The organism is Corynebacterium sp. UMB6689 (genome assembly GCF_030215295.1).
In the GTDB taxonomy this organism is placed as follows: domain Bacteria; phylum Actinomycetota; class Actinomycetes; order Mycobacteriales; family Mycobacteriaceae; genus Corynebacterium; species Corynebacterium aurimucosum.
Genome location: NZ_JASOLS010000004.1, coordinates 1 through 111,696, shown reverse-complemented (window position 1 = coordinate 111,696; position 111,696 = coordinate 1). Strand labels below are relative to the sequence as shown.

Sequence of the window (111,696 nt, the reverse complement as noted above, 5' to 3'; positions counted from 1 at the left end):
CGGAGGGTGAGGTGACCACTATTGGGTGTACGCTGCCGGAGGTGGTCGGTGCGCTCGAGGTGGGCGACCGGGTGATTTTCGATGACGGCGCCATCTCCGGTCGTGTCCGCGAAGTGCGGGTGAATGGTGCGGCGCGCGAGGCCGTCATCACCGTGGAACATGCCGGGCCTACCGGCACCAACCTGGCGGCATATAAGGGAATCAATGTGCCGGATACTGACGTCCCGCTGCCCAGCCTCACCGAGGAGGACATCGAGGCGCTGCGTTTTGTGGCCACGCACTGCGATATCGCGGCGGTCTCCTTCATCCGCACGCCCTCTGATGTGTCCTTCCTCTACGACACACTCGAGGCGATTGCCGCTGAGCAGAACTCGGAAGAGATGGCACAGCGTGTGCGTGACCTGGGCATCGTGCTCAAGATTGAGACGGTTCCCGCCTATGAGCAGCTGGGAAGCGTGCTGCTGGAGGGCATGCGGCATGCCAAGTTCGGCATCATGATTGCGCGTGGTGACTTGGCTGTGGAGCTGGGATTTGAGCAGATGGTCCAGGTGCCGGGGCGCATCATGAAGGTCGCGGAGGCGGCCCACATCCCAGTCATCATGGCCACCCAAGTTCTGGAGACCCTGGCCAAGACCGGGCTTCCCTCCCGCGCGGAAATCACGGACGCTGGCTATGCGCTGCGCGCGGAGTGCGTCATGCTCAACAAAGGCCCGCACATCACGGAGGCCATCCAGATTCTGGACCGCATGTCCCGCAAGCTGGGCCAATCACGACTGAAGAATCGCCAGCGACTACGCCAGGTGAGCAGCTGGTCCACTCCAAACGCTTAATGCGCGGCGCACCTGCGCCGCGTGGTGAGGATCACCTAAGACAAGTCGCCGAAAACTAGACACACCTATCTTTACTAAGGGTAACCTATATCGGTAGTGCTGATCGAGAAAGAGAGCCCACCGTGACGTTGCCTGAATGTCCACGACAAACCGCCGACGCTATCCCCATGGGATGCACCATCACCTTGGGGAAAGAGTGCATTTCCTGCACCTGTGACGCCGCGCTAGCGGTGCGCCTCGGCGAGCTGGGAATCCGCCCCGGCGCCACGTTGACCATGGGCCCGCGCGTCGCCGGCGGCGCGCGGGTGGTGTCGGTGGGCAGCTGCCGCTACGCCATCGACAAGGCAACACTGCAAGCCATCGAGGTCTAAACCATGGCCACCACGAAACCCAGCTGTCACGGCAATCCGGGCGGCGCGGTCGCCCCTGCCGGAGCACCCATCATCGCACTCGTCGGCTCCCCGAATTCCGGCAAGTCCACGCTCTTTAATGCCCTGACCGGTGCGAAGGCGCAGACCGGCAATTGGCCGGGAACTACGGTTGAGGTCAGCCGCGGCGCCTGGAAGCTGGGTGAATCCACCGCCGATCTCATCGACTTCCCCGGCACCTACTCGCTCGACCCGCTCAGCCCCGATGAGGCGCTCACCCGCGCCATGCTCATCGATTGCCCCGCAGATGAGCGCCCCGACGCCGTCGTCGTGGTCGTCGATGCCAGCGCCGTCGCGCGCGGCCTCAACGTCGCCCTCCAGTTGGCGGAGCAGCCCTACCGCCTCATCATCGCGCTGACGAAGACCGACGTGGCGCTCAACCAGGGACAGGTCGTCGACGCCTCTGCTTTGGCCGAGGCCACCTCCATCCCGGTGGTGGAGGTTGATGGGCGCAGGAGGGAGGGCGTCGAGAAGCTGCGCGAGGTTGTGATGGAGTCTTTGGCAACTGAGCCCGTGCAGCTGCGCGAGGATGCTGGTTTGGAGGACCGCTTCGCCGAGCTGGATGCGGCCGCGAAGGCCTCGGTGAGCGAGGTCGAGCACGCCACGCCCCTCTCCCACCGCCTCGATGCGGTAGCCCTTCACCCGGTAGCCGGGCCGTTGCTGTTCTTGGCCGTGATGTGGGCGGTCTTCCAGATCACCACCACCGTGGCCGCTCCCCTGCAGGATGGCTTGGAGGCGCTGGTCTCCGGCCCGTTGAGCGACTGGGCGCGGGCGGGGCTAGAAACCATCGGCTTAGGCCACCCCCTCGTGATGGGCCTGCTTGTCGACGGCCTCATCGGCGGCGTCGGCATGGTCCTCACCTTCGCCCCACTCATGGCGCTAATGTTCTTGTGTTTGGCGGTGTTGGAGGATTCCGGCTATATGGCGCGTGCGGCGGTGGTCACGGATCGCCTTATGCGGGCCATCGGCCTGCCGGGCAAGGCGTTCATCCCCATTGTTGTGGGCTTCGGCTGCAACGTGCCAGCGATTTCGGCCACCCGTGTGCTGGGCAGCCCGCGGCATCGCATCATGACCGCGCTGCTCATCCCGTTTACCTCGTGTTCGGCGCGCTTGGTGGTCTTCGTCATGCTCTCGGCTACGTTCTTCCCGGAGCATGCCGGCAGCGTGGTGTTCATTATGTACGTCATTTCCATCGCGCTGCTCGTGCTGGTGGGGCTAGCCCTGCGCAGGACTCTGTGGCGCGCGGTTCCGGAAGAAGCACTCGTTATTGACCTGCCGACGTATCAGCTACCCACGGTGCGCTTGGCGCTCAGCGTGATGTGGACGCGCCTGAAGGGCTTCTTGCAGACGGCTGGCGGCATCATCGTGAGTACCGTGGTTGTGGTGTGGCTGCTCATGGCCATCCCGGTTGGCGCTGCGGCGCAGGATTCTTCGTGGGGTGAACCACCAGCCCCGGAGGATTCAGCCTATGGCGCGGTCGCGCACGCTATCGCCCCGGCCTTTGCACCGGCCGGCTTCGATTCTTGGTCCCTGACCGGCCCGCTGGTGACCGGTTTCGTGGCCAAGGAGGCGCTGATTTCTACATGGGCACAGACCTACGCGGTCGAGGACGTCACCGATGCCTCCGCCGAGGAGCAATCGCACAGCGCGCTCAGCGATCACGTGCGGGCTGACTTCGAGCAGGCTTCCGGCGGTCACCCGCTCGCCGCGGTGTGGGCCTACATGCTCTTCCTGCTGGCCTACACTCCTTGCGTGGCCACGATTGCCGCGCAGCGCCGCGAGATTGGCTGGCGCTGGACGCTCTTCGGCTTCGGCGTCCAGCTGGCCACCGCGTGGGTGCTGGCCGTGGCGGCCTTCCAGGTGTTGAAGGTGTTTATCTAATGCCTGCCTCCCCCATCCAGGCGGTGCAGGAAGCCATCGAGGCCGGCGTTCGCTCGCGCGTGGGCCTCGTGGCGAAGACAGGGCTGGAGCCCGGGACGGTCGATGTCATCCTGGATCACCTCACCGCCAGAGGGGTCCTCGATATGGAGCCGCTCGACTCCTGTCCCGCAGGCGGATGCGGGTCCTGTTCGGCGGCCTCGGCGTGTGCCGGCCCTAGCAGCACCCGCGGTCCGGTACTGCTTAAGCTTCGTCGCCGGCCTTAAGCTCCTGCGACCCACGGCTCGCACCGTCGCGAGAGTTGTTACGCGGATTGTTGCGTAGGTCTTAGTGGAGCCCTCTCTGCAGTTTGCCGTTCGGTTCATTGCTCTGCTCCAGCGCGGCGTCCAGGAATGGCAAGGGGCGGGAGCGCAGGCGGGTGAGGAGTTCGGAGGCGTCGGCAGGCGTGAGGTCCTGGCCCGCCATCTTGACTGGGCCCGCCACAAGGTCGAAGCGCACGGTGCGCACGCCTGCAAGGTGCCCCAGCGGCCCCACCTTGAGAGTGAGCTCCTGGATGTGTGGAGTTCCAATCACCATGACGCGGCGGTTGATGCGGCCGCGGTGCACGATGGTCACGGGAAGCGGGGAATCCACCAGTGTCACCGACTGCTGCTTGCGGTCGATGGGGCTGATCCACGTCGCCCGGCGCGGCGAGGTGTAGGTGGGCTGGGTGTGCCCCTCGGGTCGGGCATAATCCTCGATCTGCGTGCGGTCCAGATCGGAGATGAGCTCTAAAAGCTCCAGCGCCTGCTCGCGGGTGCCCACCGGCAGGATGCGCGTAGAACCAGATTGCTTGCCGCTGCCCTTAGCGCCGTAGCCGGCCACCGACACATTCACTTCGTACCAGCCCAAACGCCGCCACAGGAAAGGCTGGCTCACCCGCACGCCGTGGATGCGGCTGATGCGGATAGTTTGGCGGCGGCGGTCGGCAAGGCCGTAGGAGACGTTGAGGGCGTTGGTGGGGGCGTCGTGAAGCGCGGTGAATTTCCAGGAAGAATCCACCAAACCCCACACACTTCCCACGTAACCCACGATGATGGGCAACAGCGCGGTCCACATGCCCGGAATGAAGAGCAAACCGCCAATAACGAGCGCGCTAATCAGCGTGGGCAGACGCAGCGCCTCGGCAGCAATCGTGCGCAGAATGGGAATTTCCGGGATCAGGGCGGCGGCTTCCTCCGCTTCTGGTTCTGGCTCACTGGTAGGACCTTTATTCGTGCGCCGCAGCAACTCCGCGCGTAATTCTTCCGCCTTCGCCTTGGACAAGTACTCAATTTTGATGACGGAAGAGGTGCCACCCGCGGTCTCCACGCGCACTGCTGCCAGCCCCAACAGGCGCGCGATGACGGATTCCACAACGTCTACCGCTTGAATGCGCTCATAACGCGCCGAACGGAAAGACGTAGAGATAACGCCGTGGCGCAGTGCAATTTCATCCTCGGTGAGCTTGTAGCCCAGCTTGCGCCACCAGATTCCTGACATCAGCCAAATCACCGCGCACACGAGCACGAAGCCGCCGGCACCCAGCAGGCTTCCGCGGCCGATCTCGCCCAAGTGCCCGCTCTGCAGGTAAGACAGAACATCAGAAATCATGGAGGCGTTGATGTTCACCGCAAAAATGGCGAGCAGCGCCAAAATCAGCGACCAAAAGCGCAGCAGCGGGGTGAGGCGGTGGACGCGGGTGTAGCCGTCGACGTCGACAAGCGCGCGGTCCTTCACAGCCCACTCATCCTCTCGCGGGCCTTGACGGCGAGGCGCTCGCGCAGGGCGTCGGCGTCGGCAGCAAGGAGGCCGGGGATGGTGGCGTCGCTGCTGGGCGACGCCGTGTGCAGCTTCACCTTCTTCAGCCCCATCGCCCGCTCGACGGGGCCGGCGGTGACGTCGACGAATTGGATGCGGCCATAGGGCACGACGGTGAAGGTGTGCCAGATTTTGCCGCGCGTAACCAAGAGTTCGTCGGCGGTTTCCTGCCAGCCTAAGTTCCTGACTTGGGCGGGGATGAGCCAGAGTTCGTAGAGCGCCCACACGATGAGCGCGCCGGCGACCCAATAGAGCCAATCCCACCAGAAATACGCCGCCCCGGCCGCCAGGGCAGCAAGAATGACGTCCCAACTCAAACGCGAAATGTAGCGGGCTTTAGTGAGTGACGGGGATACGGAATTCATGCCGCAACTTTAACACAAACCCTTGACAAGTCGTTGGGTTTATATAACACTGCGGTGTATGTCCCCAAAGAAAAAGCCCACTCGCCCACTGTTTAACCGGGTACGCGTGCTGCGCGTTGAACGGGACATGACGCGTGCACAGCTTGCCGACGCCATCGGGGTCAACCCCCAAACCATTGGCGCCCTCGAGCGCGGTGACCACTCCCCCAGCCTGGATCTTGCTTTCAACGTCTGCGAGGTCTTCGACTTACCCGTGGAAGCCGTGTTCTCCCGGACCGAATTCACTCCTATGTCCTCCGAAATCTACCGAAAGGGATAAGCCACACATGTCCGCCTCTATTCCCGATTCCGTCAAGGCCCGCAAGCGCTACACCACCCTGGCTGAGCTCTCCACCCTCCTCATCTGCCTTCCCTTCCCCTGCAGTTCTGGGACCTGTTCACCTCACTGATGGTGGCCGCCCTCGGAACGCTACTAACCGCACTGCTGACCGCCCGCCTCCGCAGAACGATTGGCGCCGCTGACCTTCCCACGACGGAACTCGATGAGTACCAAATGCAGCAGCACGTCGAAGCGCGTGACGACGGCCTCAAGTTCTCCCTCGCCGCACTTGTCATTCTGCTGCTGCTCACCGGCATCATTAGTTGGGGTGCGCGAACCATGCCCATCACGGATGGCGTGTTCGTATCCCTGCTCTACTTCAAGCTCATCCTGCTCTTGCTGGTGTGGCTACCCTTCTCCGTGGCGCGTTCCCTCGCTGGAAAGATGAACCACGACGAGCTCATCTCCAAGGAGTAAACCGCTTAGCGGAAATCCCGCGAGCCGCGCGAGAGCGCCTCGCCAAAGGCCAGCGGCTCCAGCTGGTCCGCGGCAACGGTGACCGCGCCGGAGGCGTTCTGCACGATACCACGCACGATGAGCGCGGGTGCCGTCCGAGCCGTCACCTTATCCCGGGCCCACAGGCCGGGCGAGACCATCACGTTCATCAACCCGGTCTCATCCTCCAAACCAAAGAAGACCACACCGCCTGCAGTCTGCGGGCGCTGGCGGTGCGTGACCACCCCGGCGATGCGCACGCGGGTGCCATCCTCCACGGCCGGTAGATCCGCCGCCGACAGAATTCCACGGGCCTGCAATTGCCCGCGGATCTGCTCCATCGGCTGCTGGTTGTGGGTCACGCCGGTGCTTGCCACGTCCGCCGCCATGAGCTCAAAGGCACTCATCCCCGGCAAAGACGGCGCCTCGATAGCAGACAGACCCGGCAGCATCCCCGCCCGTTCTGTTGCGGCCACGCCCGCCTGCCACAGTGCTTGGCGGCGGTCCACCCCAAAGACATCCAAGGCCCCCGCCACCGCGAGGGCCTCCACGTGATCGACGGTGAGATCGGCGCGGCGGGAGAGATCGGGGACGTCGGCAAACGGCGCGGCCGCCTCAATGCGGTCAGCGGCTTTATTAGCCAAGCCTTTGATGAGGTTCAGACCCAGCCGAATGCGTACCTCACCGTCCGCGCCCACCACCACGCGCGCTTCGCGACCCGACTCGTTGACGCTGACCGGCAGCACCTCCACGCCGTGGCGGCGCGCATCCTGAATGAGGGACTGCGGCGAGTAGAAACCCATTGGCTGCGCGCGCAACAGGCCCACACAAAACTGCGCCGGATAATAGCGCTTAAACCACGCCGAAAAGTACACCAAGGAGGCAAAAGACTGCGAGTGAGACTCCGGGAAGCCATAGGCGGCGAAGGCCACGATCTTGGCCCACAGCTTGTCCGCGATTTCCCCGGTAATCCCGTTGGTTTCCTCCAAGCCCTCATAGAAGCGCTGCTTGAGCGCTGCCATCTTGGCCGGCGAGCGTTTCGAGCCCATCGCGCGCCGCAGGTCATCCGCCTCCGCACCGCTGAACCCGGCAGCATCGACTGCAATCTGCATGAGCTGCTCCTGAAAGAGCGGAATTCCCAGTGTCTTGCCCAGGGACTTCTCTAGCACCGGATGGTCATAGGTGACCGGCTCCTTACCATCGCGGCGGCGCAGATAAGGGTGCACCGAACCACCCTGGATGGGGCCCGGCCGGATGAGCGCGACCTCCACTACAAGGTCGAAGAAGACCCGCGGCTTGAGCCTCGGCAGCGTGCTCAGCTGCGCTCGCGATTCCACCTGGAACACGCCCACCGCATCCGCGCGGCAGAGCATGTCATAGACTTCCACGTCAGCCAGATCCAACTCCCACAGGTTGACCACCCGGCCAGTACTCTCCTCCACCAAGTCCATCATGTGATGCAGGGCTTCCAGCATGCCCAACCCCAGCAGGTCGAACTTCACCAGCCCAGCTGCGGCGCAATCATCCTTATCCCACTGCAGAACCGAGCGATTTTCCATGCGCGCCCACTCCACGGGCACGACATCCGCAATCGGCCGGTCGCACAACACCATGCCGCCGGAGTGAATACCCAGGTGGCGCGGCTGGCCCAGGAACTGCTCAGCCAGGGATTCAACATCCGAAGGCGCGGGCGCCACGCCCTTCGACCACGCATCGGCCGAGCCTTGCGGGTAGCCCAACGCCCGGGCGGCATCCCGCAACGCGCCCTTGCGGCGATAGGTATTCACGTTGGCCACCTGCGCCGCCCTCTCGCGGCCGTGCTTGGCATAGACGTACTGGATAACCTCCTCGCGCCGCCCGGATTCAATATCAATGTCAATATCCGGCGGACCATCGCGGTCCGGGGAAAGGAAACGCTCAAAGAGCAGGCCTGCGGAAATCGGCTCCGCATTCGTAATCCCCAGCGCGAAACACACCGCCGAATTCGCCGCCGACCCGCGCCCCTGACACAGGATGTTTTCCCGTTTACAAAAGTCCACCAGATCACACACGATGAGGAAGTAGCCGGGAAATCCCAGCTGCTTGACCACACCCAGCTCATAGCGCATCTGCTCCCACGCCCTGCGCCGAATCTCCTCAGGGCGCGTGGCATAGCGAACTGCCGCGCGCTCGAAGGTGAGGTGCTCCAGCCAGGACATCTCGGTATGCCCTTCCGGCACGTCGAAGTCAGGCAGGTTCGGGGCCAGCGCCTCCCAGGTAAAACTGCATTCTTCGAGGACGCGAACGGTTTCCGCAATCAGCTCGGGGCGCTCAGGCAGCAGGCACGCCATCTGTTCCCCGGAGCGCAGCCAGGACGAGCCCATGGGGTGGGAGTTGGGGGAGGCGTCGGCAAGCGCGAGGCGTCTAGACAGGGCTTGTTTGGCCCCGGCCAAGCGCGCGCGATCCCGCGTGGCGGCAGCCGGGTGGGCAGTAGCGATGGCGCGTGGAACCGGCAAGGAGTCCAGCAGTAGGTGGTGGTCCGCGTCCTCTGGGAGCTGGGTACATGCGTACTCCAAAACCATGCTGTCTATTTTTATTCCATCGACCAGATGATCGAAATGTTCCGACCACTCCCAGCCCACCAGAAAGAGGCACTCATCCTGCAGCAGTGCACCAATCTCCGGCAGTGAAGGATAGGACACGACCCCCTTCTCCCCCGCCTCCATGCGGGCGCGGGCAATGAGCCGGGATAGACGCCGATACCCCTCCGGGGTGCGCGCCAGGACAGTCAGCGGGGCCGGGTCGAGGCTAAGCTCCGCACCAAAGACCGCGGGCAGACCCGCCGTGGCGGCAGCCTCCGCAAATTTCATAAGGCCATAGAATCCATCCCGATCTACCAGCGCAATCCCCCGCAAGCCCAGCTCGACGGCGCGCGCCACAAGTTCCTCCGGCTCAGAGGCCCCCCGCAGGAAGCTATAGGAACTTACCGCGTGCAGCTCCGCGAAAGGCACGGAAGAATGCCCTACTTTCGGCACGTCCGTGGCCTGCGGCAGATGATCCACCGAGACCGGGACGGGGCCCGGGCGACCAGAGAGGATCCTCTCCACCCGGGACCACGGCAGCGTCTTACCCCCATTAAACCTCATAGCCTCACACAGTAGATTCGAACACAGGTTCCCGTCAAGGTTGCCGTTGAACAATTCCCTGAATAGACAAAGCGGTTCAATCGTTGCTAGTTTTTCCTGCAGTGCAAACTCCTGCGGTGACACGACTTGCCGCACAAACCAAGAAGGGACACTAGAACCCACCATGAGCATCCGTCGCGTACTTGCCGCCACCTCGGCAGCCGTCATCGCTGCAACCGGCCTGGTTGCTTGCTCCTCCGATTCCTCGGACTCCGCTGAGTCCAAGGATTCCGGCGAGGCCATTACCAAGGACTCCACCATCACCATCGGCACCACTGACGCCAACATGGAAGAGTGGGCCGTATTCCAGGACCTGGCCAAAGAAGCCGGTTTCGACGTCAAGTTGGAGAACTTCGCCGACTACAACACCCCGAACCAGGCTCTGGACCAGGGCAAGCTGACGACGAACAAGTTCCAGCACCTGAAGTTCCTGGCTGAGTACAACAAGGGCAACGGCACCGACCTGGTCCCGCTGGCCGCCACCGAGATCTACCCGCTGGCCATCTACTGGAAGGACCACAAGGACCTCGCTGACATCGAGGGCCAGGAAGTCGCCATTCCGAACGACTCCACCAACCAGGGCCGCGCCATCGGCCTGCTGGTTCAGGAAGGCCTGGTCACCCTCAAGGAAGGTAGCCCGCTGACCCCCACCCCGCTGGACATCGATGAAAAGAAGTCCAAGGTCAAGGTCACCCCGGTGGATGCCGCCCAGACCCCGGCCGCGTATGGCGAGGGCAAGCCGGCTGTCATCAACAACTCCTTCCTCGAGCGCGCTGGCATTGACCCGCAGTCTGCCGTCGCTCAGGATGACCCGGACTCCACCGAGGCTGAGCCTTACATCAACGTCTGGGCCGTGCGCGCCGACGACGCCGATAACGAAACCCTCCACGAACTGGCTGAGCTGTGGAAGGACCAGAAGGTCACCGACGCCGTTCTGAAGTCCTCCGGCGACACCGCCGTGGCCGTCGACCGCTCCCAGGAGGAGCTCCAGGAGATCCTGGACCGCCTCGAAGAGCAGGTCTAAACAAACCCACCACCGACTAGTAAAGGACGAATCATGCGCATCCGCCGTCTCGTAGCAGCCGCCGCTAGCCTGCTTGCTGCTACCAGCTTGGTCGCCTGCTCGTCTGCAAGCTCCGATTTCGCCGCCGGCACCGCCGAAGATCCCATCATCGTCGGCACCACCGACGCCGAACTTCCGGAGTGGGGCGTGCTCAAGGAACTCGCTGCCGAGGAAGGCATCGAAATCGAGATGAAGAGCTTCACCGACTACGCCACCCCCAACCAGTCCCTGGCAGAGGGCAGCACGGATACCAACAAGTTTCAGCACTTAAAGTTCCTCGCTGAGTACAACGTGGGCAACGGCACGAACCTCGTTCCGGTGGCCTCCACGCAGGTCTACCCCATGCCGCTGTTCTGGAAGGGCCACGACAGCATCGACGGCATCGAGGGCCAGGACATCGCCATTCCCAATGACGCTACCAACCAGGGCCGCGCCATCAACCTGCTGGCCGCCAACGGTTTGCTGGTGCTCAAGGAAGAGGGCAAGCTCACCCCGGACCCCGCCGACATCGACGAGGCCGCATCCAAGGTGAGTGTCACCCCGGTCGATGCTTCCCAGACCCCGTCCGCCTTCGGCGAAGGCAAGCCCGCCATCATCACCAACTCCTTCTTCAAGCGTGCGGGTATCAACCCGGCCGACGCCGTGCTTTACGACGACCCGGAAAACCCCAACGCCGACCCGAAGATCCTGTTCGACCCCTACGTCAACGTGTGGGCTGTGCAGGAAAAGGACAAGGACAACGAGAAGGTCAAGAAGCTGGCCGAGCTCTACCTCTCCGACGAGGTGAAGGCCGCAGTGCAAGACACCACGGGTGGAACCACTATCTTTGTGGATAAACCGCAGGCAGAGCTTCAGGAGATTCTGGAGCGGCTGGAAGAGGAAGCCTCCTCTAGCTAAGCAAATCTCCCCCTCCCCCGCGCTCACGCTGGTTTGCGTGACCCGGGGGATTTTGCCCGTTACTCCCTCCTCGCTCACCACACGGACACGTACAAAGGAAAACCACGTGACTGAACAACAAGGCGCCCACCGGGGCACCCGGATTGAATTCCGCAATATCACCAAAGTCTTTAAAAACAAGAAAACCACCACGAAAGCGCTTGATGATGTCTCTTTGACCGTCGAGCCCGGTGAGATCATCGGCATCATCGGCTTCTCCGGTGCCGGCAAGTCCACGCTGGTGCGCATGATCAACGGACTGGATAAGCCAACCTCGGGGCAGCTGCTTCTCGACGGCACCGATGTCGTCCCCCTGCCCGAATCCAAGTTGCGGGGCATTCGCCGCAACATCGGCATGATCTTCCAGCAGTTCAACCTCATGTCCTCGCGCACCGCGGCGGGCAATATTGAGTACCCGCTGAAGCTGCAGGGCGTCGACAAGCAGGAGCGTCAACAGCGCGTCCAGGAGCTGCTAGAATTCGTCGGCCTGGCGGACAAGGGCGATAACTACCCAGAGCAGCTCTCCGGTGGCCAGAAGCAGCGCGTCGGCATCGCCCGTGCCCTGGCTAATAACCCTTCCCTGCTGCTGGCGGATGAAGCCACCTCGGCGCTCGACCCCACCACCACCCACGAGGTGCTCGACCTGCTGCGCAAGGTCAACCGCGACCTCGGCATCACCATCGTGGTCATCACCCACGAGATGGACGTCGTGCGCTCCATCGCCGACAAGGTAGCCGTCATGGAAAACGGCCACGTCATCGAGGCCGGCAGCGTCTATGAGGTCTTTTCCAATCCGCAGACCAAGGTGGCCGAGAAGTTCGTGGCCACCTCGCTGCGCAATACCCCGGACGTCGTTGAGGCCGATGACCTGCTGGCCCACGAGGGCCGCCTGTTCACCATCAACCTGACGGAAAAGTCGGGCTTCTTCGACGCCGCCGGCAAGCTCGCGGACAAGGGCGTGTCCATCGCCGTGGTCCACGGTGGCATCACCACCTTGCAGAAGCACTCCTTTGGCAAGATCACCGTGCGACTCAACGGGCCGGAAGCGGCCATTGAAGATTTCTACGCACACATGCAACGCACCACCGATATTGAGGAGATCCAACGATGAACGTCACCTACCTCGCGCAGGCCAATTGGGATCGACTGGGCGGCACGCTTGTCGACGCCATCAAGGACACCCTCATCATGGTCGCCACCACCCTGGTGGTCGCCGGCATCATCGGTCTCGTGCTGGGCATCCTGCTCTACACCACGCGCCCAGGCGGCATCCTGCAGAACAAGCCTATCCACTTCGTCATCAATATCCTGGTGAACTTTATTCGCCCGATTCCGTTCATTATCTTGCTGGCCTTTGTGCAGCCGCTGACGGTGGCGGTGCTGGGCAGCTCCATCGGCCGCGAACCGGCCACGTTCGTCATGGTTATCGCGGCTACCTTCGCGGTGGCGCGCATCGTCGAGCAGAACCTCGTGGCGCTGGATCCGGGCGTGATTGAAGCAGCCCGCGCGATGGGTGCTTCGCCGTGGAAGATCATCACCACGGTCATCATTCCGGAGGCACTGGGCCCGCTGGTGCTGGGCTACACCTTCCTGTTCATCGGCATCGTCGACATGTCCGCGATGGCGGGCTATGTCGGCGGCGGTGGCTTGGGGGACTTCGCCATTGTCTACGGCTACCGCGCCTTCGAGTGGGAGGTCACCGTAGTGGCCACCCTCATCATCATTGTGCTGGTCCAGGCAGCTCAGTTCTTCGGCAACTGGCTCTCGGCCAAGATTATGCGCCGCTAGCCGCGCCTGCGCATGGCTCGGCGCGGTTTAGGGTGTCACGCCCGTACTCTAAGCGCCGCGTTCATATCTTATGCGCCGCGTCCTTATCCTACGTGCCACGTCGCGCGACGCGGCACGCGGCAAAGTAGGAAGAGGTCTTCGGCTCGTCTCCACAGGAGGAGACGACGCCGGAGGCCTCTTTTTCTTCGAGCTCTACGTCCCATGCGCGGCCGTCGCGGTGGCGCACAACGACGCTATTCTTCGCGGCGGGGGTTTCCGCCGCGTCGACGGTGAGGTCGCCGTAGTGGAGGGACTCGGAGGCGTCGAGAAGCTGGCGCGCTACCGCAAGCTCCGCTACCTGGCCTTGGGGAGTGTGAAGACCGGAACCACGGTTGGCGGGGTAGAAATACTCGCCGTGCAGAGCCTTGCCCACGAGCTCGCGGCCAGCGTCCACGTTGAGGCGACCAAAGGAATATCCCCAGGGCATCAACAGCACTGACGGCGCGAAACGGTGCCCCTTGGTGTGGGAGGTTTCCCACACGGTCTCCTCAAATCCGCACGCCAGGGAAGCAGCAAGCGGGCGGCCCTTGATAGCGCAGCAGGCATCACGCTTGGCGTGGGTGCACACGAGCACCAGCGGCAGGCACGTGCCGGTGGGGTGCTCCAGATCCAGATCGAGGATGTCCTCCGGGCCGTTGAGGACGTAATCCTGTACCAACCCCTCGCGTGCCCACACGACGAAACAGCGGAAGTGACCCGTCCCCCGCTCATGCCCGGCACGCCCAGGGCGGCGAATGAGTTGCAGGCCCGCCACGCCTTTGAGCTTGGCCTTGAGCTTCGCAGTCAAGCCGGGGTCAAAGGTACGTCCGTCAAGCACGTCGCGAGACCACGCCATGGGCCACTCAAAAAGGACGTACACAGATTCTTGTTTTGCGGTACCGGCCAGGGGCTCGACCTGGACGTCGGAGCAGAAGGTCATGGCGCCATCTTAACTGGCATCACTTTCTTCACAACAATGTGGTTACGATGCCTAGCTCGATGCATATAATCCCGTGTGGTGCCGCTACGCTCGAAGTTATGCCGAAACACAATCTCTTGCGCACAGCCGCCCCAGTGGCCGCACTCGTTGTCTCGGGTGCGCTCGTGCTTCAGGGATGCGCTCCTTCTTCCTCCCCGGATGGTAGTACCGGCGACCCCACGAAGACTCTCGACGCCACCCTGTCCGGCGCCTCCACCTCCACGGCTACCGTCACTCCCACTGCCCCCTCCCCCGCCGCACCGGCTGGGCTGACCCCGCTGGGCGACGCCAACATGGAGATGAAAACCCTCCGCCCACCGGCCCCCTCGGAGCTGGTGGTGACCGATGTCCGCGTGGGCAAGCACGAAGGTTTTGACCGCGTGGTCTTCGAGTTTGTCGGGGACGGTTCACCGGGCTGGTTCATCGATTACACCGATGCCCCCGCCCAGCAGGGCTCCGGCAACCCGATTGCTTACAAAGGTTCCACCGCGCTCGACGTCAGCATCGACGGCACCGCTTATCCCTTCCAGCTCGACATGGAAGACCCGAACATCGGCACTGTAAAGGGCGCCGGCGGGCTGGTGACCCAGGTGGTCAACGGCGGCACCTTCGAGGCTCGCTCGCAGTTCGTTATCGGGCTTAATGAACGCCACCCGTACTCGGTTCAGGTGCTCAACGCACCGACGCGCCTGGTTATCGACATCCTGAACTAAACAGTTCAGGCATAGGTTGCCTCCACAGACCAGCGCCCGCCTGCCCACACGAGAAGCCAGGCACGCTGGCCTTTCTCGTTTTCTCCGACGACTTGCAGACGCGCGCAGCGCTGCGCCGCACCTGCTTCCCACCACTCAGAGTCCACGGGCCACGGGCCAGCCCAACCGGTCACCCGGTAGCGGTGGCGCCCCCATCCCAGGCCCGCCGGCTCCCCGGAGAGGAGGGCCTCGGCGGTGACGATGATGTCTTTCGATGAGGCGTCGATAAGCCGGATCCGCGCGGCCGGGTGCGCCAGGCTTGCCGGGAGCGGCGCGGGGATGCGCCCGGGCCAGGTGCCCTCCGGCTGCGGGTCACGCTGTTCGCCGTAGGGGACGTACTCGATGCGCTCGGCCACCCCACGCCCGCCCGCCGGGCGGGGCTGCAGCACGCGATCTACCCCCAGCTGGGATTGCACCCGCGCGATGACGCGCTTGGCCTGCTCCGCGGATTCGCCCGCGCCCCACAGGAGCCCATCCCCCGGCGGGGTAACCTCCACCGGCTCCAACGCCAGCTTGACGATGCCCCCTCCCTCACCCGGCGCACTACCCGCCCGCGCAGCACTCAGCCAACCATCGAGCTGCCAGCGCACGCGGTCCGCTGTAGCGGCCTCGCTGAGCGCTTCCTGGGTACGCCAGATCTGCTCCAGGCGCTCGCCCCCCTCGAACTCCGCGGCAACGCACAGCCGCAGGCACACCACGCCGGCCTCATCGAGTAGCACGTGCAGGCGCGCCGCGAGCTGACGCGCGGCAAAGGCCGCAGCATCCACGCGCTCCAAGGGTTCTTCGAAGCCCTGCTCCACGCCTAAGTCGGGGCGCGCAAGCTCCGGCGCCACGCGCCGATCCGGTGCCGCCGCAGCCACCGCGTGGCATCGCCGTCCAGCCTCGCCGAAACGGGTGGTAACTTGGCGCAGCGGCAGGCTCGCCAGCTCCCCTAACGTGCGCACGCCCAGCTGCTCTAAGGCATGCACCACGTCCGCCGTGCATCCCAGCGCCACCTCCGCGGCCAATACCCCCACCGGCTGCTGAGCCAGAAAGCTACGCGAGCCGCCTGCCGGGACTACCGCGCCCAGGTTGTGGTGGCGCGCGGCAATCAGCGCGGTGGCGATCTCATCAGCGACGCCGACGGTGGCGTCGAGGTGGGATCTGGCGGTGGCGTCGACAAGCATCTCCACTGCTTTCTCCTCGCTGCCGTGGAAACGCCCGGCCGCGCCCGCATCCACGATGACCAGGCCCGGACGCAGCACCTCCACCGAGGAGGCCACCGCGTCCAGCCCCGCGGCAATCTCCGCGAAGACCACGCCGTCTCGGTCCGGGTTGGCCTCCTCCACGCGCAGCTCCGGTAGGAGAGCTTGGGCCTGGCGCACGCGCATCCCGCGGCGCACCCCCGCCCGGCGCGCCGCCGCGTTGCACACCGCCACGCGGTGCTGGGCAGCGATAGCGCATGCTGCCCTGTCTGCGTCCTGCAGCGCCTGGATAGGCCAATCCGGGAACCACAGCGCCGCGACCCTCACACGACCTCCAAGTGCGGGCGCGCGTCCGGACGCTGCCCACATGTGAGCACTCCACGGCGCGGGCGCATGCTTGCCGACGCCACCCGCACCCCTATATCAACCCCCCGAATCCGCCCGCTGCCCCGGCCCACGCCATGCACAGCGATAACTTCCGCGCCTATCTCCACGGCTGTGCCCGGCAGCCGGGTTCCCACGGTAAGCAGGGCCGCCTGCCCAGCCCGCACTTTTGCCAGCACGGGGCGCGCCCGCGTGGGGCTCAGCGCGCCTGTGCCTTTGTGCACGACTAGATCCAGCCCCTCGCACAGCACGCCGGTCACCGCCCAGGGCTCTACGCCTGGATCGGGCACCGTGATAACCCGGGAGACATCACCCTCCTCGGCCACTTGTGCGAGTAGGAGATCGGGCCAACCCACCACCCCGACGTGTCCGCCTGCCGCGCTAACATGGGATATCAGCTCCACCACGAGCGCAGCACATTCCGCACAGGCGGTTGCCTGCTTGCGGGGCAGACCACCACCCGGGAGCAGCTCAGATAGCTTTTCAGGGACTCCGAGGAGCTCCGCCTCCGGCTGCACCTGCGCAGAATCATCCGGGGTTTCCAGGCGTTGAATCTGGGCGCGCAGAACCGCAATCTGGTCAGCCCGGGAGCCACCCGCTACACGAACACCTGTTTGATTCATGGCTCCTATTATGAACCTCTCTCCGGACGCGCGCAATTGCGCTGGTAGCGTTAGGCGCCATGAATCCCCTCCGCGCGCACACCACCCCTATCCCCACTCCGCCGTGGGTACGCCTCGGTGCCTCGCTGCTAGCTGGCGCTGCCGTGGCGGCAGGCAGCAGCCGCATCCACTTCGGCCTCGCGCTAGGACTCAGCCTGCTCTTCCTCATCGCCGCCTGCGCGCTCGTATTCCTGCACCCCTACCGTGCTGATCTGCGCGATTATGCCCAGCGCCACAACGTCACCATGCTGCCCAACGCCGCACAGCTCATCCCGCTTATGGCGCTGTGGCTGATGGTCATGTTCTCCCCGCTCCTCGCGCTTCCTGCCTGGGGCAGCGCGCTGGTGTGGGTGCTCGTTTCAGGCGCGGCCTTCTTGCTCTTCCCCCACGTTGACGGCTCCCGCAAGCTCGCCTACGCGCCCCCTGCCTAACCCCGCCGGACTAACTGCGTGAGCGGCGACCACCTCCACCGGCCCCCGATCCTGGTTTGTGCGGGGCTGTCTGCGCCAGCGCCTTTGCCAACCCGCCTCGGCCGGGCGTCTAAGCCAGGTCGCGCGAGGTGGCCCAGCGCGTGAGCTGATGGCGGTTGGACTGCTGCGTCTTGCGCAAAATATTGGAGGCGTGCGTTTCCACTGTCTTCACCGAAATGAACAGCTGCTTGCCAATCTCGCGGTACGTATAGCCGCGCGCAAGCAGCCGCAAGACCTCCAGCTCGCGCCGCGTGAGGGCATCCACCGCTGGGTCGTGCCCCTCCTCCGACTCCGGGGCGGGCGAACCGGAGGCAAAAGCATCAAGGACAAAACCCGCCAGGCGCGGCGAGAAATACGCATCCCCGCTGTGCACCTGCACCACCGCCTCGGCCAGGTCCGGGCCGGAAATATTCTTCGTCACATACCCGCGCGCGCCCGCCCGAATCAGCGCAATCACGTCCTCCGCCGCATCCGACACGCTCAGCGCCAAAAACACCGGCCGCGCCGGCTGATTAGCCGTCGCATTAATAACGGCGAGACCGCCGCCGTCGGGCATGTGGACATCGAGAAGCACCACGTCCGGGGAGGTCCGCGCAATGCCCTCCAGCGCCTCCGCGACAGTGCCAGCATCACCCACGATCTCAATCTCCGGGGCCGCCGCCAGCTCTGCGCGCACACCCGCGCGGAAGACGGAGTGATCATCAACCAAAAAGACCTTCACCATGCTCATAACGCTACCGCGAGCTCCACCTCGGTGCCCTCCCCCGGGGTCGAAGAAATCCGCACGCACCCACCTGATCCCTCTACGCGCGCGCGAATACTGTCACGAATCCCGTGCCTATCAGCGGGAATATCCTCCACATCGAAACCCACCCCGCGATCGCGCACAAAGATACTCAGCTCGCCCGCCAACAACTCCGCGTAGACATCCACCACGTCCACGCTTGCGTGCTTGCCGGCATTCACCATGGCCTCGCGCGCTGCCTGGATAAGCAGCTTCGCGGATTCCGTTAGCTCCGCGTCTTCGCCCACCGTCACAGCGGATACCCTCATATCAAAGAGATCTTCTACCTCCCCGCATGCTGCTTCGAGAGCACCAAAGCAGGTGGTGGGGGCGGCAGAAGGGGCGTCGAAAAGCCAGGCGCGCAGCTCCCTTTCCTGGGCGCGCGCCAAACGCGTCACCTCACGCGAATCCCCCGCCCTCTTCTGAATCAGCGCCAGCGTCTGCAGCACCGAATCGTGCAGGCGGGCGGCAATCTCGGCGCGCTCCTCCGAAACCGCCTTCGCCGCCTGCTCCTGCGACAGCGAACGCCAGAGCTTCAGCACCAGCGGCACCACCAGCGCACCAAAGCCCACCAGCGTCAGTGCCGTGGCCAGGATCGCCGAACCCGATCCGCTCTCCCACGTCACCGCCGCCACCACGACGCCACCGATGACCAGAACGGCACCCGCCGCCACGGCAACCAGGCCCACCGGCGTGTTCAGGCCGCGGTCATAGGCCAACCACGCCAACACCGCGCCGATGGCCACCACCGCCAACGGCACCGCCGCGCTTAACGACGCCCCCGAAACCCCCAACACGCCCACCGCGCTACCCGCCAGCGCCAAGAGCACCAGCACGAGGGAGAGGGGGCTGCGGCGGGTGGAGGGGGCGTCGTCAAGCGCGGGCGTGAAAATCCACAGACCGGCATAGGCCATCGCCCCCACCCCGCCCAGCAAGGTCAACGCGGTCAAAGCGATGCGCACGGAGAGCGCCGAGACCCCAAGATTCTGCGCCAGCCCCGCCGCCACGCCGGCGACCACACGGCCAGACTGGGGGCGCGACATCACGGGATAAGGCGCCGCGTTTTCTGCGGGCACATAGGGCGAAGTCATACTAGCCATAGTCCCACGCGCCACCCCTCGGGCACATCAGGGACAACCCTGAGGCCGAAAAATCAGGGCGATTACCGATACCGCAACGAGGCCCCGCACGGCACCATAAAAGTATGACGAAGAACAGCACGCTCAACCAGATGTGGACGACCCGCCCCGTCCGCCTTCCCAAGAAACAGGGCGGTGACGCGCACCTCGCTGGTGTCTGCGAAGGCATCGCGGTGCGCTATCAGCTCGACCCCACGATCGTGCGCGTGGTCTTCGTGGTCGCGTCACTCGCCTTCGGCGGTGGCATCGCCGCCTACCTCGCCGCGTGGGCGCTCATGCCGCGCTTTGGCTCGCCCTACTGCCCGCTCGATGCGGCCTTGGGCAAGGATGGTGTCAAGGAGGAACAAGAGCTCGGCTGGATTCTGATTGTCGGTGTTCTTCTTACTTTTAGCTCCGGCCCACTGTTCCTCAGCGGACAATTCCTCGCCGGACTTCCGCCCGCTGTGTTGACCTTCGGACTGTTGGCGCTGGCGTGGTACGCCCTTCACCAACGCGAACCGCTACCGCCCAGCGGGCTATTGGCCGCCGAGCAGCCGGTGCGCGAGGAACCTGTCAACCTCAACCCTTATACTCCGGCAGACGGCCACCCCTTCCCGCCAGGGCGTAGGACTCCGCCGTCTTGGGATCCACTCGGCGTGGTACCCGATGCCTGGGACCTGCCGGAGCCGGGCCCGCGGGAGGAACCGACAAAGAAGCGCGGTTCGCAGTGGGTCGAGGGCGCGATTGCCCTCGGCGCTGTGGGAACGGCCCTGACGATTGCCTTCCTTGGAGTCACCTTCGTCGCCGAGGCCGACGAGGAGTCCGGTTTCAGCTTCCGCTTTAACGCCGGTGAACAGCACTTTGCCCCCACCCATGAAGAGGAGCTTAAGGAGTACTATGACCTGGGCATCGGCGAATCGACGGTAGACTTCAGCCAGCTCCACGGCCTGAAAGACGAGCACGACGTCACCGTCGACGCCGGCATCGGCGCCGTCGAGGTCATCCTCCCGAAGGACATCCCTGTCTCGCTGACCTGCGATGACGGCCTGGGTGAGAGTAACTGCACCGAACGTCAGGACCCTGACGCGCTGTTGAACATTCACATCGACGCAGGTATCGGCGAGCTTACCGTCACCGGCTAAACTGGCCCACCATGATTCACTTCGGCAACGACTACCACCGCTCCGCTCACCCCCACGTCCTTGATGCCATCGCGGGGGCAGGCGGGGCTTATGCCGGCTACGGCACCGACGAGCTTTGCAACACGGCCGCTGCGCGCATCCGCGCTGCCTGCCAGGCACCGAACGCCGAGGTGCATTTCATGGTCGGTGGCACGCAGGCCAACGCCACCATCATCGCCCACCGGCTGCGCCCCTGGGAAGGTGTTATTGCGGCGGATAGCGGGCACATCGCCACCCATGAGACGGGTGCTATCGAGCACACCGGGCACAAGGTCATCACGCTGCCAAACCAGCTGGGAAAGATCACCGCCGCACAGGTCCGCGCGTGCATGGATGAGTACCGCGCCTCCGGGGTGGAAGAGCACATGCCGGAGCCGGCGCTGGTCTATATCACCCAACCCACTGAGTTTGGCACCACCTACTCCCGCGCCGAACTCGTGGCCCTGCGCGCGGTCTGCGATGAGTACGGGTTGGGCCTGTTTGTCGACGGCGCCCGCCTCGGCTACGGTCTGTCCGCTTCAGATATCACCCTGCCGGACCTGGCCGCGCTTGTCGACGTCTTCACCATCGGCGGCACCAAATGCGGCGCCCTCTTCGGCGAGGCCATCGTCTTCCCCGCGGGTGCTCCGCGCTTTCGCAATGCCATGAAACAAAGCGGTGGCCTGCTGGCTAAGGGCTGGTTGCTCGGCGCGCAATTCGCCGCCCTCTTCAGCGCCCCTCCTACTGTCTCCGCCGACGCGCTCGCTGAGTCGAACGCAACCTGCACTCGCGCTCAAGCAGCCACCCCGGGCAATGAGGTAAACAGCGCTGCAGCAACCACCCTCTACGAACAGATCTGCGCCCGCGCCAACGCCCAGGCCCAGCGCATCGCCGAGGCATTCCGCGCCGCAGGCATCGACATGCTCTTTGACTCCCCCACCAATCAGCAGTTCGCTCTGCTAACCCGCGAGCAGGAAGACAAACTCTCGCAGGACTTCGTGTGTCAGTTCTTCGAAGAACACGAAGGCCTGCGGGTGGTGCGTTTTTGTACGGCGTGGTCGACGGAAGAGGGGGACGTCGATAAGCTCTGCGCTGCGATTTCTGCGCTCAAGTAGCGTGGTTCCCCGGCCTGGTTTAGGCTGTGGGCTATGCAACTGGGGGGTTACATTCAAGCACTAGCGCGCGGGCTGGACGTCGTCGAGCAATGCGCCGGTGTTACGCGCGCGCAGCTGGTTCAGATGGGTGCGCGACCAGATTTCGCGGAGAAGCTGCTGAATCTGCACGCGGTGTATTTCGGGGACACGATGTTCCGCTCCCGGCAGCGCAAGGCACGCCGTACGGGCCACGACGTGTTCACGCTCCTTGAGATTGAGCGCTACTGTTCCAAGCTTAAAGCCCGCAGGGCCTGGGAGCTGCGCCAACTACTGGCTGCTACCCCGCGGGAGAAAATCCCCATGGTGGCGAAGGCCAAGCTCAAAGAATGGCGTCCGCCGAAGGACCCTGCACCGGGCGTGCGGGTGACGCGGCGCGCGGGCCGCAACCACACGCTGAGCATTACGGATTCCTCGCTCAATATTTCCAAGCTGTTGGCCGTGCTCAAGTCCACGGATCAAGATTTGCTCACCGCAGCGCATACCGTGTTCCGCGGCGGCGGTGGTTCCGGCCAGACGCTGCAGTCGAACGTCATCGTGCGCTTGGATGAGCTGGACCGCATCGTCGATGGTGATGGTGAAGAGATCGAACTGCAGCTGACGAATGGCGCGACGATGACGGGTGCGGAGTTCGTGCGCGAAAAGCTTGCCGACGTCGGCCTCATCACCCTCGTCCATCCCCATCACGGCCCCGTGAACCTCTACATGGCGAGCCGCTTTGCCAACTTAAAGCAGCGCCTCGCGCTGTCTGCGGAGCACCCGACGTGCGCGTGGCCGGGATGCAACGCACCCGCCGAGGACTCACAGATTCATCACCTCACCCGCTTCCAAGATGGCGGGCCGACGAATATGGCCAACTTGGTGCCGTTGTGCGCCTACCACAATGCGGTCAATGACGATGACCCGGAAAAGCCCACCGGCCGCGGGCACCTCGACCGCATCGATGGCCGCGTGCACTACCTGCCGCCGTGGGCGGGGCCGCCGATTCCTATCGAGAGCCCGGCTCACCCGCCGCATGCTACTAAACGTACAGCTAATCATGCTCCAGAGAGTAGGGCTGCTCGAACATCCACGGATCCGCCGACATACGGCTCGCCCGGACCGCCTTACGGCTCCGGCCCTGGGGCGCCGCCGCGTAACTCCGGCGAGCCTCCGAACCGCCCAACGAGCTCCTCCGGCCCGTAGAGCCTCGCCCCTGGGCTCGGGGGCGATACTGCTCCGCAGGCTCACCAGTCCCCGACACCCTACGACAAGCAGCCGCTTTACCAGCCGCTCGCTGAGAAAATTCGCTCGGCGTGCGGCTACTCGCGCGCGCGTTATAGAGGTATGCGTATTAGTGCTGTGCGACGTACAGGCTGGAGCTTGTAGCGGTCAACCTGGAGGGTACGCAGGAGCCTAGCACCCCCATCTGCGCCAATCCGCAGCGTTGAATGCCGAGACCAAAAACGGGGAACGCGGCCGCGCCCCGTTGGTTAGAGGCACGGCCGCGCTACGCAGCGTCGGGGAGTTTGCTTCCCTTCGCGCTTTGAGCACTACGCTATCTCGCTGAGAACGCCGCTGCACTGATGCAGTGCTTGTTCCAGTATCTTTCGGCAGTGTTTATTCCCACTCGATGGTTCCCGGCGGCTTCGAGGTTACGTCGAGCACCACGCGGTTGACTTCCTTGACCTCGTTGGTGATGCGGGTGGAGATCTTCTCCAGCACGTCGTACGGCAGGCGGGTCCAGTCCGCGGTCATGGCGTCCTCGGAGGACACTGGGCGCAGGACGATCGGGTGGCCATAGGTGCGGCCGTCGCCTTGGACGCCGACGGAGCGGACGTCGGCAAGCAGCACCACCGGGCACTGCCAGATCTCGCCGTCCAGGCCAGCGTTGGTCAGCTCGGTACGCGCGATGAGGTCCGCCTGGCGCAGCGTCTCCAGACGCTCCTCGGTGACCTCGCCGATGATGCGGATACCCAGGCCCGGGCCCGGGAAAGGCTGGCGCGCCACGATTTCCTCCGGCAGGCCCAGCTCGCGGCCAACCGCACGGACCTCATCCTTGAAGAGCAGGCGCAGCGGCTCGACGAGCTCGAACTCGACGTCGTCAGGCAGGCCGCCCACGTTGTGGTGGGACTTAATATTCGCAGTACCGTCACCACCGCCGGACTCCACCACGTCCGGGTACAGCGTGCCCTGCACCAAGAACGCGGCATCCTGGCCGTCCAGAGCCTGGTCGACGGCGCGCTCGAAGGAACGGATGAACTCCGCACCGATGGCCTTACGCTTGGCCTCTGGCTCGGTCACACCGGCCAGCTTGTTGAGGAAGGCCTCGCGCTCATCCACGGTGATGAGCTTGGCGCCAGTCGACGCCACGAAGTCCTTCTCCACCTGCTCACGCTCACCCGCGCGCAGCAGGCCGTGGTCAACGAAGACACAAGTCAAACGGTCACCGATAGCGCGCTGCACGAGGGCTGCGGCTACGGCGGAATCCACGCCACCGGACAGGCCGCAGATTGCACGGCCTTCCTCACCGATCTGCTCGCGCACATCGTTGATGAGCTGCTCCGCAATGTTCTCTGCGGTCCAGTTCTGCTCCAAACCTGCTACCTCAGTCAAAAAGCGCGTGAGCACCTCCTGGCCGTACGGCGAGTGAAGGACTTCCGGGTGATACTGCACGCCGGCCATCTGCTTGGACAGGCACTCGAAGGCTGCCACGGGAGCGCCTTCCGACGACGCGGTCACCTCAAAGCCCTCCGGGGCTTCAGTGACCGAATCGCCGTGAGACATCCACACCTTGTGGGTGTCCTCCAGGCCCTTGTGCAGCACGCCGCCGGACACGGTCATGTCCGTGCGGCCGTACTCGCGGGCACCAGTGGAGGCCACGGTGCCGCCCAGGGCTTGGGTCATGGACTGGAAGCCGTAGCAGATACCAAAGACCGGGATGCCGAGCTCGAGCAGCTCCGGCTTCAGAGCAGGGGCGCCGTCCGCGTATACGGAGGACGGGCCACCGGAGAGGATCAGCGCGGCCGGGTTCTTGGCCTTGATGTCCTCCACGGAGGCAGAGTTGGGGACAACCTCGGAGTAGATGTTGGCCTCACGCACGCGCCGGGCGATGAGCTGCGCGTACTGGGCGCCAAAGTCCACCACGAGGACAGGACGCGGGGTTGCATTTGGGTTAGTCACGGTCATCAGTTTAACGCAAGAACCCGCGCCCTAGACCGCAGGGAGAGGTCCAAAATCTTTAGCGGTGGCAGCCGCCTTGCCCAATGCCGCCCGAAACGCCCGCAGAGCGGGGTGCCCCTCGCGTCCAGCACGCACCGCTGTGTAGAGCGTGCGGGTGGGATTACCAGGCAAAGCAACCACACGTACGCCTTCGATCTCCTCAAGAAAAAGGTCCGAAATCACCGCCACCGCGTGGCCCGTGCGCACCAAGTGCGCGTGCAAGAAGGGATCCGGGGTTTCATAGAGCACGCTGGGGTTAAAACCATGCCGGCGGCACAGACGGTGGACGAAGCGCCCCAATAAAAACTCCTCCGGGTCCATGGCAAAAGGGATTTCGCCATCGAACGCTGCAAAATCCTCTAAGCGCAGTGTGTTCCAGGGGCCGGTGAGTGGGGTGATGAGGCGTAGGGGGTCGTCGAGAAGCAGCTCCCGGTGGGTGTGCTCATCCGTGGCGGGCATGTCCGACTCATACTCTTCACCCAGGATGAGGTCCACCTCCCGGCGCGCCAGCAGCTCCATCGCGCCATCGGCTTCGCGCTGGATGATCTGCACGCGCAGGTCCGGGTACTCCCTGGCTAGCTCCGTCAGCGCCCGCGGGACCAGCGAGGACATGATGGTCTGAAACGTCGTGACCTTGATCGTGCCACGCACCGCGTTGGTGGATGCAATGACCTGTGACTCGGCCTCATCCGCCAAGGCGAGCATCCGCTCAGCATAAGACGCAAGGATTTTCCCCTGCTCCGTCAAACGCACTCGCCGGCCGACTTTCTCATAGAGCGCCACGCCTATTTCTTTTTCACACTGTGCCAGTTGTTGGGAGATGGCCGAGTGCGTATACCGCAGCGATTCCGCCACGGCAGTGACGGTGCCGAGGCGTTGCAGCTCATAAAGAATGCGCAGACGGTGCAGATCCAACATGACAGAATCCCTAACAGGTACGTGTTAAAAACTGTAGATAGACTAACAGTTCTTCCCACCCCACAATGGACTGCATGACCAATCCCCTTGCCGTTCTGTGCGTCATCGGCTCGTGCATTTCAATCCAGCTCGGAGCGAGCCTCGCCATCCAGCTTTTCCCCATCGGCGGGCCCTGGGGCACCGCTTCGCTGCGTTTACTCTTCGCCGCCGTGATTCTGCTCGCCATTGCGCGACCGCGCGTGCGCACGTGGAGCCGTGAGAAGTGGATCTCCGCGAGCATTTTCGGACTCACGCTGGGCCTGATGAACGGATTCTTCTATGCCGGCATCGAGCTTGTTGCGTTAGGTCCTGCCGTGACCATCGAGTTCCTCGGCCCGCTACTGCTGGCGGCGTGCCTCTCACGCTCGCTTCGCGACGCCACCTGCGTCGCCCTCGCCCTTCTCGGCATGGGTCTGATGGGCCTGGACTCCTTCAACGGAGCTCCCCTCAACCTGCGAGGTGTGTTCTTCTTGCTGTGTGCCGGCGCGATGTGGGCCGCCTACATACTGGCCAGTAAGAAGGCCGGCGCGCTCTTTAGCGGCCAAGATGGTTTGGCCGTGGCCTTCCTCATCGGTGGCTTGGTGCTCCTGCCAGTGGGTGGGCGCGGGGCGGTGGCTTTGGCCAGCGATCCTTCGCTACTGCTGCTTGCTCTGGGCACGGGCGTGCTGGCCTCGCTCATCCCCTACTCGTTGGAATTCCTTGCGCTGCGCAAGCTTGCCCCCAACGTCTTTTCCATCCTGATCGCTTTGGAGCCCGTCTTCGCCGCATTCTTTGGCTGGCTCCTGCTCTCCCAGAACGTGTCCCAGCTCAAGCTGGCGGCCATCGGGCTGGTCGTGGTGGCCTCGGTGCTACAAACCATGGCACCGGCGCGCGGGCGCGTGGTATTCCGCAAGGTGGCACTGCGCCCACGCCGCCTGAAAAAGCCCCGCCTGCTGTTGTTTCAGAAGCCGCGCAACTGCAGCTGCAACTCCAACGTGGAAGCACCATCGGTGCTCAACCCCGCAGAGCGCTAAGCCAGGACACGAGCCGCCAAGACAGCGAAGTAGATCGAAGCTTTGTCGATCACCGCAGTGTTCCTCCGGCAGTCGGCTGCCCCGACGGGTAGCCGCACCTACAGGCAGCCGCTCCCGCCGGTGGCCGCGCGTACGGGCAGCCGCGCCTGCGCACAGCTGCGTCCGCAGCACTAACGGACGGCCAGACCAACCTTCTGGAAGGACTTCAAATCCGTGTAGCCGCACTTTGCCATGGCGCGCTTGAGTCCACCGACCAAGTTGAGCTCACCCAGCGGCTCGTTGGACGGGCCATGGAGCACGACCTCCAAGGAAGGCGCACCCGCTGAGGCATCCTCGGCGGCGCCAGAAGTTGCGTTGCCAGAAACGTCGGTGCCCGAAACATCGGCGCCAAAAGTGCCGGTGCCCAGGAGGGAATTGGCCACGCCAATCGGCTCAATGAGGCCGCGCGGGAAACGCGGGTGGCCGGCCGTGGACGGCCAGTACCAGCCCTTGCCACCAGCCTCCGCCGCGCGAGCCAGGACTGGCCCGAGCACGACCCCATCAGCGCCACAGGCAATGGCCTTGGCGATGTCTGCGGAGGTGAAGATGTCGCCGTCGGCAAGCACGTGCACGTAGCGGCCCTCGGTCTCATCCAGGTAGTCGCGGCGTGCGGCCGCAACATCCGCGATGGTCGTCGCCATGGGGATATCAATACCTACGGTCTCCGGGTTGGTGTTCACACCGGCGCCGACGATGATGCCCGCAGCGCCCGCGCGCATGAGGTGCAGCGCCGTGGTGTAATCCGCCACGCCACCAGCCACCACCGGGGTATCCAGCGAGCCGATGAACTCCTTCAAGTTGAGCGGCTCGCCGCCAGTCTGCACGTGCTCGGCGGAAATCAAAGTGCCGTGGATGAACAGCAACTCCGCGCCGGCCTTAATAACCACGGGCGCCAGCTCGCGGGCGTGCTGCGGGGAGACGCGCACGGCCACGGTCACGCCGGAATCGCGCACCTGCGCGATGCGCTCTGCCAGCAACTCCTCATTCAGGGGTGCTGCGTGCAGCTCCTGCAGCGTGGACAGGTCGCCGAAGTTCTCCGTCACGCGGGCAATCGCGCCTTCCAAATCCTCGTGACGGCCCCACAGGCCTTCGGCATTGATGACGCCTAGACCGCCCTGTTTGCCCATCTCGATAACAAATTCGGGTGTGGCCAGCGCATCAGTCGGCGCCGAAACGAACGGCACGTCGAAGGTGTAGGCATCGATGTGCCATGAGGTGTCCACGTCCTTGGAGGAACGGGTGCGGCGAGTCGGCACCAGGGAAATCTGGTTCAAGTCATAGGTGCGGCGGGCCTCGCGGCCCACGCCGATTTCTACGTAATCGCGCATTCTTAGTCCTTAGCGGTAGTTCGGAGCTTCGACGATCTGCTGAAGGTGGTGCGGGTGAGACTCCTTAAGGCCCGCAGCGGTGATCTGGACAAACTGCTTGGTCTTGAGCTCAGCCAGGTTAGCGGAGCCGGTGTAGCCCATGGAAGCGCGCAGGCCGCCCACGATCTGGTGAACGATGGCATCAATATCACCGCGGAAAGGCACGCGTCCCTCCACGCCTTCTGGCACCAGCTTGTCCTCACTCTTGACGTCGGCCTGGAAGTAGCGGTCCTTGGAGTAGGAGCGCTTCTCGCCCGTCAGGCCGCGGCCCTGCATGGCACCCATGGAACCCATTCCGCGGTAACGCTTGTACTGCTTGCCCTGGACCACAACGATGTCACCCGGTGCCTCCGTGGTACCGGCCAGCATGGAGCCCAGCATGACGGCATCGGCGCCGGCCGCCAGGGCCTTGGCGACGTCACCGGAGTACTGCATGCCGCCGTCACCAATAACCGGCACACCCGCCGGACCTGCCACGGCGGCGGCCTCCATGATGGCGGTGATCTGCGGGGCACCTACACCCGCCACAACGCGCGTGGTGCAAATGGAACCCGGTCCGATGCCGACCTTGATGGCGTCGGCGCCGGCCTCAATCATGTCGCGTGCAGCAGCACGGGTGGCCAGGTTGCCACCGATGACGTCAATGCGGTCACCAAAATCCTTCTGCACGCGGGAGACCATCTCCAGCACGCGGTTGTTGTGGGCGTGGGCGGAGTCGACGACGAGGACGTCTACGCCGGCGTCGACAAGCTGGCCTGCGCGCTGGTAGGACTCCTCACCGGTACCGATGCCCGCCGCCACGAGAAGGCGCCCGGAAGCATCCTTGGAGGCGTTGGGGAATTGCTCGGTCTTGACAAAGTCCTTGACGGTAATGAGGCCGACGAGCTTGTTCTCATCATCAACGATGGGCAGCTTCTCCACCTTGTTGGCGGACAGCAGCTCCAGCGCCTCTTCCTTGCTGACGCCTTCCTTGGCCACGACTAGCGGCATCGGGGTCATGATCTCGGAAACCTTGCGGGAGAAATCCGGCTCGAAGCGCATGTCACGGTTAGTGCAGATGCCCACGAGGGTGCCTTGCTTATCGACGACCGGCAGGCCCGAAATCCGGTACCGCGCGCACAGCGTGTCTACCTCGTCGATAGTCATGTCCGGGGTGGCCGTGACCGGGTCGGTGACCATGCCGGACTCGGAGCGCTTCACAATCTCTACTTGCTGAGCCTGCTCCTCTGCGGAAAGGTTGCGGTGCAGGACGCCGATGCCGCCCTGACGCGCCATGCCGATGGCCATGCGGGCCTCGGTCACCGTATCCATCGCGGCGGAAGCCAGAGGCACGCCGAGGCGAATGTTGCGGGTGAACTGCGCCGAGGTATCCACCTCGGAGGGAACGACGTTGGATTCTGCGGGAAGCAGCAGAACATCATCAAAAGTAAGGCCGTAGAGTGCAATCTTGTCGGGGTTGTCTCCGCCGGTGTGGACGTGGCTCATGAGGGTGGGGCTCTCCTAAACTGACCAGATAGTTGTATGCGGTAGCCCTCACTGTAGTGCGTGGACGCCCCGTAGTGGTAGCCGTGGGTATAGAAAAAGTCTCTATAGGGAATTGCCTTGCGCGCACGGAGTCAATAGGCTCGCAGACGTGAACTTTTTCGCCAACATGCCCCGCGATCCCTTCGCGGACGACCCGAACGACCCAGCTTCCTTCCTCGAGGAGGATGAGCACGTCGAGCCGCTGTCTGAGGAGGACCGTCTCGCCGTCATTCATGATCTGGCCATGGTCCAAGAGTTTGCGCGTGTTTTGAGCCCGCGCGGCATCGACGGCATCTTCTTTTTCTGCGAGGACTGCGAAGAAAACCACTTCTACGAGTGGGACATTATGGCCTCCAACATGCAGGCTACGCTGGCAGGCCAGCTCGCCCCCGTGCACGAGCCGGGTGCCGAGCCGGATCCGATGCGCTATGTTCCGTGGGATTATGCGGTGGGTTACCTCGACGGTATGGATTCGCGCTACTAGCGCGGCTGAAGTACCGCGCAGCTCAACGACAAGAACCTCTTTCCTCCTGGTGTGGGAGGAAAGAGGTTCTTTGTGGTTTTATTGCTGGAACTGCGGCGGCGGGAGCTGACCGTTATCCCCAGCGCCATCCGAGTTGTCATTCTGCGGTGGCGTCGCCTGCTCTCCACCACTCGGCTGACTTGGCTCCGGCTGGTTCTGCGTCGGCGGCTCCAGTGGGTTACCTGCCGATACCGTACGTGTCACCACGACGGTAGAGACCGCAGTCTCGGTCTGCGTGACGGTCTCCGGCTCCGGTGGCTTCTGCTCCTCTACAGGGGCGGGCTTCTCCACCGTCTGCGTCTGCGTCACCGTGGTGCGGGGCTGTTGTTTCGTCGTACTCGGGGACTCCGCCTCGCGTTCCCGCTTGGCCTGATCCACCATCTTCCGGGCTTCTTCAAGCAGCTGACGGGTGCCGTCCATATCGCCCTCAGCGGAACGCCTCTCCATTTCATCGAGTGTTCCGGCGAGCTCGACCACAGACACATCGTGCTCGTCTGCGCCGAAGAGCGACTGGTTCACGCCATACAGCGGGGAACCCGGTCCGGCGTTGACCACCACAGCTCCGGTACCTGCAATGAGCAGCGTAGCTGCGGCCGCTCCAATGAGGCCGTGTATGAATGGCTTGCTCCGACGGCGACGTGCCGCGCCGAGGGAAATAACCTCCGGCTCCTCCTCCGCGCCTTCGATGAGGGGGGCCGGGGGCATCTGCTTTTCGACGTCCCCGCGCAACTCCAGCAGAAGACCCGCCAACTCATCACTGCCATCGGAGGGATCCGTTCCTTCGGAGAGAGTGGTGAGGAATGCATCATCATCGACCAAAGGCTGCAGCTGCTCAGCGACACCCTGCTGAGGCTGGTCCTTTTTTACCATGATGTCCTCCCTTCCTTATTAGTAAAATTTTAATTTGTCGGTGCCAAGTACCGATGGCTCACTGCTAGCTCTGGGCTAGCCCAACTACTGGTTCACGCTGCTGGTTCACGACGTCTCGTGCGAATCGAGGGATTTGCGCAATTGCGCAAGTGCACGATGTTGCGCCACGCGGACTGCGCCAGGGGTAGACTCCACAATTTCCGCAGTCTCCTCTGCCGACAGCCCCACGAACACACGCAAGATGATAATGTCCCGGGCCTTGTCACTTAACGTATCGAGCATTGCCCGCACTCTGTTACTACCGTCTACTTCAAGGGCGGATTCTTCGGGGGTAGCGTCCTGAGCGGCGTCTTCCGGAAGGTCTTCCGTCGGGTGGGTGTGGTCGCGGCTGAGGGCCCGGTGAGCGTCGGTCACCTTGTGGGCAGCGATGCCATACACATAGGCCATAAACGGGCGGCCCTTGTCCTTGTACGTGCCAATCGACGTCGCCACCGCCAAGCAGATCTCTTGTGCCACATCCTCCGCCGTGGGCTGGCGGTGACCGCCAATGCGTGCGCGGCAATAGCGCAGGACCTGCGGGTGAATGATGCGCATGATGCGCTGCAGGGCACGGCGGCTACCGTCGACGGCTAGCGGAACGAGGTCCGCTAGTTCCTTATCGCTGTCGCGCTTCGCCGCTGTGGAGGAGCCGCCTGCGCCTGTAGCATGTGTAGCCACTGCCATCCTTGCTCTTCTGCTTTGTGCTCTTCTGCCTAAAGTCTTTTCTGAATGAATTCGTTTAATTCATTACTACATATTCTGCATGAACATCATGTCATAACCATTTGGCGAAACCCGAAACGACGGGTCCATTCCCCGGCTTTTGAGCTGTGATAAAAAAGTTCATTCATCGTTCATCTTAACCTTAAATGCAGGTCATACTGGGTAAACGTGAGGAATTTCGGCTCGTTACACCTGCATGTCAGCAATGCTTAACGCGCCGTTTACCAAGGGAAGACACACTTCTATCTCGTCTTACTTCGCCCTAGCACTCACGGGACCATCTCCCGTGTTGAGTCGCGCTTACAGCACGCCTCGCGCTTGGAAACTCTATCTTTGACGAATAAGGAGAATCGAACGTGTCTCAGCCTTTCCTGCTCCCCGGGCCCAATACGGACTTCTGGGATTGGCAGCTACACGGCGCTTGCCGTGGGGAAAACTCTGACGTGTTCTACCACCCAGACGGCGAGCGCGGTCGCGCCCGCGCCCAGCGCGAAAACCGCGCCAAGGCTATTTGCCACACCTGCCCAGTCATCGAATTGTGCCGCGAACACGCCCTCGCATCCGGCGAGCCCTATGGCGTGTGGGGCGGCATGAGCGAATCCGAGCGCGTCGTTGCCTTGCGCTCGCGCCGCACCCACGCGACCGTCGGCGCCTAGTCCGCCCTCCCCCAGCCATGGCGTTAAGCAGGCTGCGCTGATATCCAGCAGCCGGCAACTGGCGGCCGGTAGAAGCTGCCAGTTCTACAGCACCTGCGCTAGGTAGTGGGCGGGCAACGTGTCCTTGTCGAGGAACTCGCACGGCGGGCAGGCCGCCACGACCTCGCCGCCGGAGAGCATCGAGAGCTACTGCCCCAACGTCAGGTAGCCCAGCCCCAAATCCAGGGCTGTCGCCAACCAGCGCAACGGGGCCACGGCAAGGGGTGAGTTGATGGTACGGAGCCATGCGGCGGCGTCGGCAAGCTCCATATCGCAGACCTCCGCGATGGAGACGCCGTTGAGGTAGGACTCCCGCTCGTGCTGCGCCAAGCACGTACCCTGGCTGGGCAGTCCACAAAGACCACTGCGCGCTCGACAAAGGCACGCATATGCTTCTGTAGGGACGCTCAACACGTTCCCGCGTGACCAGCCCCATGTAACTCATGTTGACGCCGCCGACCTTGGTCTCATACAGGTTGCACTTTTGTTCCTCGGTAAAGCCCTGGCCCGGCACGTCGGCCGGATACAACCCGGGCTCGGCGTAGGCGCGCCACATCCACGAGTCCACCTTCATGCCGGGGTACATGATGGCGCCGTCGTTGAGGGACAGGGACTCATCGACGAGCTGGCGCTTGTCGACGTCCCCCCCACCTCGCCCCTGCCCTCACACCGCGGGCACATGCCGCCGGTGCGCTCGAAGCGACGAACTTCCTTGGCTCCATTGACCTCGATAGCGCCCTGACCGAAGGCGGAAGGAACGTTGAAGGAATAAGTTGCGGGCCCGCCCGCGCGGGGTTCTGCCAGGCGGGAGAAAAGCACGCGCAGGTGCCCGGTGATGTCGGTGGCGGTGATGAATTCTTGTTCCACGGCTCCACAGTCTCATAACGGGGCGGAGATTCCCGCCCCACGGCAAAGGCCCGCCTCCCCGCGATGGATGCGGGCGGCGGGCCTTCCTTATGGCCACGCGGGGAGCCACCGCTCCCTGCGGGAATTCCTTATGGCTACGCGGGAACCCTTGTGACTATGCGGGAACCCTTGTGGCTACGCGGGAATCCTTGTGGCTATGCGGGAAACGTAGGTTTCCCGCGTGCACGTTTAGTGCGCGTGCGCGTGTCCAGCCTGAGCCGGCTCTTCCTCGGCGGGCTTCTCCACGACGGAAGCCTCGGTGGTGAGCACCATGCGGGCCACGGAGGCGGCGTTAACCACGGCGGAGTGGGTGACCTTTACCGGGTCGATGATGCCCTGCTCCAGCAGGTTGCCGTACTCCAGGGTGGCGGCGTTGAAGCCTTCACCGTTGGCCTGCTCGGCAACGCGGGCGACGACGACGGAACCATCCAGGCCGGCGTTCTCAGCGATCCAGTAGGCCGGGCGGGTCAGCGCACGGGCCACAGCCTGCACGCCAATCTTGGCCTCGCCCTCGAAGCCCTCGGCAAAGGCCTTGAGCTCCTGGGAGATCTGAACCAGTGCGGAGCCGCCGCCGGCGATAACGCCTTCTTCAACGGCCGCGCGGGCGGCGTTGATGGCATCCTCGACGCGCAGCTTGCGCTCATTGACCTCGGTCTCGGTAGCGGCACCAACGCGGATGACGGCAACACCGCCAGACAGCTTGGCCAGGCGCTCCTCGAGCTTCTCCTTATCCCAGGTGGAATCGGTGCGCTCGATCTCGCGCCGGATCTGCTCGCGGCGCTCCTCGACGGCCTCAGCAGTACCTGCACCATCCACAATCACGGTGTCCTCCTTAGACACGGTGACGCGACGTGCAGAACCGAGAACCTCTGGGCCGACCTCCTTAAGGTTGATACCAACCTCCGGGTCGACGACGGTCGCGCCGGTGACAACAGCCAGGTCATCCATGAAGCCCTTGCGGCGCTCGCCGAAGTACGGCGACTTCACGGCGGCGACCTTGAGGACCTTACGGATGGAGTTCACGACGAGCGCCTGCAGCGGCTCGCCCTCGATGTCCTCAGCGATGATCAGCGTCGGGCGCGAGGACTCCGCGATCTTCTCCAGCAGCGGCAGGAAGTCCGGCAGGGAGGAGATCTTGTTGCGGACGAGGAGAATTGCGGCGTCGTCAAGCACGGCGTTGTAGGTCTCCTCCTCCGTCGCAAAGTACGGGGAGAGGTAGCCCTTGTCGAAGGAAATGCCCTCGGTCACGTCCACGGTGGACTCGATGGTTTGGGACTCCTCGACGGTCACGACGCCGTCCTTGCCCACCTTGTCCATCGCGCCGGCAACCATCTCGCCGACCTCCGCATCGCGGGAGGACACGGTAGCAACCTGGGAGATTTCCGCGGAGGAGTTCACCGGGGTGGCGCGCTTCTTGAGCTCCTCGACGACCTTTTCAGCGGCCGCCTCGATGCCCTTGTTGAGCTCCACCGGGTTAGCACCGGCGGCAACGTTGCGCAGGCCCTCGAAGACGAGTGCCTGGGCCAGCAAGGTCGCGGTGGTGGTACCGTCACCGGCGATGTCGTTGGTCTTGACGGCCACGGACTTCACCAGCTGGGCGCCGAGGTTCTCAAAAGGATCGTCGAGATCAATGTCGCGGGCGATGGTGACGCCGTCATTCGTGACGGTCGGGCCACCAAAAGCCTTAGACAGCACGACGTTGCGGCCGCGGGGGCCGAGGGTGACCTTGACGGCGTCGGCCAGCGTGTCTACACCGCGCTGGATGCCCTCGCGGGCCTCCTGGTCAAATGCAATCAGCTTTGGCATAGGGTTAATCGCCTACTTTTACTTCTCGATGACAGCGAGCAGGTCGCGAGCGGACAGCAGGAGGTACTCCTGGCCGTCGTACTTCAGCTCGGTGCCGCCGTACTTGGAGAAGATGACGGTGTCACCCTCGTTAACGCCGACCGGGACAACCTCGCCCTTGTCGTTGGTGCGGCCCGGGCCGACGGCTACGACGGTGGCCTCCTGCGGCTTCTCCTTCGCGGAGTCCGGGATAACCAGACCGGACGCGGTGGTGGTCTCAGCTTCAACGATCTGGACGAGGACCTTGTCCTCCAGCGGCTTGATGTTTGCCATGATGATTTCCTCCAAAGTGTTCCTAGTGCACGTCCACGTGGACGTGCGTGTGCCGGTTGTGGGTAGCCCAGCACAGCCGTCGTCGCGGGTGAACAACTGTGGGTCAAAACAACCTGCCTAGCACTCTACCCGCGCGACTGCTAGCCCTCAACGTTGTGGGCCGCTAACCCGTTCGCCCTCCGCGAACGCCACTTCAAGCACGAGAAATGTCTCCTGCAAGCAGGCCGGTCTTCCCACCACGCCGCCTACCGCGGCGCCCCGCCAGGATGATGCTCTCACGCGCGCGAGAGTTATCACGATTCCCGCCGCTGCCTGGAATCTTGTGAGATCCAAAACTACAAAAGACGCTCGGGCCCATTCGGGCCGTCGCGTCCTTGAGTACTTGACGGGTGCGCGAGCGCGCGCACAGTCTTCTTGCCGAATCTAAGCCAGCCTGCGGGTTTAGGGGCGTCCTGCAGGATTGAGGCAGCCTGCGGGTTTAGGGGCTGCCTGTCAGATCTAGACCTGCCTATCAGAGTTGATGACGGCCGCGCGCCAGAGGTTGTACTCCTCCGGGTTGTCCTCGCGGTAGTTCTTCACCGCGCGGATGCCGTGCTCCACGGCTTCGACGACTTCGTCGATGTTCTTATCGTCACCGTCGGCAGCGACAAAGATGACCGGTCCGCAGATGGAGCGGATTGGGTCCTGCAGGAAAGCGGAGTTGCCGGTAGCCGCAGCGTTGCGGGCTAAGGAGGCCACCGGGTTCGGGTCGGCGTCGTCAGCCTTCGCGTTCGGGTTAAACAACGCCGCGTAGGTCTGGCCATCATCCTGGAAGGCCACGGAAACGCGATCCTCGGTGGTACCACCGAGGAATTGATTTGCCTGTTCGAGCTCAAACTCGATGATGCGGCGGGACAGATCAGGGTTAACGAGGAATCCAGTGGTCATAACGGTGTGAGCTCCTTATGTGTGAGCCGGACGATTATCGGTCATCACACTACCGGCACCCTGGGGGTTGCGCATCCGCTAGAGCGCACCCCCAAGTACGCCTCCGCTAGAGCGCGGCCGTGACCGGCGTCCTCAATCTCGACGACACAGAGCGCGGTACGAATCTGCTAGCGCGCGGCGGCGACGAGGGGGACTTCCACCTCAAGCTGCGTATCCGTCCCGCATGCCAGGCCGGAAGGCTCGGCGCCTTCGTGAATGAGCTGGGCGGCCACCGCCGCAATCATCACGCCGTTGTCGGTGCATAGCTTGAAGCGCGGCACACGCAACTCAATGCCCGCAGACTCGCAGCGCTTTGCCGCCAGTGCGCGCAGCCGCGAATTCGCTGCTACTCCGCCGCCGAGCAGCAGCACCTTGGCGCCTGTGTCCTGGCAGGCGCGCACAGCTTTGGCAGTCAGCACATCTGCCACCGCTTCCTGGAAGGAGGCGCAGAGATCCTCAACCTGAACAGTCGAGCCTTCTCGCTCGGCCTTTTCCACGTGGCGCGCCACCGCAGTCTTGAGCCCTGAGAAAGAGAAATTGTGGCGGTTGGGCCCGCGCAGGTCCTCAGCCTTGGACAAACCCCGCGGCAGGTCGATGGTGGGCTTTCCTTGGGCAGCCAGCTTATCGATGATCGGCCCTCCCGGATACCCCAAGCCCAGCAGACGGGAGACTTTGTCGTAGGCTTCGCCGGCGGCGTCGTCAAGCGTGGTGCCCAACTCCTTCATGGGTTTGCCCACGGCTTCCACCTCGAGCAGCTGCGTGTGGCCGCCGGAGACGAGCAGTGCCACCGAATGCGGCAGCTCCTCGCCCTCCAGGTTCGCCACCGCGACGTGACCGCCGAGGTGGTTGACGCCGTAGAAGGGCACGCCCCACGCGGAAGCAAAAGCCTTGGCTGCCGACGCTCCGACGAGGAGCGCGCCGGCTAGGCCCGGGCCCACGGTGGCGGCCACCGCATCTGGCTTCTCGACGCCCGCTTCCTCCAACGCCGCCTTCATCACCTGTGGCATGGCCTCGAGGTGGGCGCGGGAGGCAATCTCCGGAACCACGCCGCCGAAGCGCGCGTGCTGCTCCATGGAGGAGGCGACGACGTCGGCGCGGATCTCCATGTGGCCGTTATCAGACAGCTCGATGATGCCCACGCCGGTTTCGTCGCAGGAGGACTCGATGCCGAGGATTAACATCTTTCACTCTTTCGTGGTCGATACATGGTGTGGGCGTCCGCACCGGAGGGTTGATAGTAATTGCGGCGCAGGCCGTTGATGACAAAATCATAGGCCTCGTAGAGGCGGATGGCCGGATCGTTGCCTACGCGCACTTCGAGGAAGATGGGCGCGTCGTGGGAATCTGCACGTTCGACGATGGCGTCCATCATCAGCCGCGCGATGCCCTGCCGTTGGGCCGCGGGGTCGACGCCGATGGTGCGGATTTCGTACTCCGGCCAAGCAGCGGGGCCCATGCGGCCCACGCCGGCGTAGCCGAGAACTTCCGAGTGGTTGTCGTTGTGGCCCACGCGGTTGACGCTTGCGTCAACCGCCCAGTACGTGGTGTGGCCCGCCGCGATTTCCTGCTCGAAGGCTCGCGCCGGCCATGGGCTTTCGCCGGGGAAAAGGACCTTCTCTAACTCGGCACAGCGCGGTGCGTCCGCGGACGCTAATGGCCGCAGCCTCATGATGCCGGTATCTCCTCGATGCCGCCGACCAAGGCAGCCGAGCGCGGCTTGGCCTGTGGTTCCACGGCATCGGGACGGCGAAGGTAGAGCGGGACAAGCGGCTCAGGTTCAGCGGACAGATCGGCGCAGGCAACCAAACCCGCTGCGCGCGGGGTAGCCCACTCACGGGGAAGGTCAGCGATGCCCTCCGGCAAACGCGGGGCAATAGACTCGGGGAACACTAGGCGCACGCTTTCCGGGCTCGCGAGTCCGGCGGCGCTCAGATCAAGGGTTTCCGGCTTCGATACGTTTGGGCCGCTGCGACGCTCCCCATCGGCAAAGGTGGCCCAGTAGACCTCTTTGCGGCGGGCGTCGATGGCCACCAACCACTCCCCCGCGCGGCCGTGCGCGATGGCGTCCAGAGTGCACACACCATGGACCGGCAGATCAAGGGCCACTCCCAGGGCGGAAGCGGTAGCCATGCCTACGCGCAGACCGGTAAACGGCCCGGGCCCCATGCCCACGACGATGACGGAGAGATCTGGGTAGGTCAGGGAGGCGTCGGCAAGCAGCTCTTCGATAGTAGGGATGAGCTGCTCGTTGTGGGCGCGCGTACCGCTGATAACACGGTCGATGCTCTCCCCGGTGTCGGTATCAACGATGCCCGTGACCAGATCCGTGGTGGCGGTATCGAGTGCGAGAACCTTCATTAGCCTGCGAGGTGCCAGTCGGTCTCAACGTAGTCAGGGTTGTTCTTCCCCAATTTCTCCACGTATTCCGGGGTATCGCGCATAAACTGCAGCGGCTGTCCCTGCTGGAACGGCAACAGCGGCGGGATATTCTGGCTAGCAGCTTCCGGTGTCTTCAGCTGCTGCAGGAAACCATCACAGAGGTCCACCTTCGCGCGCGGCAGCTTCTCCGCCTTGAATTCGTTGTACTGCGAGACCAGCAGCATGTAGTTCACGTCATCAGGCACAGCCCCATCGACGAAGTCGATATTCAGGTTTCCCGTCTCCACTCCGCGCTCCTTGAGCTGCTCTTCGGTGATACCCGGGCAGACGGCTGCGGCCGCACTCCACTCTGGGCCGTACACATCCTGCGGGATGAACATAGCGAAGTCCAGATTCTTCGGGTAGGCGCTCAGGGACTGAGCAACGGTTGAGGGCTCCTTCGACTCCGCGTCCGCCGTCCGGACCATCGGCAGCACGATGAGCGCGGCAAGGAATACGGCGAAGCCGCCGATAACGACAGTGGTGATGAATTGACCAAGCTTGTTCATAAAGGTGGTGTTAGCTCCTCACGCGGGGATAGCGGGAATAAACAGTACGGGGATATCCTACGCGACGACTATCAAACAATAATCAAGGCCAAGACCTGGCACATGAGAATCTTGCCGATCATCGTCGTGGGATACACGGTGGCATAGCCGCGCTCTGCCAGCTGAGTACCGGTCTGGGGGTTGAGGTAGGCCATGATCGCCGGGTTCGTGGTCATACCCGCGGCGATGCCCATCGACTCATCAAACTTCAGGCGCAGCACCAGCATGGATACCGCGACGATGCCGATGGCGGAGACCAGCGACAGCACCATGCCCACACCGATGTACTTCAGGGAGGTCGGATCCGACAGCGCATCACGGAACTGGCCGCCTGCCGACGTACCCACGCCCGCCAAGAACAAGGTCAAGCCCAGCGTGGAGATTGTCTGCTTGGCGTGGAAAGGAAGCTGCCAGTTAATCGGGCCCGAGCGGCCCAGCGCGCCCAGGATGAGGCCGACGACGATGGGGCCGCCACCGAAGCCGAAGGAGAGCGTCGTGCCACCCGGCAACGGAATCGGGATAGCGCCGAAGAGCAGACCAATGAAGAGACCGAGGGCAAAGGGGAAGAGATCAACGTTGCCGAGTTTGGCTTCGGAGTCGCCGAGGAAACGGCGGACGTCGTCAAGCCTGCCCGGCGCGGTGATAACGCGCACGCGGTCCGAGTAATGCAGGACGGTTTCCTCGTTCGGTACAACGTCCGAGTCACCGCGGCGCACGCGCGCGATGAGGAAGCCTTCCTTCACAGTGTCCAAGTCCTTGAGCTGATAGCCCGCAACACGTGGGCTGGACACGGTCAGGCGGCGGTAGACCAGGCCATCTTCCTCGTGGAGGTTGAGGTGGATCTCCTCACCCAATTGGGAAATCGCGCTATCCAGCGCTGGGGCCGTGCCGTTGAGCAAAAGCTCCATGCCGGCGCGCAGCGGCAGCTCCGGGTAGGCCAGGTTGTGGTTGTGGGGATTGTTGACGTGGCGGGTAGCGATGACGCGCTCGCCAGTCACCTCCTGCAGCTGACCTACCGTTGCGTCAAAGTCGCGGGTCAGGCGCACCGCCCGCCACTCCAGTGGCTCCGCAATCATGCCCTCGGCGCGGGCGTCCTCAACGTGGTTCACACGCAGGACTTTCGCACCGATGGCGGCCACCAGGATGGTTCCGATGATGCAGCCTGGGTAGGCCAAGGAATAGCCCACCACCGGGGTACTGTCACCGCCCAAAGCCTCGACGACCGCTGCCATACCCGGCGTCGAGCTCAGCGAACCTGCAAGGGTACCCACGCTGATTGCGGGGTCCAGATCAAAGAGGCGCATCGCCAGGGTTGTCAGCCCCGCCAGAATGAAGAAGAAGACGATGACCACCATGGACATCTTCCAGCCGCGCCGGCGGAAATCTTCGAAGAAGCTACGGCCGAAGTTCAGGCCGATGACGTAAACGAAGATGGCCAGGCCAAATTGGTACACGAACGCCGGGACCACGATGTCCGGGTTCGCTGCGGACAAGCCCAAGGCCACGAACATCGCAGCCGCGGCGCCGAGCGAGATGCCGAAGACATTGATCTTGCCCACGGCCAGTCCCACCGCCATGATGAGAAAGAGCGTCAGCAAGGGCTGTTCAGCAAGAAAAGCCAGCACGTTAATTCACCCATTTCCATGTAAATACGCGGACATCATCGTCCGAGTCGCGGTTAATTGTGATAGCGAGGTACGCATCAGACAGGCGCTCCATGAAGCCCCCACCCCACTCGGCAACGACCACGGCGTCCTCTATTTCGGTGTCCAAGTCTAGACTGTCGAGCTCCCCCAACGGATCATCCGAATGATCGAGCAGGCGGTAGGCATCCACGTGCACCAACGTCGGCCCGCCCACGCGGGAAGGGTGCTCGCGGGCGATGACGAAGGTCGGTGAGGTCACCCGCCCCTTCACCTGCATCCCGCGGGCAATGCCCTGCGTAAAGGTGGTTTTCCCGGCGCCTAAGGGGCCGTCGAGGATAACTAGGTCTCCTGCTTCCAGCGCCGCGCCTAGCTCTTCACCAAATGCCTGGGCATCCTCTGGCGTGGCGGCCTCACGGCGTCCTTCGTGTGGAAAATCACTGCGCATCGCTAGCTCCTTCGCGGTATGTACGCTCGGTGCGCCCGGTGGGGCGGCACACCACTTCATAGTTGATGGTCCCGGCTGTCTCGGCTAATTCTGTAGCGCTCATACCGCCGCGCCCGAAGATAACGGCAGTGTCTCCGGCGCGCACGCCGTGAGGGTTCGCGCCGAGGTCGACGACGATCTGGTCCATGCAGACCCGCCCCACCTGCGGGTAGAGCTCGCCGCCAATGCCTACCTGCAGCGCCCCCTGAAAGGCGCGCGGTAGGCCATCGGCATAGCCCACGCTGACGGTGGCGAGCTCGCGGTCGCTATCCGCGGTCCAGGTCAGGCCATAACACGTGGACTCCCCCGCCGAAATCGGCTTCACTGCGACGACGGAAGCCTCCCACGTCATGGCGGGTTCCAGCCCATGGTCGCGCCCGGCGACCGGTTCGAGCCCATACAGGGCCACACCGACGCGCACCTGTTCACAACGCGCCGAGGGGCGAGTCAAGGCCGCGGGCGAGTTAGCCAGGTGGTTCAGCGGGCACTCCAGCCCCACCTCACGGGCAAGCGTTAGGGCCTGGCGGAACTCAGATTCCTGATGATCATTGTGCGGGTGCGCCGGCTCATCAGCGCAGGCGAAGTGGGACATGAGGCCTAGGACGGTGATGTGGGGGGCGTCGGCAAGCAGGCGGAAGGTCTCCTCCCACGCATGCTTGTCGACGCCCGATCGGTGCATCCCCGTTTCCACCATCACGAAGACTTCGGTGGGAGTCTCAGCAGCAATGAGTGCTTGGGCGTGCGCCAGCGAAGGGATGCCGATCTGGATACCAGCGGCGAGGGCCGGGGCGATGTCCTCTGTTGGCTCCCACAGCCAAGCAGCGATGGGGAGGGTGTCAATGACCTTCCGCAGTGCGACAGCCTCGGCCAAGGTGGCCACCCCGAAGGCGTCTGCCCCAGCCTTCGCCATGACCGGTGCGCAGCGCTCGATGCCGTGGCCATAGGCATCCGCCTTGACCACGCACATGAGGCGGGCCGGGGCCACCGCCTCCTTCACGCGAGCAACATTGTGGGCAATAGCGTTGAGGTCAACGGTGGTTTTTAACATACCCACCATTGTGCCACTTGAGGGCTCAGCGCTATTCGACGGTCACGGACTTCGCCAGATTGCGCGGCTGGTCCACGTCATAGCCCTTGGCGGTGGCTACACCGCAGGCGAAAATCTGCAGCGGAACGGTAGCCAGCAGCGGCTGCATCAGCGTCGGCGCCTGCGGGATGCGGATGATGTGGTTGGCGTAGGCCTCGACTGCCTCGTCGCCCTCTTCCGCGATGACGATGGTGATAGCACCACGGGCGCGGATCTCCTGGATATTGGAGACAACCTTGGCATGCAGGGAATCGCGGCCACGCGGGGAAGGCACGATGACGAAGACCGGCTGCCCTTCCTCGATGAGCGCGATGGGGCCGTGCTTGAGCTCACCGGCGGCGAAGCCCTCCGCATGCAGGTAGGCAATCTCCTTGAGCTTGAGCGCGCCCTCCAGCGCGACAGGGAAGCCGACGTGGCGGCCTAGGAAAAGCACCGACTTGGCGTTCTCCATAGCGTTGGCTAGGTCGTAGACCTGCTGCTCGTTGTCGATGATTGCCTGGACCTTATCCGGCATGCCACGCAGGTCTTCGAGGACCGAGTTGACCTCATCGGAGAACATGTTGCCGCGCAGGCGCGCCAGGTAGAGGCCTAGCAGGTAGGTCGCGGTGATCTGCGCCAGGAAGGCCTTGGTGGAGGCCACGGCGATCTCCGGGCCGGCGTGGGTGTAGAGGGCGGCGTCGGACTCGCGCGGAATGGAGGAACCCTGGGTGTTGCAGATGGCAATCACCTTGGCGCCCTGCTGGCGGGCGTGGCGCACGGCCATGAGGGTATCCATGGTCTCGCCCGACTGGGACAGGGCCACGACCAGGGTCTTTTCGTTGACGATCGGATCGCGGTAGCGGAATTCGTGAGCCAGCTCCACCTCACACGGGATGCGGCACCAGTGCTCGATGGCGTAGCGCGCGACGTGTCCGGCATAAGCGGCGGTGCCGCAGGCGATGACAATGATCTTATCGATGGACTTGAGCACCGACTCCTCGATGCGGATCTCATCAAGGATCAGGTTGCCAGTCTCGTCGAGGCGGCCCAGCAACGTATCGCGCACGGCTGCTGGCTGGTCGTGGATTTCCTTCTCCATGAAGGAGTTGAAGCCACCCTTTTCGGCAGCAGCGGCATCCCACTTGATCTCGAAAGGCTTGCCCTGGGCGGGGTTGCCCTCATAGTCAGTGATTTCGATGTCATCCGCGGTGATGGTCACGACCTGGTCATTGTCCATCTCCACGGCAGACTTGGTGTAGTCGATGAAGCCGGAGACGTCCGAACCCAGGAAGTTCTCCCCCTCACCCAGGCCGATGACCAGCGGCGAATCGCGGCGTGCAGCCACGATGCGATCCGCCTGCTCGGCGTGAATAGCCAAGAGGGTGAACGCACCTTCCAGACGCTTGCCGGTCAGCTGCATAGCCTTGGTGAGGTCACCGCCGGCTTCGTTGTGGAACACATCTGCCAGAAGGGTGGCGGCTACCTCGGTGTCGGTCTCGGAGACGAAGTTATGTCCCTTGCCCTCCAGCTCGCTTTTAAGCTCAGCAAAGTTCTCGATGATGCCGTTGTGCACGACGGCGAGCTTGCCGCCATCCACCACGTGCGGGTGGGCGTTCAGATCGGTCGGGCCACCGTGAGTAGCCCAGCGGGTGTGGCCGATGCCCAGGACGGAATCCTTCAGTGGACGCGCAGCGATTTCGGCTTCCAGCGCAGCGACCTTTCCGGCCTTCTTGCGCCAGCCGATCTCACCATCGGCGTACATTGCGACGCCTGCTGAGTCATAGCCGCGATACTCCAGTCGGCGCAGGCCCTCCAGCACAACGTCTAGGGCGTAATAATCATGGTCTCCAGAAACGGGACCCACATATCCAACAATTCCACACATATTTACTGAGCCTACCTCACCGCTTCACATGCAAATATTTGGGACAGAGCTGCAAAAAGAGGGTGTTCCGGAGCAATCCCGGTCAGCTCAGTAACCAGGCTATTTGTCGCCTCTTCGTTATCTGCGACTTGCTTCAAGCGCTTACGCAACTCCACCGATTCGGGATCTTCAGGTACGTCAAATTCCAATGCTGCCGACACCGCTTCGACGAGAGCCGTGACCTCATGCCCGCGTTCCGCTAGTTCGGCTGCTGGGCCGATGAAACGTTCATTGCGCGAAATCTTACGCAGCGGGGCACGTCCAACGCGGTCGGTAGTATCAGGAAGCTCAGGGTTCTGGAATCGTGTCAGAATTTTCTCTACGTAGTCCTGCTGAACCTGTGGGTCAAAGTCAAACTTTTCAACAATGAGTTGTTTGGTTTCAGCCAGAACCGCAGCGACCTTTCGCTGGATTTCCTCCTGCGATAATGCTTCCGCAATAGTAGAAATTCCTGCTTGTTTTCCGAAGTAGGCAGTCGCAGCATGTCCCGTATTGACAGTGAAAAGCTTGCGAGTGATGTAGGGTGCGAGGTCATCCACCCAAGTGATTCCTGCAATCTCAGGGATTTCGATCCCTGCAGTTTTAAAAGGCCCAGATTCCACCGCCCACTCATGGTAGGTTTCGACAACTACGTCGAGCGCCTCGGCGCCAGTTCGACGCTCTTGGTTCGGCACGATGCGGTCAACTGCTGTGTTGGGGAAAAAAGCAATCTCATCAACGCCCGGGTATGCCTCTCGAATGGCCGCGCTTAGCCCATCCGTAGCGTTGATCGCATTCTCACAAGCCATGACCGCAACCTTGTCTTTGCCTGCTTCTGCTCTACGTTTCAAGCCTTCAGCGATCGAAGGTGCAATAAGTTGTAGAACAGTAGGTCCGACTGCAGTCGTGATGAGATCAGCCTCCACGACCTCTGAGTAAAGTCCTTCAAGGTCCTCAGCGGAGTTGACTCCCGAGAAATTAGTCACGCGTACTTCGCGGGCACCGTTTCCGACCTCATGCACTGTGTACGACTCAAGCTCATTGAGAGAATCAATAAGGGGAGCCGCGACATCCGCAAAGGCTAGTTCGTAACCTGCCTCGTGCAAGATGACGCCGACAAATCCTCGACCAATGTTGCCAGCTCCAAAATGCAGTGCTTTCTTAGTTGTCATTACTTGTTCACCTTCTCAAAAATAGTGAGGATTTCTTCCTTCGTCGCGGCGCTTTCCAACTGCTCCACCGTGTCAGCCTTGCCGAAAATCTTGGCAATTTTGGCGAGTGTCTTGAGGTGAGAACCGTCAGCACCAGCGATACCAACAATGAAGGTAGCGGGCTTGCCGCCCCAGTCTACGGGCTCATCTAGGCGGATGAAGGAAACAGCGGACTTCTTAATGGAGTCCTTAGCTTCATTGGTTCCATGCGGGATAGCGAGGCCGTTTCCCATAAAGGTAGACACGGACTTCTCCCGCTCATGCATCGCGTCTACATAGGCGCGATCAACTGCACCGGCAGAGACGAGCAATGCGCCAGCTTGGTTAATTGCGTCTTCTCGGTCGGATGCGTGTCCATCGAGCACGATTGTGTCTAGGCTGAGAACTTCTTCACCGGCAGACTCAGACGACTCCGATGCGCTTGCCCTCGCCATTTCAGCTTCAGTTGCCGCGGCAGTGGTACCCGATTGCTGTTTGCGGATAAGGTCCACGACTTCGTCGTAGCGAGGTGAAGCCATGAAGTTATCCACGGCAACGTGGATTGCCGAAGGAGTAGCCGGCTTGGCGCGTTCTGCCAAGTCTTGGTGAACTACGACCAACTGATAATCATCTTTGAGATTATTGATCGCCGAGTTGGTTACTGTAACGATATTGCCGAAACCGGCTTCCTTGATCTTGTTTCGAAGCACCGAAGCGCCCATTGCAGAAGAACCCATGCCGGCATCGCACGCAAAGACCACATTCCGGATCTCTGGAGCATCTTCAGCGGACTTCGTCGTCAAAGCACCAGCAACCGACGACTTCTTGCCCTTCATGGCTTCCATATCCGCCGTGGCCTTGTCGAGGTCATCTTCGCCCTTGGTGAACTTCAGAATCGGAGCAGCGATAGCGAACGATACTGCAGTCGATGCAACCACAGCGATAGTCACGCCTAGGTAGGAATCAGAAGCAACCGTTCCGTAGATGGCAAGAATGGACCCCGGTGCCGCCGGAGAACGCAGTCCAACGTCCATGATGGTGTTAATCGCAACGCCTGTCATGCCTCCGCCGATGACAGCAAGAAGCAGCTGCGGGCGCATCAGGACGTAGGGGAAGTAAATCTCGTGGATACCACCGAAGAAGTGAATCAATGCCGCGCCTGGGGCAGTCGCGCGAGCAGAACCAGCACCAAACACCATAAAAGCAAGAAGGATACCAAGGCCAGGGCCTGGGTTTGCTTCCAGCAAGTACAGCACAGATTTACCGGCTTGGGACGCTTGATCAGTAGCAAGCGGAGTGAGCACGCCATGATTAATGGCATTGTTCAGGAAGAACACCTTTGCGGGTTCAATTAATGCGGAGGTCAACCACAACAGGTTATGCGTGATAAGGAACTCAACCGCTCGACCTGCCAAATCCATGATCAGGTTCATCACTGGAGTCAGGAGGTACATGGAGGCGATAGCCCCAGCGAAACCGAAGATGCCCAGGGAGAAATTATTGACGAGCATTTCAAAACCTGGGCGAACCTTGCCATCCCACAGTGACTCAAGCTTCTTGAAAAGCCATGCAGCCAAAGGACCACAAATCATCGCTCCAAGGAACATCGGCGACGCATGACCGTCCTCACCGATCCACTCCGGTGCTGACGTTCCCATAATGACGCCCATCGTGACGATGGCGCCTACAACGCCTCCGCGCACGCCGTGTACAAGCTTGCCGCCGGTGAAAGCGATGAGAATCGGCAACAGGTAGGTCACCATTGGGCCAACCATTGTGTTGATCTTTTCATTCGGGAAGAACCCGTCCGGAATGAAGAGAGCAGTCAAAATGCCCCACGCAATGAAGGCACCGATGTTCGGCATGATCATCGAAGAAAGGAATGTTCCGAACTTTTGGACAGCGACTCGTGCGCCACCCTTGCTTTGTTGCGTCTCAGCCATGCGCATCTTCCTTTACTTGTGACTGTGCGCGCACACTAGGCCCGCGCACAATTGAAGAGTTTCGTTTCTGATCCTATTACCTTGAGTGCTTTTCACATAGCCTAAAAGTTGTTTCTTTCTGCTCCCCGAAGCATAGGGACTCATTGTGACGCGTTGATTCGCCTAAGCAGCGACGCATTCCACCTGTGCGGGCGATCTTTGCTCTATTCTGTAAAGCGTGTCTGCGAATTTGAAGAAGCATCTCGGTACGTTGTCTAAGCGCGGCCCGCACCGCGTTCTCGTCGGGGACCTGTCCTATGCAGGGCTGGAGGGCAAGGTCTACACCCCAGCTGAGGGTAAAGGTCTGCCTGCCGTGGCATTTGCCCACGACTGGACGAAAAGCGTTAAGGACTACCACGCCACCCTGCGCCACTTGGCCAGCTGGGGCATCGTGGTGGTTGCTCCCGATACGGAGACAGGCGTCTTTGCCAAGCACCGCAACTTGGCTGCCGACCTCGAATCGGCGTTGCAGATTGCCGCTGGTGTCCGGTTGGGTGCCGGAAAGATTTCGGTGTCCCCCTCCAAACTAGGTGTCTTTGGGCACGGCATGGGCGGCGGCGTAGCCACCTTGGCCGCCGTGGATAACCCAAAGGTCCGCGCCGTCGCTGCCCTCTACCCCGCCGATACTTCCCCCTCTGCAGTTCAGGCCGCCCACGCTGTTAAGGCCCGCGGGCTCGTTATCGGCGCAGGCCAGGATGATATCTTCCGCGCCGGTAATCCCGCGAAGCTAGCCAACGCCTGGGGCGGCCCGGTGGCCTACCGTGAGGTTGCTAAGGGCACGCAGTCCGGTTTCAGCGAGGATAAATTCTTCAAGTTGGCGCTTGGTTCCGGCTTCTTCCAAGGATCCGCCGTTGAGACAGCCCGCGGCCTAGTCACCGGCTTCTTGCTGTCCACCCTGGCTGGTGAGTCCAAGTATGACGCCTTTGCGGCTGCCGACGCCTCCGCCAAGGGCGTCGAGAGCTTCCTCGGCGAGGACCTCACCAAGCACGCGGGTTTCTAGCGACGGGAAAGGTTTCGACGAGCTAGCACCGCAAGGCGCACGTGTGCTCCGACTAAAGCAGGACGATCGTTTATTCGTCCTGCTTTAGTCTTTTTAAGCGGGGAACTTCAAGGAGAAGCCAGGCGATAAGGCCAATTCCTGGGAGAAGCAGCTGCGCGGCCGTCCACAGCTTTATGTGGGCCATATCTCTGTCGCATTTAATCTCAATGCCAAGCACGACAAAAGCCACCAAGAGGTACAGCATGGGAAGAACTCCCCACAAGACGTCATAAACCCAAGGAATTGTCATGTGGTCTTCCCCCAAACCTTGGTTGATACGTGCAGTGGCTACTCACGCCACAGTAACACCTGGGGCTGCTGGCGCACTGAGGAGTTTCCCGGTTTCCGTGTCACCCGCGCCTGAGCACTGATTGCACTTGGCCGCGCGGGCGGCCTCGCCCCTGCCTTTGGCTTTGGCTGTGCGCTCCGCCCCTAGAAGCAGGGTTCCGCCGCTGCGCCTCTGTAGGCGATTGGGCTTGGGCGGCACGCTGCGCAGACTTTTCCAATTCGTCCTGTGCTTTAGCCATGGCTTTCTCAAATTCCAGCAGCCGTGCGGCTGTGCGCTCGCGGAATCCGCGCGCGAACTCATCAAAATCATTGTGCGGCATTACCACTGCCCTGCCTTTCGTGCGTGTACGGAGGAGGTTTCTGAACTTTCTTGCGGGGGCATTTCTGGCGTGGCCTCAGCCCCAGCGGCCGGACCTGGTACTGGCTCAGGTGCAGGTGCTGGCGCCGGGGCTGGCTGCGGCGCCGGTGCCTCCGCTGCCTGCATGTGCGCAAGTTTCTCTGGCGGTGCCTCTGGCTCAGGAACGTTGTTCAGCTCCGGAGGCGGCGGCGTAACACCGTTGTCAGGAGCAGGCTCTGGTGCAGGCGGTGGGCAGGGTTCGGGCTCTGGCTGCGGTTCTGGCTCGGGTACAGGCTCCGGTACGGGCTCCGGCTCCGGCAGATTCTCCACGAAGTCCATAGCTGCCTCAGCCAACAGACCCAGCCCCAGAATGGCAACGCCCACGCCAAGCAGGCCTAAGCTTCCACAGCAGGCTTCTTCAGGCTTGCACTCACCTGCTTCCGCACCGGGTGGCTGCTCTGGCTCTTCGCAATCATCGCTTTCTAACGACTCTTCAGGACACTTGGCCTCCTCAGCCACCGGCTCCTCGTCCTCTGGGCAGTCCACCACCTCCTGCGGCACAGGCTCGATGGGAACGTCAACTCCTGCATCAGCGGGCTTCGTGGTTCCTAGTTCTCGCTGATGCTCACCGCAGTCACAGGTGTGTGCCGCTTTCTCTTCTGTGCAGCGGCACGGTGTGTGCTCCTCTTCTGGTGCCGTTGAAGCGGGCTCAGTCGGCACATGGCTCGGCTCAGTCGGCGGCGCAGGCTGTGGCTTCTCTTCAACCGGTGGGCAGTCTTTTTCAGGCACCGTGGCGGGCTGGGTGGGCTCCGGCTTTTCTGGTGGTGCCACCGGTGTTTCTGGTTTCGGCTCTACAGGTTGCTGCGGTGCGGCTGGCGCCGAAGGCTGGGCTGGCTGTGTGGGCTGAGACGGTGTGGACGGGGCCGGAGCTGGTGACGGCTGAGCCGGTGCACAAGGTTCAGGCTCAGGTTGCGGGCACTCTTTCCGCTTCTCCTCACAGCCGCATTCGGGCTCTGGCGGGGTTTCCGGCAGCTCCCGCTCGCACACCTCGGTGCAGCGCCGTTCAAACTCGTCATAGCAATTCTCAATGGCGGTATCGCGGTCCCGGCACGTTTGCGTGATGGTGTCATTCGTCTGATCGATAAGCTCCCCACCAATGCGCGATATCACCGGGATGATGACCTTTCCCAGAGGGTGCCGCTGCAACAGCATGGTCAAGATGTTAATCAGTGGAATCACAGCAGAGATAAGCTCTGCCACCGCGGAATCAGAAACATCAACGACGTCTTCGATGGCATCCGAACACTGCTGCGCGGATTCCACCAAATCATCGGCTTCGTCCCTTTCCTTTTCGAAATCGTCTTGCACGCCGCGCAAATGATCCATGATCGCTCCCCCGGCCAGCGATAGAACCGTACCGAGAAGGAATTCCCGCAACCCGTTACCACCGCGCCCTGGCCGGCGAGCACCCATCGCCGACGCAGTGTTCGTAACCAAGTCGCCTGGGTTAATCCCATCGACCGACCCCACCATGTCCCCCAACAAGCCAATAGGCGTGCTGGGCCCGGAATAGCCTCCTTGGCTTGCCGCCTGGAACTGGGACACCGCTTGTGAATAATCACCCAAGAGTGACTTGACCATCGTGGACATCAATTCACCCCTGCTTCCTGGTCACCGAGTTGCTCGGCGAGGCCGCGGTCCACGTCCCCGAAAGCACGCAGTTGTTCGCGCGCGGCATCCGCTGTGGCCGATATATTCTCTAACCGCCACGCACCGCGTTCATGGAGCCGGTTCAACAGGGTCTGAATCTGTGCGCCGTGCCCGCCGAAATCACGCCCCGCGGAGGATTGGGGAAAGTTCGGCCTATCCCCGCGGTGCGCGTCACTTTGGGCACGGGTTTGGTCCACGACGGCGTCGAGAAGCCGCGTGGCTTCATCCTCATCAAAAAATACGTCGGGCATATGCGCCCTCCTTCTCGTCCACAACAAACAGTGATTCCTGCTTGTATTGGACTGAGAAACATCCCCTTTGGTTCCCACACCACCCCACAAAACACGAAACCCCAGGGCAGAAGCCTGGGGTTGTGGTGGAATGAGTAGAGCTAAACTGCAGCAACGACGGCCGCAAGCTTGCCTGCGACCTTGCGCGCCTGCTCCTCTTCAGCAGCCTCCACCATGACTCGGAAGAGCTCCTCAGTGCCGGACGGGCGCAGCAGAACACGTCCGGTATCACCGAGCTCTGCCTCGGCAGCAGCAATAGCCTCCTTAACCTCTGAGGCGTTAAGGATGGTGGCCTTGTCAGACACCGGAACGTTGATGAGCACCTGCGGCAGCACCGTCATCACGGAGGCCAGCTCCTTAAGAGACTTCCCGGACTTGGCCATGCGCGCCATAATCGACAAGCCGGTCAGCGTGCCATCACCAGTGGTGCAATCATCCGGCAGCACCACGTGGCCGGACTGCTCACCGCCCAGAGAGAAGTCACCGCGATTGAGCTCTTCCAGCACGTAGCGGTCACCCACGGCGGTTTCCCTGACCTCGATGCCCTGCTCCTTCATGGCCAATTTCAGGCCCAGGTTCGACATCACGGTGGCCACCAGGGTGTTGAAGCGGAGATCGTTTTCTTCCTTCATGCCTACGGCGAGCAGCGCCATGATCTGGTCACCGTCAACGACGTTGCCCTCGGCATCCACGGCTAGGCAGCGGTCAGCGTCACCATCGTGCGCTAGGCCCAGATCGGCGCCGTGCTCGACGACGGCCTCCTGAGTCTTCTCAATGTGCGTCGAACCGCAATCTTCATTGATGTTGAAGGCGTTGGGCTTGTTGTGAATGGCAATGACCTCAGCGCCCGCAGCCTCATAGGCCTGCGGTGCAACCTTGGAAGCCGCACCATTTGCAGTGTCGACGACAACCTTGATGCCGCTGAGATCAGTGGTGACGACCTCCGCCAAGTGCTTGAGGTAGCGCTCGCGGCCGTCGGGAGCCTCCGAAATAATGCGACCAATCTTGGTCGCAGTCGGGCCATCTTCAGTGAGATTGTCCATAGCAGCCTGGATGCGGTCTTCGACCTCATCCGGCAACTTCTTGCCGCCGGCGGAGAAGAACTTGATGCCATTGTCCGGCATCGGGTTATGGGAAGCTGAGATCATCACGCCGAGATCTGCCCCAAAATCATCGGTAAGGAACGCAATAGCCGGGGTAGGCAGCACACCGACACGCACGACGTCGACGCCGCGCGATGCCAAGCCCGAAGCAATCGCTGCATCCAACATCTCACCCGACACACGCGGGTCACGCCCGATAATCGCCAGAGGGCGGCGCTCATAGGACTCACGGTCGGAAGTAAAAACTTCCGCCGCGGCCTGGCCTAAGCGCAGCGCGAGAATCGGTGTGAGCTTCTTATTCGCGAGACCGCGAACTCCATCGGTTCCAAAAAGTCGAGTCATAGTTGTTCATTATGCCCGCTCACCCTTGCCGCGCGCAGATCGGTCCACCTTTGGGGCTTGGTTATACCCCGCAACATAGCAGGAAACTCGCCCCACCCCTGCCATACACGGCGAAAGCCGCCGCCTCCACGAAAGGGAAGCAGCGGCTTTCGGAAAATGCAGTAAGCAAAGATTAACGCTTGGAGTACTGCGGGGCACGACGTGCCTTGTGCAGACCAGCCTTCTTGCGCTCCACGGCACGAGCATCACGGGTGAGCAGGCCAGCCTTCTTCAGGGCCGAGCGGTCAGCCGGGTTGTAGATGTTCAGTGCGCGGGCGATAGCCAGGCGCAGGGCGCCTGCCTGACCGGTCGGGCCACCACCGTTGACGGTGACCTTGATGTCGAACTGACCCTCGCGCTCGAGGATGGTCAGCGGCAGCAGGATGTCCTGCTGGTGCAGCTTGTTCGGGAAGTACTCGTCAAAGGCGCGGCCGTTGACGGAGATGTTGCCGGAACCAGCAACGAGGCGAACACGAGCGATGGCGCGCTTACGGCGACCAACGGTCTGGATCGGGCCCTCGTGGATAGCCGGGGCAGCGGTCTCAACCTCAGCCTCGGTATCGGTTGCCAGGGAATCACCGATGGTGTTGGTGAACTCCTCGGTAGCGGCGGTTGCTGCAGCGATGTCGGCAGCGTCGGCTACATTGTTGTCGATGTTCTGCTCGGTCATTACTGTGCCACCTGCTTAAACTCAAAGGTTTCCGGCTTCTGGCCGGCGTACGGGTGCTCCTCGCCCACGAAAACGTGCAGCTTCTTGATGGAGGCGTTGGAAAGCTTGTTGTGCGGCATCATGCCCTTCACAGCTTCCTCGATAACGCGGACCGGGTTGGCGTCCAGGGACTGACCAAGGGTCATGGACTTCAGGCCGCCCGGGTAACCGGAGTGGCGGTAGCGCATCTCGCGCTCGCGCTTGTTGGAGGAAATGTGGATCTTGTCCGCATTCAGGATGATGATGTGGTCGCCGCAATCAACGTTCGGTGCGTACTGGGGCTTGTGCTTGCCGCGCAGCATGTCAGCCACGGTGGAAGCGAGCTTGCCCAGAACCACGTCAGTAGCGTCGATGACGTACCACTTGCGGGTGATGTCACCGCTCTTCGGGTGGAAAGTAGACAAAATGACTCCTTGAAAGTCTGTCTCGGAACTGCCGGCCATCGCTATGTAAGCCCCTACGCGGTACATACAGCGGCCGGTGGAGACCTGCAGCACGCGCGCACCCAAGTCAACAAGGGTGCGGACACATAGATGCTTCACTTTAGTACGCAGCGGATCAAAAACCAAAACGCCGATATCGCCCCTCACCAACGCCTCCATCCCTGCTAATTCGGGGTGGGGGTTCGAGACAGAAACGTTGATGAGAAGCGATACCGGCGCCTTTTGCTGAGTGAGCGGAGGGTGGTGTGGGTCAAGGTGGCGCGTCCAGCCCTTCCATTCTCTGCGCCACTCCCCTAGCCTCCGCGCCTTCCTCCCTCCCGCTCACTGCTCATGGTGGTGAATGGTCAGGCAGAAAGTGTCCGCGCACCCAGCTCAAGACTCACAGTCGGAGTGGTTTAGCCCCAGCTGGCGGCAGCGCGACGGTTGACGTCGCTCATATTGTCATTGCCCTGGGAAACCGTGGTGGAGATGGTCGCTAGCACCGTGTTGAGCTCGGCGGCTGCCTTGTCCCATTTCGCCTGCGCCGCGTTATATGCAGCAGCGGAATCTCCCTCCCACGTCGATACCATCGGCTGCAGGGTGGATTTGAGGTCACCGAGGAGCCCGTTGATGCGGCCCGAGGTGGAGTTGATGTCGGCGGCGGCACCGGCAATGGCGCCAAACTGATACTTGATTCCAGACATTGCGTGTTCCTTCTCTTCTGTGTTCGTGCGTGATTCAGCGTGTGCAGTAATCAGTGAAAGCAGCTCGTGTTTAAAGGGCCAGGCCCGCGCCGCCAACGTTCTCGAAAGACTGGGCGTTATCAGCCTCGACCGAATCAAAATTACGGGCATTGTCCCTGATGTTCTCGCTGATGGCGGTCAGCGCCTCACGCAGCTGCTGCGCGGAGGAGTTGTAGCGCTGCATTAGGTTGTCAAAGGAAACCTGCGCGCGGCCTGCCCAGCTGCCACGGACGGAGTCCACAACACCCTGCAGGCGGGTGAGCTCCCCCTGTACCTCGTCGTTGGTGGAGTCGACGCGGCCAGCGGTGGCCACCATTACGTCGGCTTCTGTGCGGAACGTTTGAGTCATGTCCTTCTCTTTCTGTCTTGTTCCCTACCTTGGGGCGTATCCCTTATTCCTAGGGATTGGTGTGTGTTTCTTTCCCCCGAGAAGCACCCTGTGTCCTTCTCACCCTTATTGGACTGAGCTAGTGGCTCATCGGTTCCCGCTATTTTTCAGATTCTTTGAGATTTGCAGAACTTTCCGCTTAGTCCTTCTTGACCAGCGATTCTGCCGCCATTCGGCAGGCGGCCTTCTGTACCACGTTTGGCTCAAACTTGGTGTGGCAGCCCACGGACATCTGATGGCCCTTGTCTTCCCATATCATCCACGTCACCCGGGAGCCGTCGCCGGGGTCCTCGATATAAGTCAACCGCCCAGACTCCTCTACCGGATCACGGAGGGCAGGATCGGATTCAATCTGCTCTTTGATCTCTGTGAACAAAACGTCGACAGGCACATTGAAAAGTGGATCAGCAGCCAAGAGGATGCGCAAGTTGGGGTCGTCACCGGCAGCGGTGACCAAACCATCCTCCACGCTGGTTCGGAATCCTTGAGGAAGCACCAGGGACATTCCCTCCACGTCGATGGCCTGCTGACCGGGTCGCAGCTGCCTGCTTCCGGATTCCTCAGCTCCGGTCCCCTCAGCAGAGCTCTCGGGCTGTGCTTCCGTGTCGGGATTCGGGGCCGTGCCCGAAGAGCCGGAGGCGGCGGATGCCCCTTCAACTGCCTGATCAGGAGTCGACGCTGCCACAGCCGCATCCTTGCGACCGACAGCCCACCACGACACCCCGGCCACTACGAGCACCATGACCGCGATTGCAATGTAGAAAGGATCGATACCTCCCAACAGCGCGGACCAGCGGGATTCCGCTGCACGGTGCGAACGCTCGCGGCGAACAGGCCGCGACAACTCGGTGGTCAACGTTTTCTCATCATCACTGGGCTCCTGCTGTCCGCCCACCTCCGAGAGAACAGCATCCAGCGAGTTATTGACCGCACCAGCCCCGGGCGGCGGCGATGGATCTGGTTCCTGCACAGTCGCACCCGCGCCAGCGAGCTGACGGCGCAGAATACTCACGGCTTCGACGCTGACCTCCGTTCCGGAGGGATCCGCCACCACATCAACGCTGATATCCGGCCATTCCGCCCCGCAGACCTTTTCGGCTTGGTCGAGGACTGCCTCCAGCGCCCAGCCTTCGACAATTCCAGTGCCGGGCAGGTCATAGCGATAGATCGTCTCTGGGCCTTCATAAATCGTGGCGGCATCGAGCACCGTAATAACTAGCGTGGTCTCAGGCGCGGTTGTCGGGGTTCGCAGTGTATGCGTCGTGGTCATTGGTTCTCTCCCTTGTTGCTTGTGGTCTGTAGTGAGGTATGTGAACTATCGGCGCTTGGCACATAGACCTGCGCCAAGCCTTGGGATACGCCGCGGACGACCCATTGGCCGCGGCCGGGCGGCAATGCCGTCGGTTTGATGCCGAAGATGGCGCCTTCGTCACGGTCAGCGTCGAGAAGCAGCAACGCCGGCTGCAGGTCCCGCACCGCCGAGAGGAACTGCCCAAACATCGCGCGCCCAATGCCGCCTGCTTTGCGCGCAAGCACCAGGTGCAGCCCCACATCGCGAGCGTGCGGAAGGAGCTCCAGCAGAGGTGCTAGCGCTATCTCGCTGACGAGGTCGAGGTCATCGATGACAAGGTAAATATCTGGGCCCTGCCACCAGCTCCGCGCGGCGAGCTGGGCAGGGGTGACGTCGGCGCCAGGGAGGCGCTGCTCTAGGGTGCGCACTGTATCGAGAATGGCTTGGGTGGCCGCGCTTGCCGACGCCCCATAGGCCGCCACCATCTCCTCGTCCAGCGTCCCCAAATGCGCGCGGCGCTCATCGATGACCACCAGGCGGGCTTCCTCCCGACTCAGCTGGCTGATTCCGGCGAGAATCACGCTGAGAAAATGCGATTTGCCGGAGCCTTGAGAGCCAATGCACACGAGGTGAGGCTGGACGCCCGGATCCCAGTCGAGGACCTCCAGGTCCGGTCCACCAATGCCCCAAGCTACGCCGTCTGATGACGAACCATCTTCCGGCTCAGGCAATTCGGTGAGCACAGCGGGCAGCATCTTCACCGGTGGGACCGGAACAGCATCCGCATGCACGCCACAGATATGAGCGATATCCTGCGGTGAGGTCGCTGCAAAAAGGAGGTTTTCCCCTGCCAAAGTGATCCCTCGCCCGGGTGCTGCCGGCAACTTCTGCTGCGCCTTGCGGTCGATGAGGGAATCCATGGCTTCGCCCAAGCGAAGCTCAAGGCGGGCCGCGATGAGATCCCGAATCGACGGCCGCAAACTGGTCCACCGCGCCGCCGCAATCAAGACGTGAACGTGGGCGGAGGCACCGTCAGCAACCAACTGGGTAATCGGCTCAGCTAGGTCCTCAAAGTCTGCCCCGGAGGTACCGATGTGGTGCCAGCCATCCACGATCAAAAAGGTGTGTCGAGTTTCCGGACGGCGCACAAGGCCGGCGACTTCATCGACGATGCGCCGCACCTTTTCCGGTTCCTCACGTCCGGCTACCCCAGCTACATGAGGCAGACGGTCCAACACCCGCAGCTGCCCGCCTCCTAGGTCGATGACATAAAAGCGTACCTGGTCCGGTGAATGCCACAGGGCCATACCGGAGGCGATGCTGCGCAGCGCCATCGACTTTCCTGACTGCGGTCCGCCGCACAGTGCGAGGTGCCCACCGCCCGTCGTGAAATCCACGAGCAGCGGGTCTTGACGCTGGTGATAAGGGCGATCAATAAGCCCCACCTCCGCGCGTAGCCCGCCACCTGCGCTGAGTGAATCCGTGCGCAGAGCGGCAACGCTGGATAGCTCCACCACGGGCGGCAAGGGTGGCAACCAGATTCGCCTCGCTGACTGGCCGCGCTGGGAGGCTTCCTCCCGGGCGGCAGCCACCACTGTGTCCAGGAGTGTGCTCGAAGAATCCACGAGCTCCGTATAGTCCGCGTCCTCCTCCGCCGTGCGATGCCCACTAAAAAGCTCCACGCGTGCCGAATGCTGCGCATGTTCGGCCACATCATCACGCACTACCCGGCGCGTGACCGGGCCAGAAACATAAGAACCCTGAAAGCGCGTGGGGGCATCGGCATCCGTTTTGAGGTAGCCGGCTCCCGGCTGGGCGGGGAGGTGATAAGCATCGGGCACGCCGAGGACCTGGCGGGATTCCCCGGCGGAGAAAGTCTTCAACCCAATGCGATAAGACAGATGAGAGTCCAATCCCCGCAAGCGCCCTTCCTCCAAGCGCTGGGAGGCCAGCAACAGGTGCACGTGCAGCGAGCGGCCGAGCCTTCCCACCGCGACGAAGAGTTCAGCGAAGTCCGGGTGCTGCCCCAACAGCTCCGAAAACTCATCCACCACAATGACCAACGCCGGCAGCGGCCCGTGCTCCGCCACCGCGGCAGCGGAGGCGTTGAATTCTCCCACGTTGGCAAAATTTCCTGCCTTGCGCAGCAGCTCCTGGCGGCGATTCATCTCGCCGGAGATGGCATCGTACATTCGCTCCACCAGGGTGGATTCTTCTTCCAGGTTGGTAATCACGGCGGAGGTGTGCGGCAGTTCCTCACAGCCCAAGAAGGTGGCGCCACCTTTGAAGTCAACGAGTACGAGGTTGAGTTCCTCCGGGCTGTGCGTGGCGGCCAGCGCTACGACAAGCGTTCGAAGTAATTCCGATTTTCCGCTGCCTGTAGAACCAATGCATAACCCATGCGGCCCCATCCCGCCCTGCGCGGATTCCTTTAAGTCAAGCATCAGAGCGTACCCGGATTCGTCGACACCGATGGGCACGCACAGCCGCTCAGCAGGGCTGCGCCCCTGCCACATGCCGGAGGCTTGGAGCGCATCTACATCCCGGAAGCCCAGTAACGAGGGCACATCCGCATTGCGGCCGTGCCGCGGCGTGGATGCGACATCGCCACCGAAGGGGCGGTGATAGGGCGCGAGGGTGCGGGCAAGGAGGAGGGCCGTGGGGACGTCGACAAGCGCGCAGCTTCCCAGCTCCTCCTCGCCCGCGGCAGTAACCACGGAGAGCGTGCTTTCCGCCCGCAGGTAGATGCCCTCTTCCTCGGCGCGGCGGCCCAGGGGCGAATGGGGTGTCACCCCCACGGCGATGGTGGTTGTGGGGCTATCCCCCAGCGCGTCACTGTGCAGCACACCAACGCTATGCCCTTGTTCCTCCGTCATGACGCAGATACGGAACTGCGCCTGGTCAGGCTCCCTGGAATGCGGCAGCCACTTCAACCATCCCCATTCCGCACCGTGATACTCAATGCCCACGGTCTCCGGGCCATGCAGCACCGCCAGGTGTAACAGCAGCGCGCGGGCCACCCCAGCGGCGTCGTCACCGGCCAAGCCGACGACGGGAAAGGCCTGCAGCTGGATGACCACCGGCATATCCGCGAGGGTTCCCACCGCACGCACGGTCTGTCGCAGGCTCACCGCGCACACCGGGTCGAGGTCTTCCGCCGCACCCGAATCCGGCACATTAATGGGAGTACACAGGGCCATCGGCCCCGTCCCCACCCGCACTTCCAGGGCATCCGGGGCATCTGCCGTCCGCTCCCACAGCCGCGGGGTGGGGATCAGCGCGCCAAGCTGTTCAGGGTCAGGGTTGCGGTGTTCCTCGTGCGCACGTTGCGCCGCCCCGCGCTCCAGTGCTTCCTCCCGCAGTGCCTTGAGGTGGCGCAAGTAGGTCCGACGGGTCTCATCCGGATCTTGCCCGCCTGCCTGTGGGTTAAACATCATGGCCATGCTGGCCAGCATCATGAGCGGGAACATGAGGCTCATGGGACTCATCCGGCGCGCATCCCCCGCTCCGAGAACCATGAGCGCCACCATGCCCAGCATGGCCGCGATCATCACCAGCGGCATGAGCAGGCGCACGAGCGGCACCGGTTGTGCGCGAGCTGCCTCCGGCACCGCCTCGGCATCAATGCTGCCCTGTGGCAGCGGTGGTGCCGGCTCCCGATAGGCCGACACCCCGGTGTCAACGACGCGTGTAGGTACGCGCATGTCAAAGTCCTTCCCCCCGAAGTACTCCACCGCCTCCTTAAAGCGGTGGACAGCGTGCCACCAGTAAGCCACAATGTGAGGCAATGGGCAAGGGGTTGCCCAGAAAAATTTTTCGGGGGAGGTACTTTCCATGACTCGCGCACTTGCGCATTCCATTCACGTCACCGTCCGCATCCATGCAGGCCAGACCCGCAAAGAAGCAGATGTGTCGCTACCGCTTTCTTCCAGCGTCGGGGAGGTGCTGGGAGAATTGCTCGTGCTTGTCGACGTCCCCCCGGCCCCCATCCTCTGGCGCGCCACCACCGCGGCGGGCAAGACCATATCGATGACCACGCCACTCGACCGCACCAGTTTGGAAGACGGCTCCGTCCTGGTGCTCAGCCCAGATGCGCCGACACCGGCGCCCATCGTGCGGGATGCCGCGGAGGCACTCGCTGCCGAGGCCTCGACCACGCAGCTGTCTGGTCTAGCCGGGTTCTGGGGCGTGGCAGGGCTTATCGCCGTCGGCGCCTTGCTCGCCGCCGCCCTATCTCCCTCGATTGGCTGCGCCGCCGCTGCACTCCTCGGCCTCATACTCGCGGCGTGGACCCGGCGCGGTTCTCTGCTTGCGACCGCCCACGTTGCTGCTGGTCTGGCGGGGGCGCTGTCCACTGGTTCACCTGTCGCTACTGGCCCAACCGGAACCGTGATTCCGGCCGCACCACTCGTGGGTGCTGCGGCGGCCGTGGGCGCTGTGGTGGTGCTCTCCCATGTGGTGCGTATTGGCGGATTAGGTGCTCGGGCAAGTGCCGCCACGTGGTGCCTGCTCGCGCTCGTCGGTGTGCTTGGCCCCGGCCCGTTGCTTGCCTCCACTGTGGTCTTGCTCGCGGCCTCTCCCCTGCTGACCACGCGGCTTGCTGGCCTCCGAGTGCCGCAACTGCCCACCGCCGGGCAGGACTTGAGCATCTCGGATGAGGATCCCACGGATAACTCACTCAAAGCCCGGCGCGCCGGGCAGGCCTACGAAGGTATAGCGGTGGGCTGCACGCTGGCGGGCATTCCTTCCATCTTTCTCGTCGCGCTCAACGCTCACGCGGACGCAACCGTGGTTGCTTCCCAGGCATTATGCGTGAGCATCGCCGGAGCAGTCATCGTGCATGCGGCACGCCATGCCCGGCCCATTGCGGCGTGGGCACTGGGTATCTATGGCCTGGCCGCGGCTAGTGCCGCGGTAGCGGTACCTCTGCGCGAGTGGCTGCTGCTTAGTGCCCCGACTATGGGAACGTGGGTGCTCAGCGTGATCGCGGGTCTCATCGTGGTGACCATGCTTTCAGTACCGGTGTGGGCAGGCAAACTACAGCAGATTGAGCCAACTACCATCGTGTGGTTCGAGCGGGCCGAAGCACTCGCACTCGCCGCGTGCCTGCCACTCGCCGCACACCTGGCCGGGCTCTTCGAGTTCATTCGGGGGTTGGGCGCATGACAGCTCTAAGCAGAATCAGCGCTGCCAGCACAGCTCTTGGCGCCGTCCTGGCTTGGGGTTCCTGCGTGGTGCCCGGGCCGGTAGCTGCTGCCCGCGAACCGGATACCGCCTGTGCAGTAGCCACGCGGGCTCCGGCAGGACCACAGCCCTCGGCGCAGTACTCGGAGTATCGTACGCGGTTGCATTCCTTTGCCACGGGTGCCGGGGTGAAGGTCGCGGTCATCGACACTGGGGTGGCCGCCCACCCACAGCTGCACGTATCACCAGGAGCGGACTTCGTAACCCCGGAGGAACCAGACCCGCTGCGAGATTGTGACCTGCACGGAACGGTGGTGGCCGGCGTCATCGCAGGTAAGGAACTCGGCGTGGCTCCGGATGCGGAAATCTACTCCATCCGGCAGACCAGTTCGCATTACCGGGCTCCAGCACCAGAAAACGGTTCGACGGACCGCGCCGGGTCCGGCACGCTAGCCAGCCTGGCTGCCGCCATCGACGACGCCGTCAGCGCGGGTGCTCAGGTCATCAACGTCTCCGTGGTGTCATGCGTTCCACCGGAAGCCGCCACGCGGGTCGATCGTTCCGCCTTGGAGGCGGCGCTGCAGCGTGCGGAGGGGGCTGGGGCGGTGGTTGTGGCGGCGTCGGGAAACGCGACGGCCGGCGGCTGTGAGAAGGATGACGTGGTCTTTCCCGCGGAAGCCGAAACCGTCCTCGCGGTTGGCGCTCTGTCCACGCCGCATGACCTCGCGGAGTATTCCATCACGGCACCCCTCAGCGCGGAAGGAAGCGTTCCCCTCGCACTGGAACCCGGCGGCGGATGGGCCACGGGAAAGGCCGATACCGTCTTTCAAGGCACGTCCTTTGCGGCACCCCTGGTCAGCGGCACACTCGCCTTGTTGGTGCAGCGCTACCCTGGGGACTCCCCGGCACAGCTGCGCCAGCGCATCATTGACTCAGCAGAGCCCGGACATGGGGTGGTTGATCCCCTCACAGCAGTGACGTACCGGCCCAGCGCAGAAACCCGCGAGGAGCGCTTCGTCGCGGTGAGGCCGCAGGCGGCACCGCCCGCCAAGGGCTGGCCGATTGTCCGCTTTCTCCTCGGCGCCGTGGCCATCCTCGCCCTCGTAGCCGTCCTCAGTGCTCAGACTCTAAGGCCTCCGCGCGGCTCAAAGCAGAGCCTTCCGGCAGCAGCCGCAGGATCTCCCATGGCACCTGCTCCGGTTCCCCCAAACCCAGGGCTTTAAGCTCCGCCGCGCTAGCCAGCTCGTGGCGCCTGCCGGTGGCGGAGACCACGTGGTAGCCGTGCCCGCTGTCCACGCCCACTCCAGCCTGGAGGCCGGCGAAACGCTGCGCGGCCGAGTCCCCCGGCAGGTCCACCGTGGCCGCCACCGGCCGCATGGTTCCGGCGCCTTGCTCGTGAGTCGCGCACAACCAGCCTTGCTCAGGGGACAGGAAGTCCACGCGGGTGGTGGGGAGGTTGAAGGACGGTGGGACGTCGCCCAGCGCGGCCACCTCCTGCGCCTGCGCAGGCAAACGCTGTGCGCCCACGCCGACGAGCATCTCCGCCTGGGTGGGGGTGATGGAGAAAACACCGTGCTCCGTGCGCGCCCACAACTGCTCACCGGTGTCGAGGATCTCAGGCGGCGCGGCTGGAAAGCTCAGCGGCTCCAGCTCTGTGAAGGCGTTGAGCAATTCCTCGGGCATGGTCCACACAGCGGTTTCTGCAGTCATCCCCAACGCGCGGCGCAGAACTCGACCTTGTGTACTCGTAGCCTCGGGCAGCACGACGCGCCCCTGGCCGGTGAGCAGCCACTGCGTGCCATCGGATTCCACTACAGCGGCGTGCTCTTCATCGAATCCGGGAACAGCGCGGTGCGCCACCACGGTAACGGTGCCAACGCGGCTGCTGGATTGCCAGTTCGCGCCCTGTGTTGATTCTTCCAAGCAGGCCGACCAACCAGGTTCCTGCCCAGTTGCGTCTGTAAGAAGGTTGGGGGCGTCTGCAATCCCTAGCGGGGTGCCCAGGCTCATCTGTTCCAAAAAGCTGTCCCCTGCCACATGCGGTTCGACCGGCTCGTTGGCAATCAGTCTGGCCGAAGCCAGGTTGGCCACGGGATGATAAGTGCCGTTGACCAGCGCTAGGAGCTGCCCCTCGGAAGAACGCACGACGGGCGCATCTCCGGGTTGCGGGTCCGGCTGCATCCACGCGATGAGCCCCGAGCCAAGACTCAAGAAGGCTACTGCGGCTACCCCGCCAAGCAAAGCGCGCTGGCGCCTTTTCAATGGATCATGAATCATGCGGATGTCCCCGAACACGAGTCCGTGCTCGAGGCGGCGCAAAAGGAACTTGTGGCCCGACACCTGGGCCTTGGTCGTTGGCAACGCGCGTGCCATGAGAATCCTCCCCCGAATCTGAGCGCCACCCTCCCACGGCGCAGTGGGTTCTAGATTAACCCAACTCGGTATCCTCCGCAGCGCGACGACCACGGGTCATCGCCGCCCGCGCGGCCAACTGGTCCGCATCGGGGTAATCCACGCCCACCAGGCTCAAACCTTGAGCATCAGCAAGCGGGATCTCGGAGGACCGGCTTTCTTCCCGCAGCATATGGGCGGCGAAGTCAACTCCGCGCGAGCCCTCCCCCACCCGCAAACAGCAGCCCACCAACGAGCGCACCATGGACCAGCAAAAGGCATCCGCGGTTACGTGCGCCTCGTAGAGCTGCGGCTCCGCGGGCGTCGACACGTCCTTCCACTCAAAGGCAAGGAGCTCGCGAATGGTCGTGGCGTGCGGCTTCGCCTTGCAGAAAGCCACGAAGTCATTGAGCCCCACCAGCTGATCGGCCGCGGCCTGCATTAGCTCCAGGTCCACTGGCTTGAACCACGTCGCGGTATCGCGTGCGCGAGTCGGAAGTGCACCGCGCGGATGGGTGGTGATGCGGTAGACGTAGCGGCGGCGTAAGGCAGAAAAGCGCGCGTCGAAATCTGCGGGAACTTCGGTGCAGGCGTGGACGCGGACGTCGGCAGGCAGCAACTTGGCCAAGCGCTTCACCAGCTTGGTGGGATCGCCGTCAATGCTGCGCTGTCCCAGCGCCGCCCGTGTGGTATCTAAGTGCGCCACCTGACCGCTGGCATGCACTCCGGCATCGGTGCGCCCAGCCACGGTGAGCTCCACTGGGTGGCGCAGCACCATGCTCAGCTTCTCCTCAACGGTCTGCTGAACAGTGCGCAGGCCGCCCTTCTGCTTGGCCCACCCGTGGAAGTCGGTACCGTCATAGGCCAGGTCTAGGCGAAGGCGAACGTTAGTCATGGATGCTTATCCTACCTAGTCGTTGGCATTCCACTCGCGATTGAGTTCCCAATCCTGGGACGCGCGCTGGCCCTTCGCGCTCTTGTTCACGCCCAGCTTGCTCAAAGCGGCATAACCAGCCCACTTGGGGCGCTTTAGATTCTTCTTGGCCTGGCCAGCTTTGCGCTTGGCCTTGCGGGCGCCATCCCGAACAATGCGGGCAGACAAGCGCAGGCGCGGGTCCATGGGTTGTTCGGCTCCCCGGTATTCAAACACCGGCAGCGACCATCCGAAGTAAATCGCGGCCACGCGCAGCGCCAGCGCCAGGCATACCGTCACGACGCCAGCGACCTCGGCGCTGAGCCCCAGCTCCATCAAGCCCGCATAAGAAAAGGCTGCAAGAACAGAAATGGAGGCGTACAGCTCCGCGGACAAGACCAGCGGGATACGGTCGGACAACAAGTCACGCAAAATACCGCCAAAGACACCGGTCAGCACCGCAGCCACGGCAGCGATAACCAACCCATGGCCATTTTCCAAGGCCTTCTGAGCGCCAAGGACGCTGAATACCGCAAGGCCCAGGGCGTCGAGAGCCAAGAATACATGCCGGAAATAGTGCATGAGGAAGGACATGTAAACCGTGGCGACGGCGGCGGCCACCACGGCCAAGAGGAACCGCGGTTCCGCCACCCACGTCAACGGGTAGGCGCCCAGCACCATATCGCGGATCGTGCCGCCGCCCAATGCGGTGACAGCGCCCAACATGATGACGCCAAACAGATCCATCTTTTGCCGGCCAGCGGACAGCGCAGCGGTCATCGCCTCGGAGACGATGCCGATTACATACAGCACAGTAAACAGCGGGGTCATAGAGTATACGTTCTGGTCAGGGTCATATAGCCCAGAAAGCATAACAAAAGGCCGCAGCCCCACCTAAGGTGGTACTGCGGCCTAGTTAAGGCGAGAGAAGTTTACTTCTCCTCGGACTCCTCAGCAGTGGTCTCCTCGACCTCTGCCTCGGTTGCCTCTGCCTTTGCTTCCTCAGCCTCTTCAGCCTGCTTGGAGGCAGCAGCGCGGGTAGCGCGGTTTGCCTCGGAGGTCACGGTCTCCTCGAGAACGAGGGAGATCTGGGACATCGGGGCGTTATCGCCGGAGCGGTTCTCCAGCTTGATGATGCGGGTGTAGCCACCCTCACGGTTCTCGAACTTCGGTGCCAGCTCATCAAAGAGGTAGGCAACGACATCCTTGTGCGGGATGAGCTTGAGAACTGCGCGACGGTCAGCAACGGTGCCGGCCTTCGCCTTGGTGATGATCTTCTCGATGTACGGACGAAGAACCTTCGCCTTGGCATCGGTGGTCTTGATTGCGCCGTGCTCGATCAGGCTCGCAGCCATGTTGCTCAGCAGGTGCTTCTGCTGGCTGGCGGAGCCGCCGAGACGCGGACCCTTCTTGGGGGTAGGCATTATGTACTCCTCGTGTGCGGATTAAGTGAGCGCGCGACGGGGCGCAAAAGTCGCGCCGTCACGATTCAGTGGAATTCTTTACTCGGAATCGTCGGAAGCCGGGTCCTTGAAGTCACCGGTTTCTGCGTCGTAGCCTTCCAGCTGGGTCGGGTCGAAGTCCTCGGGAGTGTCCTTGAGGGCCAGGCCCAGGTTAGCCAGCTTGATCTTTACCTCATTGATCGACTTCTGACCGAAGTTGCGGATATCCAGCAGGTCCGACTCGGTGCACTCAGCGAGCTCACCGACGGTGTGGATCTCCTGACGCTTCAGGCAGTTGTAGGAGCGGACGGAGAAGTTAAGATCCTCGATCGGCATGCTGTAGGCAGCGATGTACTCCGTCTCCTGCGGGGACGGGCCAATCTCGATGCCCTCAGCGGCGGTGTTCAGCTCGCGAGCCAGGCCGAAGAGCTCGACCAGGGTGCCGCCGGCGGAAGCCAAGGCGTCGCGTGCGGAAATCGAGTTCTTGGTCTCGACGTCGATGATCAGCTTGTCAAAGTCGGTACGCTGCTCAACACGAGTAGCTTCGACCTTGTAGGAGACCTTCAGCACCGGGGAGTAGATCTGGTCGACCGGAATGCGACCGATTTCTCCCGAGGTGGCGGCAGCCGGGACGTAGCCACGGCCGCGCTCGACGACGAGTTCCATCTCCAGCTTGGCGGACTCATTCAGCGATGCAATGTGCAGATCCGAGTTGTGGATCTCCACGCCAGCCGGCGGCTGGATATCGCCTGCAGTGACCTCACCCGGGCCTTCCTTGCTCAGGTACATGACCACCGGCTCGTCGGAGTCGGAAGACAGAACCAGACCCTTGACGTTCAGGATGATCTCGGAAACGTCTTCCTTCACACCATTGATGGTGGTGAACTCGTGGAGCACACCGTCAATCTTGATGGAGGTTACTGCCGCGCCCGGGATGGACGAAAGCAGCGTGCGACGAAGCGAGTTGCCAAGGGTGTAACCGAAGCCAGGCTCGAGCGGCTCGATAACGAACTTAGAGCGAGACGAGTCGATGAATTCCTCGGTGAGCTGAGGACGCTGGGAAATAAGCATGGAGTTTCTCCTTGTCGGCGCCCGCTATATGACGCCGGTAGAAGGGGTAAAGATGAAAGTGTCGAAGGATTACTTCGAGTAAAGCTCGACGATGAGCTGCTCCTGCAGCGGAACGTCGATCTGAGCGCGCTCGGGCAGCTGGTGCACGAGGATGCGCAGGGTGTCCGGAACGACCTGCAGCCACGCCGGAACGTTGGCGTCTACCAGGCGGTCCTGAGCCTCTTCGAACCATTCCATCTTCTGGGAACGTTCACGAACATCGATGATGTCGTACTGCGTAACGCGGAAGGAAGGAACATTGATCTTCTTGCCGTTCACGGTGAAGTGACCGTGGGAGACAAGCTGGCGAGCCTGGCGGCGGGTGTTGGCCAGACCTGCACGGTAGATCACGTTGTCGAGACGGGACTCGAGCAGAACGACGAGGTTGTCACCGGTCTTGCCCGGGAGACGGTTAGCCTCGGCGTAGTAGCGGCGGAACTGACGCTCCAGCACACCGTAGGTGTACTTGGCCTTCTGCTTCTCCTGGAGCTGCAGCAGGTACTCAGATTCCTTGATGCGGTTGCGGCCAGCCTGTCCCGGAGGGTACGGGCGGCGCTCAAATGCCATGTCGCCGCCGACCAGGTCGACGCGCAGACGGCGGGATACGCGGGTAGCGGGGCCAGTATAACGAGCCATTTTCTTACCTCTTCCTTTCCCTTAAACCTTGCGGCGCTTGGTCGGACGGCAGCCGTTGTGCGGCTGTGGGGTGGCATCCGTGATCGAGGAAACCTCGAGGCCTGCAGCTTGCAGGGAACGGATGGCGGTCTCGCGGCCCGAGCCCGGACCCTTAACGAAAACGTCAACCTTCTTCATACCGTGGTCCATGGCCTTGCGGGCCGCGTTCTCAGCAGCCATCTGCGCTGCGAACGGGGTGGACTTGCGGGAACCCTTGAAACCGACGTGGCCGGAGGATGCCCAGGAGATGACAGCACCGTGCGGGTCCGTGATGGACACGATGGTGTTGTTGAAGGTGGACTTGATGTATGCGTGGCCAGCGGCCACGTTCTTCTTTACGACGCGACGACCACCACGGCGCGCGCCGGAACGAGTCTTGGGTGGCATGTTTTACTTCTTCTTTCCTGCGATCGTCTTCTTCGGACCCTTGCGCGTACGAGCGTTGGTCTTGGTGCGCTGACCACGAACGGGCAGGCCACGACGGTGGCGGATGCCCTGGTAGCAACCGATTTCAATCTTGCGACGGATGTCAGCCTGAACCTGGCGGCGGAGGTCACCCTCTACCTTCCAGGTAGCTTCAATGACGTCACGCAGCGCCGACAGCTGATCGTCGTCGAGGTTGTCGGTGCGCAGGTCGGGAGAAATGCCGGTCTTTTCCAGCAGTTCCTTGGCACGGGCAGGCCCGATGCCGTAGATGTAGGTGAGAGCAACCTCCATGCGCTTGTTGCGCGGGAGGTCAACACCAGCTAGACGTGCCATATGGCTAGTCCTTTCGGGTTGTTACGATGGTTTTCTCCTCATCCGTCCCCCGCCACACATACACTTCGCCCCGGACCGTGCCGGGGAACTGTGGGCATGCTTAGCAGCGTGGGCTCAGGCCATCGCAGCCTGAGGTGAAAAAGGACGCAGCTAGTGCGTCCCGTGGGTGAGGAGGCTTACAGTCTTTACTTGTAGCGGTAGACGATGCGTCCGCGGGTCAGGTCATAAGGAGACAGCTCCACAACGACGCGATCCTCCGGGAGGATGCGGATGTAGTGCTGACGCATCTTGCCCGAGATGTGGGCGAGTACCTTGTGTCCGTTGTCGAGTTCGACGCGGAACATTGCGTTAGGCAGGGGTTCGACGATGCGACCCTCAACCTCGATTGCGCCTTCCTTAGCCATAACCTCTACTTTTCTGGCGGAGTGCGTGCCGTGCTTGGCGACGCCCCCACCTGCATGTTTGGTGTCTACTGCCTGGTGTCTTTAGCAACCACTTCGGCTGTGTACAGACACCAAGATTAAAGCATACGCTGCGAAGACGGGTTTTCCAAATACAGAAACCTCCCACACCACGTGGTGTGGGAGGCTGATGCTATGTAGCGGTGACTCGCTCACCGCTACGTCTTAGTAGATGAAGACCTTGGAGCCCATCGGCACATCATTCCAGTAGCGCACGGCATCCTGGTGGGTCAGGCGCACGCAGCCATTGGACTGGTATGCCGGAGAACCCTCGTGGAAGGCGTGGCCATTGTTGGTGAAGTACATGGCGTAGGGCATCGGCGCGTTGCCGAACTCCCAGGAGATCTCATCCTTGATCTTGCGGTTGATGTAGAAGGTACCGGCTGGGGTCTCCTCACCCGGCTTGCCGGTAGACATGCCCTGCGCAACGTAGGTGACATTGCCATTGCCGTCCTGCAGCCAGGTGCGGCGGCCATCGCGGTCCACACAGATGCGTGCATCCGCCGGGCACGGACCAACATCGAAGCGCTGGGCCTGACGCTCGGCTTCTGCCTTACGTGCGGCTTCCTCAGCGGCAGCCTTCTCGCGAGCAATCTGCTCAGCGTGGGCGCGCTCCTCCGCTTCGCGAGCGGCACGGATCTCAGCGTTCTTCTGATCAATCAGACCCGGGAAGATCAGCTCGATGGCGCCATCGATAACCGGGCGGAGAGCGTCAGCCGCCTGTGGGTTAACGCTCTGGAGCGTCTCCAGCATCTGGTTGCGGCTATTCCACGCGTTCTCGCGGGTCTGGCCAGCGAACTCATCAAGCTGGGTCTGAACGTCGGAGGACAGGGCATCGATCGAAGGAACCGTCTGTGCGTTGGCGGCTGGAGCAACCGAGAGTGTGGCGGTTACCAGGCCAATTGCGGTGGCGCGACGTAGGGAACGGGCGCCAACTAGGGAGCGAATCTTAGACATGGCAAGAAGTATAAACCTTCTTTAGGTCAAATGCCTACCCAGGACACAGGTCTTAATAACGTTGAGTAAGGATGCGAGGACCATTCTCCGTGGCAGCTACCGTGTGCTCCCAGTGGGCAGACAGGGAACCATCGAGCGTCACGACGGTCCAGTCATCCTCGAGGACTTCGTTGTCTTCGGTGCCCAGAGTCAGCATCGGCTCAATGGCGAGAACCGAGCCCTCCTGAATGATGGGGCCACGCCCCGCCTTACCTTCATTAGCCAGGTAAGGCTCTTCGTGCATCTCACGGCCAATGCCATGGCCGCCGTAGCCATCGACAATGAATAGCTCGACGCCGAATTTATCCTCGGCGCGGTAGGTGGCCTGCTCGAGGGCTGCGGAGACGTCGGTAAGCCGGTTGCCGGGAACCATGGCCTTGAGGCCTTCGTGTAGGACCCATTCGGTGGCGTCGCTCAGCGCCTGCGCCTCAGGGCTGAGCTTGCCGACGCCAAACGTCCACGCACTATCCCCCACCCAGCCATCGAGAGTGGCGCCGCAATCGATGGAAACGAGGTCCCCTTCAGCGAGGACAATCTCCTTGCTGGGTATGCCATGGACGATGACATCGTTGACTGACGCACAGATAGATCCCGGAAAACCGCCGTAGCCCTTGAAGGTGGGAACGGCGCCGGCATCCCGAATGGTTTGCTCGGCTACTTCATCGAGCTCGAGAGTACTCACTCCCACTGCCGCGGCGGCCCGCACGGCCTGCAGGGCGCGGCCGACAATCTCGCCGGCCGCCTGCATGGCGTCGAGCTCGCCCGGTGTGCGGGCGGGGATGGTCTTGGTGCGTCGTCGAAAAGCCATGGCTAGGTTGGCAGATTACTTGCCCATTGCCTGAAGGGTGCGCTCGTTGATCTCCTCAACGGTTCCTTCAGCCTTGATGGAGATGATGGCATCGCCGTAGTGCTCGATGAGCGGGAAGGTCTCCTCGCGGTAGACGCCTAGGCGAGTGCGGATGGTCTCCTCGGTGTCGTCCGCGCGGCCGCGGGCGAGCATGCGCTCGACCACAACGTCCTCGGATACCTCAAAGTTCAGGACACCATCGAGCTTCAGGTCCTTGTCAGAGAGTAGCTTTTCAAGAATGTCGGCCTGCTGCACGGTGCGCGGGAAGCCGTCGAGAAGGAAGCCGTCCTTGGCATCATCCTGGTTAAGGCGGTCCTCCACCATGCGAGCGGTGACGTCGGTCGGCACCAGCTTGCCGGCGTCAATGTAGGACTTGGCCTCGAGGCCGAGCGGGGTGCCCTCACCAATATTGGCGCGGAAGAGGTCACCGGTGGAGATGTGCGGAACGCCGAGCTTCTCGCTGAGGAGAGCGGCTTGGGTGCCCTTGCCGGCACCGGGAGGGCCAAGGAGTACGTAACGCATTACTTAAGCAGTCCTTCGTAGTTGGATTGTAGGAGCTGGGACTCGATTTGCTTGACCGTAGTCAGGGCCACCGAGACCATAATGAGGATGGCGGTACCACCGAAAGCGGAGGTACCAGCGGCACCAGCGCTGCCGATTCCGAGATCCAGGAGGATATTCGGCAGGACGGCGATAACCGCGAGGTAGATCGAGCCGACGAACAACAGACGGTTCATGACAAAGCCTAGGTACTCGGCGGTCGGTCGGCCCGGGCGAATGCCCGGGATAAATCCACCATACTTCTTCATGTTCTCAGCCTGCTCGGCCGGGTCATATTGAACCGAAACGTAGAAGTAGGAGAAGAAGATGGTGAGCACGAAGTACAGGACGATGTACTGCCAGGAGCTCGGCGACTGCAAGTGCGCGATGACATTGCGCTGCCACCAGTTATCAGATACGCCCGCGGAACCTGAGTTAACAATCTGGGTGATGAGCACCGGCATGTAGATCAGCGAGGAAGCGAAGATGACAGGGATAACGCCGGCCTGGTTGACCTTGAGCGGCAGGTAGGTGGAGGAACCACCGTACTGGCGGCGGCCGACCATGCGCTTGGCGTACTGCACCGGAATGCGGCGCTGGCCCTGCTCGATGAAGGTAATACCAACGACGAGGAAGATGAGGCCCGCGAGAACCATGGCAAAGACCAGGCCACCATTATTTTGGAGGATGTTAACGCCGTCGGTAGGAAGGCGGGTAGCGATACCGGCGAAAATCATCAGCGACATACCGTTGCCGATGCCCTTCTCAGTAATCAGCTCGCCCATCCACATCACGAGGATGGCGCCGGAGGTCATGGTGATAACGAGCACGATGAGGGTAAAGAAGTTGCGGTCCTCCGCCAGGACGCGCACGCCTTGTCCCAGAAGCTGCTCGCGGTCCGCCAGAGCCACGATGCCCGAAGACTGCAGCAGCGCCAACGCCAGGGTGAGGTAGCGCGTGTACTGCGTCATTTTGGCCTGACCGGACTGCCCCTCCTTCTTCAACTGCTCGAAGTGGGGAATCACCACGGTCAGCAGCTGCACGATAATCGACGCCGTAATGTACGGCATGATGCCGATGGCGAAGATGGACAGCTGCAGGAGCGCACCACCGGAGAACAGGTTGATCACCGAATAGAGGTTGCCTGCTTCCTCCGTGAGGTCACGAAGACGGCCGGCGATGGTGGCGTAATCAACGCCCGGCGACGGGATCTGTGCACCAACGCGGTAGAGAATGATCATCACGATCGTGAAGATGATCTTCTTACGCAGGTCGGCATCTTTGAAAGCCTGCAAAATGGCGGACACTACTCAATCCTCCTGGCCTACCGCGCTTGCTATGCGGTTCGAATTCGCCGCGCACGGGGGTGGATCTCATCTGTTCCCAAACTTTAAGAGTCTTTTTAAGGTCTCTCATAGGAACGGTTGAACACTTTTGACCCCATCACCCTACCAGCCTCGGCCGCATTCGCCACATTGAGCCCGCCCATGCCACGCCGCTGGGCTCCCTATGGTTTTCCCCCTTAGCGCCTTCTACAGATCGGGCCTACCATGGACCCCGTTGCTTTAAGGCAATGTCCTTACAAGATTTTTACGTCTTTTCGACCTTTCCGGCGACGCCTGGAGTGTCTCGGAGTATGGCCGTTCTTGATCTGCCAGACACTGAACCGAAAGAAGTATGTAATTTTATGAGTAAGCGATTCACCCCAATGACCGTGGCTGAGATCATCGATACCTTCGTTCCCAGCCCCAACCCCTTCCGCTGGGAGGCATTCGACGGTTCCTCTACCGGCCCGGCCGATGCGCAGTTCACCGTCAGGATTAACAACCTCCAGGGCTTGGCCTATATCGCTACTCACCCAGGGGACGTCGGGTTCGCCCGCGCCTATGTCACCGACGGCATCACGGTCGAAGGCGAACACCCGGCGCATCCCTATGGCATCTTCGACGCCTTGCATGCGATGTATGACAAGTTCTCCCGCCCGGACGCCAAGGCACTGGCCCGGGTAGCCCGCTCCTTAGCCTCGCTGGGTGCCTTCCAAATCCAGCCGGTCCCAGAGGTTGAGCGCGCTTCCTGGCTGCGCCGCAAGCTGCACGAAGGCCTGTCCAAGCATTCCAAGGAGCGCGATGCAGACGTCATCTCCGATCACTACGACGTGGGCAATGACTTCTACGAACTCTTCCTCGGCGATTCGATGACATATACCTGCGCCTACTACCCCTCCCCCGACGCCATGCTGGATGAGGCTCAGGAAAACAAGTACCGGCTCATCTTCGACAAGCTGCGCCTCAAGGAGGGCGACCGCCACCTGGACGTCGGCTGTGGCTGGGGCGGGATGGTGCGCTACGCCGCTAAGCGCGGCGTGAAGTCAGTCGGTGTGACCTTGTCCAAGGAACAGGCTGAATGGGGCCAAGCCAAGATTAAGGAGGAGGGCCTCGAGGACCTGGCGGAAATCCGCTTCCTGGATTACCGCGACGTCACCGAGGAAGGCTTCGATGCCATCTCCGCCATCGGGCTACTCGAGCATATCGGTGTCAAGAACTATCCCAGCTTCTTCAGCTTCCTTCACGGCAAGCTCAAGCCAGGTGGTGTGATGCTCAACCACTGCATCACCTACCCGGATAACCATAAAACGCCGAAGGGTGGGTTCATCGACCGCTATATCTTCCCCGACGGCGAGCTCTCCGGCTCCGGCACCATCACCAAGTGCATGCAGGATGCCGGATTCGAAGTTGTCCACACGGAATCCCTCCGCTTCGACTACATGCGCACGCTGCATGATTGGTGCGAGAACCTCAAGGAGAATTGGGAGGAAGCCTGCTCGCTGGTGGGTCTGCCCACCGCGCGCCTGTGGGCCATCTACATGGCCGGCTCCGAGTGGGGCTTTGAGCACAACATCATCAATCTGTACCACTTCGTGGGCGTCAAACTGGGCGAAGCCGGCTCCCGCGCCGGCGTGCCAGAGCGCCGCTGGTGGGAAGATTCGCGCTTCTAAAGACTTAAGGGAGTTTTATGTTGACCGATCTCATCCGCAATCACCGCAGCGTTGACGCAGTAGAGATTCCGCCGGTGGGCTGGAAGGCGCACCGGGAGGGCGTCGATAAGCTCCTGCGTAGCTTCCACGCGGTGCCGAAAGATAAGCGTGTGCGTTTGGCCAAGAAAACCTCGAACCTGTTCCGCGGGCGCAGCGGTGAGCAAGCCGGGCTGGACGTCTCCGGTCTGGATGGGGTGATTGAGGTCGATCCGATCGCACAGACCGCCGAGGTCCAGGGCATGTGCACCTACGAGGACCTCGTCGACGCCACCCTGCCGCATGGGCTTATGCCCTTTGTGGTGCCGCAGCTCAAGACCATTACCCTGGGCGGCGCCGTGACGGGGATGGGAGTGGAGTCCACGAGCTTCCGCGATGGACTGCCGCATGAATCCGTCCTGGAGATGGACATCCTGACCGGCACGGGGGATATTGTCACGTGCTCGCGCGAGGAGAACGTCGATCTCTTCCGCCTCTTCCCCAACTCCTATGGCTCCTTGGGCTATGCGGTGCGCCTGAAGATTGAGTTGCGCGCGGTCAAACCCTATGTGGAGCTGCGGGAGGTACGCTTTCACGACTTCGAGTCTTTGGCACGCACGCTTGACGACGTCTCCCGCACCCACACCTATGACGATGTCGAAGTGCACGGCCTGGATGGCGTGGTCTTCTCGCCGGAGGAGTCATACCTCGTCATGGCCCGTTTTACGGATGAGGCGGGGCCGACCTCCGACTACACGCGCGACAAGATCTTCTACCGCAGCCTTCAGCACGCCCGCGGCATCCGCCGCGACCGCCTCACGGTGCGCGACTATATCTGGCGCTGGGACACGGACTGGTTCTGGTGCTCGCGCGCTTTCGGAGCGCAGAATCCGCGCGTGCGCAAGGTGTGGCCGCGGCAGCTGCGCCGCAGTTCCTTCTACTGGAAGCTCGTGCGCCTAGACCGCAAATACGAGCTGGAGTACAACTTCATCAAGAAGCCGAAGGGCCTGCCCCCCGCCGAGCGCGTGGTGCAGGACATCGAGGTCACACCGGACAATTTGCCGGAGTTCTTGGATTGGTTTTTCCAAGCCTCCGACATCCAACCAGTGTGGCTGTGCCCGATTCGGCTGCGCGAGGGCGTCGAAGACCTCGTTGACGCGGGCACGCTGGCCGCTGATTCCCCAGCTCCGTGGCCGCTGTACCCCCTGCGTCCGGGCCAGACCTGGATCAACGTGGGCTTTTGGTCAGGCGTGGAGGGCAATCACGTCGACCCCTCTGCTCCAGGCAATGGCGCCTTCAATCGCGTCATCGAAGCTAAAGTCAGCGAACTCGGCGGGCATAAATCGTTGTATTCGGAGGCATTCTACTCCCCCGAAGAATTTGCCAAGCTCTACGGCGGAAACCTCCCGGAGCGAATCAAGGCCGTCACCGATCCGGATGGCCGCTTCCCCGGCCTCTACGAGAAGACGGTCAACGAGGCCTAACGGCGCCGCATAAATTTCATGCCATAAGGTTTCTCTCAAAAGGCATTAATACCTTTTGAGAGATGCCTTTTGAGGGCCTCTCCACGTAACCCCCCAGGTCAATACATAACGCGCAAGCCATAAGGCACCCCTCAAAAGGTACTCATGCCTTCTGCGCCCAGGGCTGCCCCGAAAACGCCAGAAGCCCTCCCGAAGGCCACCGAAAGGTGGCGCCGCGGGAGGGCTATGGCTCTCACAGAGCCTGTAAGAGAATTACTTGGTTGCGGTGGCGGTGCCGCCAGCAGCCTCGATCTTCTCAACAGCAGACTTGGAGAACTTGTCAGCGGTGACGTTCAACTTAACGTTGATCTCACCGTTGCCCAGAACCTTGACCGGCTGGTTCTTGCGAACCAGGCCAGCAGCAACGATGTCCGCAACGGTGACGTCGCCACCGTTAGCGAAAGCCTCTGCGAGGTCAGCAACGTTGACTACCTGGTACTCAACGTGGTTCGGGTTCTTGAAGCCCTTAAGCTTCGGCAGACGCATGTGGATCGGCATCTGGCCACCCTCGAAAGCAGCCGGTACCTGCTTACGAGCTCCGGTGCCCTTGGTACCGCGACCAGCGGTCTTACCCTTGGATGCCTCACCGCGGCCGACGCGGGTCTTGGGCTTGTTGGATCCTGCGGCCGGGCGCAGGTCGTGGAGCTTGATGATATCAGCCATGGTTTACTCCCCTGCCACTTCTTCGACGGTGACCAGGTGACGCACCTTGTGAACCATACCGCGGATGATCGGGGTGTCCTGCTTCACAACAGAGTGTCCGATGCGCTTGAGACCAAGCGACTCCATGTTTGCGCGGTGGTTCGGCTTGGTGCCCACAAGGCCCTTTACCTGAGTAATCTTCAGAGCCATTGCTTATGCCTCCTGACCTGCGCGCTTGCGCAGCATCTGGGCCGGTGCGACCTCCTCGAGGGACTTGCCACGACGTGCGGCAACTTCCTCCGGGCGAACCAGCTGCTTGAGGCCGTCCACGGTAGCGCGGACGACATTGAGAGCGTTGTCGGAGCCCAGGGACTTCGACAGAATGTCCTGCACGCCAGCGCACTCAAGCACCGGACGAGCAGCACCGCCGGCGATGACACCGGTACCCGGAGCGGCCGGCTTCATCATCACGATGCCAGCTGCGTCACGACCCTCAACCGGGTGGGTAATGGTGCCAGCAATCATCGGGACGCGGAAGAAGTTCTTGCGAGCCTCTTCTGCACCCTTCTGGATTGCGGCCGGGACTTCCTTGGCCTTGCCGTAGCCGACGCCGACCATGCCCTGGCCGTCGCCCACGACGACGAGAGCGGTGAAGGACATGTTGCGGCCACCCTTAACGGTCTTAGCGACGCGGTTGATGGTCACAACGCGCTCGATGTACTTATCGCGCTCGTTGTCCTGGTGGTTGCGGCGGTCGTTACGACGGCCGTTGTTGCGACCCTTGCGGTCGTTGTTGTTCTCGGCGGAGCGTCCGCCGTCACGCTGTTCACGGTCCGACATTAGGCGTTCCTTCCGTTGATGTTTCCGTATGCCTTAATCATTAGAACTGCAGACCACCTTCGCGAGCGGCGTCGGCCAGCGCAGCAACGCGGCCGTGGTACTTGTAGCCTGCACGGTCGAAGACGACCTGCTCGATGCCAGCGGCCTTGGCGCGCTCAGCGATGAGCTGGCCTACCTTGGCAGCCTTGGCCTTCTTATCGCCCTCGAGTGCACGCACGTCGGCTTCCATGGAGGAAGCGGCAGCCAGGGTGTGGCCGGCCAGGTCGTCGATGACCTGAACGTGCATGTGGCGGGAGGAGCGGTGAACGACCAGACGCGGTGCCTCAGGGGTGCCGCGGAGGGTCTTACGGATGCGGAAGTGGCGGCGCGCGCGTGCTTCACGACGACGCGAGGAAATGTCCTTGCCAACCGGGGTGCGCTTTGCGTTTTCAGTGTTAGCCATTGCTTACTTACCCGTCTTTCCGACCTTGCGGCGGACCTGCTCGCCGTCATAGCGAATACCCTTGCCCTTGTAAGGATCGTCCTTACGCAGGCGGCGGATGTACGCGGCGACCTGTCCAACCAGTTGCTTGTCAATACCAGATACGGAGAGCTTGGTTGCGCCATCCACAGCGAAGGTGATGCCCTCCGGAGCCTCGATGAGGATCGGGTGGGAGTAGCCCAGAGAGAACTCCAGGTCCTTACCCTTCTGCTGGACACGGTAACCAACACCGAAGATTTCCATCTTCTTGGTGTAGCCCTCGGTCACGCCAACAACGGCGTTGTTGACCAGGGAGCGGGCCAGACCGTGCAGGGCGCGGTTCTTGCGGTCGTCATCCGGACGGGAGACCTTGATCTCGTCATCCTCGACGGCTGCGGTGATCGGCTCCGGTAGCTCAACCTCGAGGGCACCCTTGGAGCCCTTAACGTTGACGACCTGGCCATTGATGGTGATGTCGACGCCCTTCGGGACGGCGATAGGTGCTAGACCGATACGAGACATGTGTCAATCCTCCCTTACCAGACGTAGGCGAGAACTTCTCCGCCTACACCCTTCTCCTGAGCCTGACGGTCGGTAAGCAGACCCTGAGACGTGGAAATGATAGCCACGCCCAGGCCGCCCAGAACCTGCGGCAGTTCGGTGGACTTTGCGTACACACGCAGACCCGGCTTAGACACGCGACGCAGACCCGAGAGGGAACGCTCACGGTTGTTGTACTTAAGCTCGAGGGACAGCTCGTGGCCCTCGACGGAGTAGTCAGCGATGTAGCCTTCCTGCTTCAAGATCTCAGCGATGTTCGCCTTGAGCTTGGAGGTCGGCATCGACACGACGTCGTGGTGCGCATTAGATGCGTTGCGCACGCGCGACAGCATGTCGGCAATAGGATCAGTCATAGTCATATGAGTGACCTTTAACCTTTCTCGTTGCGGTTCCCACAAAAGCTCACCAAAGCGTTCTCCGTGTGATTTCGGGCTACTCACGCTCCCCGCGGTCAATACCACGAGGCGCTCGCCACCCTTTGATACAGACAACGGTCCGCTATCTACGGCGAGGGGCCTACAACAAAGTAGATGTGTTCAATTCTTCCGGCTTGGCACGTTTCCGCACCTCCTGCACTGTTTTCGCGGAACAGGAGTGGAAAAATGCAAGTCCGTCGGATTACTCTACCCGCTGACATGCAGTTTTCCAAAACGCGTTAGCATAGGAAGCCATGAGCGAAACACCTGATCCGATCCGCACCGCCCATCAGTGGCTGAAGGAGGCTGCCGAGCTGATCGGCGCCTCTCCCGAGGAGGCCACCGCTTTGATCAAAGAACTTCTCGATCTGACCAAAGACGTTGCGCATACCCAGTCCCGGCCCGCCGCTCCCCTAACCGCTTACCTGGTGGGGCTCGCGTCCAAGAACACCGATGAGGCCCGCGCACACATTGCCACCTTGAAGGAGGCCCTCAACCGATGAGCGGGCGCGTCAACGCCACATTCGCTGTGACCAAGGTGCGCCTCGATGAGAACGGCCACGTCACCCAAGTCGATACCCGTGGCGATTCCGTCGCCGGCGAGGAGCCGCTGGAGATCCGCGTCGGTGGGCAAACACTAACGACGACGATGCGCACCCCGGGACACGACGTCGAGCTGGCACATGGTTTCCTCCACTCCGAAGGACACATTGAGAAGGTCAGCGATGTTCGCGAGGCCCGCTACTGCGCCGGCGCCTCGGTGGATGGGCGCAATCCCTATAATCTGCTCGACGTGGAGCTGGCTAACCCCCACGCGCTCACGCTCGCCGATCTGCGTCTGACCACCACCACGTCCGCCTGCGGCGTGTGTGGCACCTCCTCCATCGAGGCACTCATGAAGCAGTCACGCTACGAGATTCCACAGGTGCCGGTAGATCCGGGGGTCGTCGCCAAGCTGCCCGATGCCCTGAAGGCGGAGCAAAAACAGTTCCGTAAAACCGGAGGTATTCACGCTGCCGGGGCCTTTACTCTCGACGGCGATCCCGTCGTGGTGCGCGAGGACGTCGGCCGCCACAACGCCGCCGACAAGGTCATCGGCAACCTGCTCATGGAAGGAAAGCTGCCCGCCAGTGACCTCATTCTGGTCATGAGCTCGCGCGCCAGCTTCGAACTCGTCAACAAGGCCGCTATGGCCGGCTTCGGCTTGCTCGTCGCGGTCTCCGCAGCCTCCTCCCTAGCCGTCACAACCGCCCGGGAGACGGGCATGGCGCTCGTCGGCTTTGCCCGCGGCGACCGATTCAACCTTTATTCGGGTCAACTTAGTCGCGATACGCTTCCGGGCCGGAGTTAAGCCACGCGTAGACCCCACCCATGAGGAAGCCACCGCCGATGAGGTTTCCCATCCACGCGATGGACCAGTTGGTGAGCACCGCGCCCAGGCTAAAGGCATCGGGCAGCGGGCTAGCACAGAAGACCGTCAGCAACATCAGACAGAAGTTCGCGATGACGTGCTCAAGGCTTAAGCCCACAAAGCACGCGATGATGGGAACGATGACGAAGAATTTGGACACCAGCTCCTTGGCCGACATCGCCCCGATGATCGCCATGTTCACCACGAAGTTGGCAACGATGGCCTCGACGAAAAGACCGCCCGGGGTCTTCTCCAGCTTCCCCGCCGACATCGTGGCGATAAGGTGACCCGGGTCCATGTTTCCCAGCTTCGCGGACACCGACATGGCGGCGGCAAAAATCACTACGCCGACGAGGTTAAACAGCGTGGTCACCACGAGCAACCACAGCGCCTTTCCCCACCCCACCTGCTTCTTCACCGCGCCGTAGACCATGTACATCATGTTGCTGGTGGCCAAATCAGCACCCAAGATGACAATGGCGAACAGGCCGAGCCCGAAAAGCGCAGCGAAAACCAAGGAGCCCAAGCCAGCCGCGTGCTTTTCGACACCCATCCCCACTACGCCAGCGAATGCCGTGCCGATGGCTAGGTACGCGCCCGCCAGGGTAGCTCGCACGGCGAAACGGGCGAGGGATTCGTCGAGAAGCGTGAGCTTCTTCTTCACCGCAACGGCGGCGGCTTCGTTGAGAGACATCCAGTACCTCACTGGCTCGAGAAACGTTAAGGCACCCGATATCGTACTCCGTGTCAGGACGCGCGAAACCCCCGGCCTCCTTGCAGGGAGTACCGGGGGTCGTTCTCTATCTCAAAGAGAAAGTGTCGCCGCTTACTTGAACGGGAAGCCGAGCTCGCGCAGGAGCTTGCGACCTTCCTCGTCGTTGGTAGCGGAGGTGACGACGGTGATGTCCATACCGCGCGGGCGGTCCACCTTGTCGATGTCGATCTCGTAGAACATGGTCTGCTCGCTGAGGCCGAAGGTGTAGTTGCCGTGGCCGTCGAACTGCTGGTCGGAGAGACCGCGGAAGTCGCGAATACGCGGCAGCGCGATGGTCAGCAGGCGGTCCAGGAACTCCCACATGCGGTCGCCACGCAGGGTAACGCGTGCGCCGATGGGCATGCCCTCACGGAGCTTGAAGTTAGCGATGGACTTCTTAGCGCGACGCACCTGCGGCTTCTGGCCGGTGATAGCGGTAAGGTCCTCGAGAGCGCCGTTGATCATCTTGGAGTCGCGGGCAGCGTCGCCCACACCCATGTTGACGACAACCTTGGTGACGCCCGGAATCTGCATCACGTTCTCGTACTTGAACTCTTCGTTCAGAGCCTTCTTGATTTCCTCGCGGTAGCGGGTCTTCAGACGCGGAGTGTAGTTCTCGCTCATTTTAGATGTCCTTCCCGTTGCTACGTGCGATGCGGACCTTCTTGCCGTTCTCGTCGAAACGGTAGCCCACGCGGGTCGGGTTGCCCTCGGAGTCAACGATCGCAACGTTGGACACGTGGATCGGAGCTTCCTGGGTAACGATTCCGCCGGACTCGGCGCCACGCTCGGTAGCGGAGTTAGCAACGTGCTTCTTGACGCGGTTAACGCCCTCAACGAGGACCTTGTCACGCTTCGGGTATGCCTCGATGACCTTGCCCTTCGCGCCCTTGTCCGGGCCCGAAATAACGATCACCATATCGCCCTTATGAATCTTCATAAGACTAGATCACCTCCGGTGCGAGAGAAACGATCTTCATGAAGCGCTTGTCACGAAGTTCGCGAGCAACCGGGCCGAAGATGCGGGTACCGCGCGGCTCGTTGTCACCCTTGAGAATAACTGCGGCGTTTTCATCGAATGCGATGTAGGAGCCGTCCGGGCGACGGGTCTCCTTCTTGGCGCGTACGATGACGGCCTTGACGATGTCGCCTTCCTTTACGTTGCCACCCGGGATGGCTTCCTTGACAGTGGCGACGACGATGTCACCAATGCCAGCGAAACGTCGAACGGAGCCGCCGAGAACGCGGATGACGAGGATCTCTCGTGCACCAGAGTTATCGGCGACGCGCAGACGCGATTCTTTCTGAATCACTATGGGTCTCCTGACCTGGATTAACGTGCGTCAAGATTTCCGTCCTTGACACACCTGGTCTACTTGCTTATGTGGCACAGGCTGTGCAACGAACTCGCTGTTCACAGCGGTCGAAGGGTCTCGGTGCGGCGATTCGGAAACGCATCGCGCTGCACCGACCGGCCATATGCAACCCATATATTCAAGCATGCTCGCTGTTGTTTTCCCAAATCACGCGTGTGCACCACGCCGCGCACCGTTCGGTTTCCACCCCTGCCCTTTTAACGCCTTGGCCCGCGATGGAGGTGCTCCCCTACTACCTTTTGAAAATATTCTGGGCGCGAGTTCAGCTGCTCCGGACTAAAACGCAGGACTACAAAGCCCTTATTGAGAATGTCTTGCTGGCGGCGATGTTCAGCGAGAATCACCTCATCAATATCGCGTCGGTATTTCACGTTGCCATCAATTTCGACCACGAGCCACCCGTTTATGACAAGGTCGGCACGATAGTTCTCAATCGCGTACTGCGCTTTCACCCAGTGCAACCCGGGATAGTTGGCGGCGATAATGAGTGCACGAGCGTAGGACTCCCACGGTGACTCCGCGATATTAACGCTGGCCGCAACCGCCTGGCGCGCCGCGGCGACGCCTTTTACTCTTCCCATCGCGCCTAACGTTTCATCAATCCAGAACTTTCCCACGTTTCGCGCCCGCACCGCGTCAACAGCAACAAGGCCTTCCTCGAATCCGTGGAAGCGCGCGATATCCAGCGCTGTTCGCTCCAGCGATGTGACACGAATGCCATGAACAACGGTCTCTTTCCCACGCAGATCCGTGCGGCGGTAGCGCACATTCCGCGACTTAACACGCTGCGGTACCGAATTGGAGGGAAGCGTTGCCTCCCACTCTTGAGGTGGCGCAATAAGGGGAATCCCGTGGATAAGGGCAGCCGACTTCCCCAGGAGAGTCGCCCTAGGCAGGGTAAGCCCCAAGGCATATGCCTTCGCCGCCTGTTGCTGCCAAGGCTTTAACTGCCGCCACTGAACCATCGGCAGTACATAACACCAGGCGAGTCTCGCCACTTTATCTGCATGCACTTTCTTCCACAGTGGATCACTGTTAGGAAGCTTCCGAAGGTCTATAAGATTTTGGTCGAGGTATGTAAAGAGTTGTTCATTGTTCATGTACAACTTTTAACCGATGTCCTGCACCTTCGCCACAGATACAACAGTTCACCACCTTCACTGCGCGGCTCGATAGCGTCCTGCACCTTCGCCACAGCCCCACACCTGGTGCATACGTCCAGACCTGGAGGCCGAACGGTGCAGGTGGGCGTCGTCGCGCGGTAACGCAGTGCTTGGCGACGACCTGGGTGAGTCGCCTTCCAGGCCTGGACATATAGATTATCGGCGCTCACTCAAAAGGGCCCCGGGGGTGAATACCGGGGCCCTGGGCAGAAGGAGTCCTAGGAGTGAGAGGCCTGCACTGCCGTGCTGCCTGTCTCAGCGGCGGGGTCCGGCTTCGGATCCACGGTGAGAAGGGCCTCGCCGAAGGAAATCTCCTCGCCCGTGACGAAGGCCGGCAGGACCGGGCCTGTCTTCTTCGAGTTGGACACGACGACCGGCGTGGTCACCGGGTAGTCAGCGGCCTTGATGGCTGCGATGTCGAACTCGCACAGCAGGTCACCCGCCTTGACCTCATCGCCCTTGGACACATGCGAGGTGAAGTGCTCGCCCTTGAGGTTCACGGTGTCGAAGCCGATGTGCATGAGGATGTCCACGTTGTTGCCGTCGGCGTCCTTGCCGCGCACGGCATACGCGTGCTTGGAGGGGAAGGTGACGGTCACCTTGCCGTCGATCGGGGAGACGAGGCGCCCCTCGGTCGGCTCGACGGCCGCGCCCGCGCCCAGCTTTCCAGCGGCAAACATCGGGTCCGAGACCGACTCCAAGGCGATGGCCTTACCAGCCAACGGGGAGGCCACGCGATAGGCATTCGGGTCGGCGGTGGCAGCAGGCACCGCGCCGCCGACACCGGTGGCAGCACCGGTCTCATCGGGGTCGATGGAACCATGCTTGGAAATGAGGTAGCGGCCATAGGCAAAGGCCACGCCGAAAGCGAGGATCAAAGAGGTAAAGGCGCAGACGAAGAACTGCGTGTAATCCTCGGGATGCATGGAGACGAAGCCGATGAAGCCGGCGGCGCCGAGGGCGGTTGCTTTGACGTCGAAAAGCGCAATGAGCGTCGCGGCAATCGCGGAGGCACCCATGCCGATGTAGAAAGGCCAGCGCAGTCGCAGGTTCACACCGAAGATGGCAGGCTCGGTAATACCGAAGAGCGCGGACACACCCGAAGCGCCGGACAGACCCTTGAGCTTCTCAGAACGGGTCAGGAAGTAGACCGCCAGGGCCACGCCACCCTGGGCAATGTTGGCCACGGAAGCGACCGCAAAGATGAAGGAGCCGCCCTCGTTCCACAGCATGGTCTCGATCGGCGGGAAGGATTGGTGCAGGCCCGTGATGACAATCGGCGAGTAGAACAGACCGAAGATGAAGCCGCCCACCGGGCCGGCGAAGGTGTACAGGTCATTAAGACCCGCGCCGAGCATGTCGCCCGCAGTGCGCAGCACCGGCCCCACTGCGATGAAGGTAATAAAGCCCGTCACCAGCAGCGTGAGCAGCGGGGTGAGCAGGAAGTCCACCGTTCCCTTAAGGTGCTTGTGCAGGAATTTCTCAATCGTGGCCAGAATCCACGCGATGACCAGGATGGGCAGGATGGAGCCTTGGTAGCCCGCTTGGGCAACGTCGAGGCCGAAGATATTCCAGTAGGCCATCTCCCCTGCCTCGATGGTCGCGGCCACCTGGTAACCATTGACCAGGTCCGGCATCACCATCGCCATGGCCATGCCGGCGCCGAGGAACTCGTTACCGCCGAAGCGCTTGGTGGCGGTAAAGCCCACCAAGATCGGCAGGAAGGCAAACGGCGCGGAGGCCAAAAGGTTAATGAGCCCAGCAACATCTGCCATGGCCGGGAACATCTCAATAACGGACTGCTCACCGAACAGGCCGTTGACGGTAAGCACGTTATTGAGCGCCATGAGCAGACCGCCGCCGACCAGAATCGGGATGAGAGGCACGAAGATATCCGCGAGGACCTTTACCGCGCGGGAGAACCAGTTGCCCGAGTCGGCGGCAATGTCCTTGAGCTTGTCCGTGGACACCGCGATGTCCTTGGTGGTTATCTTGTTGAGCTGGTCGAAGACGATGTTGACATCGCCCGGACCGACGATGACCTGGAACATGCCCCCGGCCTCAAAAATGCCTTTGAGGTCCGGATCGTTTTCCAGGGCGGCCTTGTCGACCTTCTTGCTGTCTTTGAGCACCATGCGCAGGCGAGTGGCGCAGTGTGCGAGCGCCACGATGTTGTCTTCGCCGCCGATGGCTGAGAGTATTCGCGCCGCGACCTGTGAGTGATCCATTCCGGCGTGCCTCCTAGAAGAGTGAGATGAATTTAACAGTGTCACCTCTTATTAGACACGTTACTCAACATAAAGCCAAGCAATCGGGCGCAAATATAGGAAAGTTCACACCCTAACGGGCCTCCCAACCGCGCCAGCGAGCGTCGCTGGCACCAAAGACTGCCGACGCCCCCGCAATCCGCCCATCGCCCGCGAAGACTTCTACCGCGCAGCCATCCGCGATGAGCTCCACAGAACCCGCCGGGCAGGACACGACGCGCTCATCTTCACCAGAGTTAAGCCGCAGCTTTCCCTCGCCGTAGGTGACGCGGAAAGCGTCGGCACCGGAGTCGTCGACAAGCACATACGTTCCCTCGCCGGCCGTCAGCGTTGCTACAGAACCGAACCCCTCTCGTGCCGGCCCCGCCGGCACGGACCACAGCGGCGCCTGGCGCAACCAGCCATCCTCCAGCCACACGCGCCGCGGCAAGGTGAGCGTGTGGACCCAGCCTTTCGCAACCGTCGGGGTGTCATCCTGCGCGGGCAGCCCCATCCAGCCCAGCATGATGGCCTCGCCATCCTTTTCCACCAGCTGCGGCGCATAGAACTGGTGGCCATAGTCCAGCTCGCTGAAGCCGCGCTCGACGTGGAAAACCGTTCCCTCCAAGCGGCCCACGAGGTAGCCGCACTGGTCGGAGGAGGCATAGTGCGTGGTGCCGTCGGCAAGCACCGGCTCAAGACCTTGCGGGCAGATGACTAGGACGTCCTTGTCCTCCCCCGTCGCGCGGTCACACATAGTGACGAGGTTGGGGCATTCCCACATGTAGCCACCCGGCACCAGGTCCGGGCTGAGGCCCGGCTCAGCGCCCGAGGTATCAAAGGTGAGCGGACCTTGGAAGGACCACTGCGCCAGATCTGTAGAACGGTAGAGCACGGCGTGCCCCGTTTCATCCTCCGCCTGGGCGCCGAGCACCATGCGCCAGCCGTCCTTATCGCAGGTGATCTGGGGATCGCGAAAATGCCCCGTGAAGCCCTCCGCGGGCCCATTGATGAGTGGATTCGCGGGATCGTGCTCGTACAGGCCGCCCTCCGGACCACCCGCATCGACTGCGCGGACGCGGTTCTGCGAGGGAATCCGCACGCCTTCGCGCTTCAGGTTGCCGGTATAAAACAGCCAGACGTCCTCGCCGTCGACCACCGCACCACCCGAGTAACAACCGTGGGCGTCGTGCTCACGGATGGGGTACAGCGCGTCCGGGTAGTGCCGCCATGGCTTCGCCTCGCTCAAGGAAGCCACGGCATGCCCCCAGCCCGTCTGCTTTGCCGCGTGGGGGAAGCAGGGGTCGTGCTGATAATAAACATGCAGGTTATCGCCGTCGATGAAAACTCCGTTGGGGTCGTTCAGGCGGCCGGAGGGCGGAGAGAGGTGGAAAAGCGGACGGTAGTTCATGCTCTCGATAGTATGGGGTCCATGGACATTATGGTGTGTGGCGAAGGCCTCGTTGACCTCGTACCACGGGGACGCGGACAGCTGGCGGACTTAACCCCGGCCTTGGGTGGCGGCCCCTTCAACGTAGCGGTCGCGGCGGGGCGTTTGGGTGCAAACGTGGGATTTCAGTCGCGTCTCTCGCGGGATGCATTCGGGCAGGCGCTGATTGAACGCCTTGCTGAAGAGGGCGTCGATACCTCGCTCGTGCAGCGCGGTGACGAGCCCACAACACTAGCGGTCTGCAATATCGGGGAGGACGGGTCGGCCACCTATTCTTTCTATACGGAGGGCACGGCGGACCGCCTGGTGGAGCCTGTGCTTGCCGACGTCCCCTGGGCCTGCTTCGGCACCGTCTCCCTCGCCTTGGAGCCTGGCGCATCCCGCTATGCCGCGCTGCTTCAGGAGCTTGCGGCACAGGGCACGAAAGTGGCCTTGGATCCCAACATCCGCCCCTTCTTCGCCACCCCGGCGCACCGTGAGTTCTTGCTGTCCTTGCTGCCGCACGTCACGCTGCTGAAGCTGAGTGAGGAAGAAGTTGAGTTCCTCGGTGAGGACGCGCTGGCACAAGTGCCTGTGGTCGTAACCACGCGTGGCGCGGAGGGGCTCAGTGTGCGCACAGATTCGGTATCGGTGCAGGTCCCGCCGGTCACGGTAGAGGTGGCGGACACCATCGGCGCGGGCGACACAGTCATGGCCGCGCTCTTGAGCCAGGTGGTGGAGCGGGATATTGATGCGCTGGGCGTCGAGGAGTGGCGGGAAATCCTGCGCTTTGCGGCGACGGCCGCAGCCATTACGGTGTCCCGCACGGGCGCGCAGCCGCCCACGCTTTCTGAGGTGGAGGAGCGCCTGTGAGTTATCCACTGCGCGCCGGCGTCCTGCACGGCCTGCTCTTCGTGCTGGTGGCCGTGGCCTTCATCCTGCCGGTGCTCTTCGGCGCTGCAGCACTACTACCGGTGCCGCTTGCGGCGTGGGCGTCGGTGGTGCTCGCCGCACTCGCGCTTGTCGACGCCTCCTACCACGCCTTCTCCCCCTCCCAGCGCCCCACCCGCGGTTTACGAGCCCTGTCGGCGGTAGGCAGCGCTGCGCTCATCGCTGGCTGGTTGGTGTGGCTGCGGATTTATAACACCATCGACCTGGTGAGCGCCACGCCCTACCGTATCGGCACGTTCCTTCTCGCGGTGGGCGCGGTGCTCAGTGCGTTTTGCCTCGCTATCGCTTTCACGCACCGGCCGCCCCGGCGGGATCGCTAAAGAATATCTGCCGGTATGTAGATCACGCGCAGCGTGCCCATAGGGACACTAACATCGCTTTGCCAGAAACCGTTCCTGGCATCAATCGGCAAGGTGACCTTCGTGCCTTCGTAGCCGTCCCACGCATCCCCATTGCTGAAACCGATGCATTCCTGGTTTGCACGAACCTCCACCTCACCCGGCCTGCCGCTCATGCTGCCGCTCAAGGTGGTGGGCGCGTCCAAGGCAACGAACCAGACTTCCTTAGAGGCATATTCAGGCAAAACAATGCCTGGCTCACCGCCGTCGAGGTCACCTGCTTGGGCTTTGTACACGGTGCCCGACACAGTGGAGGGAACATCGGCAGGATTACCCTCGCTGCGGACGCGATCCTTCCGGTACACGCACTTTTCGATGCCGCTGGCCGCAGAGGTGCCCGCGCCGTCTTTAGCTACGTCCTGTGCGTTGGACGTCCTCGGTTTTTCAGCCGTGCCAGAATCAGCGGCCCCAGGTTTATAGCCGGCTGGCAGCGTCGGCTGAGGGCCGGCTGCACCGATGCTCGGCTGTGGCTGTGCGTCGTCTTCCTGGGCCTCCTCCGTAGCTGAAGCAGCGACGTCGACAGCATCTACGGTGGAGGCGTCGGAAGCGACAGGCGCAGGATCCTCGGCAGCACAGCCAGCAAGGGCCGCAACGGAGGAAGCGCAGGCGAGGGCAACAGTAATGCGCGAGAGCGAGGACATACGAAGATAAGCCTTTCAAGAGATGAACGGGCTTACCCTAACACGTTCCTGCAGCGTAAACGTCATGGTTGGAGAGCACTCCCCCTCTCCAGGCTGTCGTGTGAAGCGCGCCTTCGGCGGCAACGGGATGAGCGCATAAAAAATGACCCCCACGTAAACCGTGGGGGCCACTGTTATCGAGGAGGGCTAGGTTTTACTTAGCCTTCTCAACGATCTCGACGAGACGGAAGTGCTTGTCCTTGGACAGCGGGCGAGTCTCGGCGATGAGAACGCGGTCGCCGATGCCGGCGGTCTCGTTCTCGTCGTGCGCCTTAACCTTCTTGTTAGTGCGCATAATCTTGCCGTAGAGGGCGTGCTGCTTGCGGTCCTCGAGCTCGACAACGATGGTCTTATTCATCTTGTCGGAGACAACGATGCCGGTGCGGGTCTTGCGAGCGCCCTTTTCCTTCTTAGTGTTCACGTTTGCCTCACTCATGATTAAGCCTCAGCTCCCGGAGCAACGGACAGGCCCAGCTCGCGCTCGCGCAGAACGGTGTAGATGCGGGCGATGTCGCGCTTAACCGTGCCGATGCGGCGGTTGTTGGTCAGCTGGCCAGTGGCCTTCTGGAAACGAAGGTTGAAAAGCTCTTCCTTCGCATCCTTCAGGCGGTTCTCCAGCTCAGCGTTGTCGAGCTCACGGAACTCGTGGGCGGGGGTACCGGTAGCCATTAGAACTGGTCCTCCTTCTTGATGATGCGGACCTTGCACGGAAGCTTCTGGCCGGCGCGGCGCAGAGCCTCGATGGCGGTAGCTTCGTTCGGGTAGGTCATCTCGAAGAGGATGCGGCCCGGCTTAACGTTGGCAACCCACTTCTCGACGGGACCCTTACCGGAACCCATACGCACGCCGAGCGGCTTCTGGGTCAGCGGACGGTCCGGGAAGATGTTGATCCACACCTTGCCACCACGCTTGACGTGGCGGTTGATGGCAATACGTGCGGCCTCAATCTGGCGGTTGGTGATGTACGCCGGCTCAAGAGCCTGGATGGCGTAGTCACCGAAGTTGATGCGGTTACCGCCCTTGGACACACCCGAGCGGGTCGGGCGGTGCTGGCGACGGTACTTGACGCGCTTAGGAATCAGCATGGATTAGCCCTCCTGCTTCTGCTGTGCGCGCTGGCGACGCTGGCCACCACGGCGCGAGCGACCGTTACGGTCACCGCGGCCGCGGCCCTGCGCCGGAGCGTTCAGTTCGGACTCGCGGACGCCACCGACAACGTCACCCTTGTAGATCCACACCTTGATGCCGATGCGGCCGAAGGTGGTGTGGGCCTCTGCGGTGCCGTAGTCGATTTCGGCGCGAAGGGTGTGCAGCGGAACGCGACCCTCGTGGTAGCGCTCAACGCGAGACATTTCTGCACCGCCCAGGCGGCCGGACAGCAGAATCTTGATGCCCTTGACCTGCGGCTGGCGCATAGCGGACTGGATAGCCTTGCGCATTGCACGACGGAATGCCACGCGGTTAACCAGCTGCTCCGCGATGGACTGTGCAACCAGGGTTGCGTTGGCGTCGACCTGCTTGACCTCGAGGATGTTGAGGGCAACCATCTTGCCGGTGAGCTTCTCCAGCTCACGGCGAATACGGTCAGCCTCAGCGCCGCGGCGGCCAATCACGATGCCCGGGCGGGCGGTGTGAATGTCCACGCGAACGCGGTCGCGGGTGCGCTCGATGACGACGTCGGCGATGCCGGCGCGGTCGAGGCCCTTCTCCAGGTACTCGCGGATCTTGATGTCTTCGGCTACGTAGTTTGCGTAGTCCTTATCGGCGTACCAGTGGGTCTTCCAGTCGGAAGTGATGCCCAAACGTAGGCCGTGAGGATGGATCTTCTGGCCCATTACTTGGCCCCTTCCTTCTGGCTCTCGACAACCACGGTGATGTGGCTGGTGCGCTTACGAATCATGAATGCGCGGCCCTGTGCGCGCGGCTGGAAACGACGCATGGTCGGACCCTCGTTGGCGTATGCCTCGGAGATGACCAGGGTGCGCGGATCCAGGCCGAAGTTGTTCTCAGCGTTGGCAGCTGCGGATGCAACAACCTTGGCAACCGGCTCAGCGGCGCCCTGCGGAGCGTACTTCAGGATTGCAAGTGCCTCGGCTACGGACTTACCGCGGACCAAGTCGATGACGCGGCGTGCCTTCATCGGGGTAACGCGGACGTAGCGAGCCGTTGCGGATGCGGAGGTGATGGTGTCACTCATCGCTTATCGACGTCCCTTCTTGTCGTCCTTGACGTGACCCTTAAAGGTCTTGGTGGGTGCGAACTCACCGAGCTTGTGACCAACCATGGAGTCCTCGACGAACACCGGCACATGCTTGCGGCCGTCATGGACGGCGAAGGTGTGACCGATGAAGTCGGGCAGGATGGTGGAGCGGCGAGACCAGGTCTTGATGACCTGCTTGGTGCCGGCCTCGTTCTGAGCATCAACCTTGTTGAGGAGGTGCTCATCGACGAACGGGCCCTTCTTAAGGCTGCGTGGCATTGTTTACCTCCTCTTAGCGCTTCTTGTTCGGGCGACGACGGCGCACGATCATGTTGTTCGAGTAACGGTTCGGGTTGCGGGTGCGGCCTTCCTTGTGGCCCCACGGCGACACCGGGTGGCGACCACCCGAGGTCTTACCCTCACCACCACCGTGCGGGTGGTCAACCGGGTTCATAACGACACCGCGGACGGTCGGGCGGACGCCCTTCCAGCGCATACGGCCGGCCTTGCCCCAACGGATGTTCATCTGGTCAGCGTTGCCAACCTCACCGACGGTGGCGCGGCAACGGATGTCGACGCGACGGATCTCGGAGGACGGCATACGCAGGATGGCGTACTTGCCTTCCTTACCCAGCAGCTGGATGGAGGCACCAGCGGAGCGGGCCAGCTTAGCGCCAGCGCCCGGCTTGAGCTCCACAGCGTGGATGGTGGTACCAGTCGGGATGTTACGCAGCGGCAGGTTGTTGCCAACCTTGATATCTGCGTTCGGACCAGCCTCAACGATGGTGCCCTGCTTCAGGCCCTTCGGGGCGATGATGTAGCGCTTCTCGCCGTCTGCGTAGTGCAGGAGGGCGATGTTGGCGGTACGGTTCGGGTCGTACTCGATGTGTGCGACCTTTGCAGGGATGCCGTCCTTGTCGGTACGACGGAAGTCGATCAGACGGTAACGGCGCTTGTGGCCACCGCCGATGTGGCGGGTGGTGATGCGGCCGTAGTTGTTACGACCACCAGTCTTGCTCAGCGGGCGCAGCAGGGACTTCTCCGGGGTCGAGCGAGTGATTTCCTCGAACTCGGACACGGAGGATGCGCGGCGACCCGGAGTTGTCGGCTTGTACTTACGAATAGCCATAATTCTTCCTTTTCCTTTCGGCTCTTCGGTGGGGCTTAAGCGCCTGCGCCGAAGACGTCGATGGAGTCGCTGCCTTCACGGAGCGTCACGTAGGCGCGCTTGGTGGACTTACGCTGACCGTAGCCGGTGCGGGTGCGCTTGCGCTTGCCTGCACGGTTCACGGTGTTCACGGAAGCAACCTTCACGCCGAAGATCTGCTCGACGGCATCTTTAATCTGGGTCTTGTTGGAGTCCGTGGAGACGTAGAACGTGTAGACGTTCTGTTCCATCAGGCCGTAGGACTTCTCGGACACAACCGGTGCGATGATGACGTCGCGCGGGTTAGCGAGCTTAGCCATTACTTCTCCTCCTTAGCTTCCTCGGCGGCGCCGGTAGCGCGCTCGACGAAGGTGTGCAGAGCCTCAACGGAGAACACAACGTCGTCCGAGTAGAGGACGTCGTAGGTGTTCAGCTGGCCGGCGTCCAGGATCTGGACGTTCGGCAGGTTGTTGGCGCTGCGGCGAGCATTGATGTCCTCGCGGCCGATGACCAGAAGAACATTCTTGCGGTCGGTGAGGCGCTCGATGAAAGCCTTGGCCTGCTTGGTGGACGGGGTCTGGCCCGGGACGAGCTCCTCGATGACGTGGATGCGCTCGTTACGTGCACGGTCAGACAGTGCGCCGTAGAGAGCAGCCTTGATCATGCGCTTCGGGGTGCGCTGGGAGTAGTCACGCGGGACCGGGCCGTGCACGGTGCCACCACCGGTGTAGTGAGGCGCACGGATGGAGCCCTGGCGGGCGCGGCCGGTGCCCTTCTGACGGAACGGCTTGCGACCACCGCCGCGGACCTCGCCGCGAGTCTTGGTCTTGTGGGTACCCTGACGAGCAGCAGCGAGCTGAGCGTTGACAACCTGGTGCATCAAAGCAATGGATGCCTCGGTGTCAAAGAGCTCGGCCGGCAACTCAACGGTGCCGTTGGTCTTACCGTCAGCGGTCTGGACGTCTAGCTTGAGGTTGCTCATGCGTGTGCACCGCCCTTCACTGCGGTCTTAACGGTGACGAGGCCACCGCGCGCACCCGGGATAGCACCCTTGATGAGCAGCAGGTTGGACTCGGCATCAATCTTCTGAATCTTCAGGTTCTGGGTGGTCACGCGGTCCTGGCCCATGCGGCCAGCCATGCGCTTACCCTTGAAGACGCGGCCCGGGAACGAAGCGCCACCAATGCCACCAACGCGGCGGTGAGCAGCCTGGTTACCGTGGGCAGCGCCCTGGCCTGCGAAGCCGTGGCGCTTCATGGCGCCAGCGTAGCCGTGACCCTTGGTGGTGCCGGTAACGTCAACGAAGGACACGCCCTCGAAGATGTCCACCTTGACCTCCTGGCCGACCTCGTATGCGGAGGTGTCGTCCATGCGGATCTCAGCGACGTAACGGCGCGGGGTCACGCCAGCCTTCTTGAAGTGACCGGTTGCAGGCTTGTTGACCTTGCGCGGGTCCTTCTCGCCGAAGGCAATCTGGATGGCGTTGTAGCCATCGGTTTCTTTCGTACGGATCTGGGTAACCACGCACGGGCCAGCCTCGACGACGGTCACCGGCACAACGCGGTTCTCCTCGTCGAAGACCTGGGTCATGCCGAGCTTGGTGCCCAGAATTCCCTTGATCTCGTTTTCACTCATTGTTTGTTCTCCACCAAATACGTTGTGTCGATCGCTTACTGGATATTCACGTCGACGCTTGCCGGAAGGTCGATGCGCATGAGGGCGTCAACGGTCTTCGGGGTCGGGTCGAGAATGTCGATGAGGCGCTTGTGAGTGCGCATCTCGAAGTGCTCGCGAGAGTCCTTGTACTTGTGCGGAGAACGAATAACGGCGTATACGTTCTTCTCGGTTGGGAGCGGCACCGGGCCGACAACACGAGCACCCGTACGGGTAACGGTCTCGACGATCTTCTTAGCAGAAGCGTCGATGGCCTCGTGGTCGTAGGCCTTCAGCCGAATGCGGATTTTTTGTCCCGCCACGCTTATCCTCTTCCTCGCTTCCCCACTTTCACATTCCCGGCGTATCCGGGGCGTGAAGCGGTGGGAAATTGCTTCTCGATTTCTCTATAACGTTGTCCGGGCTGGAAGCCATGGCTCAACGCCAGTTGTCTGACTGTCATGACGACCACGAGAGTGACTTAAGGCAAAAGCCCAGAGTGCAGTGCTCGTGACGGGGTACAAGACCCGTAGTCAAAGTAAATAGGAAGAAGACTGGGGCGTTAGATCTCAATGATCCGCAACCAAAGTCTTATTCATATACTGCCGCTGTTTATTTGCCATGCCCCTTCTCCGGTCCATCTTCTCGGGATTGTCTCTGCTCAAGCGCGGACCTAGCCCGATCGGATGACCTTCGCGTGTAGCTCCAAAAGAACCCCACAACAAAGGTGTCATGTTCGCCTTACCAGCAACAACGCCCTACAAGCTGAAGCCTGTGGTTACGTCGCTGTGTTAAAGCAACCCCTGTATTTAAGCACGTAACCTCACGTTTTCCAAACTCCTGCGGAAACAGTGGGTAACATCACGTTTTGGCCAAGGATTGACTCTCCGCCGCCCCGCGGACCGCGTTCGCGGTTAAGCTCGTGACGTAGATACATACCTACATCAACTACACAATGAGAGGGATCCACCATGGCTGAGAACACCACCCCCAAGGACGTCGCCGAGCAGACCGCCCCGGCGAACGACGCCACCCCGGCCCCTGCCCCGGAGCGCAACAAGAACCTGGAGACCGATTTCGGCACCACCCGCATCGATGATGTCGTTGTGTCCAAGATCGCCGGCATCGCCGCCCGCGAGGTTTCCGGCGTCGCCGCCCTCGGCGGCGGTGGCGCCCGCATGATGGGCTCCATCCGCGAATCCTTCGGCGCTTCCGAGGACGTCCGCCAGGGCGTGAGCGTCGAGGTGAACAACGGCACCGCTTCCATTGATATCGCCATCATCGCCGAGTACGGCGTGGCCATCCACGAGCTCGCCGAGGCCATCCGCCGCAACATCATGAATGCGGTCGAGCGCATGACCGGCCTGTCCGTCGATCGCGTCGACGTCGTCGTCCACGACGTCAAGCTGCCGCGCGAAGAGGACGAGTCCACCGAGGCAACTCCGGCGGTTACCCAGGGCCAGGCATAACGTGACCTCTGCCGAGCTCACCCTCCCCCTTGCCACGTCCATAGCGGCGGCGGTGACGGATCTGAGGGGCGTCGCCAAGCTTTCGCCCGGCCGGTTCGGGGAGGTCGCGCTGCTCTTCCCCGGTGAGCGCGTGCACGGCATTCGCCGCCCCAGCCCGCAGGATGACACGCACCTGGAGCTGCACATTGTCGTTGATGTCAGCGCAGGCGTACCACTCGCCGAGCTTGGCGACGTCACCCGCACCACCGTCCGCGCCACCTGGCCCGCAGTGCGCCGCGTAGACGTGGTCTTCGACGACGCGGTCTAAAAGGAACCGACATACAGAACTAAAGGAAAACCATGAAGAACTACACCTCCCTCGGCGTGATCGCCGGCTTGGTTCTGGCCTTTTTCATCTACCTCGGCGTGTGGTACGTCGCGCTCGCGGTCTTGCTTGCCGCGGTCGGCGGCGTCATCGGCGCGCATTTCGACGGCCGCATTGACCTCACCGCGGTGTGGAAGGGCGTGGTCGGCCAGGATAGAGGCCGAGGCTAGTGAGCACCGAATCAACCGGGGTCGCCCTCTTCGGGCGAACCCGCTTTTCCCTGCGCGCGATGGAAAAGGTCATTAACGCCGCCATTGCGAGCGTGCCGGGGACCGCGGCTGTCGACGCCAAATTAGCCGGCCTCGCCGGCCGCGCCTTTCCGCGCGTGATGGCGCAAATGGACCCGGATACGCAGATGGTGGCGGTGGATGTCGACATCGCTGTGTACTGGCCCTCCCCCGTCACCGAGGTGGCGAAGGCAGTTCGCACGGCAATCCGCGAGGCAGTCCGCGATTTCACAGGTTTTCGCACCACTCGCGTCAACGTAACGGTGGGCGGTGCGGTCCCAGGCGAGCGTACAACCGCGCTGGCGGTCGAGACACGCGCGCCACTGTCGGCGCAGATTCCGGCGATTGTTCCGGAGCGCGCTGTGAAGCCGGTGGACGTAAGCCAGCGCGCCGCGGTGCGCCAAGTGTCGACCCCTGCGCCGGTCCCTGTACGCACGGTGAGGGTGCCGGAGGCGGTGCGGGTGAGGGGCGTCGGCAAGCCTGCGGACGTTACGGTACGCACGGAAGGTTTCGGCCCCGGCGAGAATCGCTACGACAAGCTGCGCCCCATCCACACGCCCGAACCGCAGCCGCTGCGCGCAGTCACGGATCCTGCGCCGGTACAGGTCCGCTCGGTGCCTGCGCCACGGGAGTTCGCGCTGCGCCACGTCGAAGTGCCCCGCCCGGTTGAACCGCGCGGCGTGGACCTTCCGCACACTTCTCCGCTTCGCGTCCCGCATGCCAAGCCGCTTCAGCTTCGCCCAATTGCGATTCGACCCTCGGCCGAGTTCACACGCCGGGTAGACGTTCCACGTCCGGTGCCGCTGCGCGCCATCACCATCCGCGAAGGAGGTCATCATGAGTGAGAACTCGCTGCCCGCTGGCTTTGGCCAACGCCCGAAAGCCTCCCCACCGGCGCGGGGGTGGACCATCATCGTGGGCATCCTGCTGCTCGCGGCCGCCGTCGTCGTGGGGCGTGAGGCCTGGGTGGCAGGTGCCAACGAGGGCGCAACCTCGTGGCTGCAGCCCTTCATCGACGTGATGTCCTCGCCGGAGATCCATACATGGATGCTTGTGGCCGGGGGCGTGGCGATCTTCGTCGGGTTGATTCTGTTGTGGGCGGCGTGTGCGCCGCGGAAGACAACGCACGTGCGGATTGGCTCCGAGGATGCGTCGATGTGGCTGCGCGCGGTGGATATTGCGCGGGTGGCGTCGGCAACGGCGCGTCGGGTGCCGGGAACGACGGCAGCGCGGAGTCGGGCCAAGATCACCAAGGAGCGCTCCCGTATCACGGTCACGGCCACGGGCGATGCCGATGATGCGCAGCTTAAGGAGCGCGTGACTGAAGCGGTGACGGCGGCGCTGGCGGCTATCACGCCAGCCCCGGAGGTTACCGTGGTGATTGAGAATGAACAGGAGGACATCGCCAATGTCTAAGACGCTTGCGGGTGTGGACCGCGCGATACTTGCGGTGTTAGGAATCCTGCTCATAGCTTTGGGCGTGTGGCCGATTCTCATTCACTTCGACGTGCCTTTCGCAACGTACTTAGCCACGTGGGTAGACCACGACACCTGGGCTGGCCTGCCGGAACAGACCTGGTGGCCTTATGCACTGGGCTTGGCGACAATCATCTGTGCCCTCGCCGGCCTGTGGCTAGTGATCAGCAACCTGCGTCATCACCGCTTTAATGCGATGCCCTCAGAAGAATCGAATGAGGAGGGCGCGATTAAGACGGAGATGCCCGCGATTGCAGGGGCGGTAGCGGATACTCTCGCTGACATTGAGGGCGTGGAGAAAGTATCGCGGCTGGTAGCCTACGACCGCTCGCGGCCGACGTTGCAGTATGAGGTGCTAGCGGATCCCGATACCCCGCTGCTGCGCATCAAGGATGCCATTGAGGTCAATGACCGCGACTTCCGCGCGGCCTTCCCGGACGTGGATGTGGATACGCGGTACAAGGTTCACTTCACGAAGGTCCGCAACGCTACCGTCTAGGCCGCCGCGCGCGGCGAGCGGGCTTACTCACGGCCTACGTGCGCCTTGCGGCACCGACTAACCTCGCATTCTCTTGCCTCCGCGATTGGCGTTTTGCCCACCGGTAAGCAGGCGGTTTCTGCTTCCGGTTGCGGGGTTGCTAGTGCTGTTTTAGTCTCTGTGCTCATGGGGGATATCGAAACCTACCTCCGCCTTCGCAACTCGGGGATTGCACTGGTGGAGCATGCACCTGGCACACCCGATGAGCTCCGCGCGCTCGGCGCGGATGCCGCCGATGCCACCGAGCTTTCACAGCTGCACCAGGTGTACTTCGGCCCCACCCGCTTTACCGGTAAACAAAAGAAAGCCCGTGCTGCAGCCCTTCAACAACGCCACAGCCTCGGCACCCTCACACTCATCGAGTCTTATACATCCAAGGTGAAAAAGACCCTGGATGCGTGGAACCTCCGCGCCAAACTCGCCGGAACACCCGCACACCGCATCCCACATGTTGCCGCCGCACGGCTGAAAGAACTGCGTGCTAAAAGAACCGCCAAACCAGGCGTACGCATCACCTACCGGGAACAAGGCCCCAACACCCTCTCCATCACTGATGACGCCACCACGATTGCCAACATGCGCGCCGTCTTAGAATCCACCAACACCACCGACCTTCTTCAAGCCGCCAATGACATCTTCTTCAACCAAGCAAGCGGTACAAAGCCGGCCGTGCGCACCCAAGTCATCATCACCCTGAATGAGTTGGACCAAATCATTAACGGCGACGGGGACGAAATCCAGCTCAACCTGACTAACGGCGCGCGCATGACAGGCGCAGAGTTTCTCACCCACAAGTTTGCCGAAACAGGCTACGCCACCATCGTCCACCCCATTGACGGGCCCATCAACACCTGGCGGCTAGAACGGGGAGCAAACCTCAACCAACGTCTTAGCCTGCACGCGGAATTCCACACCTGCTCAAGACCAGGCTGCAATAAACCAGCCGATTACTGCCAAGTCCACCACCTCATCCCCTGGCAGGCAGGTGGCTTTACCAACATTAAAAACCTGACGTTTTTGTGTGCCTACCACAACGGTATTAACGACGATGACCCTTCAAGGCCTACCGGGCGCGGCTACATGTACCGACTTAACACCGGAGTGTCCTTCATCCCACCCTGGGGTGCACCGATAACCGCAATGCCGGAATACCAAGAAGCACTAGCCAGACTCAACACTGAGAAAGCAGGACAGCCACCAGAGGAACCACCCGACAGCAGCTAACACCCCCAGCCACCACACAGCAACGACTGAAAGGAAAAGGCTTACCACCTGCACCAACACCGCTACCCGCCAACCGAGGGAAGGTTCGCGGGCACATCGGCGATCCTTCAGACACCACCACCCACAAACCACAACAAGGTACGCAAGAAAACCTGCGAGCCTTATGCCAGCGCTACCCATCATCCAAAGCCAGACTGACGGGCGATCCAGCGACCCCAAGTCCGGCTTCACGTGCTGCCGGAAGCAGCAGGAGCAACGGGGATTCTTAAGCCCTTAAAGGCGAAGCCAGGCTGGCAGGATCCCCGACTACGCTTCACATGCCACGGGAAGCGGCAGATGCAACGGGGCCCCTTAGCTCTTAAAGGCGAACCCGCCAATCAAGGCCAGCCTCCGAGCAAAGCTCGGCGCACCAGGACTGATTAAAGGGGTGGCGAGGGAGGAGCACTCCAGGGCTCTGATTCGGCGAGGATAAGCTCCTTGATAACGCCAAACGTGTGCATGGTTCCGCGTGAGAGGTGAACGCGGAATGTGCTTCCGACTTCGCCTTCCTCGATGCGATGCCACGAGAAATCAGTGCGGATGAGCTCCCGGTTTTTGCGCTCGATGATATGCAGACCGTGGTCGAGGAGGATTGTTTCCGTTTCGGTGCGGATGAACCACACGCGGTCCCCCACGCTGCGGCGCTTCAATCCGGTCAAGCTGCGATGGTCTTCGCGCAGCCGGGTAACAGACTCGATAACACCAAAGCGGTGCTCGAAACCTTCAGTGTCTGCGAGGACAAGCGGGCGGCCAGGGCCCACCGGACGGAGTGCTGAGACCTGCCACGCCACAGGTTGCCCTCGTTGTCCTTCCTTCGATACCGGCCGTACGACTGCCACGCACGTGGCTCGATGCGGCTGGGAAGTAGAGGCGTTGTCCTCTTGAAACTGGCTTGGGATGCGCTGCTCATCGAGGCACCGTGAGGACTCGGTGGGAGCCTTGTCAACCAGGCCCGCCGGAAGCGCGGTGGGCACCATGGATACCGGGTGCTCTGAGGACTTGGTCGAAGCCGGAACAACAGGGCCATGAGGAGAAAAGGTAGGGACTGTGGGCATCACGGTAACGCGATGAGACGGGGTAACGACGAGCCAGAGGCCTTCGGTGATGAGGTGGCCCTCGAGAGGCACGAGCGGCGGGTGAACGGCTGCCATGGACTCTAGACGGGCGGTGAGTTCGTCGTCAGGCACGCCCCAGCCGTATCCTTCCGCCGCCAGCATTCCGAACAGGGTTCCCAAAGGTAAGTCCGGTTGGCCTTCCCACGCGGCACGCAGGGCGGCGAGGGTTCGGTCAATACGGGTTGGGTCAAACATGACTCCTAAGCCTAGTAGGCCCACGATCACCAAAGCCGCCCAACCCCATCAGGGATTGAGCGGCTTACAGACCTGCTAATCAGGAAGGGCCTTAAGCCCTAGCGAGAATTAGCCGAGGATCTTGGTAACGCGGCCAGCGCCGACGGTACGGGAGCCCTCGCGGATAGCGAAGCGCAGGCCCTCGTCCATAGCGACCGGCTGGATGAGCTCTACGGACATCTCAACGTTGTCGCCCGGCATAACCATCTCGGTGCCCTCAGGCAGCTTGATAACGCCGGTAACGTCGGTGGTGCGGAAGTAGAACTGCGGACGGTAGTTGTCCATGAACGGGGTGTGGCGGCCGCCCTCTTCCTTCTTCAGGACGTAGACGGAACCCTCGAACTTGGTGTGCGGGGTGTAAGCGCCCGGCTTGATGCAAACCTGGCCACGCTCAACCTCTTCACGCTTGGTACCACGCAGAAGCAGACCACAGTTGTCGCCAGCCTCGGTGTAGTCCATCATCTTGCGGAACATCTCGATACCGGTAACGGTGGTGGACATGGACTTGTCCTTGATACCGATGATCTCGATGTCCTCGTTGACGTTCAGGGAGCCACGCTCAACACGGCCGGTAACAACGGTACCGCGGCCGGTAATGGTGAAGATGTCCTCGATCGGCATCAGGAACGGCTTGTCCAGCTCGCGCTCCGGATCCGGGATGGACTCGTCGCAGGCGTCCATCAGGTCGATGACGGACTGTACCCACTTCTCGTCGCCCTCGAGAGCCTTCAGAGCGGAGATGTGAACGATCGGAGCTTCCTCGTCGTAGTCCTGCTCAGCAAGCAGCTCGCGGATCTCCATCTCGACGAGCTCGATGATTTCCTCATCGTCAACCATGTCGCACTTGTTTAGTGCAACGAGGATGTACGGAACGCCAACCTGGCGAGCCAGAAGAACGTGCTCGCGGGTCTGCGGCATCGGGCCATCGGTTGCAGCAACAACCAGGATGGCACCGTCCATCTGAGCAGCACCGGTAATCATGTTCTTGATGTAGTCGGCGTGGCCCGGGGCGTCCACGTGTGCGTAGTGGCGCTTCGGGGTGGAGTACTCCACGTGGGAGATGTTGATGGTAATACCGCGCTCCTTCTCCTCAGGAGCCTTATCGATGGAGTCGAATGCGAAAGCGGTGTTCTCCTCCGGGTAAGCGTCAGCCAGAACCTTGGTGATCGCTGCGGTGGTGGTGGTCTTGCCGTGGTCGACGTGTCCGATGGTGCCGATGTTCACATGCGGCTTCGTACGCTCGAACTTCTCCTTTGCCACTGTTTGTCCTCCTGGACTCTATGGCGGCTACGTATTTCGCAGCCACGTGGTTTGTATTGCCATTGGCACTTCGAGCCGAAGCCCATAAGCGCTAATGACGCTTTCTTACGTGCCAGTTACACGATCCTAGATTTATGCCGCAGTTTTTTCAAACTGCCCAAATAGGAGGTAACCCCGCCCAACACGTGCGGACGTTGACCCTCGACAAGAATCAATTTAAAGGATCCTGGGAGGGTAACGGCCGGCTCAACGCGCAAAAACCTTTACGCACTCAGCGGACCGCTACCTCCCCAGCGTTGGGAGCTGGTGCCTACTGGCGAAGACTACCAGCCCCCACAGGCAAGGGAATCGATCGGATCCCCTTAAGCCTTAGGCCTTGGCGCCGGTGCGCTCCTCGATGATCTCCTGTGCCACGGAGGAGGGAACCTCAGCGTAGGAATCGAAGACCATGGTGAAGTTTGCACGACCAGCGGTGGAAGAACGCAGGTCACCAATGTAGCCGAACATCTCGGACAGCGGAACCTTAGCCTTAACCACCTTGGCGCCGGAGCGGTCTTCCATAGCGAAGACCTGGCCACGGCGGGAGGAGATGTCACCGTTAACGGTACCCATGTACTCCTCCGGGGTCACGACCTCAACGGCCATGATCGGCTCAAGCAGAACCGGCTTTGCCTTAGCAACGGCCTCCTTGAGGACCTGGGAGCCAGCGAGCTTGAAGGCCATCTCAGAGGAGTCAACATCGTGGTAAGCACCATCCTCGAGGGTGGCCTTGATGTTCACCAGCGGGAAGCCAGCAACGAAGCCGTACTGCATAGCGTCCTGGATACCCGCGTCGACGGACGGGATGTACTCCTTCGGAACACGGCCACCGGTGACGGAGTTCTCGAACTTGTAGGTTGCGGACTCGCCCTCTTCCAGCTCTTCCGGATCCGGGTTATAAGGCTCGATGGTGACGATAACCTTTGCGAACTGGCCGGAACCACCGGTCTGCTTCTTGTGGGTGTAGTCCAGGGACTCAACCTTCTTGCGAATGGTCTCACGGTAAGCAACCTGCGGGTTACCGATGTTTGCCTCAACCTTGAACTCGCGCTTCATACGGTCAACCAAGACGTCCAGGTGCAGCTCACCCATGCCGCCGATAACGGTCTGGCCGGATTCTTCGTCGAGCTGGACCGTGAAGGTCGGGTCCTCTTCAGCCAACTTCTGAATAGCGGTACCCAGCTTCTCCTGGTCAGCCTTGGTCTTCGGTTCAATAGCAACCTGGATAACCGGATCCGGGAAGTCCATGGACTCGAGGATGATCGGGTTGTCCGGGTTACAGAGGGTATCACCGGTGGTGGTTTCCTTCAGGCCGATGAACGCGTAGATGTTACCGGCGTCAGCGTGCTCGACCGGGTTCTCCTTGTTCGCGTGCATCTGGAAGAGCTTGCCCACGCGCTCCTTCTTGTTCTTGGTGGAGTTGAGCATGTTCTCGCCTGGGATAGCCTGGCCGGAGTAAACGCGCACGTAGGTGAGCTTGCCGAAGAACGGGTGTACGGCAATCTTGAAGGCCAGTGCGGAGAACGGCTCCTGAACGGAAGGCTTACGGGTCAGGGTCTCCTCGCCATCGAGGGAGGTACCGTTGACCTCGCCGATGTCCAGAGGGTTCGGGAGGTAGTCAACAATGGCGTCGAGCAGCGGCTGAACACCCTTGTTGCGGTAAGCGGTACCGCAGAAGACCGGGTAGATCTCGGAGTTAACGGTCAGCTTGCGGATAGCGCCCTTGATTTCCTCAATGGTCAGCTCTTCGCCGCCGAAGTACTTCTCCATGAGCTCTTCGTCAGACTCAGCGACGGTCTCGAGCAGCTTCTCGCGGTACTCCTCAGCCTTCTCCTGAAGGTCGGCCGGGATCTCCTCGATGGTGCCATCGGTACCAATCTCGGTCTTGCCGCGCCAAGTGATGGCCTGCATGTTGATCAGGTCGACGACGCCGTCGAAATCATCCTCAGCACCGATCGGCAGCTGCATAACCAACGGCTTAGCGCCGAGGCGATCGATGATGGTCTGAACGGTGAAGTAGAAGTCAGCGCCCAGCTTGTCCATCTTGTTGACGAAGCAGACACGGGGAACGTCGTACTTAGCAGCCTGGCGCCACACCTGCTCGGACTGCGGCTCCACGCCTTCCTTACCGTCGAAGACAGCAACAGCGCCGTCGAGAACACGCAGGGAGCGCTCAACCTCAACGGTGAAGTCCACGTGACCCGGGGTGTCAATGATGTTGATCTGGTTATTGTTCCAGAAACAGGTCACAGCGGCGGACGTAATGGTAATGCCGCGCTCCTTCTCCTGCTCCATCCAGTCAGTGGTGGCGCCACCGTCGTGGGTCTCGCCGACCTTGCGGTTGATGCCGGTGTAGTAGAGGATGCGCTCGGTGGTGGTGGTCTTACCCGCATCGATGTGCGCCATGATGCCGATATTGCGGACCTTGTGCAGATCCTTAAGCACTTCTTGTGCCACAGTTAATACCCCAACTTAATTGTCGTCGACGCCGGCGTCAGTTATGCACTGACGCAACTTCAAATGACGTCTTCATGGATAGGTCTTGGTCTATTTTGCCACGTCTAGGCTTCTTCGTCAGCGTGAGAGCTAAAGCCCACGCCATAAAAAATAGCCCGAACAACGCTATTCAAGTTTAGGTTCCCCACTAGCTAGCGTGCAGAGCTCCACCAAAGGGAGCGAGAACACGCACTGTCAGCGCAGGTAAACGATGATATCGCTGTTCGAGCCATGATGCCATGTGGCGGGTTCTACCGGCGGGATTACCAGCGGTAGTGAGCGAAGGCGCGGTTGGCCTCAGCCATCTTGTGAGTATCCTCACGACGCTTAACAGAAGCGCCCAGGCCGTTGGATGCATCGAGGATCTCGTTGGCGAGACGCTCGATCATGCTGTTCTCACGACGCTGACGGGTGAAGGTCACCAACCAACGCAGAGCCAGGGTGTTGGAACGAGCCGGCTTAACCTCAACCGGCACCTGGTAGGTAGCGCCACCCACGCGGCGGGAGCGGACCTCGAGGTCCGGGCGGATGTTGCCCAGAGCCTTCTCCAGGGTGCCAACCGGGTCGGTACCGGTCTTCTCGCGGCAAACCTCAAGAGCGCCGTAAACGATGCGCTCAGCGGTGGACTTCTTGCCGTCACGCAGGATCTTGTTCACGAGCATGGTGACCTGCTCGGAGTTGTAAACCGGGTCCTTAACTACAGGACGCTTCGGTGCAGCATTCTTACGCATTGTTGATTACTGTCCCTTCTTTGCGCCGTAGCGGGAACGAGCCTGCTTACGGTCCTTCACGCCCTGGGTATCCAGTGCGCCGCGGATAATCTTGTAGCGAACACCCGGGAGGTCCTTCACACGACCACCGCGGACGAGCACCATGGAGTGCTCCTGCAGGTTGTGGCCCTCACCCGGAATGTAGGCGGAAACCTCGATACCGGAGGTCAGGCGCACACGGGCAACCTTACGTAGAGCCGAGTTCGGCTTCTTCGGGGTGGTGGTGTACACGCGGGTGCACACGCCACGGCGCTGCGGGGAGCCCTTCAGGCCGGCCGTAGCAACCTTGGCCTTCTTGGAGTGGCGGCCCTTTCGGACCAGCTGCTGAATAGTTGGCATAAATCTAGTCTTTCTCTATGACTTCGGCTTGAACTGACCGCTTTCACAAGTCCAAACATGCAAAAATAGGGGCTCTTCTCCGGGGCCCTTCCGCATGTCCAGAACGTCCCTCAACCACAGAATGGTCGAGATACCGATCAGACTTTTCATCTCCTATAAAGATGAAACCTTGAACAGACTACCACCACCCCGCTGATCTGCTCAAATCCATGATGTGGCTGCTTGGCTTGGCACTCAAGCTGCAGTGAGTATTAGCGCCACTCCCAGGTCAGGTCCGCCTCCACCGCGCGGTTCTCGAAGTGTTCCTGCTCCTGCTTTTCCCAGGTTTCAAACCACTCTTCGTAGCCAGGGTCGCGCTCAAGGGCGCGCTCGCGACGCTTCTCACGCGGCCCGTCGATGCGCACGGTCACCACGGAGCCGCGCTCGTTGGCGGCGGCTACGGTGGCCTCAGTAACCGAACCTACGCCTTCAACGATCAGATCGTCGCGCTCATCCAAACTAGCCCAGTCCTTCGGCGCGTTGGCTTCCCAGTCCCAGCGCCAATAGCCCGGGTTATTCTCCCGCAGCACTTGCTCCGAGACCATCTCTGAACCTTCCTTCAGCCCATGCCAGCCGGGGTAGAACTCATCAAGGTGGACTACTCGCCACCCGGTACGCTCCGCGAGGGCCACGGAGGTCCAGGTCTTGCCAGCACCCGAGGGGCCGTCGATAAGCACGGTGACCGGGCGCATCGGGCGCTTGCGTGCCGCCGCGAGCGACATCACATCATTCAAGAGCCTGTCCATCTCGGCGGCGTTGGTATCGGCAGTTCCCTTACCGCCTTCCCGATGGTCCGTGCGGTCCGTGTCCTGCATGTTGTCTTTCACCACTTCTGGGTTTGTCTAGCGTGCAGCTTTAAGAGAGTCATCCTAGAGTCCGAAGAATCTCCAGGACCCACTGAGAACCGAAACTACCACCGGAAGCGCCGCAAGGCCGGTTCCCACCACCATCACCAGCCAGTCCCGGCCGGCGAGACGTGAGGGCCGCGCCCAGGTGCGCTGGCCACCGCCCGGCGGTGTGCGCCCGAATCCGCGCGCCTCCATCGCCGTGGCCAGCTTCCCGCCGCGGCGCAGGGCCAACACCAACAACCCGAAGGACATAGTGATGAGGTGCTTGATGCGGCCTTCGTCAGTAAGCCCACGCGCACGCCGCGCCATGGCCAGGTACTGCCAGTCTGATTTAAAGAGCGTCATCATGCGCACCCCGGCCACAGCACCGATAACGAAGCGTGAGGGAAGCTTGAGGATCTGCGAGAGGGCATCCCCCAGCTCCGTCGGGTCAATATCCCGCGCCAGCACCACCATGGGCAACGCCACCGCCAGCACACGCACAGTAATGGCGATGGCCAGCTCTAGCGAGTTATCACTCACCGTAATCAGCCACCAGCTGAAGTACTCCCTGCCACCGGGCGCACCGTAGAGCAACATCGAAATTCCAGACAACGGCGCAATAAGAAACAGGAACCACCCAGCCTTCACCAACCGCGGCCACGACACCCCACACAGCGGCGCGAAAAGAAGCGTCATAACCAACGACACGACTGCGGAGACCCAATCCACCGAAAGCAACAAGGGCGTAACCCACACGAACATCAGAAAGATGCGTGTCAGCGGATTCACCCCGCGCAGCAAACCAGCACTGCCCAAACGGCCAGCGCCCTTCACGCTCACCGAAGACGAATTAGCCACGGCTCACCTCCACTCGGTGGTCACCCAACGCGGAAATGAACAGCGGATCATGGGTGACTGAAGCAATCGTCGTCCCCTCATCCGCCATGCGCCGCAGCAGCCACACCAGCTCTGTGAAGGTGTGGGGGTCTTGGCCGAAGGTGGGTTCATCAAGTAGCAGCACTTCCGGGGCACTCACCAGGGCCGTCGCCACCGACAAACGGCGCTTCTCCCCTCCCGACAACGTAAACGGGTTGGCGTTGAGCAGATGTCCCAGGCGCAGCGAGTCCACGAGCTCCGCAATGCGCGCCTCCGGCACCTCGCGGTGCATAACCCGGGGTGCTACGCGCAGCTCTTCTGCCACTGTGCGTGCGACGAACTGATGCTCCGGGTTCTGGAAGACGAACCCAATGCGGTCCGCCAACTCCCGGGACTTCCACGTCAGTGGCGAGCCTGTCAGCCCCCGCCGCACATACTCTGCCACACCAATCTCTCCGGAGACTGCCGGAAGCAGCCCCGCCACCGTCATCAGCCACGTAGTCTTGCCCGCACCATTCGGCCCCGTAATCACCGTGGACATCCCCCGCGGCAGCACATAGCTACGCGGCGGCCCGAAGCGGGTGACCAAGTCCGTACTCCACAGCGCCGCCGAATCCAGTACTGCCGAACCCGGTACCACACCAGCACTGCTTGACGACGCCCCATCATTCCCCCGCGCCCGCGGCAAACCGCTAATAGAGCGCGAAGCCACGACAGACTCCACAGGACCGTCAGCGACGATGCGCCCATCCTTCAGCTCAATCGCGCGGTCGAGCACTCCCTTCCATGCCGCGTGCTGGTGCTCCACCACGATGAGAGTGGCGCCGGTGCGCTCCACCATGGTGGATACCGCTTCGATGACTTCACGCGCTCCCTCCGGGTCAAGGTTTGCCGTCGGCTCATCCAGCAACACCATGCCCGCGCCCATCGCGATGACACCGGCCAACGCCAGACGCTGCTTTTGCCCTCCGGACAGACGCTCCGTGGGGAAAGACAAGTCGACTTCAGGCCCCACCATCGATAGCGCCGCAGTTACCCGCTGCCATATCTCCGTGCGTGGGTAGGCCAGATTCTCACAACCAAAGGCCACATCATCTCCCACACGCGCGGCAATCACCTGCGAGTCTGGGTCCTGCAGCACCAGCCCCACCGGAATCGTACGCCCGGGTGGCTCGACGTGACCTGAGGAATCCTCAAGAAGAATTTCTCCGACGCGGGTGCCTTCATCATCCCCACCAAGCACACCCGCAATGGCCGCCAGCAACGTGGACTTCCCGGAACCGGAGTCACCGCACAGCAGCACCTTCTCCCCCGGCGATACAGCCAAATCAATATCCGCCAGTGCCGGCGCACGCCTCCCCGCATGTGTCCAGCCAAAGCCACGAGCCACAAGCTTCGTGGCCCCAGCACTACCCACATCAGCCATCAGAACCAGCCATCACAGTCAGCAACGTCAACCAGCATCAGTCAACATCAGTCAACGATCGACAAACAACAAACAACGCGAAACAAGTAAGAACAGTGCAAAACAAGTACCAAGCAACGCTTGTCTAAGCGTTGTTCTGTTCGCGGCCAACCGCAAAGCGATCCAGCGCACCAGTCTTCGCAAGAGCCTTAACCACGAAGTAACCGACAGCTCCAGCCAGAATGGCTCCGGAGATGCTCAGTGTTACCAGGTAGATGATGTTGAACTGCAGAGTCTTACCCAGGTTTCCGGAGGTAAACAGCTCCAGCACAAACGCACCCCAGCCCGCCGCCATGCCGCCAAGCATCGCAATGCCCAAGCTAAAACGGCGGTAGAGGAAGATAGCCAAGACAATCTCGACACCAATGCCCTGCGCAATTCCGGAGTACAACGTACTAATCCCCCACTGGGAGCCCAGCACGGCGGACACGATGGCCGCCAGCAACTCCACATAAAGTGCTGCACCCGGCTTGCGGATAATCAGGCCACCGACAACACCACCCAGCAGCCAAATACCAGTGGCAATACCGCCCAAGCCCGGCGTGAGCGCATCCATGGCCTGGAACCAGGCGTAGCCCACCGTGTTCCATGCCAGGAACACAATTCCGCAGGCCACACCCAGCACGGATGCCACCACGATGTCAACGACGCGCCAGTTCAAACTGCGTGGAGCAACACCATTCGCAGTTTCGCCGCTATTAACAAATCCACCATGAGATACAGAGTTCATGATTCCTCCCTTTCGCCGGCATTACCCGGATCAGGTTCGACGGTTCGCCGCCATGACGCGGCATCTCAGCCTCCTCAGCCAATCCACGCAAACCCAATAAAACAAAAGAAATGGAATCGGGCTAAACACAATCAAGGCAAACAAGGAAGCACCCGTGACGATGTGTAATTAGAAGCCGCCAGCGCCAAAAGAGCACCAGCTAAGAACGCTCAAAAGCACTGTCAGCTTAGCAAGACGTACCTCACAAGAGCACATCTACCTCAGCTTCAAGCAAGAGAGACACCACCAGGACGCACGCTCAGATGAAAAACGAAAGTACCCCGTCGCGTCCTCTGACCTACGCGACGGGGTACGTGCACACCGGCTTTAACAAGCCAGTGGCCATGAGCCTCCACTCGTACAGCTTAAGGAAAGGAAAAGCTTCGGTAGAGACCCAAGACTATGAGAAATAACCAAATGGTATTTCGGCACTATCAAACAAAATCGAGCAATGAGTCAGGCCACGCCACCGGGCTATAAAGCTCGGTGGCAGTGTCCCGCTTCATCAACTCTCACGTTGGGCGGGAGGTTAACGCACCTCCCGGGGCGGTGTTTTTAGAGGAAACACAACCTCACGCTTCGATTACTTGGAGGAACCGTTAGAGGAACCTGCACCCGGCGCACAAGCATCAGCGATAAGGCCAATAGCCAGAGCACCAGCAGCAATCAGAGCCACAGCGCCAGCAGCCTGCTGGTGATCAACACCGAAACGCTTCAGCTGCGCATCGATACCAGCCATCTTGCCAGCCAGCGGACCATTAAACACACCAGCCTGCTTCTGAAGCTGAGTATTCAGATCCCGAATCTGCTTGTTAATCGGAGCAACAAAGTCCGACAGACCCGGAATATTCATCTGCGAAGCCAGACCAACCGGAATCAGGAACAGCAGCGGAATACCAACACCCAAACCAGTGTTAATACAACGCTCGCTCGGCTTCGAAGACAGGTCAGAAGAACCATTACCCGTCTTGCCCGGCTCCTCGATCTCAACCTCAACGGTGTCGATGACCTTACCCTCAGGATCCTTAACCTCAACGACAACCTTGTCGCCCGGCTTCGCATCCTCAGACGGCGTCACCGTAATGGTGCCATCCTCACCAAGCTCAGCCTTACCCGGACCCTCAGTCTCAACCGTGGTGCCATCCTCAACCGAACCACCGGTATTCGGAATCTCAACCGGCTTATCCGGAGTAGTCGAAGTGTTATCCCAATCAGGGTTCTTCGCAGGCTCCTCGATCTCAACCTCAACGGTGTCGATGACCTTACCCTCAGGATCCTTAACCTCAACGACAACCTTGTCGCC

121 protein-coding genes, 1 pseudogene and 1 riboswitch (1 of these 123 only partly in view) are annotated in these 111,696 nt (G+C 62.0%); of the genes and pseudogenes, 35 read left to right on the top strand and 87 right to left on the bottom strand.

Translation table 11 applies throughout. The annotated features are described in order from the left end of the window. From QP363_RS03490 to QP363_RS03475, 4 genes are all read left to right on the top strand, one after another. On the top strand, positions 1–830 hold the 3' portion of the coding sequence (locus QP363_RS03490) for a pyruvate kinase (RefSeq protein ID WP_284762793.1). 1,042 nt of this gene lie to the left of the window's left edge; the window shows 830 of its 1,872 coding nt (coding positions 1,043–1,872); its start codon lies beyond the left edge, outside the window; its stop codon occupies positions 828–830. A 122-nt stretch (positions 831–952) separates the two neighbouring features. Beyond that, a complete protein-coding gene (locus QP363_RS03485; RefSeq protein WP_070644399.1) occupies positions 953–1,201 on the top strand; it encodes a FeoA family protein in 249 nt (82 codons plus the stop codon). Positions 1,202–1,204: 3 nt separating this feature from the next. Next, positions 1,205–3,139, top strand: a complete 1,935-nt coding sequence (gene feoB / locus QP363_RS03480) for a ferrous iron transport protein B (protein WP_167595545.1) — start codon at positions 1,205–1,207, stop codon at positions 3,137–3,139. After that, positions 3,139–3,402, top strand: coding sequence for a hypothetical protein (locus QP363_RS03475; protein WP_167595544.1), 264 nt, complete (start codon positions 3,139–3,141; stop codon positions 3,400–3,402). The genes feoB and QP363_RS03475 overlap by 1 nt, the downstream gene beginning before the upstream one ends. A gap of 61 nt (positions 3,403–3,463) precedes the next feature. Here QP363_RS03475 and QP363_RS03470 read toward each other — a convergent pair whose 3' ends face one another. Both QP363_RS03470 and QP363_RS03465 read right to left on the bottom strand, forming a co-directional pair. Then, positions 3,464–4,894, bottom strand: a complete 1,431-nt coding sequence (locus tag QP363_RS03470) for a PH domain-containing protein (RefSeq protein WP_284762787.1) — start codon at positions 4,892–4,894, stop codon at positions 3,464–3,466. Beyond that, positions 4,891–5,340, bottom strand: a complete 450-nt coding sequence (locus QP363_RS03465) for a PH domain-containing protein (RefSeq protein WP_284762786.1) — start codon at positions 5,338–5,340, stop codon at positions 4,891–4,893. The genes QP363_RS03470 and QP363_RS03465 overlap by 4 nt, the downstream gene beginning before the upstream one ends. A 58-nt stretch (positions 5,341–5,398) precedes the next feature. Here QP363_RS03465 and QP363_RS03460 point away from each other — a divergent pair, with 58 nt between their 5' ends. Genes QP363_RS03460 through QP363_RS03450 form a run of 3 tightly spaced genes read left to right on the top strand, consistent with a single transcriptional unit; the run spans position 5,399 to position 6,136 of the window. Then, positions 5,399–5,659, top strand: coding sequence for a helix-turn-helix transcriptional regulator (locus tag QP363_RS03460; protein ID WP_284762784.1), 261 nt, complete (start codon positions 5,399–5,401; stop codon positions 5,657–5,659). Between the two features lie 7 nt (positions 5,660–5,666). Next, on the top strand, positions 5,667–5,789 hold the full coding sequence (locus tag QP363_RS03455; protein WP_256364858.1) for a hypothetical protein: 123 nt from the start codon (positions 5,667–5,669) through the stop codon (positions 5,787–5,789). Next, positions 5,789–6,136, top strand: a complete 348-nt coding sequence (locus tag QP363_RS03450; protein ID WP_284762779.1) for a hypothetical protein — start codon at positions 5,789–5,791, stop codon at positions 6,134–6,136. The genes QP363_RS03455 and QP363_RS03450 overlap by 1 nt, the downstream gene beginning before the upstream one ends. Positions 6,137–6,141: 5 nt before the next feature. On the opposite strand, the gene QP363_RS03445 is transcribed toward QP363_RS03450, so the two are convergent. Next, a complete protein-coding gene (locus QP363_RS03445; RefSeq protein ID WP_284762777.1) occupies positions 6,142–9,279 on the bottom strand; it encodes an error-prone DNA polymerase in 3,138 nt (1,045 codons plus the stop codon). A 163-nt stretch (positions 9,280–9,442) separates the two neighbouring features. On the opposite strand from QP363_RS03445, the gene QP363_RS03440 reads away from it, so the two are divergent. The 4 genes from QP363_RS03440 (at position 9,443) to QP363_RS03425 (ending at position 13,105) form a co-directional block, all read left to right on the top strand. Further along, positions 9,443–10,342, top strand: coding sequence for a MetQ/NlpA family ABC transporter substrate-binding protein (locus QP363_RS03440; RefSeq protein WP_070644405.1), 900 nt, complete (start codon positions 9,443–9,445; stop codon positions 10,340–10,342). 33 nt (positions 10,343–10,375) lie between these two features. Beyond that, positions 10,376–11,278 carry a MetQ/NlpA family ABC transporter substrate-binding protein gene (locus QP363_RS03435; protein ID WP_070644406.1) on the top strand — a complete coding sequence of 301 codons (903 nt, stop codon included), beginning with the start codon at positions 10,376–10,378 and terminating at the stop codon, positions 11,276–11,278. Positions 11,279–11,384: 106 nt separating this feature from the next. Next, the gene (locus QP363_RS03430; RefSeq protein ID WP_070710859.1) at positions 11,385–12,428 is read left to right on the top strand and encodes a methionine ABC transporter ATP-binding protein; all 1,044 of its coding nucleotides are present in this window, start codon (positions 11,385–11,387) and stop codon (positions 12,426–12,428) included. Then, positions 12,425–13,105: a methionine ABC transporter permease gene (locus QP363_RS03425; protein ID WP_070446463.1), complete on the top strand. Its 681-nt coding sequence runs from the start codon at positions 12,425–12,427 to the stop codon at positions 13,103–13,105. Before QP363_RS03430 ends, QP363_RS03425 begins: the two co-directional genes overlap by 4 nt. 88 nt (positions 13,106–13,193) lie before the next feature. On the opposite strand, the gene QP363_RS03420 is transcribed toward QP363_RS03425, so the two are convergent. Continuing rightward, entirely contained in the window at positions 13,194–14,063 is an 870-nt protein-coding gene (locus QP363_RS03420; RefSeq protein ID WP_284762772.1) for a sucrase ferredoxin, read from the bottom strand. A gap of 98 nt (positions 14,064–14,161) precedes the next feature. Here QP363_RS03420 and QP363_RS03415 point away from each other — a divergent pair, with 98 nt between their 5' ends. Continuing rightward, positions 14,162–14,815, top strand: coding sequence for a hypothetical protein (locus QP363_RS03415; protein ID WP_284762771.1), 654 nt, complete (start codon positions 14,162–14,164; stop codon positions 14,813–14,815). Between the two features lie 5 nt (positions 14,816–14,820). Here QP363_RS03415 and QP363_RS03410 read toward each other — a convergent pair whose 3' ends face one another. Then, on the bottom strand, positions 14,821–16,365 hold the full coding sequence (locus QP363_RS03410) for a DNA polymerase Y family protein (RefSeq protein ID WP_284762770.1): 1,545 nt from the start codon (positions 16,363–16,365) through the stop codon (positions 14,821–14,823). Continuing rightward, positions 16,362–17,045, bottom strand: a complete 684-nt coding sequence (locus QP363_RS03405) for a hypothetical protein (RefSeq protein ID WP_284762768.1) — start codon at positions 17,043–17,045, stop codon at positions 16,362–16,364. Before QP363_RS03405 ends, QP363_RS03410 begins: the two co-directional genes overlap by 4 nt. A 59-nt stretch (positions 17,046–17,104) precedes the next feature. Between QP363_RS03405 and QP363_RS03400 the strand changes: the two genes are divergently transcribed. Next, on the top strand, positions 17,105–17,515 hold the full coding sequence (locus tag QP363_RS03400) for a hypothetical protein (protein WP_070730494.1): 411 nt from the start codon (positions 17,105–17,107) through the stop codon (positions 17,513–17,515). 109 nt (positions 17,516–17,624) lie between these two features. Here QP363_RS03400 and QP363_RS03395 read toward each other — a convergent pair whose 3' ends face one another. Together QP363_RS03395 and QP363_RS03390 are read right to left on the bottom strand one after the other, a co-directional pair. Then, positions 17,625–18,278: a response regulator transcription factor gene (locus QP363_RS03395; protein WP_284762766.1), complete on the bottom strand. Its 654-nt coding sequence runs from the start codon at positions 18,276–18,278 to the stop codon at positions 17,625–17,627. A gap of 2 nt (positions 18,279–18,280) precedes the next feature. Continuing rightward, positions 18,281–19,429 carry an ATP-binding protein gene (locus QP363_RS03390; protein WP_284762764.1) on the bottom strand — a complete coding sequence of 383 codons (1,149 nt, stop codon included), beginning with the start codon at positions 19,427–19,429 and terminating at the stop codon, positions 18,281–18,283. A 113-nt stretch (positions 19,430–19,542) separates the two neighbouring features. On the opposite strand from QP363_RS03390, the gene QP363_RS03385 reads away from it, so the two are divergent. The 3 genes from QP363_RS03385 to QP363_RS03375 are packed head-to-tail and all read left to right on the top strand — an operon-like array spanning position 19,543 to position 22,952. Beyond that, positions 19,543–20,598 (top strand): PspC domain-containing protein, encoded by a 1,056-nt coding sequence (locus tag QP363_RS03385; protein WP_284762762.1) that lies wholly within the window; start codon positions 19,543–19,545, stop codon positions 20,596–20,598. 11 nt (positions 20,599–20,609) lie between these two features. Then, positions 20,610–21,731 (top strand): low specificity L-threonine aldolase, encoded by a 1,122-nt coding sequence (locus QP363_RS03380; protein WP_284762760.1) that lies wholly within the window; start codon positions 20,610–20,612, stop codon positions 21,729–21,731. 33 nt (positions 21,732–21,764) lie between these two features. After that, positions 21,765–22,952, top strand: a complete 1,188-nt coding sequence (locus tag QP363_RS03375) for an HNH endonuclease signature motif containing protein (RefSeq protein WP_284762759.1) — start codon at positions 21,765–21,767, stop codon at positions 22,950–22,952. 414 nt (positions 22,953–23,366) lie between these two features. Here QP363_RS03375 and guaA read toward each other — a convergent pair whose 3' ends face one another. Both guaA and QP363_RS03365 read right to left on the bottom strand, forming a co-directional pair. After that, positions 23,367–24,935 carry a glutamine-hydrolyzing GMP synthase gene (gene guaA, locus QP363_RS03370; RefSeq protein ID WP_070717825.1) on the bottom strand — a complete coding sequence of 523 codons (1,569 nt, stop codon included), beginning with the start codon at positions 24,933–24,935 and terminating at the stop codon, positions 23,367–23,369. A 24-nt stretch (positions 24,936–24,959) separates the two neighbouring features. Beyond that, entirely contained in the window at positions 24,960–25,886 is a 927-nt protein-coding gene (locus QP363_RS03365; RefSeq protein WP_284762758.1) for a LysR family transcriptional regulator, read from the bottom strand. Between the two features lie 74 nt (positions 25,887–25,960). Here QP363_RS03365 and QP363_RS03360 point away from each other — a divergent pair, with 74 nt between their 5' ends. Then, entirely contained in the window at positions 25,961–26,938 is a 978-nt protein-coding gene (locus tag QP363_RS03360; protein WP_284762757.1) for a DMT family transporter, read from the top strand. A gap of 170 nt (positions 26,939–27,108) precedes the next feature. Here QP363_RS03360 and QP363_RS03355 read toward each other — a convergent pair whose 3' ends face one another. Together QP363_RS03355 and guaB are read right to left on the bottom strand one after the other, a co-directional pair. Then, the gene (locus tag QP363_RS03355) at positions 27,109–28,305 is read right to left on the bottom strand and encodes a GuaB3 family IMP dehydrogenase-related protein (protein WP_070446489.1); all 1,197 of its coding nucleotides are present in this window, start codon (positions 28,303–28,305) and stop codon (positions 27,109–27,111) included. A 9-nt stretch (positions 28,306–28,314) separates the two neighbouring features. Continuing rightward, positions 28,315–29,829: an IMP dehydrogenase gene (guaB, locus tag QP363_RS03350; RefSeq protein ID WP_070446490.1), complete on the bottom strand. Its 1,515-nt coding sequence runs from the start codon at positions 29,827–29,829 to the stop codon at positions 28,315–28,317. Between the two features lie 148 nt (positions 29,830–29,977). Here guaB and QP363_RS03345 point away from each other — a divergent pair, with 148 nt between their 5' ends. Beyond that, on the top strand, positions 29,978–30,352 hold the full coding sequence (locus QP363_RS03345; protein WP_010189463.1) for a DUF5319 domain-containing protein: 375 nt from the start codon (positions 29,978–29,980) through the stop codon (positions 30,350–30,352). 78 nt (positions 30,353–30,430) lie between these two features. Here QP363_RS03345 and QP363_RS03340 read toward each other — a convergent pair whose 3' ends face one another. Then, complete coding sequence (locus QP363_RS03340; protein ID WP_284762756.1) at positions 30,431–31,261, bottom strand: hypothetical protein; 831 nt, start codon at positions 31,259–31,261, stop codon at positions 30,431–30,433. Positions 31,262–31,366: 105 nt separating this feature from the next. Further along, positions 31,367–31,984: a sigma-70 family RNA polymerase sigma factor gene (locus QP363_RS03335; protein WP_070446495.1), complete on the bottom strand. Its 618-nt coding sequence runs from the start codon at positions 31,982–31,984 to the stop codon at positions 31,367–31,369. Positions 31,985–32,379: 395 nt separating this feature from the next. On the opposite strand from QP363_RS03335, the gene QP363_RS03330 reads away from it, so the two are divergent. Then, positions 32,380–32,679, top strand: a complete 300-nt coding sequence (locus QP363_RS03330; protein WP_070446497.1) for a WhiB family transcriptional regulator — start codon at positions 32,380–32,382, stop codon at positions 32,677–32,679. Between the two features lie 186 nt (positions 32,680–32,865). Here QP363_RS03330 and QP363_RS03325 read toward each other — a convergent pair whose 3' ends face one another. The 15 genes from QP363_RS03325 to QP363_RS03255 all read right to left on the bottom strand — a co-directional run bounded on the left by QP363_RS03325 (position 32,866) and on the right by QP363_RS03255 (position 47,906). Beyond that, positions 32,866–33,048, bottom strand: a complete 183-nt coding sequence (locus QP363_RS03325) for a hypothetical protein (protein ID WP_284762755.1) — start codon at positions 33,046–33,048, stop codon at positions 32,866–32,868. Positions 33,049–33,288: 240 nt separating this feature from the next. Beyond that, positions 33,289–33,585: a hypothetical protein gene (locus QP363_RS03320; protein ID WP_284762754.1), complete on the bottom strand. Its 297-nt coding sequence runs from the start codon at positions 33,583–33,585 to the stop codon at positions 33,289–33,291. A 228-nt stretch (positions 33,586–33,813) separates the two neighbouring features. Continuing rightward, positions 33,814–35,430, bottom strand: a complete 1,617-nt coding sequence (gene groL, locus QP363_RS03315) for a chaperonin GroEL (RefSeq protein ID WP_070644420.1) — start codon at positions 35,428–35,430, stop codon at positions 33,814–33,816. A gap of 18 nt (positions 35,431–35,448) precedes the next feature. Further along, the gene (gene groES, locus QP363_RS03310) at positions 35,449–35,748 is read right to left on the bottom strand and encodes a co-chaperone GroES (RefSeq protein ID WP_167595557.1); all 300 of its coding nucleotides are present in this window, start codon (positions 35,746–35,748) and stop codon (positions 35,449–35,451) included. A gap of 492 nt (positions 35,749–36,240) precedes the next feature. Beyond that, positions 36,241–36,669, bottom strand: coding sequence for a hypothetical protein (locus QP363_RS03305; protein ID WP_070644421.1), 429 nt, complete (start codon positions 36,667–36,669; stop codon positions 36,241–36,243). A 167-nt stretch (positions 36,670–36,836) separates the two neighbouring features. Then, the gene (gene tsaD, locus QP363_RS03300) at positions 36,837–37,889 is read right to left on the bottom strand and encodes a tRNA (adenosine(37)-N6)-threonylcarbamoyltransferase complex transferase subunit TsaD (RefSeq protein ID WP_070644422.1); all 1,053 of its coding nucleotides are present in this window, start codon (positions 37,887–37,889) and stop codon (positions 36,837–36,839) included. Next, a complete protein-coding gene (rimI, locus tag QP363_RS03295; protein WP_284762752.1) occupies positions 37,883–38,377 on the bottom strand; it encodes a ribosomal protein S18-alanine N-acetyltransferase in 495 nt (164 codons plus the stop codon). The genes tsaD and rimI overlap by 7 nt, the downstream gene beginning before the upstream one ends. Beyond that, positions 38,374–39,066, bottom strand: a complete 693-nt coding sequence (gene tsaB / locus QP363_RS03290; protein WP_284762750.1) for a tRNA (adenosine(37)-N6)-threonylcarbamoyltransferase complex dimerization subunit type 1 TsaB — start codon at positions 39,064–39,066, stop codon at positions 38,374–38,376. Before tsaB ends, rimI begins: the two co-directional genes overlap by 4 nt. Beyond that, entirely contained in the window at positions 39,066–39,635 is a 570-nt protein-coding gene (locus tag QP363_RS03285; RefSeq protein ID WP_070717533.1) for a hypothetical protein, read from the bottom strand. The genes tsaB and QP363_RS03285 overlap by 1 nt, the downstream gene beginning before the upstream one ends. A 71-nt stretch (positions 39,636–39,706) precedes the next feature. Next, the gene (locus QP363_RS03280; RefSeq protein ID WP_070717530.1) at positions 39,707–41,299 is read right to left on the bottom strand and encodes an aspartate:alanine exchanger family transporter; all 1,593 of its coding nucleotides are present in this window, start codon (positions 41,297–41,299) and stop codon (positions 39,707–39,709) included. 1 nt (position 41,300) lies between these two features. Next, positions 41,301–41,765, bottom strand: coding sequence for a tRNA (adenosine(37)-N6)-threonylcarbamoyltransferase complex ATPase subunit type 1 TsaE (gene tsaE / locus QP363_RS03275; protein ID WP_070446525.1), 465 nt, complete (start codon positions 41,763–41,765; stop codon positions 41,301–41,303). Further along, positions 41,755–42,852: an alanine racemase gene (alr, locus tag QP363_RS03270; protein WP_284762748.1), complete on the bottom strand. Its 1,098-nt coding sequence runs from the start codon at positions 42,850–42,852 to the stop codon at positions 41,755–41,757. The genes tsaE and alr overlap by 11 nt, the downstream gene beginning before the upstream one ends. 31 nt (positions 42,853–42,883) lie before the next feature. Continuing rightward, positions 42,884–44,755 carry a glutamine--fructose-6-phosphate transaminase (isomerizing) gene (glmS, locus tag QP363_RS03265; RefSeq protein WP_216380184.1) on the bottom strand — a complete coding sequence of 624 codons (1,872 nt, stop codon included), beginning with the start codon at positions 44,753–44,755 and terminating at the stop codon, positions 42,884–42,886. An 11-nt stretch (positions 44,756–44,766) separates the two neighbouring features. Beyond that, on the bottom strand, positions 44,767–45,945 hold the full coding sequence (locus tag QP363_RS03260) for a mannitol-1-phosphate 5-dehydrogenase (RefSeq protein ID WP_144656571.1): 1,179 nt from the start codon (positions 45,943–45,945) through the stop codon (positions 44,767–44,769). Then, complete coding sequence (locus QP363_RS03255; RefSeq protein ID WP_210385992.1) at positions 45,945–47,906, bottom strand: PTS mannitol transporter subunit IICBA; 1,962 nt, start codon at positions 47,904–47,906, stop codon at positions 45,945–45,947. Before QP363_RS03255 ends, QP363_RS03260 begins: the two co-directional genes overlap by 1 nt. Positions 47,907–48,123: 217 nt before the next feature. On the opposite strand from QP363_RS03255, the gene QP363_RS03250 reads away from it, so the two are divergent. Continuing rightward, positions 48,124–48,945 carry a dienelactone hydrolase family protein gene (locus QP363_RS03250; protein ID WP_284762747.1) on the top strand — a complete coding sequence of 274 codons (822 nt, stop codon included), beginning with the start codon at positions 48,124–48,126 and terminating at the stop codon, positions 48,943–48,945. 70 nt (positions 48,946–49,015) lie between these two features. On the opposite strand, the gene QP363_RS03245 is transcribed toward QP363_RS03250, so the two are convergent. From QP363_RS03245 to eccCa, 10 genes are all read right to left on the bottom strand, one after another. After that, entirely contained in the window at positions 49,016–49,234 is a 219-nt protein-coding gene (locus tag QP363_RS03245) for a hypothetical protein (protein ID WP_070730467.1), read from the bottom strand. A 357-nt stretch (positions 49,235–49,591) separates the two neighbouring features. Then, positions 49,592–51,259 (bottom strand): zinc metalloprotease, encoded by a 1,668-nt coding sequence (locus tag QP363_RS03240; RefSeq protein ID WP_284762745.1) that lies wholly within the window; start codon positions 51,257–51,259, stop codon positions 49,592–49,594. Then, on the bottom strand, positions 51,259–51,570 hold the full coding sequence (locus QP363_RS03235; RefSeq protein WP_284762744.1) for a hypothetical protein: 312 nt from the start codon (positions 51,568–51,570) through the stop codon (positions 51,259–51,261). The genes QP363_RS03240 and QP363_RS03235 overlap by 1 nt, the downstream gene beginning before the upstream one ends. Positions 51,571–51,710: 140 nt before the next feature. After that, on the bottom strand, positions 51,711–53,054 hold the full coding sequence (gene glmM / locus QP363_RS03230) for a phosphoglucosamine mutase (protein WP_284762742.1): 1,344 nt from the start codon (positions 53,052–53,054) through the stop codon (positions 51,711–51,713). A gap of 172 nt (positions 53,055–53,226) precedes the next feature. Continuing rightward, positions 53,227–53,763: a 30S ribosomal protein S9 gene (rpsI, locus tag QP363_RS03225; protein WP_284762741.1), complete on the bottom strand. Its 537-nt coding sequence runs from the start codon at positions 53,761–53,763 to the stop codon at positions 53,227–53,229. After that, the gene (gene rplM / locus QP363_RS03220) at positions 53,763–54,206 is read right to left on the bottom strand and encodes a 50S ribosomal protein L13 (protein ID WP_010189505.1); all 444 of its coding nucleotides are present in this window, start codon (positions 54,204–54,206) and stop codon (positions 53,763–53,765) included. Before rplM ends, rpsI begins: the two co-directional genes overlap by 1 nt. Before the next feature lie 434 nt (positions 54,207–54,640). Then, positions 54,641–54,928, bottom strand: coding sequence for a WXG100 family type VII secretion target (locus tag QP363_RS03215; protein WP_010189507.1), 288 nt, complete (start codon positions 54,926–54,928; stop codon positions 54,641–54,643). Between the two features lie 70 nt (positions 54,929–54,998). Next, positions 54,999–55,316 carry a WXG100 family type VII secretion target gene (locus QP363_RS03210; protein WP_010189512.1) on the bottom strand — a complete coding sequence of 106 codons (318 nt, stop codon included), beginning with the start codon at positions 55,314–55,316 and terminating at the stop codon, positions 54,999–55,001. Positions 55,317–55,494: 178 nt separating this feature from the next. Further along, positions 55,495–56,625, bottom strand: a complete 1,131-nt coding sequence (locus QP363_RS03205; protein WP_284762732.1) for a type VII secretion-associated protein — start codon at positions 56,623–56,625, stop codon at positions 55,495–55,497. Then, a complete protein-coding gene (gene eccCa / locus QP363_RS03200; RefSeq protein ID WP_284762730.1) occupies positions 56,622–60,350 on the bottom strand; it encodes a type VII secretion protein EccCa in 3,729 nt (1,242 codons plus the stop codon). The genes QP363_RS03205 and eccCa overlap by 4 nt, the downstream gene beginning before the upstream one ends. Before the next feature lie 130 nt (positions 60,351–60,480). Between eccCa and eccD the strand changes: the two genes are divergently transcribed. Then, positions 60,481–61,812, top strand: a complete 1,332-nt coding sequence (gene eccD / locus QP363_RS03195) for a type VII secretion integral membrane protein EccD (protein ID WP_284762729.1) — start codon at positions 60,481–60,483, stop codon at positions 61,810–61,812. Next, the gene (locus QP363_RS03190; protein ID WP_284762728.1) at positions 61,809–63,053 is read left to right on the top strand and encodes a S8 family serine peptidase; all 1,245 of its coding nucleotides are present in this window, start codon (positions 61,809–61,811) and stop codon (positions 63,051–63,053) included. The genes eccD and QP363_RS03190 overlap by 4 nt, the downstream gene beginning before the upstream one ends. Here the strand turns inward: QP363_RS03190 and eccB are convergent. From eccB to secY, 13 genes are all read right to left on the bottom strand, one after another. Beyond that, positions 62,944–64,203 carry a type VII secretion protein EccB gene (eccB, locus tag QP363_RS03185; protein ID WP_284762727.1) on the bottom strand — a complete coding sequence of 420 codons (1,260 nt, stop codon included), beginning with the start codon at positions 64,201–64,203 and terminating at the stop codon, positions 62,944–62,946. The genes QP363_RS03190 and eccB overlap by 110 nt on opposite strands. Positions 64,204–64,258: 55 nt before the next feature. After that, entirely contained in the window at positions 64,259–65,116 is an 858-nt protein-coding gene (gene truA / locus QP363_RS03180; protein ID WP_039673774.1) for a tRNA pseudouridine(38-40) synthase TruA, read from the bottom strand. 15 nt (positions 65,117–65,131) lie between these two features. Then, on the bottom strand, positions 65,132–65,965 hold the full coding sequence (locus QP363_RS03175; protein WP_284762725.1) for a trimeric intracellular cation channel family protein: 834 nt from the start codon (positions 65,963–65,965) through the stop codon (positions 65,132–65,134). A gap of 101 nt (positions 65,966–66,066) precedes the next feature. Then, positions 66,067–66,558 (bottom strand): 50S ribosomal protein L17, encoded by a 492-nt coding sequence (rplQ, locus tag QP363_RS03170; RefSeq protein ID WP_284762723.1) that lies wholly within the window; start codon positions 66,556–66,558, stop codon positions 66,067–66,069. A gap of 78 nt (positions 66,559–66,636) precedes the next feature. After that, positions 66,637–67,647: a DNA-directed RNA polymerase subunit alpha gene (locus QP363_RS03165; protein WP_010189530.1), complete on the bottom strand. Its 1,011-nt coding sequence runs from the start codon at positions 67,645–67,647 to the stop codon at positions 66,637–66,639. A 69-nt stretch (positions 67,648–67,716) separates the two neighbouring features. Continuing rightward, on the bottom strand, positions 67,717–68,322 hold the full coding sequence (gene rpsD, locus QP363_RS03160; protein WP_010189536.1) for a 30S ribosomal protein S4: 606 nt from the start codon (positions 68,320–68,322) through the stop codon (positions 67,717–67,719). A gap of 21 nt (positions 68,323–68,343) precedes the next feature. Beyond that, a complete protein-coding gene (rpsK, locus tag QP363_RS03155) occupies positions 68,344–68,748 on the bottom strand; it encodes a 30S ribosomal protein S11 (protein WP_010189540.1) in 405 nt (134 codons plus the stop codon). 3 nt (positions 68,749–68,751) lie between these two features. Continuing rightward, entirely contained in the window at positions 68,752–69,120 is a 369-nt protein-coding gene (gene rpsM / locus QP363_RS03150; RefSeq protein WP_010189542.1) for a 30S ribosomal protein S13, read from the bottom strand. A gap of 185 nt (positions 69,121–69,305) precedes the next feature. After that, positions 69,306–69,524 (bottom strand): translation initiation factor IF-1, encoded by a 219-nt coding sequence (infA, locus tag QP363_RS03145; RefSeq protein WP_003854422.1) that lies wholly within the window; start codon positions 69,522–69,524, stop codon positions 69,306–69,308. 222 nt (positions 69,525–69,746) lie between these two features. Then, positions 69,747–70,538, bottom strand: coding sequence for a L,D-transpeptidase (locus tag QP363_RS03140; RefSeq protein WP_284762669.1), 792 nt, complete (start codon positions 70,536–70,538; stop codon positions 69,747–69,749). 52 nt (positions 70,539–70,590) lie between these two features. Next, positions 70,591–71,385: a type I methionyl aminopeptidase gene (map, locus tag QP363_RS03135; protein ID WP_284762667.1), complete on the bottom strand. Its 795-nt coding sequence runs from the start codon at positions 71,383–71,385 to the stop codon at positions 70,591–70,593. Between the two features lie 15 nt (positions 71,386–71,400). Continuing rightward, positions 71,401–71,946: an adenylate kinase gene (locus tag QP363_RS03130; protein WP_010189557.1), complete on the bottom strand. Its 546-nt coding sequence runs from the start codon at positions 71,944–71,946 to the stop codon at positions 71,401–71,403. Next, on the bottom strand, positions 71,946–73,271 hold the full coding sequence (gene secY / locus QP363_RS03125) for a preprotein translocase subunit SecY (protein ID WP_010189559.1): 1,326 nt from the start codon (positions 73,269–73,271) through the stop codon (positions 71,946–71,948). Before secY ends, QP363_RS03130 begins: the two co-directional genes overlap by 1 nt. 380 nt (positions 73,272–73,651) lie before the next feature. Here secY and QP363_RS03120 point away from each other — a divergent pair, with 380 nt between their 5' ends. Continuing rightward, complete coding sequence (locus tag QP363_RS03120; protein WP_070730454.1) at positions 73,652–74,959, top strand: class I SAM-dependent methyltransferase; 1,308 nt, start codon at positions 73,652–73,654, stop codon at positions 74,957–74,959. A gap of 17 nt (positions 74,960–74,976) precedes the next feature. Further along, a complete protein-coding gene (locus QP363_RS03115) occupies positions 74,977–76,458 on the top strand; it encodes an FAD-binding oxidoreductase (protein ID WP_284762662.1) in 1,482 nt (493 codons plus the stop codon). Positions 76,459–76,710: 252 nt separating this feature from the next. On the opposite strand, the gene rplO is transcribed toward QP363_RS03115, so the two are convergent. The 6 genes from rplO to rpsH are packed head-to-tail and all read right to left on the bottom strand — an operon-like array spanning position 76,711 to position 79,359. Continuing rightward, a complete protein-coding gene (gene rplO, locus QP363_RS03110; RefSeq protein WP_010189563.1) occupies positions 76,711–77,160 on the bottom strand; it encodes a 50S ribosomal protein L15 in 450 nt (149 codons plus the stop codon). Between the two features lie 3 nt (positions 77,161–77,163). Further along, the gene (gene rpmD / locus QP363_RS03105) at positions 77,164–77,349 is read right to left on the bottom strand and encodes a 50S ribosomal protein L30 (RefSeq protein ID WP_010189565.1); all 186 of its coding nucleotides are present in this window, start codon (positions 77,347–77,349) and stop codon (positions 77,164–77,166) included. A gap of 3 nt (positions 77,350–77,352) precedes the next feature. Then, on the bottom strand, positions 77,353–77,979 hold the full coding sequence (gene rpsE, locus QP363_RS03100) for a 30S ribosomal protein S5 (protein ID WP_010189568.1): 627 nt from the start codon (positions 77,977–77,979) through the stop codon (positions 77,353–77,355). Between the two features lie 40 nt (positions 77,980–78,019). Then, entirely contained in the window at positions 78,020–78,421 is a 402-nt protein-coding gene (gene rplR / locus QP363_RS03095; RefSeq protein WP_046648465.1) for a 50S ribosomal protein L18, read from the bottom strand. 3 nt (positions 78,422–78,424) lie between these two features. Beyond that, on the bottom strand, positions 78,425–78,961 hold the full coding sequence (gene rplF / locus QP363_RS03090) for a 50S ribosomal protein L6 (RefSeq protein ID WP_070446568.1): 537 nt from the start codon (positions 78,959–78,961) through the stop codon (positions 78,425–78,427). A 14-nt stretch (positions 78,962–78,975) separates the two neighbouring features. Then, positions 78,976–79,359, bottom strand: coding sequence for a 30S ribosomal protein S8 (rpsH, locus tag QP363_RS03085; protein WP_010189573.1), 384 nt, complete (start codon positions 79,357–79,359; stop codon positions 78,976–78,978). Between the two features lie 311 nt (positions 79,360–79,670). Here rpsH and QP363_RS03080 point away from each other — a divergent pair, with 311 nt between their 5' ends. Next, positions 79,671–79,919, top strand: coding sequence for a DUF6457 domain-containing protein (locus QP363_RS03080; protein ID WP_010189574.1), 249 nt, complete (start codon positions 79,671–79,673; stop codon positions 79,917–79,919). Continuing rightward, entirely contained in the window at positions 79,916–80,767 is an 852-nt protein-coding gene (gene fdhD / locus QP363_RS03075) for a formate dehydrogenase accessory sulfurtransferase FdhD (protein ID WP_284762652.1), read from the top strand. Before QP363_RS03080 ends, fdhD begins: the two co-directional genes overlap by 4 nt. Here fdhD and QP363_RS03070 read toward each other — a convergent pair. From QP363_RS03070 to QP363_RS03040, 7 genes are all read right to left on the bottom strand, one after another. After that, a complete protein-coding gene (locus tag QP363_RS03070) occupies positions 80,736–81,521 on the bottom strand; it encodes a formate/nitrite transporter family protein (RefSeq protein WP_284762651.1) in 786 nt (261 codons plus the stop codon). The two genes, fdhD and QP363_RS03070, sit on opposite strands and share 32 nt — an antisense overlap. 132 nt (positions 81,522–81,653) lie before the next feature. Next, positions 81,654–82,205, bottom strand: a complete 552-nt coding sequence (gene rplE, locus QP363_RS03065) for a 50S ribosomal protein L5 (protein WP_010189579.1) — start codon at positions 82,203–82,205, stop codon at positions 81,654–81,656. Between the two features lies 1 nt (position 82,206). Continuing rightward, positions 82,207–82,521 carry a 50S ribosomal protein L24 gene (gene rplX, locus QP363_RS03060; RefSeq protein WP_005527724.1) on the bottom strand — a complete coding sequence of 105 codons (315 nt, stop codon included), beginning with the start codon at positions 82,519–82,521 and terminating at the stop codon, positions 82,207–82,209. A 4-nt stretch (positions 82,522–82,525) separates the two neighbouring features. Continuing rightward, positions 82,526–82,894 carry a 50S ribosomal protein L14 gene (gene rplN, locus QP363_RS03055; RefSeq protein WP_070446572.1) on the bottom strand — a complete coding sequence of 123 codons (369 nt, stop codon included), beginning with the start codon at positions 82,892–82,894 and terminating at the stop codon, positions 82,526–82,528. 260 nt (positions 82,895–83,154) lie between these two features. Beyond that, the gene (locus tag QP363_RS03050) at positions 83,155–84,057 is read right to left on the bottom strand and encodes a DUF559 domain-containing protein (protein ID WP_284762633.1); all 903 of its coding nucleotides are present in this window, start codon (positions 84,055–84,057) and stop codon (positions 83,155–83,157) included. Positions 84,058–84,338: 281 nt separating this feature from the next. Next, positions 84,339–86,348 (bottom strand): sucrose-specific PTS transporter subunit IIBC, encoded by a 2,010-nt coding sequence (locus tag QP363_RS03045; protein ID WP_284762630.1) that lies wholly within the window; start codon positions 86,346–86,348, stop codon positions 84,339–84,341. Between the two features lie 112 nt (positions 86,349–86,460). Further along, entirely contained in the window at positions 86,461–87,777 is a 1,317-nt protein-coding gene (locus QP363_RS03040) for a glycoside hydrolase family 32 protein (RefSeq protein ID WP_284762629.1), read from the bottom strand. 21 nt (positions 87,778–87,798) lie between these two features. On the opposite strand from QP363_RS03040, the gene QP363_RS03035 reads away from it, so the two are divergent. Next, a complete protein-coding gene (locus QP363_RS03035; protein ID WP_070717550.1) occupies positions 87,799–88,668 on the top strand; it encodes a carbohydrate kinase in 870 nt (289 codons plus the stop codon). After that, the gene (locus QP363_RS03030; protein WP_070644447.1) at positions 88,665–89,066 is read left to right on the top strand and encodes a hypothetical protein; all 402 of its coding nucleotides are present in this window, start codon (positions 88,665–88,667) and stop codon (positions 89,064–89,066) included. Before QP363_RS03035 ends, QP363_RS03030 begins: the two co-directional genes overlap by 4 nt. Here QP363_RS03030 and QP363_RS03025 read toward each other — a convergent pair. From QP363_RS03025 to rpsJ, 12 genes are all read right to left on the bottom strand, one after another. Then, on the bottom strand, positions 89,063–89,785 hold the full coding sequence (locus QP363_RS03025; RefSeq protein ID WP_070644448.1) for a hypothetical protein: 723 nt from the start codon (positions 89,783–89,785) through the stop codon (positions 89,063–89,065). The two genes, QP363_RS03030 and QP363_RS03025, sit on opposite strands and share 4 nt — an antisense overlap. A gap of 193 nt (positions 89,786–89,978) precedes the next feature. Continuing rightward, the gene (rpsQ, locus tag QP363_RS03020) at positions 89,979–90,260 is read right to left on the bottom strand and encodes a 30S ribosomal protein S17 (protein WP_010189641.1); all 282 of its coding nucleotides are present in this window, start codon (positions 90,258–90,260) and stop codon (positions 89,979–89,981) included. Between the two features lie 2 nt (positions 90,261–90,262). Next, complete coding sequence (gene rpmC, locus QP363_RS03015) at positions 90,263–90,493, bottom strand: 50S ribosomal protein L29 (RefSeq protein ID WP_010189642.1); 231 nt, start codon at positions 90,491–90,493, stop codon at positions 90,263–90,265. After that, positions 90,493–90,909 carry a 50S ribosomal protein L16 gene (gene rplP / locus QP363_RS03010; protein ID WP_010189643.1) on the bottom strand — a complete coding sequence of 139 codons (417 nt, stop codon included), beginning with the start codon at positions 90,907–90,909 and terminating at the stop codon, positions 90,493–90,495. The genes rpmC and rplP overlap by 1 nt, the downstream gene beginning before the upstream one ends. Before the next feature lie 3 nt (positions 90,910–90,912). After that, on the bottom strand, positions 90,913–91,659 hold the full coding sequence (gene rpsC / locus QP363_RS03005; protein ID WP_070446580.1) for a 30S ribosomal protein S3: 747 nt from the start codon (positions 91,657–91,659) through the stop codon (positions 90,913–90,915). After that, a complete protein-coding gene (gene rplV, locus QP363_RS03000) occupies positions 91,659–92,021 on the bottom strand; it encodes a 50S ribosomal protein L22 (protein WP_010189645.1) in 363 nt (120 codons plus the stop codon). Before rplV ends, rpsC begins: the two co-directional genes overlap by 1 nt. Before the next feature lie 3 nt (positions 92,022–92,024). Beyond that, positions 92,025–92,303, bottom strand: coding sequence for a 30S ribosomal protein S19 (gene rpsS, locus QP363_RS02995; protein ID WP_010189646.1), 279 nt, complete (start codon positions 92,301–92,303; stop codon positions 92,025–92,027). A gap of 13 nt (positions 92,304–92,316) precedes the next feature. Further along, on the bottom strand, positions 92,317–93,153 hold the full coding sequence (gene rplB / locus QP363_RS02990) for a 50S ribosomal protein L2 (protein WP_010189648.1): 837 nt from the start codon (positions 93,151–93,153) through the stop codon (positions 92,317–92,319). Between the two features lie 35 nt (positions 93,154–93,188). Beyond that, positions 93,189–93,491, bottom strand: coding sequence for a 50S ribosomal protein L23 (gene rplW / locus QP363_RS02985; RefSeq protein ID WP_010189649.1), 303 nt, complete (start codon positions 93,489–93,491; stop codon positions 93,189–93,191). Continuing rightward, on the bottom strand, positions 93,491–94,153 hold the full coding sequence (gene rplD / locus QP363_RS02980; protein ID WP_010189650.1) for a 50S ribosomal protein L4: 663 nt from the start codon (positions 94,151–94,153) through the stop codon (positions 93,491–93,493). Before rplD ends, rplW begins: the two co-directional genes overlap by 1 nt. Further along, positions 94,150–94,806, bottom strand: a complete 657-nt coding sequence (gene rplC / locus QP363_RS02975; protein WP_010189651.1) for a 50S ribosomal protein L3 — start codon at positions 94,804–94,806, stop codon at positions 94,150–94,152. Before rplC ends, rplD begins: the two co-directional genes overlap by 4 nt. Positions 94,807–94,841: 35 nt before the next feature. Then, positions 94,842–95,147 carry a 30S ribosomal protein S10 gene (gene rpsJ / locus QP363_RS02970; RefSeq protein ID WP_003848085.1) on the bottom strand — a complete coding sequence of 102 codons (306 nt, stop codon included), beginning with the start codon at positions 95,145–95,147 and terminating at the stop codon, positions 94,842–94,844. Positions 95,148–95,795: 648 nt separating this feature from the next. On the opposite strand from rpsJ, the gene QP363_RS02965 reads away from it, so the two are divergent. The 7 genes from QP363_RS02965 to QP363_RS02935 all read left to right on the top strand — a co-directional run bounded on the left by QP363_RS02965 (position 95,796) and on the right by QP363_RS02935 (position 100,122). Beyond that, entirely contained in the window at positions 95,796–96,293 is a 498-nt protein-coding gene (locus QP363_RS02965) for an Asp23/Gls24 family envelope stress response protein (protein ID WP_070710820.1), read from the top strand. A 1-nt stretch (position 96,294) separates the two neighbouring features. Next, on the top strand, positions 96,295–96,600 hold the full coding sequence (locus tag QP363_RS02960; protein WP_010189667.1) for a hypothetical protein: 306 nt from the start codon (positions 96,295–96,297) through the stop codon (positions 96,598–96,600). Positions 96,601–96,632: 32 nt separating this feature from the next. After that, positions 96,633–96,827, top strand: coding sequence for a hypothetical protein (locus QP363_RS02955; RefSeq protein WP_010189668.1), 195 nt, complete (start codon positions 96,633–96,635; stop codon positions 96,825–96,827). Beyond that, a complete protein-coding gene (locus tag QP363_RS02950; protein ID WP_070730447.1) occupies positions 96,827–97,729 on the top strand; it encodes an Asp23/Gls24 family envelope stress response protein in 903 nt (300 codons plus the stop codon). The genes QP363_RS02955 and QP363_RS02950 overlap by 1 nt, the downstream gene beginning before the upstream one ends. Beyond that, the gene (locus tag QP363_RS02945; RefSeq protein WP_144656611.1) at positions 97,722–98,300 is read left to right on the top strand and encodes a DUF6286 domain-containing protein; all 579 of its coding nucleotides are present in this window, start codon (positions 97,722–97,724) and stop codon (positions 98,298–98,300) included. Before QP363_RS02950 ends, QP363_RS02945 begins: the two co-directional genes overlap by 8 nt. Further along, on the top strand, positions 98,293–98,859 hold the full coding sequence (locus QP363_RS02940) for an alkaline shock response membrane anchor protein AmaP (RefSeq protein ID WP_284762355.1): 567 nt from the start codon (positions 98,293–98,295) through the stop codon (positions 98,857–98,859). The genes QP363_RS02945 and QP363_RS02940 overlap by 8 nt, the downstream gene beginning before the upstream one ends. A 165-nt stretch (positions 98,860–99,024) precedes the next feature. After that, positions 99,025–100,122: an HNH endonuclease signature motif containing protein gene (locus tag QP363_RS02935; RefSeq protein WP_284762354.1), complete on the top strand. Its 1,098-nt coding sequence runs from the start codon at positions 99,025–99,027 to the stop codon at positions 100,120–100,122. A 419-nt stretch (positions 100,123–100,541) separates the two neighbouring features. Here the strand turns inward: QP363_RS02935 and QP363_RS02930 are convergent, their stop codons facing one another. From QP363_RS02930 to QP363_RS02885, 10 genes and pseudogenes are all read right to left on the bottom strand, one after another. After that, on the bottom strand, positions 100,542–101,471 hold the full coding sequence (locus QP363_RS02930) for a hypothetical protein (protein ID WP_284762353.1): 930 nt from the start codon (positions 101,469–101,471) through the stop codon (positions 100,542–100,544). A 108-nt stretch (positions 101,472–101,579) separates the two neighbouring features. Continuing rightward, positions 101,580–102,770, bottom strand: coding sequence for an elongation factor Tu (tuf, locus tag QP363_RS02925; RefSeq protein ID WP_070444762.1), 1,191 nt, complete (start codon positions 102,768–102,770; stop codon positions 101,580–101,582). Positions 102,771–103,139: 369 nt separating this feature from the next. Further along, positions 103,140–105,266 carry an elongation factor G gene (fusA, locus tag QP363_RS02920; protein WP_070645245.1) on the bottom strand — a complete coding sequence of 709 codons (2,127 nt, stop codon included), beginning with the start codon at positions 105,264–105,266 and terminating at the stop codon, positions 103,140–103,142. Between the two features lie 302 nt (positions 105,267–105,568). After that, a complete protein-coding gene (gene rpsG / locus QP363_RS02915; RefSeq protein WP_010189692.1) occupies positions 105,569–106,036 on the bottom strand; it encodes a 30S ribosomal protein S7 in 468 nt (155 codons plus the stop codon). Positions 106,037–106,042: 6 nt separating this feature from the next. Next, positions 106,043–106,414 (bottom strand): 30S ribosomal protein S12, encoded by a 372-nt coding sequence (rpsL, locus tag QP363_RS02910; protein WP_010189693.1) that lies wholly within the window; start codon positions 106,412–106,414, stop codon positions 106,043–106,045. A 251-nt stretch (positions 106,415–106,665) separates the two neighbouring features. Then, positions 106,666–107,268, bottom strand: a complete 603-nt coding sequence (locus tag QP363_RS02905; RefSeq protein ID WP_284762347.1) for an isopentenyl transferase family protein — start codon at positions 107,266–107,268, stop codon at positions 106,666–106,668. A gap of 54 nt (positions 107,269–107,322) precedes the next feature. Next, the gene (locus QP363_RS02900) at positions 107,323–108,141 is read right to left on the bottom strand and encodes an energy-coupling factor transporter transmembrane protein EcfT (protein WP_336620726.1); all 819 of its coding nucleotides are present in this window, start codon (positions 108,139–108,141) and stop codon (positions 107,323–107,325) included. Beyond that, a complete protein-coding gene (locus QP363_RS02895) occupies positions 108,134–109,585 on the bottom strand; it encodes an ABC transporter ATP-binding protein (protein ID WP_284762346.1) in 1,452 nt (483 codons plus the stop codon). Before QP363_RS02895 ends, QP363_RS02900 begins: the two co-directional genes overlap by 8 nt. Before the next feature lie 124 nt (positions 109,586–109,709). Then, a complete protein-coding gene (locus tag QP363_RS02890) occupies positions 109,710–110,354 on the bottom strand; it encodes an ECF transporter S component (RefSeq protein WP_284762343.1) in 645 nt (214 codons plus the stop codon). After that, positions 110,343–110,520: riboswitch (TPP riboswitch) on the bottom strand. Its footprint overlaps the gene before it by 12 nt. A gap of 456 nt (positions 110,521–110,976) precedes the next feature. Further along, positions 110,977–111,696 (bottom strand): annotated as a pseudogene (locus tag QP363_RS02885) (hypothetical protein); the annotation flags it as partial.

Coding starts and splice junctions, on each gene's coding strand:
- feoB (WP_167595545.1), top strand. CDS start 1,205: ATGGCCACCACGAAACCCAGCTGTCACGGCAATCCGGGCGGCGCGGTC.
- QP363_RS03475 (WP_167595544.1), top strand. CDS start 3,139: ATGCCTGCCTCCCCCATCCAGGCGGTGCAGGAAGCCATCGAGGCCGGC.
- QP363_RS03465 (WP_284762786.1), bottom strand. CDS start 5,340: ATGAATTCCGTATCCCCGTCACTCACTAAAGCCCGCTACATTTCGCGT.
- QP363_RS03460 (WP_284762784.1), top strand. CDS start 5,399: ATGTCCCCAAAGAAAAAGCCCACTCGCCCACTGTTTAACCGGGTACGC.
- QP363_RS03455 (WP_256364858.1), top strand. CDS start 5,667: ATGTCCGCCTCTATTCCCGATTCCGTCAAGGCCCGCAAGCGCTACACC.
- QP363_RS03450 (WP_284762779.1), top strand. CDS start 5,789: ATGGTGGCCGCCCTCGGAACGCTACTAACCGCACTGCTGACCGCCCGC.
- QP363_RS03445 (WP_284762777.1), bottom strand. CDS start 9,279: ATGAGGTTTAATGGGGGTAAGACGCTGCCGTGGTCCCGGGTGGAGAGG.
- QP363_RS03440 (WP_070644405.1), top strand. CDS start 9,443: ATGAGCATCCGTCGCGTACTTGCCGCCACCTCGGCAGCCGTCATCGCT.
- QP363_RS03435 (WP_070644406.1), top strand. CDS start 10,376: ATGCGCATCCGCCGTCTCGTAGCAGCCGCCGCTAGCCTGCTTGCTGCT.
- QP363_RS03425 (WP_070446463.1), top strand. CDS start 12,425: ATGAACGTCACCTACCTCGCGCAGGCCAATTGGGATCGACTGGGCGGC.
- QP363_RS03420 (WP_284762772.1), bottom strand. CDS start 14,063: ATGACCTTCTGCTCCGACGTCCAGGTCGAGCCCCTGGCCGGTACCGCA.
- QP363_RS03415 (WP_284762771.1), top strand. CDS start 14,162: ATGCCGAAACACAATCTCTTGCGCACAGCCGCCCCAGTGGCCGCACTC.
- QP363_RS03405 (WP_284762768.1), bottom strand. CDS start 17,045: ATGAATCAAACAGGTGTTCGTGTAGCGGGTGGCTCCCGGGCTGACCAG.
- QP363_RS03400 (WP_070730494.1), top strand. CDS start 17,105: ATGAATCCCCTCCGCGCGCACACCACCCCTATCCCCACTCCGCCGTGG.
- QP363_RS03395 (WP_284762766.1), bottom strand. CDS start 18,278: ATGGTGAAGGTCTTTTTGGTTGATGATCACTCCGTCTTCCGCGCGGGT.
- QP363_RS03390 (WP_284762764.1), bottom strand. CDS start 19,429: ATGACTTCGCCCTATGTGCCCGCAGAAAACGCGGCGCCTTATCCCGTG.
- QP363_RS03385 (WP_284762762.1), top strand. CDS start 19,543: ATGACGAAGAACAGCACGCTCAACCAGATGTGGACGACCCGCCCCGTC.
- QP363_RS03380 (WP_284762760.1), top strand. CDS start 20,610: ATGATTCACTTCGGCAACGACTACCACCGCTCCGCTCACCCCCACGTC.
- QP363_RS03375 (WP_284762759.1), top strand. CDS start 21,765: ATGCAACTGGGGGGTTACATTCAAGCACTAGCGCGCGGGCTGGACGTC.
- guaA (WP_070717825.1), bottom strand. CDS start 24,935: ATGACCGTGACTAACCCAAATGCAACCCCGCGTCCTGTCCTCGTGGTG.
- QP363_RS03365 (WP_284762758.1), bottom strand. CDS start 25,886: ATGTTGGATCTGCACCGTCTGCGCATTCTTTATGAGCTGCAACGCCTC.
- QP363_RS03360 (WP_284762757.1), top strand. CDS start 25,961: ATGACCAATCCCCTTGCCGTTCTGTGCGTCATCGGCTCGTGCATTTCA.
- QP363_RS03355 (WP_070446489.1), bottom strand. CDS start 28,305: ATGCGCGATTACGTAGAAATCGGCGTGGGCCGCGAGGCCCGCCGCACC.
- guaB (WP_070446490.1), bottom strand. CDS start 29,829: ATGAGCCACGTCCACACCGGCGGAGACAACCCCGACAAGATTGCACTC.
- QP363_RS03340 (WP_284762756.1), bottom strand. CDS start 31,261: ATGGTAAAAAAGGACCAGCCTCAGCAGGGTGTCGCTGAGCAGCTGCAG.
- QP363_RS03335 (WP_070446495.1), bottom strand. CDS start 31,984: ATGGCAGTGGCTACACATGCTACAGGCGCAGGCGGCTCCTCCACAGCG.
- groL (WP_070644420.1), bottom strand. CDS start 35,430: ATGCCAAAGCTGATTGCATTTGACCAGGAGGCCCGCGAGGGCATCCAG.
- QP363_RS03305 (WP_070644421.1), bottom strand. CDS start 36,669: ATGACCACTGGATTCCTCGTTAACCCTGATCTGTCCCGCCGCATCATC.
- tsaD (WP_070644422.1), bottom strand. CDS start 37,889: ATGTTAATCCTCGGCATCGAGTCCTCCTGCGACGAAACCGGCGTGGGC.
- rimI (WP_284762752.1), bottom strand. CDS start 38,377: ATGAGGCTGCGGCCATTAGCGTCCGCGGACGCACCGCGCTGTGCCGAG.
- tsaB (WP_284762750.1), bottom strand. CDS start 39,066: ATGAAGGTTCTCGCACTCGATACCGCCACCACGGATCTGGTCACGGGC.
- QP363_RS03285 (WP_070717533.1), bottom strand. CDS start 39,635: ATGAACAAGCTTGGTCAATTCATCACCACTGTCGTTATCGGCGGCTTC.
- tsaE (WP_070446525.1), bottom strand. CDS start 41,765: ATGCGCAGTGATTTTCCACACGAAGGACGCCGTGAGGCCGCCACGCCA.
- alr (WP_284762748.1), bottom strand. CDS start 42,852: ATGTTAAAAACCACCGTTGACCTCAACGCTATTGCCCACAATGTTGCT.
- glmS (WP_216380184.1), bottom strand. CDS start 44,755: ATGTGTGGAATTGTTGGATATGTGGGTCCCGTTTCTGGAGACCATGAT.
- QP363_RS03260 (WP_144656571.1), bottom strand. CDS start 45,945: ATGACAACTAAGAAAGCACTGCATTTTGGAGCTGGCAACATTGGTCGA.
- QP363_RS03255 (WP_210385992.1), bottom strand. CDS start 47,906: ATGGCTGAGACGCAACAAAGCAAGGGTGGCGCACGAGTCGCTGTCCAA.
- QP363_RS03245 (WP_070730467.1), bottom strand. CDS start 49,234: ATGACAATTCCTTGGGTTTATGACGTCTTGTGGGGAGTTCTTCCCATG.
- QP363_RS03240 (WP_284762745.1), bottom strand. CDS start 51,259: ATGTCCACGATGGTCAAGTCACTCTTGGGTGATTATTCACAAGCGGTG.
- QP363_RS03235 (WP_284762744.1), bottom strand. CDS start 51,570: ATGCCCGACGTATTTTTTGATGAGGATGAAGCCACGCGGCTTCTCGAC.
- glmM (WP_284762742.1), bottom strand. CDS start 53,054: ATGACTCGACTTTTTGGAACCGATGGAGTTCGCGGTCTCGCGAATAAG.
- rpsI (WP_284762741.1), bottom strand. CDS start 53,763: ATGACCGAGCAGAACATCGACAACAATGTAGCCGACGCTGCCGACATC.
- QP363_RS03215 (WP_010189507.1), bottom strand. CDS start 54,928: ATGTCTGGAATCAAGTATCAGTTTGGCGCCATTGCCGGTGCCGCCGCC.
- QP363_RS03210 (WP_010189512.1), bottom strand. CDS start 55,316: ATGACTCAAACGTTCCGCACAGAAGCCGACGTAATGGTGGCCACCGCT.
- QP363_RS03205 (WP_284762732.1), bottom strand. CDS start 56,625: ATGACCACGACGCATACACTGCGAACCCCGACAACCGCGCCTGAGACC.
- eccCa (WP_284762730.1), bottom strand. CDS start 60,350: ATGCGCGTACCTACACGCGTCGTTGACACCGGGGTGTCGGCCTATCGG.
- eccD (WP_284762729.1), top strand. CDS start 60,481: ATGACTCGCGCACTTGCGCATTCCATTCACGTCACCGTCCGCATCCAT.
- QP363_RS03190 (WP_284762728.1), top strand. CDS start 61,809: ATGACAGCTCTAAGCAGAATCAGCGCTGCCAGCACAGCTCTTGGCGCC.
- eccB (WP_284762727.1), bottom strand. CDS start 64,203: ATGGCACGCGCGTTGCCAACGACCAAGGCCCAGGTGTCGGGCCACAAG.
- truA (WP_039673774.1), bottom strand. CDS start 65,116: ATGACTAACGTTCGCCTTCGCCTAGACCTGGCCTATGACGGTACCGAC.
- QP363_RS03175 (WP_284762725.1), bottom strand. CDS start 65,965: ATGACCCCGCTGTTTACTGTGCTGTATGTAATCGGCATCGTCTCCGAG.
- rplQ (WP_284762723.1), bottom strand. CDS start 66,558: ATGCCTACCCCCAAGAAGGGTCCGCGTCTCGGCGGCTCCGCCAGCCAG.
- QP363_RS03165 (WP_010189530.1), bottom strand. CDS start 67,647: ATGCTTATTTCCCAGCGTCCTCAGCTCACCGAGGAATTCATCGACTCG.
- rpsD (WP_010189536.1), bottom strand. CDS start 68,322: ATGGCTCGTTATACTGGCCCCGCTACCCGCGTATCCCGCCGTCTGCGC.
- rpsK (WP_010189540.1), bottom strand. CDS start 68,748: ATGCCACCCAAGACTCGTTCCGGCGCGCGCCGTGGTGGTCGTCGCGTC.
- rpsM (WP_010189542.1), bottom strand. CDS start 69,120: ATGGCACGTCTAGCTGGTGTTGACCTCCCGCGCAACAAGCGCATGGAG.
- infA (WP_003854422.1), bottom strand. CDS start 69,524: ATGGCTAAGGAAGGCGCAATCGAGGTTGAGGGTCGCATCGTCGAACCC.
- QP363_RS03140 (WP_284762669.1), bottom strand. CDS start 70,538: ATGTCTAAGATTCGCTCCCTAGTTGGCGCCCGTTCCCTACGTCGCGCC.
- map (WP_284762667.1), bottom strand. CDS start 71,385: ATGGCTTTTCGACGACGCACCAAGACCATCCCCGCCCGCACACCGGGC.
- QP363_RS03130 (WP_010189557.1), bottom strand. CDS start 71,946: ATGCGTTACGTACTCCTTGGCCCTCCCGGTGCCGGCAAGGGCACCCAA.
- QP363_RS03120 (WP_070730454.1), top strand. CDS start 73,652: ATGAGTAAGCGATTCACCCCAATGACCGTGGCTGAGATCATCGATACC.
- QP363_RS03115 (WP_284762662.1), top strand. CDS start 74,977: ATGTTGACCGATCTCATCCGCAATCACCGCAGCGTTGACGCAGTAGAG.
- rplO (WP_010189563.1), bottom strand. CDS start 77,160: ATGGCTGATATCATCAAGCTCCACGACCTGCGCCCGGCCGCAGGATCC.
- rpmD (WP_010189565.1), bottom strand. CDS start 77,349: ATGGCTCTGAAGATTACTCAGGTAAAGGGCCTTGTGGGCACCAAGCCG.
- rpsE (WP_010189568.1), bottom strand. CDS start 77,979: ATGTCGGACCGTGAACAGCGTGACGGCGGACGCTCCGCCGAGAACAAC.
- rplR (WP_046648465.1), bottom strand. CDS start 78,421: ATGGCTAACACTGAAAACGCAAAGCGCACCCCGGTTGGCAAGGACATT.
- rplF (WP_070446568.1), bottom strand. CDS start 78,961: ATGTCTCGTATCGGTCTAGCACCTATCGCCGTCCCGAAGGGCGTCGAC.
- rpsH (WP_010189573.1), bottom strand. CDS start 79,359: ATGACTATGACTGATCCTATTGCCGACATGCTGTCGCGCGTGCGCAAC.
- QP363_RS03080 (WP_010189574.1), top strand. CDS start 79,671: ATGAGCGAAACACCTGATCCGATCCGCACCGCCCATCAGTGGCTGAAG.
- fdhD (WP_284762652.1), top strand. CDS start 79,916: ATGAGCGGGCGCGTCAACGCCACATTCGCTGTGACCAAGGTGCGCCTC.
- QP363_RS03070 (WP_284762651.1), bottom strand. CDS start 81,521: ATGTCTCTCAACGAAGCCGCCGCCGTTGCGGTGAAGAAGAAGCTCACG.
- rplE (WP_010189579.1), bottom strand. CDS start 82,205: ATGAGCGAGAACTACACTCCGCGTCTGAAGACCCGCTACCGCGAGGAA.
- rplX (WP_005527724.1), bottom strand. CDS start 82,521: ATGAAGATTCATAAGGGCGATATGGTGATCGTTATTTCGGGCCCGGAC.
- QP363_RS03050 (WP_284762633.1), bottom strand. CDS start 84,057: ATGAACAATGAACAACTCTTTACATACCTCGACCAAAATCTTATAGAC.
- QP363_RS03045 (WP_284762630.1), bottom strand. CDS start 86,348: ATGGATCACTCACAGGTCGCGGCGCGAATACTCTCAGCCATCGGCGGC.
- QP363_RS03040 (WP_284762629.1), bottom strand. CDS start 87,777: ATGAACTACCGTCCGCTTTTCCACCTCTCTCCGCCCTCCGGCCGCCTG.
- QP363_RS03035 (WP_070717550.1), top strand. CDS start 87,799: ATGGACATTATGGTGTGTGGCGAAGGCCTCGTTGACCTCGTACCACGG.
- QP363_RS03025 (WP_070644448.1), bottom strand. CDS start 89,785: ATGTCCTCGCTCTCGCGCATTACTGTTGCCCTCGCCTGCGCTTCCTCC.
- rpsQ (WP_010189641.1), bottom strand. CDS start 90,260: ATGAGTGAGGCAAACGTGAACACTAAGAAGGAAAAGGGCGCTCGCAAG.
- rpmC (WP_010189642.1), bottom strand. CDS start 90,493: ATGGCTACCGGTACCCCCGCCCACGAGTTCCGTGAGCTCGACAACGCT.
- rplP (WP_010189643.1), bottom strand. CDS start 90,909: ATGCTGATTCCTAAGCGCGTCAAGTACCGTCGCCAGCACCGCCCGACC.
- rpsC (WP_070446580.1), bottom strand. CDS start 91,659: ATGGGCCAGAAGATCCATCCTCACGGCCTACGTTTGGGCATCACTTCC.
- rplV (WP_010189645.1), bottom strand. CDS start 92,021: ATGAGTGACACCATCACCTCCGCATCCGCAACGGCTCGCTACGTCCGC.
- rpsS (WP_010189646.1), bottom strand. CDS start 92,303: ATGCCACGCAGCCTTAAGAAGGGCCCGTTCGTCGATGAGCACCTCCTC.
- rplB (WP_010189648.1), bottom strand. CDS start 93,153: ATGGCTATTCGTAAGTACAAGCCGACAACTCCGGGTCGCCGCGCATCC.
- rplW (WP_010189649.1), bottom strand. CDS start 93,491: ATGGCTAAGCTCGCTAACCCGCGCGACGTCATCATCGCACCGGTTGTG.
- rplD (WP_010189650.1), bottom strand. CDS start 94,153: ATGAGCAACCTCAAGCTAGACGTCCAGACCGCTGACGGTAAGACCAAC.
- rplC (WP_010189651.1), bottom strand. CDS start 94,806: ATGAGTGAAAACGAGATCAAGGGAATTCTGGGCACCAAGCTCGGCATG.
- QP363_RS02965 (WP_070710820.1), top strand. CDS start 95,796: ATGGCTGAGAACACCACCCCCAAGGACGTCGCCGAGCAGACCGCCCCG.
- QP363_RS02955 (WP_010189668.1), top strand. CDS start 96,633: ATGAAGAACTACACCTCCCTCGGCGTGATCGCCGGCTTGGTTCTGGCC.
- QP363_RS02945 (WP_144656611.1), top strand. CDS start 97,722: ATGAGTGAGAACTCGCTGCCCGCTGGCTTTGGCCAACGCCCGAAAGCC.
- QP363_RS02940 (WP_284762355.1), top strand. CDS start 98,293: ATGTCTAAGACGCTTGCGGGTGTGGACCGCGCGATACTTGCGGTGTTA.
- QP363_RS02935 (WP_284762354.1), top strand. CDS start 99,025: ATGGGGGATATCGAAACCTACCTCCGCCTTCGCAACTCGGGGATTGCA.
- QP363_RS02930 (WP_284762353.1), bottom strand. CDS start 101,471: ATGTTTGACCCAACCCGTATTGACCGAACCCTCGCCGCCCTGCGTGCC.
- rpsG (WP_010189692.1), bottom strand. CDS start 106,036: ATGCGTAAGAATGCTGCACCGAAGCGTCCTGTAGTTAAGGACCCGGTT.
- rpsL (WP_010189693.1), bottom strand. CDS start 106,414: ATGCCAACTATTCAGCAGCTGGTCCGAAAGGGCCGCCACTCCAAGAAG.
- QP363_RS02905 (WP_284762347.1), bottom strand. CDS start 107,268: ATGCAGGACACGGACCGCACGGACCATCGGGAAGGCGGTAAGGGAACT.
- QP363_RS02895 (WP_284762346.1), bottom strand. CDS start 109,585: ATGGCTGATGTGGGTAGTGCTGGGGCCACGAAGCTTGTGGCTCGTGGC.
- QP363_RS02890 (WP_284762343.1), bottom strand. CDS start 110,354: ATGAACTCTGTATCTCATGGTGGATTTGTTAATAGCGGCGAAACTGCG.